General features: G+C 38.9%; 119 protein-coding genes, 2 riboswitches and 1 other annotated feature (2 of these 122 cut by a window edge). Of the genes, 82 read left to right on the top strand and 37 right to left on the bottom strand.

Annotated features, from left to right (window positions below):
• Positions 1 to 201 carry the 5' end (the start) of an MMPL family transporter gene (locus tag AC3A54_RS07465; RefSeq protein WP_487653993.1) on the bottom strand. 2,916 nt of this gene lie to the left of the window's left edge, so the window shows 201 of its 3,117 coding nt (coding positions 1-201); the start codon lies at positions 199 to 201; the stop codon falls past the left edge of the window.
• 3 nt (positions 202 to 204) lie between these two features.
• Complete coding sequence (locus AC3A54_RS07460) at positions 205 to 666, bottom strand: MarR family winged helix-turn-helix transcriptional regulator (RefSeq protein WP_487653992.1); 462 nt, start codon at positions 664 to 666, stop codon at positions 205 to 207.
• A gap of 187 nt (positions 667 to 853) precedes the next feature.
• On the opposite strand from AC3A54_RS07460, the gene AC3A54_RS07455 reads away from it, so the two are divergent.
• From AC3A54_RS07455 to AC3A54_RS07430, 6 genes are all read left to right on the top strand, one after another.
• Positions 854 to 1,831, top strand: a complete 978-nt coding sequence (locus AC3A54_RS07455) for an efflux RND transporter periplasmic adaptor subunit (protein WP_487653991.1) — start codon at positions 854 to 856, stop codon at positions 1,829 to 1,831.
• Positions 1,831 to 2,541: an ABC transporter ATP-binding protein gene (locus AC3A54_RS07450; RefSeq protein WP_487653990.1), complete on the top strand. Its 711-nt coding sequence runs from the start codon at positions 1,831 to 1,833 to the stop codon at positions 2,539 to 2,541. The genes AC3A54_RS07455 and AC3A54_RS07450 overlap by 1 nt, the downstream gene beginning before the upstream one ends.
• The gene (locus tag AC3A54_RS07445) at positions 2,519 to 3,685 is read left to right on the top strand and encodes an ABC transporter permease (protein ID WP_487653989.1); all 1,167 of its coding nucleotides are present in this window, start codon (positions 2,519 to 2,521) and stop codon (positions 3,683 to 3,685) included. Before AC3A54_RS07450 ends, AC3A54_RS07445 begins: the two co-directional genes overlap by 23 nt.
• 86 nt (positions 3,686 to 3,771) lie before the next feature.
• On the top strand, positions 3,772 to 4,443 hold the full coding sequence (locus tag AC3A54_RS07440; RefSeq protein WP_335531208.1) for a response regulator transcription factor: 672 nt from the start codon (positions 3,772 to 3,774) through the stop codon (positions 4,441 to 4,443).
• Positions 4,444 to 4,452: 9 nt separating this feature from the next.
• Positions 4,453 to 5,730: a sensor histidine kinase gene (locus tag AC3A54_RS07435; protein ID WP_487653988.1), complete on the top strand. Its 1,278-nt coding sequence runs from the start codon at positions 4,453 to 4,455 to the stop codon at positions 5,728 to 5,730.
• A 92-nt stretch (positions 5,731 to 5,822) separates the two neighbouring features.
• Positions 5,823 to 6,356 (top strand): PepSY-associated TM helix domain-containing protein, encoded by a 534-nt coding sequence (locus tag AC3A54_RS07430; RefSeq protein ID WP_487653987.1) that lies wholly within the window; start codon positions 5,823 to 5,825, stop codon positions 6,354 to 6,356.
• Between the two features lie 48 nt (positions 6,357 to 6,404).
• On the opposite strand, the gene AC3A54_RS07425 is transcribed toward AC3A54_RS07430, so the two are convergent.
• Positions 6,405 to 7,298 carry a cupredoxin domain-containing protein gene (locus AC3A54_RS07425; RefSeq protein ID WP_487653986.1) on the bottom strand — a complete coding sequence of 298 codons (894 nt, stop codon included), beginning with the start codon at positions 7,296 to 7,298 and terminating at the stop codon, positions 6,405 to 6,407.
• A gap of 354 nt (positions 7,299 to 7,652) precedes the next feature.
• On the bottom strand, positions 7,653 to 7,787 hold the full coding sequence (locus AC3A54_RS07420; RefSeq protein WP_487653985.1) for a hypothetical protein: 135 nt from the start codon (positions 7,785 to 7,787) through the stop codon (positions 7,653 to 7,655).
• 152 nt (positions 7,788 to 7,939) lie between these two features.
• Positions 7,940 to 8,154 (top strand) — a binding site (T-box leader).
• Between the two features lie 79 nt (positions 8,155 to 8,233).
• Between AC3A54_RS07420 and proS the strand changes: the two genes are divergently transcribed.
• Together proS and AC3A54_RS07410 are read left to right on the top strand one after the other, a co-directional pair.
• Positions 8,234 to 9,664, top strand: a complete 1,431-nt coding sequence (proS, locus tag AC3A54_RS07415) for a proline--tRNA ligase (RefSeq protein ID WP_335547678.1) — start codon at positions 8,234 to 8,236, stop codon at positions 9,662 to 9,664.
• A gap of 247 nt (positions 9,665 to 9,911) precedes the next feature.
• Positions 9,912 to 10,472 (top strand): GNAT family N-acetyltransferase, encoded by a 561-nt coding sequence (locus AC3A54_RS07410; protein WP_487653984.1) that lies wholly within the window; start codon positions 9,912 to 9,914, stop codon positions 10,470 to 10,472.
• Between the two features lie 38 nt (positions 10,473 to 10,510).
• Here the strand turns inward: AC3A54_RS07410 and AC3A54_RS07405 are convergent, their stop codons facing one another.
• Both AC3A54_RS07405 and AC3A54_RS07400 read right to left on the bottom strand, forming a co-directional pair.
• Entirely contained in the window at positions 10,511 to 11,098 is a 588-nt protein-coding gene (locus AC3A54_RS07405; protein WP_487653983.1) for a YdcF family protein, read from the bottom strand.
• 120 nt (positions 11,099 to 11,218) lie between these two features.
• Positions 11,219 to 12,067: a DegV family protein gene (locus AC3A54_RS07400; RefSeq protein ID WP_335547682.1), complete on the bottom strand. Its 849-nt coding sequence runs from the start codon at positions 12,065 to 12,067 to the stop codon at positions 11,219 to 11,221.
• A gap of 392 nt (positions 12,068 to 12,459) precedes the next feature.
• Between AC3A54_RS07400 and hmpA the strand changes: the two genes are divergently transcribed.
• The 5 genes from hmpA to AC3A54_RS07375 all read left to right on the top strand — a co-directional run bounded on the left by hmpA (position 12,460) and on the right by AC3A54_RS07375 (position 17,410).
• Positions 12,460 to 13,674 (top strand): NO-inducible flavohemoprotein, encoded by a 1,215-nt coding sequence (gene hmpA, locus AC3A54_RS07395; RefSeq protein WP_487653982.1) that lies wholly within the window; start codon positions 12,460 to 12,462, stop codon positions 13,672 to 13,674.
• Between the two features lie 348 nt (positions 13,675 to 14,022).
• Positions 14,023 to 14,799, top strand: coding sequence for an SGNH/GDSL hydrolase family protein (locus AC3A54_RS07390; RefSeq protein WP_487653981.1), 777 nt, complete (start codon positions 14,023 to 14,025; stop codon positions 14,797 to 14,799).
• 13 nt (positions 14,800 to 14,812) lie between these two features.
• Complete coding sequence (locus tag AC3A54_RS07385; protein ID WP_487653980.1) at positions 14,813 to 15,727, top strand: ABC transporter ATP-binding protein; 915 nt, start codon at positions 14,813 to 14,815, stop codon at positions 15,725 to 15,727.
• Positions 15,720 to 16,700, top strand: coding sequence for a DUF2705 family protein (locus tag AC3A54_RS07380; protein WP_487653979.1), 981 nt, complete (start codon positions 15,720 to 15,722; stop codon positions 16,698 to 16,700). Before AC3A54_RS07385 ends, AC3A54_RS07380 begins: the two co-directional genes overlap by 8 nt.
• Positions 16,701 to 17,041: 341 nt before the next feature.
• Positions 17,042 to 17,410 carry a VOC family protein gene (locus AC3A54_RS07375; RefSeq protein WP_487653978.1) on the top strand — a complete coding sequence of 123 codons (369 nt, stop codon included), beginning with the start codon at positions 17,042 to 17,044 and terminating at the stop codon, positions 17,408 to 17,410.
• A gap of 156 nt (positions 17,411 to 17,566) precedes the next feature.
• On the opposite strand, the gene AC3A54_RS07370 is transcribed toward AC3A54_RS07375, so the two are convergent.
• Positions 17,567 to 18,790, bottom strand: coding sequence for an NAD(P)/FAD-dependent oxidoreductase (locus AC3A54_RS07370; protein ID WP_487653977.1), 1,224 nt, complete (start codon positions 18,788 to 18,790; stop codon positions 17,567 to 17,569).
• Between the two features lie 279 nt (positions 18,791 to 19,069).
• Between AC3A54_RS07370 and AC3A54_RS07365 the strand changes: the two genes are divergently transcribed.
• Both AC3A54_RS07365 and AC3A54_RS07360 read left to right on the top strand, forming a co-directional pair.
• Positions 19,070 to 19,627: a hypothetical protein gene (locus AC3A54_RS07365; protein ID WP_487653976.1), complete on the top strand. Its 558-nt coding sequence runs from the start codon at positions 19,070 to 19,072 to the stop codon at positions 19,625 to 19,627.
• Complete coding sequence (locus AC3A54_RS07360; RefSeq protein WP_308079831.1) at positions 19,624 to 19,749, top strand: hypothetical protein; 126 nt, start codon at positions 19,624 to 19,626, stop codon at positions 19,747 to 19,749. The genes AC3A54_RS07365 and AC3A54_RS07360 overlap by 4 nt, the downstream gene beginning before the upstream one ends.
• A 45-nt stretch (positions 19,750 to 19,794) precedes the next feature.
• Here AC3A54_RS07360 and AC3A54_RS07355 read toward each other — a convergent pair whose 3' ends face one another.
• The 8 genes from AC3A54_RS07355 to AC3A54_RS07320 form a co-directional block, all read right to left on the bottom strand.
• Entirely contained in the window at positions 19,795 to 20,010 is a 216-nt protein-coding gene (locus AC3A54_RS07355; RefSeq protein WP_335547700.1) for a twin-arginine translocase TatA/TatE family subunit, read from the bottom strand.
• A gap of 79 nt (positions 20,011 to 20,089) precedes the next feature.
• Entirely contained in the window at positions 20,090 to 20,683 is a 594-nt protein-coding gene (locus AC3A54_RS07350) for a hypothetical protein (RefSeq protein ID WP_487653975.1), read from the bottom strand.
• 24 nt (positions 20,684 to 20,707) lie between these two features.
• Positions 20,708 to 21,907 carry a D-alanyl-lipoteichoic acid biosynthesis protein DltD gene (gene dltD, locus AC3A54_RS07345; protein WP_487653974.1) on the bottom strand — a complete coding sequence of 400 codons (1,200 nt, stop codon included), beginning with the start codon at positions 21,905 to 21,907 and terminating at the stop codon, positions 20,708 to 20,710.
• Positions 21,904 to 22,155, bottom strand: coding sequence for a D-alanine--poly(phosphoribitol) ligase subunit 2 (gene dltC / locus AC3A54_RS07340; RefSeq protein WP_308079827.1), 252 nt, complete (start codon positions 22,153 to 22,155; stop codon positions 21,904 to 21,906). The genes dltD and dltC overlap by 4 nt, the downstream gene beginning before the upstream one ends.
• A 5-nt stretch (positions 22,156 to 22,160) precedes the next feature.
• On the bottom strand, positions 22,161 to 23,327 hold the full coding sequence (dltB, locus tag AC3A54_RS07335) for a D-alanyl-lipoteichoic acid biosynthesis protein DltB (protein ID WP_487653973.1): 1,167 nt from the start codon (positions 23,325 to 23,327) through the stop codon (positions 22,161 to 22,163).
• Positions 23,324 to 24,841, bottom strand: a complete 1,518-nt coding sequence (gene dltA / locus AC3A54_RS07330; protein ID WP_487653972.1) for a D-alanine--poly(phosphoribitol) ligase subunit DltA — start codon at positions 24,839 to 24,841, stop codon at positions 23,324 to 23,326. The genes dltB and dltA overlap by 4 nt, the downstream gene beginning before the upstream one ends.
• 17 nt (positions 24,842 to 24,858) lie before the next feature.
• Positions 24,859 to 25,008: a teichoic acid D-Ala incorporation-associated protein DltX gene (dltX, locus tag AC3A54_RS07325; protein WP_487653971.1), complete on the bottom strand. Its 150-nt coding sequence runs from the start codon at positions 25,006 to 25,008 to the stop codon at positions 24,859 to 24,861.
• A 166-nt stretch (positions 25,009 to 25,174) separates the two neighbouring features.
• Positions 25,175 to 26,224: a M42 family metallopeptidase gene (locus AC3A54_RS07320; RefSeq protein ID WP_487653970.1), complete on the bottom strand. Its 1,050-nt coding sequence runs from the start codon at positions 26,222 to 26,224 to the stop codon at positions 25,175 to 25,177.
• A gap of 203 nt (positions 26,225 to 26,427) precedes the next feature.
• Here AC3A54_RS07320 and AC3A54_RS07315 point away from each other — a divergent pair, with 203 nt between their 5' ends.
• A complete protein-coding gene (locus AC3A54_RS07315; protein ID WP_487653969.1) occupies positions 26,428 to 26,739 on the top strand; it encodes a hypothetical protein in 312 nt (103 codons plus the stop codon).
• Between the two features lie 230 nt (positions 26,740 to 26,969).
• Here AC3A54_RS07315 and corA read toward each other — a convergent pair whose 3' ends face one another.
• From corA to AC3A54_RS07300, 3 genes are all read right to left on the bottom strand, one after another.
• Positions 26,970 to 27,920, bottom strand: coding sequence for a magnesium/cobalt transporter CorA (corA, locus tag AC3A54_RS07310; RefSeq protein WP_308079821.1), 951 nt, complete (start codon positions 27,918 to 27,920; stop codon positions 26,970 to 26,972).
• Positions 27,921 to 27,986: 66 nt separating this feature from the next.
• Positions 27,987 to 29,315 (bottom strand): hypothetical protein, encoded by a 1,329-nt coding sequence (locus AC3A54_RS07305; protein ID WP_335547717.1) that lies wholly within the window; start codon positions 29,313 to 29,315, stop codon positions 27,987 to 27,989.
• Positions 29,316 to 29,411: 96 nt separating this feature from the next.
• Entirely contained in the window at positions 29,412 to 30,566 is a 1,155-nt protein-coding gene (locus AC3A54_RS07300; protein ID WP_487654004.1) for a TIGR04053 family radical SAM/SPASM domain-containing protein, read from the bottom strand.
• 464 nt (positions 30,567 to 31,030) lie between these two features.
• On the opposite strand from AC3A54_RS07300, the gene AC3A54_RS07295 reads away from it, so the two are divergent.
• The 3 genes from AC3A54_RS07295 to AC3A54_RS07285 all read left to right on the top strand — a co-directional run bounded on the left by AC3A54_RS07295 (position 31,031) and on the right by AC3A54_RS07285 (position 34,029).
• Positions 31,031 to 31,804, top strand: a complete 774-nt coding sequence (locus tag AC3A54_RS07295) for a C40 family peptidase (RefSeq protein ID WP_487653968.1) — start codon at positions 31,031 to 31,033, stop codon at positions 31,802 to 31,804.
• Positions 31,805 to 31,951: 147 nt separating this feature from the next.
• The gene (locus AC3A54_RS07290; protein ID WP_487653967.1) at positions 31,952 to 33,373 is read left to right on the top strand and encodes a PAS domain-containing sensor histidine kinase; all 1,422 of its coding nucleotides are present in this window, start codon (positions 31,952 to 31,954) and stop codon (positions 33,371 to 33,373) included.
• 26 nt (positions 33,374 to 33,399) lie between these two features.
• Positions 33,400 to 34,029 carry a TVP38/TMEM64 family protein gene (locus AC3A54_RS07285; RefSeq protein WP_335547723.1) on the top strand — a complete coding sequence of 210 codons (630 nt, stop codon included), beginning with the start codon at positions 33,400 to 33,402 and terminating at the stop codon, positions 34,027 to 34,029.
• On the opposite strand, the gene AC3A54_RS07280 is transcribed toward AC3A54_RS07285, so the two are convergent.
• Together AC3A54_RS07280 and AC3A54_RS07275 are read right to left on the bottom strand one after the other, a co-directional pair.
• On the bottom strand, positions 34,026 to 34,376 hold the full coding sequence (locus AC3A54_RS07280; protein WP_487653966.1) for a hypothetical protein: 351 nt from the start codon (positions 34,374 to 34,376) through the stop codon (positions 34,026 to 34,028). The genes AC3A54_RS07285 and AC3A54_RS07280 overlap by 4 nt on opposite strands.
• A gap of 251 nt (positions 34,377 to 34,627) precedes the next feature.
• The gene (locus tag AC3A54_RS07275; RefSeq protein ID WP_487653965.1) at positions 34,628 to 35,140 is read right to left on the bottom strand and encodes a CBO0543 family protein; all 513 of its coding nucleotides are present in this window, start codon (positions 35,138 to 35,140) and stop codon (positions 34,628 to 34,630) included.
• A 79-nt stretch (positions 35,141 to 35,219) separates the two neighbouring features.
• On the opposite strand from AC3A54_RS07275, the gene AC3A54_RS07270 reads away from it, so the two are divergent.
• The 3 genes from AC3A54_RS07270 (at position 35,220) to trhA (ending at position 36,932) form a co-directional block, all read left to right on the top strand.
• Positions 35,220 to 35,831, top strand: coding sequence for a LysE/ArgO family amino acid transporter (locus tag AC3A54_RS07270; protein ID WP_487653964.1), 612 nt, complete (start codon positions 35,220 to 35,222; stop codon positions 35,829 to 35,831).
• Between the two features lie 158 nt (positions 35,832 to 35,989).
• Positions 35,990 to 36,166 (top strand): hypothetical protein, encoded by a 177-nt coding sequence (locus AC3A54_RS07265; RefSeq protein WP_487653963.1) that lies wholly within the window; start codon positions 35,990 to 35,992, stop codon positions 36,164 to 36,166.
• A gap of 118 nt (positions 36,167 to 36,284) precedes the next feature.
• Positions 36,285 to 36,932, top strand: a complete 648-nt coding sequence (gene trhA / locus AC3A54_RS07260; protein ID WP_487653962.1) for a PAQR family membrane homeostasis protein TrhA — start codon at positions 36,285 to 36,287, stop codon at positions 36,930 to 36,932.
• Between the two features lie 59 nt (positions 36,933 to 36,991).
• On the opposite strand, the gene AC3A54_RS07255 is transcribed toward trhA, so the two are convergent.
• A complete protein-coding gene (locus AC3A54_RS07255; protein ID WP_487653961.1) occupies positions 36,992 to 38,362 on the bottom strand; it encodes an MFS transporter in 1,371 nt (456 codons plus the stop codon).
• Between the two features lie 105 nt (positions 38,363 to 38,467).
• Here AC3A54_RS07255 and AC3A54_RS07250 point away from each other — a divergent pair, with 105 nt between their 5' ends.
• Positions 38,468 to 38,977 (top strand): NUDIX hydrolase, encoded by a 510-nt coding sequence (locus AC3A54_RS07250; RefSeq protein ID WP_487653960.1) that lies wholly within the window; start codon positions 38,468 to 38,470, stop codon positions 38,975 to 38,977.
• 18 nt (positions 38,978 to 38,995) lie between these two features.
• On the opposite strand, the gene AC3A54_RS07245 is transcribed toward AC3A54_RS07250, so the two are convergent.
• On the bottom strand, positions 38,996 to 40,537 hold the full coding sequence (locus tag AC3A54_RS07245; protein ID WP_487653959.1) for a multicopper oxidase family protein: 1,542 nt from the start codon (positions 40,535 to 40,537) through the stop codon (positions 38,996 to 38,998).
• A 130-nt stretch (positions 40,538 to 40,667) separates the two neighbouring features.
• Here AC3A54_RS07245 and AC3A54_RS07240 point away from each other — a divergent pair, with 130 nt between their 5' ends.
• The 5 genes from AC3A54_RS07240 to AC3A54_RS07220 are packed head-to-tail and all read left to right on the top strand — an operon-like array spanning position 40,668 to position 45,946.
• Complete coding sequence (locus AC3A54_RS07240; protein WP_487653958.1) at positions 40,668 to 41,678, top strand: XdhC family protein; 1,011 nt, start codon at positions 40,668 to 40,670, stop codon at positions 41,676 to 41,678.
• Positions 41,660 to 42,283, top strand: coding sequence for a nucleotidyltransferase family protein (locus AC3A54_RS07235; RefSeq protein ID WP_487653957.1), 624 nt, complete (start codon positions 41,660 to 41,662; stop codon positions 42,281 to 42,283). Before AC3A54_RS07240 ends, AC3A54_RS07235 begins: the two co-directional genes overlap by 19 nt.
• A gap of 14 nt (positions 42,284 to 42,297) precedes the next feature.
• A complete protein-coding gene (locus AC3A54_RS07230) occupies positions 42,298 to 44,616 on the top strand; it encodes a xanthine dehydrogenase family protein molybdopterin-binding subunit (RefSeq protein WP_487653956.1) in 2,319 nt (772 codons plus the stop codon).
• On the top strand, positions 44,617 to 45,456 hold the full coding sequence (locus AC3A54_RS07225; protein WP_487653955.1) for an FAD binding domain-containing protein: 840 nt from the start codon (positions 44,617 to 44,619) through the stop codon (positions 45,454 to 45,456). It abuts the gene before it with no gap.
• Positions 45,457 to 45,481: 25 nt separating this feature from the next.
• Positions 45,482 to 45,946: a (2Fe-2S)-binding protein gene (locus AC3A54_RS07220; protein ID WP_487653954.1), complete on the top strand. Its 465-nt coding sequence runs from the start codon at positions 45,482 to 45,484 to the stop codon at positions 45,944 to 45,946.
• A gap of 22 nt (positions 45,947 to 45,968) precedes the next feature.
• Here the strand turns inward: AC3A54_RS07220 and AC3A54_RS07215 are convergent, their stop codons facing one another.
• A complete protein-coding gene (locus AC3A54_RS07215; protein ID WP_487653953.1) occupies positions 45,969 to 48,050 on the bottom strand; it encodes a peptidoglycan D,D-transpeptidase FtsI family protein in 2,082 nt (693 codons plus the stop codon).
• 319 nt (positions 48,051 to 48,369) lie between these two features.
• On the opposite strand from AC3A54_RS07215, the gene AC3A54_RS07210 reads away from it, so the two are divergent.
• The 5 genes from AC3A54_RS07210 (at position 48,370) to pssA (ending at position 53,865) form a co-directional block, all read left to right on the top strand.
• Positions 48,370 to 49,902, top strand: coding sequence for a carboxypeptidase M32 (locus tag AC3A54_RS07210; RefSeq protein WP_487653952.1), 1,533 nt, complete (start codon positions 48,370 to 48,372; stop codon positions 49,900 to 49,902).
• A gap of 8 nt (positions 49,903 to 49,910) precedes the next feature.
• Complete coding sequence (locus AC3A54_RS07205; protein WP_374121000.1) at positions 49,911 to 50,555, top strand: pyridoxamine 5'-phosphate oxidase family protein; 645 nt, start codon at positions 49,911 to 49,913, stop codon at positions 50,553 to 50,555.
• Between the two features lie 281 nt (positions 50,556 to 50,836).
• Positions 50,837 to 51,622, top strand: coding sequence for a TerC family protein (locus AC3A54_RS07200; RefSeq protein ID WP_487653951.1), 786 nt, complete (start codon positions 50,837 to 50,839; stop codon positions 51,620 to 51,622).
• A gap of 849 nt (positions 51,623 to 52,471) precedes the next feature.
• Positions 52,472 to 53,143 carry a phosphatase PAP2 family protein gene (locus AC3A54_RS07195; RefSeq protein ID WP_487653950.1) on the top strand — a complete coding sequence of 224 codons (672 nt, stop codon included), beginning with the start codon at positions 52,472 to 52,474 and terminating at the stop codon, positions 53,141 to 53,143.
• A gap of 20 nt (positions 53,144 to 53,163) precedes the next feature.
• Complete coding sequence (gene pssA, locus AC3A54_RS07190) at positions 53,164 to 53,865, top strand: CDP-diacylglycerol--serine O-phosphatidyltransferase (protein ID WP_308079796.1); 702 nt, start codon at positions 53,164 to 53,166, stop codon at positions 53,863 to 53,865.
• Positions 53,866 to 53,924: 59 nt separating this feature from the next.
• On the opposite strand, the gene qoxD is transcribed toward pssA, so the two are convergent.
• From qoxD to qoxA, 4 genes are read right to left on the bottom strand one after another with little or no spacing between them, the layout of a single operon-like run.
• Complete coding sequence (gene qoxD / locus AC3A54_RS07185; protein WP_335531298.1) at positions 53,925 to 54,218, bottom strand: cytochrome aa3 quinol oxidase subunit IV; 294 nt, start codon at positions 54,216 to 54,218, stop codon at positions 53,925 to 53,927.
• The gene (qoxC, locus tag AC3A54_RS07180) at positions 54,219 to 54,824 is read right to left on the bottom strand and encodes a cytochrome aa3 quinol oxidase subunit III (RefSeq protein ID WP_309864027.1); all 606 of its coding nucleotides are present in this window, start codon (positions 54,822 to 54,824) and stop codon (positions 54,219 to 54,221) included.
• Positions 54,814 to 56,790, bottom strand: coding sequence for a cytochrome aa3 quinol oxidase subunit I (gene qoxB, locus AC3A54_RS07175; RefSeq protein WP_335545870.1), 1,977 nt, complete (start codon positions 56,788 to 56,790; stop codon positions 54,814 to 54,816). The genes qoxC and qoxB overlap by 11 nt, the downstream gene beginning before the upstream one ends.
• Entirely contained in the window at positions 56,780 to 57,748 is a 969-nt protein-coding gene (gene qoxA / locus AC3A54_RS07170; protein WP_335531305.1) for a cytochrome aa3 quinol oxidase subunit II, read from the bottom strand. Before qoxA ends, qoxB begins: the two co-directional genes overlap by 11 nt.
• A 357-nt stretch (positions 57,749 to 58,105) precedes the next feature.
• Between qoxA and AC3A54_RS07165 the strand changes: the two genes are divergently transcribed.
• The 4 genes from AC3A54_RS07165 (at position 58,106) to AC3A54_RS07150 (ending at position 62,197) form a co-directional block, all read left to right on the top strand.
• Positions 58,106 to 58,408 carry an iron-sulfur cluster assembly accessory protein gene (locus tag AC3A54_RS07165; RefSeq protein WP_335531307.1) on the top strand — a complete coding sequence of 101 codons (303 nt, stop codon included), beginning with the start codon at positions 58,106 to 58,108 and terminating at the stop codon, positions 58,406 to 58,408.
• 317 nt (positions 58,409 to 58,725) lie between these two features.
• Positions 58,726 to 60,441 (top strand): ABC transporter ATP-binding protein, encoded by a 1,716-nt coding sequence (locus AC3A54_RS07160; protein ID WP_487653949.1) that lies wholly within the window; start codon positions 58,726 to 58,728, stop codon positions 60,439 to 60,441.
• A gap of 150 nt (positions 60,442 to 60,591) precedes the next feature.
• Positions 60,592 to 61,341, top strand: a complete 750-nt coding sequence (locus tag AC3A54_RS07155; RefSeq protein WP_487653948.1) for a Cof-type HAD-IIB family hydrolase — start codon at positions 60,592 to 60,594, stop codon at positions 61,339 to 61,341.
• Between the two features lie 655 nt (positions 61,342 to 61,996).
• Positions 61,997 to 62,197: a cold-shock protein gene (locus AC3A54_RS07150; protein ID WP_308079787.1), complete on the top strand. Its 201-nt coding sequence runs from the start codon at positions 61,997 to 61,999 to the stop codon at positions 62,195 to 62,197.
• Between the two features lie 87 nt (positions 62,198 to 62,284).
• Here AC3A54_RS07150 and AC3A54_RS07145 read toward each other — a convergent pair whose 3' ends face one another.
• Both AC3A54_RS07145 and AC3A54_RS07140 read right to left on the bottom strand, forming a co-directional pair.
• Positions 62,285 to 62,482, bottom strand: a complete 198-nt coding sequence (locus AC3A54_RS07145; RefSeq protein ID WP_335531312.1) for a YwbE family protein — start codon at positions 62,480 to 62,482, stop codon at positions 62,285 to 62,287.
• Complete coding sequence (locus AC3A54_RS07140) at positions 62,475 to 62,678, bottom strand: hypothetical protein (protein ID WP_487653947.1); 204 nt, start codon at positions 62,676 to 62,678, stop codon at positions 62,475 to 62,477. Before AC3A54_RS07140 ends, AC3A54_RS07145 begins: the two co-directional genes overlap by 8 nt.
• Before the next feature lie 269 nt (positions 62,679 to 62,947).
• Here AC3A54_RS07140 and katA point away from each other — a divergent pair, with 269 nt between their 5' ends.
• The 15 genes from katA (at position 62,948) to AC3A54_RS07065 (ending at position 78,953) form a co-directional block, all read left to right on the top strand.
• Positions 62,948 to 64,408 (top strand): catalase KatA, encoded by a 1,461-nt coding sequence (katA, locus tag AC3A54_RS07135; protein ID WP_487653946.1) that lies wholly within the window; start codon positions 62,948 to 62,950, stop codon positions 64,406 to 64,408.
• Positions 64,409 to 64,507: 99 nt separating this feature from the next.
• Complete coding sequence (locus AC3A54_RS07130) at positions 64,508 to 65,350, top strand: SDR family oxidoreductase (protein WP_487653945.1); 843 nt, start codon at positions 64,508 to 64,510, stop codon at positions 65,348 to 65,350.
• Positions 65,351 to 65,445: 95 nt separating this feature from the next.
• Complete coding sequence (locus tag AC3A54_RS07125; protein WP_487653944.1) at positions 65,446 to 66,537, top strand: serine hydrolase; 1,092 nt, start codon at positions 65,446 to 65,448, stop codon at positions 66,535 to 66,537.
• Positions 66,538 to 66,566: 29 nt separating this feature from the next.
• Positions 66,567 to 67,091: a CBO0543 family protein gene (locus tag AC3A54_RS07120; RefSeq protein WP_487653943.1), complete on the top strand. Its 525-nt coding sequence runs from the start codon at positions 66,567 to 66,569 to the stop codon at positions 67,089 to 67,091.
• A gap of 333 nt (positions 67,092 to 67,424) precedes the next feature.
• On the top strand, positions 67,425 to 67,895 hold the full coding sequence (locus AC3A54_RS07115) for a GyrI-like domain-containing protein (RefSeq protein ID WP_487653942.1): 471 nt from the start codon (positions 67,425 to 67,427) through the stop codon (positions 67,893 to 67,895).
• 116 nt (positions 67,896 to 68,011) lie between these two features.
• Positions 68,012 to 68,158: riboswitch (FMN riboswitch) on the top strand.
• A 124-nt stretch (positions 68,159 to 68,282) separates the two neighbouring features.
• On the top strand, positions 68,283 to 69,365 hold the full coding sequence (gene ribD / locus AC3A54_RS07110; RefSeq protein ID WP_487653941.1) for a bifunctional diaminohydroxyphosphoribosylaminopyrimidine deaminase/5-amino-6-(5-phosphoribosylamino)uracil reductase RibD: 1,083 nt from the start codon (positions 68,283 to 68,285) through the stop codon (positions 69,363 to 69,365).
• A gap of 15 nt (positions 69,366 to 69,380) precedes the next feature.
• Positions 69,381 to 70,040: a riboflavin synthase gene (ribE, locus tag AC3A54_RS07105; protein WP_487653940.1), complete on the top strand. Its 660-nt coding sequence runs from the start codon at positions 69,381 to 69,383 to the stop codon at positions 70,038 to 70,040.
• A gap of 54 nt (positions 70,041 to 70,094) precedes the next feature.
• The gene (locus AC3A54_RS07100; protein ID WP_487653939.1) at positions 70,095 to 71,288 is read left to right on the top strand and encodes a bifunctional 3,4-dihydroxy-2-butanone-4-phosphate synthase/GTP cyclohydrolase II; all 1,194 of its coding nucleotides are present in this window, start codon (positions 70,095 to 70,097) and stop codon (positions 71,286 to 71,288) included.
• A gap of 225 nt (positions 71,289 to 71,513) precedes the next feature.
• Complete coding sequence (ribH, locus tag AC3A54_RS07095) at positions 71,514 to 71,984, top strand: 6,7-dimethyl-8-ribityllumazine synthase (protein WP_487653938.1); 471 nt, start codon at positions 71,514 to 71,516, stop codon at positions 71,982 to 71,984.
• Positions 71,985 to 72,008: 24 nt separating this feature from the next.
• Positions 72,009 to 72,581: a 5' nucleotidase, NT5C type gene (locus AC3A54_RS07090; RefSeq protein ID WP_487653937.1), complete on the top strand. Its 573-nt coding sequence runs from the start codon at positions 72,009 to 72,011 to the stop codon at positions 72,579 to 72,581.
• 281 nt (positions 72,582 to 72,862) lie between these two features.
• Positions 72,863 to 73,049: riboswitch (cobalamin riboswitch) on the top strand.
• A gap of 129 nt (positions 73,050 to 73,178) precedes the next feature.
• On the top strand, positions 73,179 to 74,972 hold the full coding sequence (locus tag AC3A54_RS07085) for a DUF4430 domain-containing protein (RefSeq protein WP_487653936.1): 1,794 nt from the start codon (positions 73,179 to 73,181) through the stop codon (positions 74,970 to 74,972).
• Positions 74,973 to 75,025: 53 nt separating this feature from the next.
• Complete coding sequence (locus AC3A54_RS07080) at positions 75,026 to 75,760, top strand: DUF4430 domain-containing protein (RefSeq protein WP_487653935.1); 735 nt, start codon at positions 75,026 to 75,028, stop codon at positions 75,758 to 75,760.
• Between the two features lie 18 nt (positions 75,761 to 75,778).
• Positions 75,779 to 76,657 (top strand): energy-coupling factor transporter transmembrane component T, encoded by an 879-nt coding sequence (locus tag AC3A54_RS07075; protein WP_487653934.1) that lies wholly within the window; start codon positions 75,779 to 75,781, stop codon positions 76,655 to 76,657.
• Entirely contained in the window at positions 76,639 to 78,264 is a 1,626-nt protein-coding gene (locus AC3A54_RS07070; protein ID WP_487653933.1) for an ABC transporter ATP-binding protein, read from the top strand. The genes AC3A54_RS07075 and AC3A54_RS07070 overlap by 19 nt, the downstream gene beginning before the upstream one ends.
• Entirely contained in the window at positions 78,261 to 78,953 is a 693-nt protein-coding gene (locus AC3A54_RS07065; protein WP_487653932.1) for an ECF transporter S component, read from the top strand. The genes AC3A54_RS07070 and AC3A54_RS07065 overlap by 4 nt, the downstream gene beginning before the upstream one ends.
• Positions 78,954 to 79,048: 95 nt before the next feature.
• Here the strand turns inward: AC3A54_RS07065 and AC3A54_RS07060 are convergent, their stop codons facing one another.
• Both AC3A54_RS07060 and AC3A54_RS07055 read right to left on the bottom strand, forming a co-directional pair.
• On the bottom strand, positions 79,049 to 79,573 hold the full coding sequence (locus AC3A54_RS07060; RefSeq protein WP_487653931.1) for a CBO0543 family protein: 525 nt from the start codon (positions 79,571 to 79,573) through the stop codon (positions 79,049 to 79,051).
• Positions 79,574 to 79,750: 177 nt separating this feature from the next.
• Positions 79,751 to 81,841 (bottom strand): transglycosylase domain-containing protein, encoded by a 2,091-nt coding sequence (locus tag AC3A54_RS07055; RefSeq protein WP_487653930.1) that lies wholly within the window; start codon positions 81,839 to 81,841, stop codon positions 79,751 to 79,753.
• A gap of 208 nt (positions 81,842 to 82,049) precedes the next feature.
• Here AC3A54_RS07055 and AC3A54_RS07050 point away from each other — a divergent pair, with 208 nt between their 5' ends.
• The 4 genes from AC3A54_RS07050 (at position 82,050) to AC3A54_RS07035 (ending at position 86,049) form a co-directional block, all read left to right on the top strand.
• Positions 82,050 to 82,739 carry an ABC transporter ATP-binding protein gene (locus AC3A54_RS07050; RefSeq protein WP_487653929.1) on the top strand — a complete coding sequence of 230 codons (690 nt, stop codon included), beginning with the start codon at positions 82,050 to 82,052 and terminating at the stop codon, positions 82,737 to 82,739.
• Entirely contained in the window at positions 82,736 to 84,085 is a 1,350-nt protein-coding gene (locus tag AC3A54_RS07045) for an ABC transporter permease (RefSeq protein WP_487653928.1), read from the top strand. Before AC3A54_RS07050 ends, AC3A54_RS07045 begins: the two co-directional genes overlap by 4 nt.
• A 142-nt stretch (positions 84,086 to 84,227) precedes the next feature.
• Positions 84,228 to 84,494 carry a phage holin gene (locus AC3A54_RS07040; protein WP_487653927.1) on the top strand — a complete coding sequence of 89 codons (267 nt, stop codon included), beginning with the start codon at positions 84,228 to 84,230 and terminating at the stop codon, positions 84,492 to 84,494.
• A gap of 334 nt (positions 84,495 to 84,828) precedes the next feature.
• A complete protein-coding gene (locus AC3A54_RS07035) occupies positions 84,829 to 86,049 on the top strand; it encodes an MDR family MFS transporter (protein ID WP_487653926.1) in 1,221 nt (406 codons plus the stop codon).
• A 50-nt stretch (positions 86,050 to 86,099) separates the two neighbouring features.
• Here AC3A54_RS07035 and AC3A54_RS07030 read toward each other — a convergent pair whose 3' ends face one another.
• Positions 86,100 to 87,044, bottom strand: coding sequence for an aldo/keto reductase family protein (locus AC3A54_RS07030; protein WP_487653925.1), 945 nt, complete (start codon positions 87,042 to 87,044; stop codon positions 86,100 to 86,102).
• A gap of 196 nt (positions 87,045 to 87,240) precedes the next feature.
• Between AC3A54_RS07030 and AC3A54_RS07025 the strand changes: the two genes are divergently transcribed.
• Positions 87,241 to 87,474, top strand: a complete 234-nt coding sequence (locus AC3A54_RS07025) for a hypothetical protein (protein ID WP_487653924.1) — start codon at positions 87,241 to 87,243, stop codon at positions 87,472 to 87,474.
• Positions 87,475 to 87,511: 37 nt separating this feature from the next.
• Here the strand turns inward: AC3A54_RS07025 and AC3A54_RS07020 are convergent, their stop codons facing one another.
• The gene (locus AC3A54_RS07020; RefSeq protein WP_487653923.1) at positions 87,512 to 87,757 is read right to left on the bottom strand and encodes a YczF family membrane protein; all 246 of its coding nucleotides are present in this window, start codon (positions 87,755 to 87,757) and stop codon (positions 87,512 to 87,514) included.
• A gap of 160 nt (positions 87,758 to 87,917) precedes the next feature.
• Here AC3A54_RS07020 and AC3A54_RS07015 point away from each other — a divergent pair, with 160 nt between their 5' ends.
• Genes AC3A54_RS07015 through AC3A54_RS07005 form a run of 3 tightly spaced genes read left to right on the top strand, consistent with a single transcriptional unit; the run spans position 87,918 to position 91,842 of the window.
• Positions 87,918 to 89,516, top strand: coding sequence for a spore germination protein (locus AC3A54_RS07015; protein WP_487654003.1), 1,599 nt, complete (start codon positions 87,918 to 87,920; stop codon positions 89,514 to 89,516).
• Entirely contained in the window at positions 89,513 to 90,718 is a 1,206-nt protein-coding gene (locus AC3A54_RS07010) for a Ger(x)C family spore germination protein (protein ID WP_487653922.1), read from the top strand. The genes AC3A54_RS07015 and AC3A54_RS07010 overlap by 4 nt, the downstream gene beginning before the upstream one ends.
• Positions 90,719 to 90,741: 23 nt before the next feature.
• The gene (locus AC3A54_RS07005; protein ID WP_487653921.1) at positions 90,742 to 91,842 is read left to right on the top strand and encodes a GerAB/ArcD/ProY family transporter; all 1,101 of its coding nucleotides are present in this window, start codon (positions 90,742 to 90,744) and stop codon (positions 91,840 to 91,842) included.
• A gap of 190 nt (positions 91,843 to 92,032) precedes the next feature.
• Here the strand turns inward: AC3A54_RS07005 and AC3A54_RS07000 are convergent, their stop codons facing one another.
• The 4 genes from AC3A54_RS07000 to AC3A54_RS06985 all read right to left on the bottom strand — a co-directional run bounded on the left by AC3A54_RS07000 (position 92,033) and on the right by AC3A54_RS06985 (position 95,180).
• On the bottom strand, positions 92,033 to 93,682 hold the full coding sequence (locus AC3A54_RS07000; RefSeq protein ID WP_487653920.1) for a PAS domain S-box protein: 1,650 nt from the start codon (positions 93,680 to 93,682) through the stop codon (positions 92,033 to 92,035).
• 173 nt (positions 93,683 to 93,855) lie between these two features.
• Positions 93,856 to 94,110: a YpbS family protein gene (locus AC3A54_RS06995; protein ID WP_487653919.1), complete on the bottom strand. Its 255-nt coding sequence runs from the start codon at positions 94,108 to 94,110 to the stop codon at positions 93,856 to 93,858.
• Positions 94,111 to 94,334: 224 nt separating this feature from the next.
• Positions 94,335 to 94,838 carry an N-acetyltransferase family protein gene (locus AC3A54_RS06990; RefSeq protein ID WP_487653918.1) on the bottom strand — a complete coding sequence of 168 codons (504 nt, stop codon included), beginning with the start codon at positions 94,836 to 94,838 and terminating at the stop codon, positions 94,335 to 94,337.
• A 189-nt stretch (positions 94,839 to 95,027) separates the two neighbouring features.
• On the bottom strand, positions 95,028 to 95,180 hold the full coding sequence (locus tag AC3A54_RS06985) for a YpzG family protein (RefSeq protein ID WP_335531367.1): 153 nt from the start codon (positions 95,178 to 95,180) through the stop codon (positions 95,028 to 95,030).
• A gap of 664 nt (positions 95,181 to 95,844) precedes the next feature.
• Here AC3A54_RS06985 and AC3A54_RS06980 point away from each other — a divergent pair.
• From AC3A54_RS06980 to AC3A54_RS06875, 22 genes are all read left to right on the top strand, one after another.
• A complete protein-coding gene (locus AC3A54_RS06980) occupies positions 95,845 to 96,207 on the top strand; it encodes a DUF3147 family protein (protein WP_487653917.1) in 363 nt (120 codons plus the stop codon).
• Between the two features lie 17 nt (positions 96,208 to 96,224).
• The gene (locus AC3A54_RS06975; protein WP_487653916.1) at positions 96,225 to 96,599 is read left to right on the top strand and encodes a DUF3147 family protein; all 375 of its coding nucleotides are present in this window, start codon (positions 96,225 to 96,227) and stop codon (positions 96,597 to 96,599) included.
• A 194-nt stretch (positions 96,600 to 96,793) separates the two neighbouring features.
• Complete coding sequence (locus AC3A54_RS06970; protein ID WP_335545230.1) at positions 96,794 to 97,972, top strand: acyl-CoA dehydrogenase family protein; 1,179 nt, start codon at positions 96,794 to 96,796, stop codon at positions 97,970 to 97,972.
• A gap of 41 nt (positions 97,973 to 98,013) precedes the next feature.
• Positions 98,014 to 98,778, top strand: a complete 765-nt coding sequence (gene fabG, locus AC3A54_RS06965) for a 3-oxoacyl-ACP reductase FabG (RefSeq protein WP_309863927.1) — start codon at positions 98,014 to 98,016, stop codon at positions 98,776 to 98,778.
• 20 nt (positions 98,779 to 98,798) lie between these two features.
• Positions 98,799 to 99,248, top strand: a complete 450-nt coding sequence (locus AC3A54_RS06960) for a MaoC family dehydratase N-terminal domain-containing protein (RefSeq protein ID WP_487653915.1) — start codon at positions 98,799 to 98,801, stop codon at positions 99,246 to 99,248.
• Positions 99,245 to 99,661 carry a MaoC/PaaZ C-terminal domain-containing protein gene (locus tag AC3A54_RS06955; protein WP_487653914.1) on the top strand — a complete coding sequence of 139 codons (417 nt, stop codon included), beginning with the start codon at positions 99,245 to 99,247 and terminating at the stop codon, positions 99,659 to 99,661. The genes AC3A54_RS06960 and AC3A54_RS06955 overlap by 4 nt, the downstream gene beginning before the upstream one ends.
• A gap of 109 nt (positions 99,662 to 99,770) precedes the next feature.
• On the top strand, positions 99,771 to 100,538 hold the full coding sequence (locus AC3A54_RS06950) for a class II aldolase/adducin family protein (protein WP_487653913.1): 768 nt from the start codon (positions 99,771 to 99,773) through the stop codon (positions 100,536 to 100,538).
• 69 nt (positions 100,539 to 100,607) lie between these two features.
• Complete coding sequence (locus AC3A54_RS06945; RefSeq protein ID WP_487653912.1) at positions 100,608 to 101,522, top strand: ketopantoate reductase family protein; 915 nt, start codon at positions 100,608 to 100,610, stop codon at positions 101,520 to 101,522.
• A gap of 17 nt (positions 101,523 to 101,539) precedes the next feature.
• Positions 101,540 to 103,147: a long-chain-fatty-acid--CoA ligase gene (locus tag AC3A54_RS06940; protein WP_487653911.1), complete on the top strand. Its 1,608-nt coding sequence runs from the start codon at positions 101,540 to 101,542 to the stop codon at positions 103,145 to 103,147.
• A gap of 19 nt (positions 103,148 to 103,166) precedes the next feature.
• Complete coding sequence (locus tag AC3A54_RS06935; protein ID WP_487653910.1) at positions 103,167 to 104,315, top strand: acyl-CoA dehydrogenase family protein; 1,149 nt, start codon at positions 103,167 to 103,169, stop codon at positions 104,313 to 104,315.
• Between the two features lie 23 nt (positions 104,316 to 104,338).
• Positions 104,339 to 105,523: a thiolase family protein gene (locus AC3A54_RS06930; protein WP_487653909.1), complete on the top strand. Its 1,185-nt coding sequence runs from the start codon at positions 104,339 to 104,341 to the stop codon at positions 105,521 to 105,523.
• Positions 105,524 to 105,574: 51 nt separating this feature from the next.
• Positions 105,575 to 105,919, top strand: coding sequence for a PaaI family thioesterase (locus AC3A54_RS06925; RefSeq protein ID WP_487653908.1), 345 nt, complete (start codon positions 105,575 to 105,577; stop codon positions 105,917 to 105,919).
• Positions 105,920 to 105,937: 18 nt separating this feature from the next.
• Complete coding sequence (locus AC3A54_RS06920) at positions 105,938 to 106,342, top strand: PaaI family thioesterase (protein WP_487653907.1); 405 nt, start codon at positions 105,938 to 105,940, stop codon at positions 106,340 to 106,342.
• Between the two features lie 203 nt (positions 106,343 to 106,545).
• Positions 106,546 to 107,319 (top strand): SDR family oxidoreductase, encoded by a 774-nt coding sequence (locus AC3A54_RS06915; RefSeq protein WP_487653906.1) that lies wholly within the window; start codon positions 106,546 to 106,548, stop codon positions 107,317 to 107,319.
• A gap of 34 nt (positions 107,320 to 107,353) precedes the next feature.
• A complete protein-coding gene (locus tag AC3A54_RS06910) occupies positions 107,354 to 108,523 on the top strand; it encodes a thiolase family protein (RefSeq protein ID WP_487653905.1) in 1,170 nt (389 codons plus the stop codon).
• Between the two features lie 73 nt (positions 108,524 to 108,596).
• A complete protein-coding gene (locus tag AC3A54_RS06905; RefSeq protein WP_487653904.1) occupies positions 108,597 to 109,184 on the top strand; it encodes a TetR/AcrR family transcriptional regulator in 588 nt (195 codons plus the stop codon).
• A gap of 27 nt (positions 109,185 to 109,211) precedes the next feature.
• Complete coding sequence (locus tag AC3A54_RS06900; RefSeq protein WP_487653903.1) at positions 109,212 to 110,888, top strand: long-chain fatty acid--CoA ligase; 1,677 nt, start codon at positions 109,212 to 109,214, stop codon at positions 110,886 to 110,888.
• Between the two features lie 94 nt (positions 110,889 to 110,982).
• Positions 110,983 to 111,846, top strand: coding sequence for a branched-chain amino acid ABC transporter permease (locus AC3A54_RS06895; RefSeq protein ID WP_487653902.1), 864 nt, complete (start codon positions 110,983 to 110,985; stop codon positions 111,844 to 111,846).
• A complete protein-coding gene (locus AC3A54_RS06890; protein WP_487653901.1) occupies positions 111,846 to 112,877 on the top strand; it encodes a branched-chain amino acid ABC transporter permease in 1,032 nt (343 codons plus the stop codon). Before AC3A54_RS06895 ends, AC3A54_RS06890 begins: the two co-directional genes overlap by 1 nt.
• Positions 112,878 to 112,879: 2 nt before the next feature.
• Positions 112,880 to 113,647 (top strand): ABC transporter ATP-binding protein, encoded by a 768-nt coding sequence (locus AC3A54_RS06885; RefSeq protein ID WP_487653900.1) that lies wholly within the window; start codon positions 112,880 to 112,882, stop codon positions 113,645 to 113,647.
• Complete coding sequence (locus tag AC3A54_RS06880; RefSeq protein ID WP_487653899.1) at positions 113,640 to 114,347, top strand: ABC transporter ATP-binding protein; 708 nt, start codon at positions 113,640 to 113,642, stop codon at positions 114,345 to 114,347. The genes AC3A54_RS06885 and AC3A54_RS06880 overlap by 8 nt, the downstream gene beginning before the upstream one ends.
• Positions 114,348 to 114,436: 89 nt before the next feature.
• Positions 114,437 to 115,343, top strand: partial view of an ABC transporter substrate-binding protein gene (locus AC3A54_RS06875; RefSeq protein WP_487653898.1) — the 5' portion only. Its footprint extends 308 nt past the window's final position; the window shows 907 of its 1,215 coding nt (coding positions 1-907); it begins with the start codon at positions 114,437 to 114,439; its stop codon lies off the right edge, out of view.

The raw sequence follows: 115,343 nt of genomic DNA, 5'->3' as shown, positions 1-115,343 counted from the left end.
TAAGTCTCTGCCTTTATTTTCACTGGATTGAACGTCTTTAAGAATTTTCTCAGCAATGGTTGAAGAGTAGCCTTCGGGGACGGAAATTTGCCCTTTCTCCCGTACAAGGCCTTCCATATTTGGCGCAACCATGAAAAGAGTAGTAATCACGGCAATCCATGCGGCTAGAATGAACCATTTTCCTTGGATAATTGTGTTCAAAGATTATTCCCCCAGTACTTCCTTTTTCTTGTTGGATAAGAGTGAAGCTAATTTTTCATACGTATTCATAAAATTCACTATTTCTGTCTCATCAAATTGGGTAATGATGGATTCAACTAGTAGTCGTACTTTTTCCTGGCAATCTTGGTATAAGGCATTTCCTTCTTCTGTTAACGTTAAATAAACAACTCTTCTGTCGTTTTCATCACGTGTTCTCTGAATCAGACCTCTATCTGCCATTCGATTAATGATGGCTGTTATTGCACTTTTATTTACTTCAAATGCATCTGCTAATTCAGAAGAGGTACATTCCTTAGCTTGGTGAATGTATCTTAATATGTAGTGCTGATCATTTGTCAGTTCATTCCCAATTTGACCCTTAATCAAAGATTCTGCTTTTTTATGGACTTGAAAAGACAGCGTCACATAGCGATCAATTAATTCCTGAATGGTTTTGTTCTCCATATATCGTTCTCCTCACTTTTCGGACAAATAGTTAAACTCTTTAACTATTCACTTGTTTAACTATAAAACAAGGTGAAATTCACGTCAATATTCCCTTAAGGAAAAATTAAGGAAACATCGCAATAATATTTTATGACAAACTTTGAGCTTCCTAGGGAACTGCCTAGGGTTAGAAAAGGAGTAGAGCATGATGAAAAAATGGGTAATGTTAGCAGTTGGAATATTGGTTGCTGGTTTTGTTGGCTATCAATATTATTCATCAAAAACAAGCAGTCAAACAGTTTCAGCACAGGTGAGAACAGCAACGGTACAAAAAGGAACGCTAGAAGTTAAAATCAGCGGATCAGGAACAGTTCAACCCGTTACAAGTGAGGATATTAAAGCTAAGGATAACAATAATGAAATTGATGAAGTATTAGTTGCTACGGGGGAAGAGGTAAAGGAGGGTGACGAACTCATCACATTTACTGATGGAAGCGATCCGATTACTGCACCTGCGTCCGGAATTGTGACCACTTTATCCGTTTCTTCAGGTGAACGGGTAACAAGTGGACAAGTTATTGCCCATGTAACGAACTACAAAGACTTGCAAACGGTTGTACAAATTGACGAACTTGATATTCCTAAAATCAAAAAGGATCAAATAGTAAGTTTGAAAATAAATGCTTTCCCGGACCAGGCTTATACAGGAAAGGTATCTTCCGTTTCTGAAGAGGGAACTTCATCAAACGGTGTGTCGACCTTCGATGTATATATTCATATTGATAAACCTGAAAATCTTAAAGTGGATATGAGTACTGAAGCTAGTATATTAACAGCAAGTAAGGAATCGGCACTATATGTTCCGTTAGACGCTATTCACAGCAGCAATGGTGAAAAATATGTGCAGGTTCTTTCATCAACAACTAGTTCACAAACAAATGGTGGAACCGAACAAAAGACTGTAAAAACGGGATTAGCCAATGAAGATTATGTTGAAATTACAGAGGGATTAACGGAAGGGGAACTGGTTCAGTTACCTCAACTCGCTACCGGTAGCTCTTCCAGCAATACCAAAGGCTTCATGCAAGGTGGAGGTTTTGGTGGGGCAAATATGGGTGGAATGGGCAGCTTTAACCGAAACAGTGGTCGTCAAGGACAATTTAGCGGAAGGACAGGTAACTAATGGGGAAACCAATCATTCAAATAAAAGATTTAATGAAGACCTATAAACTGGGTGGCGAAACGGTTCACGCTTTAAACAATGTGTCAATTGAGATTGATAAAGGAGAATTCTTAGCCATTATTGGCCCATCTGGTTCAGGAAAATCAACACTCATGAATATGATAGGCTGCCTTGATAGACCCCAGTCCGGAAAATACCTATTGGCTGGTAAGGATATCGGTATGATGAATGACAATCAATTAGCAACAATCCGAAATCAGAAAATAGGATTCATCTTTCAAAATTTTAATCTATTAACAAAATTGACAGCACTAGAAAATGTCGAGTTGCCCCTTTTATATAGTGGTGTGCCCACAAAAGAACGCCGGGAAAGAGCATTCGAAAGCCTTCAAAAAGTAGGGTTGAAGGAGCGGTCAGGACATTTACCAACTCAGCTATCTGGTGGTCAGCAGCAACGGGTTGCCATTGCAAGAGCACTTGTAGGGAATCCTGCCATTCTCCTGGCTGATGAACCTACTGGTGCCCTAGATAGCAAGACGAGTAAGGAAATACTAGCAATTATGAAAGAGCTAAATGAATTGGGACATACCATTATTTTAATTACACACGATTTAGAAATAGCGAAGCAAGCAATGAGAATGGTCAGTATTCAAGACGGCCAGCTTCAAGAAAACGGAGGTGAGCTAGTTGGGAATTATTCAATCTATTAAAATGGCACTCCGCAGTATAAAAGGGAATAAGCTAAGGTCTGTACTAACAATGCTTGGGATGATTATCGGGGTCTCTTCCGTGATTATCCTTGTATCGATTGCACAAGGGTCAGCACAAAATGTGGCTAGTCAAATTAATCAGCTTGGAACCAATCTATTAACTATTAATACTTTTAGTACGGATTTAGCTTTAACGGAAGATAAAATTGATGAGCTTGGAAAATTGAATGGTGTGAAAGATGTATCTCCAGTAGTTTCTGGTCGAGTAAACGTGAAGAAGGATAGAACTACCTCACAGGTTACATTAACTGGTACGAATTCGGCGTATTCTACTGTTCGTGACACGAAAGTGAGTGCTGGTCGATTTATCACAGATCTTGATATTGAATATAGACAAAAGATTGCGGTAATAGGGGCAGATACAGCATCTACCTTTTTCGGTACGGGAGCCCCTGTGGGACAATACCTCCAAATTGAGGGTACCTCCTTTAAAGTTGTTGGGGTCCTAGTCTCAAAAGGAAGTTCCTTGGGACAAAGTGGTGATAACGTGGTCATTGTTCCTTTAAGTACGGGACAGAGGTTGGTAAAAAGTACAACAATTAATCAAGTGTATCTTCAAGGGAAAAGTGAGGATCGAATGGATTTTGTGATGAACGAGGTAGAAATGAAGATGGCCTCTTTATTTCCAAACAAGAGTGATTCCTATAGTGTAACGAACCAACAGGATTTGATGGATACCATGAGTTCTGTCACAGACACAATGACAATGATGCTGGGTGGGATTGCTAGTATTTCGTTACTTGTAGGCGGAATAGGAATCATGAATATTATGCTGGTTTCTGTTTCTGAAAGAACAAAGGAAATTGGGATTCGTAAAGCTATTGGTGCTAAGAGACGAGACGTTCTTTTACAATTCCTTATTGAGGCAGTAGTACTAAGTGGTGTTGGAGGAATCATTGGTATTTTAGCAGGATTAGGTATTGGGAAGATACTTTCCTCTTTATTAAGTTTAACTGTATCCTTCACATCATCGGTGATAGTATTATCGTTCCTTTTCTCGTTGGCTGTGGGTGTCATATTTGGAGTGTTTCCAGCTAATAAAGCATCCAAATTGAATCCTATTCAGGCTCTACGATATGAATAAAATGATTGTAAGCGGATCGCTCCTTTTGCGGCCGCTTCCTTTCCTATATAATTAAATTAAAGACCTTTTTACTGGGAGAGATAGAGATGCGTTTATTAGTGGTAGAAGATAATCTTCCGTTGCTAGAGTCAATTGTCCAACTTTTATCGGATGAATTTGAAGTGGATCAGGCAGCGAATGGGGAAGATGCTTTATTTTTAGCAATGCAAAATATCCATGATGTGATTGTATTGGACGTAATGATTCCTGAAATAGATGGATTTGAAGTGCTCCAGACAATAAGAAAAGAAGGCTTAAAAATACCAGTCCTATTTCTGACAGCCAGAGATTCGTTAGAAGACCGTGTGAAGGGATTAGATAGCGGCGGGGATGATTACTTAGTAAAGCCATTTCAAGCGGCTGAGTTAAAAGCAAGGATTCGAGCTTTATTACGTAGAAGTGGCAGCCTGACTACTAATCAAACCATCCAATATCGGGGGATTGAATTGTTAGGGAAAGAAAGAGACATTGTGGCAAATGGAGAATCGATTAAACTTACCTCAAAACAATATGAACTATTAGAATATCTCATTCAAAATAAAGGGGCTATTTTAACAAAAGAACAAATATATGATCGTGTATGGGGCTTTGATTCTGACACAACAATAGCTATTGTTGAGGTCTTCATGCATCATCTTCGTAAAAAACTAGAACCTACAGGTTATCATGCTGATATAAAAACGATTCGTGGCGTAGGTTACATGCTTAACGAAGAATAGGGGGCACAAATGTTCCGGCAAACTCATATACGATTAACCTTTATTAATTCACTTGTCTTTATTGTCCTCATTAGCAGTCTAGGAAGCACCATCTATTTTTATACCGATAGTAGATTATATAAGGATGTCAATCAGTCTTTACAAGAATCTCTTGACCATTTTCAGGAACAGCCCAGGCCTGGTATTGGTCCTGATAAAGATGACATTCACGAGGGCGAAGGAAAGCAATTCTTACGAATTATGCGAAGAGACCCGAGAATTATGACATTAATATGGGATTCTAATAAGAAACTTATAGCAGAGCAAAATCGTGAAGCGGACCTGTTTCTCAATCATGAAAACGCCATTCGTCCTAAGGCATTAAACAGCCTGCAGGACGTAGATGTGGAGGAGTTTTCATATAGGTATGTAGCGTTTGAGGTTGACCATCCTGAATTAGGGAAAGTGACGGTTCAATTTATTCGAAACGTTAACTCTGAAAAAGAATTACTCAACCGTTTATTATTAATTATTACAGTGGGTATTGGAATTGGAGTGGTATTAGCTGTTATCTCTGGATATTTCTTAGCAGGCAAGGCGCTAGTCCCAATCAAAAGAGCATGGCAAAAGCAGACTGAATTTGTATCGGATGCATCACACGAATTAAGAACCCCTTTAGCTGTGATCCAGGCAAAAACGGATATTCTTTTTCGATCACCGAGTTCAACCATTCAGGATAAAATTTTAGATATATCCGCGATTTCAAACGAATCACGAAGACTCTCGAAACTCGTTACTAATTTATTGACGTTGGCAAGATCTGATTCTGATCAAATTGAAATGAAGAAAAAAGCTTTTCGGCTAGATGAACTATTAAAAGAAATTATTCATCATTATGAAGAAATTGCGATGTACCAAGAAAAAATGCTTCAGATAAGTGCGCTGGAACCTGTTGAATTCTTTGCGGATAAAGAAAGAATTCACCAGCTTATTGTCATTCTACTAGATAATGCAATGAAATACACAAAGGAGGGAGGAGAAATTCTGTTATCGTGTAGACAAAGTCACTCCTCCATTTATTTGGAAGTGAAAGATAACGGGATTGGAATCCCAGAAGAAGATATTCCAAAAATCTTTGATCGTTTTTATCAAAGTGACAAAGCACGTACTGCAGCTGAAGGAACAGGTTTAGGCTTATCTATTGCAAAATGGATCATTGAGAAACACCATGGAAGGACAAAGGTTCAAAGTAGCCTTGGTAAAGGAACTACAATAGAGATTATTTTTCCGAGAGCCCAAAAAAATTAAATTTGGGGTCTTTTTTTTAAGGAAATCTTAAGGAACGCCCACGATAATGAATTTATTCATTGAAACAACCAGTTGAGGGGAGAAGTACTGTCATGAAGAAGATGAGAAGGGCACACTTATGGATTGGCTTAATTGCATCAGTATTAATTTTTATGGAGTCTATTACAGGGCTACTAATGAATGAACCTTGGTTAATCGGTCAAACACAAATGGAAGGTGAAAGAGGAAACTTTCAACAAGGCCAATTTAATAGAGGACAATTCAGGCAGGGTGAGGGACAAGAAAACGGCCAAATGCAGGGCCCAAATGGCTTTAATGGAACTAACCCATCACAGGGACAAGCTGGCATGCAGGGCGGGCAAGTTCAAGGACCTGGTGGGTTTGGCAGAAATGGAAACTTTCCAGAGGGGGTTCGTGAAGAAAGGTTGGGGCAAGGCTCATTCATGAATACAATCCGTGGTCTTCATGAAGGTAGAATCGGAAATACAGATGTGAAATGGTTAATTGATTTAGCAGCAATTGCGATGATGTTTCTTACTGGTTCAGGTATTTATTTATCTGTTCAAATCCTTCGTGCAGACAATAAAAGGAGAAAGCGTCAATTAGAGAACATGGAAGTTTTGTAAGATAAATACCCGAAAAAGGCTGACAATACTGTCAGCCTTTTTCGTATACTATTCAACAATGATGGTGCCTTTAAACATGTCCATACCGCAGCTAAAGGTGAATTCGCCTGTCTTCTCAGGAGTAAAGGTAAGATTTGTTGTGCCTACTTTTAAGTTCACATTGTTAATATTAAAGTCTGGAATCTTAAATGTAGATAAACAGCTATCTTCCAGTGGATTGTTAATTTCAAATTCTACAGGTACGCCCTTTTTTACACGGATGACATTTGGTGTATATCCAGTTTCTGTTACGAGCATTTTTACTTTAGGTGAGCTTTCTTTAGTGACATCCACCTCTGTTTTAGGCATTTTTTTGGTGCTACTAGTTTCCTGGTTAGCCTGGGTTTGTGTCGTCTCGCTTTGACCAGGAACCTTTACCATATCCGTGCTATACATAAACAAAAACAGTGAGACTAGTACAACTCCGCCTGCAATTATGGCAAAAGGTGATAGCTCATTGGTATCAATAGAAAATTTATTATTTGTAGTCACATAAATATAGACAATTACAAATCCGATAATAACAATATAGAAACCTAATAATATACCAAGTAAAATGGTAGGGTTAATATATTGTAGGAATAACCCAAGAATGGCTCCATTAATTCCTCCAATTAATCCAAATATGGATGACATTAGTATAGCTAGTAACCCAATTGGGTGTCCTGCTAAGAAGCCAATAACAAATCCTATGATCATGCTGATGCCAACGACTAAGAATGTCTCGCCCGAATTGATTCCAATGATACTGCCAGTTAACAAGCCAGTAATAATGGCAATCACCATGCTAAGAAGGATACCCGGGGTGTTATTCAGCTTGATTTTATTACGGTATACAAGAAAAATAGAATAACCAGTCCCTAACGCAACGATCACTGCCGATATGATTGAAAAAATAGTCATCTTTTTGTCTCCTCTAATGTGGGCTTATTCAATTTTTTAAATAGGCTGTGTTAAAGAACATTGTTGATTTTTATACTCTGTTGATTGGAGCGGAAGGTGCGAAGACTCCTGTGGGAGTATGGTTCAGGGGAGACCCCGCTGGCGCTAGCGCCGAGGAGGCTCGCCGAAACACCCACGAACCGCTCGCACCTGGAGCGGAAATCAACAGACAAGTTTAACAGAGCCTTAAATAAACAACATAAGAGTATTATAAATGTAAATAATGGTTTCAAAATTGTCTATTAAGTGATTTATATGAACGTTTTATGAATCTTGCTGAGGAAATAGGTGGAGGAAGGAATTTTAGAGCCAGTTCTAGTCTTTTTTCTCTTTATCAATCGTATTTTTGTAAATTCGTTTAAGGGCTTCATTTTGCATTCTAATGTATTCAAGTAAGAATTCTTTCTCTTCTTTCTCTACGTCGACGGGGTCCTTTTCTTCTTTTGGCATGAAAGTCACCTCTTCACTTAATTACTTGCATTTTACACGTTTTATACTGCAGTTTAAAGTTAATTCTAAATTTCCTCACACTTTGTCGCAAAATATTTCTTTTTCGAATTGACTTTTATGAAGATGAAATATATAATTTCTTCAAAAATACTATTGAAACGATGATGGGGATTAGTAGAACGAAGGTGTCTTACCAAGAGAGGAAACTATTGGTGCGAAGTTTCTTAAGACGGTCGTTTGAACCTGCCTCTGAGTTCTGTATCGGATATTTTGAAGATACATGCGGATCAAATCCGTTATCATGCAAAGAGTTTAAAGCGAATGCTTTATGAATTTAGGGTGGTACCGCCAGGCCATGGTCCCTTTTTTGGGAACAAGGCCTTTTTGCATTTTAATCGGAATCTCGTTGTTGTATTTATTTTTTAAAAAATGAATGAGGTGTCAAAATGGCAAAGGAATTTGTAAAAGATGTCACTGCGATGGATGAGGACTTCGCTCAGTGGTATACAGATGTTGTAACAAAAGCTGATTTAATCGACTATTCAAGCGTTCGCGGATCGATGATTATCCGTCCGTATGGATATGCTTTATGGGATAACATTAAAAATGAATTAGATCGTCGAATCAAAGAAACAGGACATGAAAATGTCTATATGCCTTTATTCATTCCAGAAAGCTTACTACAAAAGGAAAAAGACCATGTTGAAGGCTTTGCTCCTGAAGTAGCATGGGTTACACACGGCGGTTCTGAAGAGTTAGCAGAGCGTCTAGTTGTTCGCCCAACTTCTGAGGTGCTTTTCTGTGAGCACTATAGCAATATTATTCATTCGTACAGAGATTTACCAAAGCTTTATAATCAATGGGCTAACGTTGTTCGCTGGGAAAAAACAACACGTCCATTCTTACGGACATTAGAGTTTTTATGGCAAGAAGGCCATACAGCCCATGCAACGGATGAAGAGGCAATGGAAGAAACCATTAAAATGCTAAATGTATATGCAGCCGTTTGTGAAGAAATCCTTGCGATTCCAGTTGTAAAAGGACAAAAAACGGAAAAAGAAAAGTTTGCTGGTGCAAAAGCGACATTTACCATTGAAAGCTTAATGCATGACGGAAAAGCATTACAGTCTGGTACCTCTCACCACTTTGGTACAGGTTTTGCGGAAGCCTTTAACATCCAGTATACGGATAAAGAAGGTAAACTACAGTATGTTCACCAAACATCTTGGGGCTTTACAACAAGAATCATTGGGGCGCTAATCATGGTTCATGGTGATGACCGCGGTCTAGTTATCCCTCCAAAAGCAGCACCAACACAAGTGATGATTGTGCCAATCGCTCAGCATAAAGAAGGCGTTTTAGACTTTGCATATGATTTGAAAAAGTCACTCGGTCAGGTTGCTCGCGTTGATATTGATGCAAGCGATAAAAAGCCAGGCTGGAAATTCAATGAGTATGAAATGAAAGGTGTTCCAGTTCGTTTAGAGGTTGGACCAAAAGATATTGAAAATAAACAGGTTGTTTTAGTAAGACGTGATACTTTAGAAAAAGTGATCGTTCCTATGGATGAATTGGAAGCAAGACTTGTTGCGTTACTTGATGAGATCCAGTCTAATTTATACAACAAGGCATTGAATCATCGTGAAGAAAGAACTTCTGTTGCTACTACACTACCTGAGTTAAAAGAAACTCTAGAAGCAAAGCCTGGATTTATCAAGGCTATGTGGTGTGAAGATGTAGCTTGTGAGGACAAAATTAAAGAAGAAATTGGGGCAACATCAAGATGTATGCCATTTGAACAAGAACAAGTTTCTGATAAATGTGTATGCTGTGGCAAAGAAGCTACTAAGATGGTTTATTGGGCAAAAGCATACTAAGATTGGGGGCTCTTCCTTTATGGAAGGGCCTTTTTATGTGGATTTGTAGATATAATTCGAAACCGTGTAGATAAAACTTGAATTCGTGTAGATATAATGTAAAAGTGTGTAGATAAAATCTAAAACTGTGTAGAAAAACCATGATTTTGTGTAGAAATAATCCAAAAGTGTGTAGAAATAATTTTTATTAAAAGGAATTTACTGCGTCCTAGCGAATTTTTATAGTAGGTAAGAGGAGGATTTGAACATGAAACCGATATTATTAGACTTTCCAGAGGAGTTTTCCACCAAGCGACTACTCATTCGCAAACCGATGCCTGGAGATGGCAAGGACGTATATGATGCGATGCAAGCTTCCATGAACGAACTGAAAGAATGGATGCCATGGGCCCATAGAGAACAAACTGTAGAAGATGTAGAAGTAAATATGAGGGATGCTCATGCGAAGTTTTTAACACGTGAAGACTTACGGCTGCATCTCTATGATAAAGAAACCGGGGAATTTATTGGTTCCTCAGGCTTGCATAGAATTAACTGGCATGTGCCGAAATTTGAAATTGGGTACTGGATTGATACCCGGCATAGTGGAAAGGGCTATATTACAGAGGCAACTAAAGCAATAACAGAATTTGCCTTTACGGAGCTTCAGGCCCGTCGAGTGGAAATTCGTTGTGACTATAATAATACGAAAAGCCGTGCAATCCCAGAAAAATTAGATTTTACATTAGAGGGAATCTTAAAAAATGATGGATTGTCGGCTGATGGGAAAGAAGTAAGAGATACGTGTGTATATGCAAAGATTAAATAACGAAAAAGAGGTTGACCCCTTGTGAGTCAACCTCTCTATTAATCTAGTAAGTATCTCTTTAAATAAAACTTTGTAATGGCTAAGTATTCACGAGTATATGATTTCACGAGAGCTTGTACGGGAGTTTTTGCAGGTAGTCCTTTTACTTCTAAACCCTGGTCTCTTGCAATCGAAACCGCACGATAAATATGAAACGTATTGGTCACAACTAATCCTGACTGTGCATTTTTCGGAATCAACTTCATTGAGTATTTAATATTCTCATAGGTATCAGTAGAGCGGTTTTCCATTAGTATGCGAGACTCACTTATGCCCAACTTAATTAGCTCTCTTCTAATCGACTCAGCCTCAGAAATATCCTCACCAGGACCTTTCCCACCAGAAGCAATAGCAATGGTATTTTCGTTTTCCTTTAAATAACTAGCAGCCGCTTTAATACGACTAGCAAATGCAAGAGAAGGAACAGTTCCTTTTACCCTTGCCCCTAGAACAATGATATAATCTGCATGTTTGGGCACTTCTGTTTGAATATGCTGACTAATCTTAAACTGTAATACACAAACATAAATCAGTCCTACTACCGCAAGAATACTCAAATAGGACAACAACTTTTTCTTATTTTTCATCCATTCCAATCCATTTCATATTATTTTTTTAAACTATTAAATCTATCTTTATAATAGAATAAATTGGATAAATTAACCAACATATTTTTCCATAAAAAAAGAAGCTGAGATTCAGCCTCTTTATTCACATACCCAAGACAACCCAATTGTACCAACACCCGTATGCACTCCTGCAACCGTAATAAGCATTAATATTTCCGTTTCGATACCAGGAATGGTTTCTTTAATTACCTTTTCCAATTCTGTTGCTTTTTTGATATCGTTTGCATGAACAATGGCAACCTTTTTCACAGATTTGGTTTCAAGGTCCTCTTTCAATTTATTTACAAGCCAAGCAATGACCTTTTTCTCTGTACGAACTTTGTCTTTAATTTTGGCTGCGCCTTCTTCAATCGATAAAATGGGCTTTATGTTAAAAAGGGATGCTAATATTTTTTGGCTACCTGATACCCTGCCGCTTTTATGAAGTTGATCTAGGTTTGAAGGAACTAGGTATAAGCGAGTTTGGTCAAGAAGTCCGTTTAGTTGGGTCATAATATCATTTATTTCCAAGCCCTGGTCAGCAAGTTCAATTCCTCTTTTAACTAAAAAGGAAAGAGGAAACGAACCCGTTTGCGAATCGAGTGCATATAGTTTAAAGTCTTCCATTTCAGCTGCCATTACGGATGATTGATAGGTTCCAGTTAGAAGGCTAGAAGCGTGAATGGCTACTCCAAAATCGTACTCGCCCTTCAATTGATTATATAAGTCTACAAAGTCAGAAATAGAGGGCTGTGAGGATTGAAATTTACCTTCCTCATTTTTCATTCTTTCATAAAATTCTTCTTCAGTAATCTCAACTGTTTCCTTATAAAATTCATCATTAATTACAACGTGCAGGGGAATTACATGTATATGATGCTGCTCTATAAATTCTTTACTTAGAGATGCAGTCGTATCAGTGATCCACGCAATCTTTGCCTTATTCATATAATCCTCTTCCTCCAGTGGAAATCTCTAGTTTAATTACAATATACCCTGAATAGTGCCTACTACACGTGTAACTTATTCATTATTTCACAATTCTATCAATAAGTATAAAAATAGGAAAAAGGGTACGTAGTATTAATATCTAAATAAACAATACAAGAGCGATAAATAACTCGTCAAGTTACATTTGTCATACCCAAACCTAACTATTTTTATCATTTACACTACACATAAAAAAAGGGAGATTTGAAGGGAATTTAACAAATCTATGATTTTCGAACTAGTTCAAATTATTCAAATATAACGATGTGTGATTTAAATCACTTAGTCCGTGTGGTGAATTTCATATAATCACTATGCAGACAGTGAAAACGTATTTAGGAGTGATTATTTTGTTAGAACAAAAAACAATTGAAATTATTAAATCTACTGTACCAGTACTAGAAAAGCATGGAGAAACGATTACCACTCGATTCTATCAACTTATGTTTGGAAATCATCCTGAACTATTAAATATCTTTAATCATGCCAACCAAAAACAAGGACGCCAACAAAAAGCATTAGCAGGAACAGTTTATGCTGCCGCAATGTACATTGATAACCTAGAAGCCATTCTTCCAGTAGTAAAACAGATTGCCCATAAGCACAGAAGTCTTGGAATTAAACCTGAGCATTATCCGATTGTTGGAAAGCATTTGTTACTAGCAATTAAGGATGTATTAGGAGATGCAGCCACTAATGAGATCATTGATGCCTGGGGTCAAGCCTATAACCTGATTGCTGATGCCTTTATCAGTGTCGAGGCTGAGATGTATGAGGAGGCTGCAACGCAAGATGGCGGCTGGGATGGATTCCGAAATTTTGTTGTAGACCGAAAAGTTGTTGAAAGCGAAGTAATTACCTCTTTTTACTTAAAACCAGAAGATAAAAAGGGAATTGCCACATTTATTCCAGGTCAGTATATTAGCATCAAGATGGAAATTGGTGGAGAAGAGTTTACGCATATTCGTCAATACAGCTTATCCGATGCTCCAGGAAGAGACTATTACAGAATTAGTGTGAAACGTGAAGCGGGAACTCAAAATCCTGACGGAATGGTATCAAACTATCTCCATGATGATGTTAAGGAAGGCGATCTATTAAAAGTAAGTGCACCAGCTGGTGATTTTATTCTTGATACGGAAAAGAATACACCTGTTGTTTTACTTAGTGGTGGAGTAGGGTTAACACCAATGATGAGTATGTTAAAAACGCTAGTTGAAATTCAGCCTAGTAGGGAAGTAACTTTTGTACATGCAGCTGCGAATAGTAATGTGCATGCACTTAGAAATGAAGTGGAAGAGCTATCAAAGCTAGAAACAGTTAAATCCTTTTTCTTCTATGATTCCCCTACTGAAGAAGATCGAATGAATAATCGTTTTGATGTAGAAGGATATATTACACGTGAATGGTTGGAAGATAAGGTTTCAGTAGATAATGCAGACTTCTACTTCTGTGGACCGGTTCCTTTTATGAAGGCAATCAATCGCTCTTTAAAAGACCTAGGAGTAAAGGAAGATAGAATTCACTTTGAATTCTTTGGCCCAATGGGTAATTTAGAAGAATAGAAAGAAAATGAGGCCGGTTCCCAAAATGGGAATCGGCTTTTTATTTTGCAAAAGGCTGTGATAAAGAACATTGTTGATTTTTATACCCTGTTGATTGGAGCGGAAGACGCGAAGACTCCTGTGGGAGTATGGTTCAGGGGAGACCCCGCAGGCGCTAGCGCCGAGGAGGCTCGCCGAAACACCCACGAACCGCTCGCGACTAGAGCGGAAATCAACAGACACGTTTAACAAAGCCTTGCAAAAAAGTTAAGAATTCATGAACGTTTATGAGTTTAAGACATTGAAAGTTTGATTCAAGCTTGAACTATGATTAAATAATAGAAAAGGCCGCCAGAAAGGATGTTTTTATTGAGTAAGAATGTCATACGTTCTATTACTGCCATCGCCGTATTATTTTGCCTCGTCTGGCTTGTAGGGCTCGGCTGGGCGGTAGGGGAGTATTATGCTGGGAACAAAGAAAAGGTTCCGGAAAGATCCACTGCTACCAATGAAGTCAAGAACACAAAGGGCCTGACGATAGTGGCTTTAGGTGATTCGTTAACAAGAGGAACCGGTGACGAAACGGGTAAAGGCTATGTAGGAATTTTAATGGATGAAATAAAAGAGAAGACCAAACGCCCTGTTCAACTAACGAACCTTGGCATAAATGGACAAAGATCAGATCAACTTCGTAAACAGGTTCAAGAGAAAGAAGTGGGGAGACAGATTGAAAAAGCTGATTTAGTTCTTGTAACAATTGGTGGAAACGATTTGTTCCGTGGGGGACAAGGTTTAATGGACTATGGAACAGGAGATATCGCGACCATTGAGAAAAAATATCTTGAAAACCTAAAAGCTATTTTTGAACAAATCCGAAGAAATAATCCTACTGCCAATATTTTCTTTATTGGCTTGTATAATCCATTCATCGATTTGGATCAAGGGAAAGAAATGTCGAAGGTCGTTCGTCATTGGAATTATGATAGTGCAGAAATAAGTGCAGCTTTTCCAAAGATTATTTTCGTTCCAACCTTTGACTTATTTGAGTTAAAAGTCAATGATTATCTGTATTCTGATAAGTTTCATCCAAATTCAAAAGGATACCGTTTAATTGCAGAACGTGTAGCCTCATTGCTCACCTGGTAAGGAGAGGAAACCGATGGAGAAAAAAATTACATTAGAAGTAAAAAATTTAAAAAAAGAAATCGGAAGAAAAGAAATCATTAAAGGGTTAACTTTTAATTTACGTGAGGGTGAAGTGTTTGGGTTCTTGGGACCGAATGGTGCTGGGAAAACAACAACAATACGTATGCTTGTTGGTCTAATAAAGCCAACCTCCGGAAGTATCCAAATTTGTGGATATAATATTGAAACTCATTTTTATGAGGCAATGAAAAACCTTGGATGTATTGTTGAAAACCCAGAATTATATCCCTATCTTTCAGGGTATAATAACCTGCTTCATTTTGCCCGAATGATTGAAGGAATTGGAGAAGAGCGAATCAAAGAAGTGACTGTATTAGTGGGCCTTAGTGAAAGGATTCATGATAAGGTGAAAACCTACTCATTGGGGATGAGACAGCGTCTAGGTATTGCTCAAGCCTTGTTAGGAAAACCGAAAGTGCTAATTCTTGATGAGCCAACTAATGGGTTGGATCCGGCTGGAATCCGTGAAATGCGCCAGTTCATTCGCTTTTTAGCAGAGAAAGAAGGACTAAGCGTCCTTGTCTCCAGTCATTTATTAAGCGAAATTCAATTACTCTGCGATCGAGTTGCTATTATTTCAAAAGGCACAGTCATTCGGACTGATACAGTTCAACATTTGTTGTCAAATCGGGAAAAAGTAGTTTGGCAAGTTCATCCGATTGAAATGGGAAGAAACATATTAGCTTCTTTAACAGCGATTGAAGAGAGAGAAGATGGTACGATTATGACAGAGTTTGACGAGCGAAAAATTCCAGAATGGAATAAACAGCTTGTTCTTGCAGGTGTTTCTGTTACTGAAATGAATCGAAAAATGCCAGTACTTGAAGATTTATTCCTCGAACTTACTGGGGGTGACTCCATTGAATAAATTGATTCAAAATGAAATGATGAAATTGATTGCCAAAAAAAGGCTAATAGTCATTGCCATCATTATTGGCGTTTTAGTGGTGTTATTTACATATGCACAATATAAACAGGTTGAAACGCAACGAGAAAAATTAGGTACTAGTGATTGGCGTACGATTTTGCAGCAGCAAATTGTGGATACCACTAACCGGTTGAGCAGTAGTCGAATCACTGATGAATGGAAGAAACAACTGCAAATATCCTTACAGCAACAGCAATATTATCTTGACCATGATATTAATCCTGCTGAGCCTGGCGCACCTACATTTATGAGGGTCTTTTTTGAAAATTCGATTGACCTGTTTATTCCTTTAATGGTCATGGTTATTGCCAGTGATTTAGTTTCCTCTGAGCATAGTTTAGGGTCAATTAAGCTTTTGCTGACGAGGCCGGTAAGAAGATGGAAGGTATTATTGAGCAAATATATCACACTGTGTTTAGCTGTATCGTTAATTATTGCCATCGCAGGGATCCTTTCTTATCTTATTTCTGGATTGGTTTTTGGATATAGCGGCTGGGGGGCCCCCATTTTAACAGGGTTTAATGTGACGGAATCAGGATTAAATACTTCAGAGGTGAAGCTCCTCAGCCTGTGGAAGTTCCTGTTAATGGACTTCGGGCTAGTATGGTTTGTCTCTATCGTAGTAGGGACACTCTCTTTCATGTTATCTGTTTTAATCCGAAGCACAGCAGCAGGCATGGGAGTGATGCTGGCTGCTCTAATTTCAGGAGCTATTTTAAGTAATATGGTTTCATCTTGGGAATCGGCTAAGTATTTCTTTATGGTCAACCTACGTTTAACAGATTATATGAAGGGATCTGCTCCTCCAATCGAAGGAATGAACCTCTCCTTTTCAATGATGGTGTTATTCGTTTGGTGGGCAGCAGCACTACTCGTATCCTTCGTGGTCTTTACAAAAAAAGACGTTTATTAATATTCGGCTTTGTTAATGAGCAATGTTTAATATAGTAACAATGTTGATTGGAGCGGAAGGCGCGCAGACTCCTGTGGGAGTACGGTTCAGGGGAGACCCCGCAGGCGCAAGCGCCTAGGAGGCTCGCCGAAACGCCCACGGACCGCTTGCGCCTGGAGCGGAAATCAACATACAAGGTTACAGAGCATAATAATTGAGGTTAACTCCTTCGCATTGGAGTTAACCTTTTTAGTTTTCAAAGAAAATCATAATAACGTTTGTGAAAATAGTTTAAATTTGATAGAAAATTATAAATTTTATAAAATAGAATAATATAAATGCACCTAAACGGAGGGGAAAATATGGCATTTAAAATTAAAAAAATTGACCATATCCAACTTGCGGCACCAAAAGGCTGCGAAGAGGCTGCAAGAAACTTTTTTGGGGAAATTCTTGGACTAATGGAGGTAGAGAAGCCAGATGAATTAAAAAAACGAGGTGGAGTTTGGTTTGAGTTTGGAACATTCCAGCTCCATATTGGCGTCGAAGATCCGTTCTCACCTGCAAAAAAGGCACATCCCGCGTTTGTTGTTGAAAATATTGAGGAATTAAAAAGACACCTGAGTAAAAATGAGATCACATTTCAAGAGGATGATAATCTTCCTGGAGCCAGCCGTATTCATGTAAATGACCCATTTGGTAATCGACTTGAATTTCTAGAATGGGAATAATTCATTACCTAACCACTTCTTTATAAAAAATAGCCCCATTCCAGCATTGGATATGGGGCTTAAAGTATTTTTAATAGGGATGTAAGATTAATCTAATCAATATACAAGCAGGGTGAGGGGACAGCCTGCTAAAGGGAATCAACTCAATACCTATTGCTACTGTTTAACAGTTACTTTTACTTGTTCATGACTGACACCTATGTGCTGTTTGAAAATTAAAGAAGGACCACCTAGGTTAAAAAGGTAACGAGCCTCAATAACCTGTTTCATAAATGCAGCGAATAACCCAGATAGACGGAAGTTTCCGACCTTTCCTACTGCTGCCCAGTTTCCAATTGAGGCAACAGAGCCTTTATGATGGTATTCAAATGCTTTCAATTCACTACCACGAAGTGTAGCAACCATATTTTTTGCACAAACATCCGCTTGTTGTAAAGCCACTTGAGCAGTAGGCGGTAAAGAAGATTTTTCATCCTTCATGAATAATGAGCAATCACCTATACTAAAGATGTTTCTTATATTCTCAACCCGTAAATAGCGGTCTACCGGAAGTTTGCCTTTCATCATTGGTAAGCCACATTTTTGAATAATGGTATTTCCTTTTACCCCGCAAGACCAGATTAACGTTTTTGTTGGGATTTCAATTCCATTTTCAAGGTAAACCTTTTCGGGAGTGTACTCTAAAATTTTCATTCCTGTTAATAATTCAACATTATGTTTTTCTAATACTTCAGTTGTATACTCGATTGATTCTTTAGGGAAGAAGGGAATGACTGAAGGTGCAGCTTCAATCGCAACAATTTTTACTTTTTCAAAGGGTACCTCGTATTGTTTACAAAGCTTTGGAAGACCTTCTGCAAGTTCACCAAGCATTTCAACTCCTGTAAATCCACCACCTGCAACAACAAAGGTTAGGCGTGCAGGATCTAGATCTGCTTTGTAAAGGTTTAGTTGTTTAATAATTTGATTATATATTGCTTTTGAACTTCTAAAGCTTCGAATCTCAAATGCATGCTCTTTTATTCCAGGAATTCCGAAGGTCTCCACTTCAAATCCAAGTGCAATTAATAAGTAATCATACTCTACAGTATCGCCACCTTCGAGGTGTACTTCTTGGGTATTAATATCGATTGAGGACACAGTTCCCTTTTTAAAATAGGTCTTTGCCGGATCTATTAGTTCAGGAATAGACATGGCAATTTGTTTATCAGCTGCGGTTCCGACACCTGTTTTGTGTAATTGTGTCGTTATATAGTGATAATCGTGTTTATTAATTAAGGTTACATCTGCTTCACCCGATTTTAGCAACTTTTCAAGTTTCTTACTCGTAATAATCCCACCGTATCCTGCACCTAAAATAACGATTTTGGGTCTTTTCATTATAATCACTCCCATTTTCTATAAAGAATACTTTCAGTCTAAAATGTGAAGTGTTTCACATAAAAACTTTTAAAAAATAGAGCTAAAAGCCCTTTTTATGTGAAATATTTCACAAACCTTCTATATTCATAGAATACGATAAATTGTAAGTTAACACAAGTAATTTATCCACTAAAATTTTGACAAAATGGTAAATTATTTTTGATAAATTGGGAAAGATAACCACGTGCCACAAATTGATGAAATTAATGTAAAAATAAGAAGTGGAAGGTGTTTAATATGAAAATAAAAATGTTACTTTTGGCAATGGGTTTATTGTTTTCACTGCCAGGATTAGCTTCAGCTAATCATCTTGAACAAAGCGATCATGGAGAAAAAGCACCTTGTGATTGTCATGATGGGGGGAAGCACCATCATCATATGATGCATAAAGATTGGCAAGCACATATGGCAGAAAAAGAACAAAAACTGTTAGCATGGGTAGATCAATATACTCCTAATAAAAAAGCAGAGTGGACCAAAGTGTTAGAAGAGAAAAAGGCACTCCGTAATAAATGGATGAGTCCTGAAAATGCAACAAAGCGTGAGCAGTGGAAAAAAGAAAGAATGGCCAAAATGGAAGAACTAAAAAAGCAATTTGATCAAGGTAAAATAACGAAGGAGGAGTTTATCCAAAAGGCACACGATGGTAAAGTCATGGGTCACTGGAAAACCTTCCATGAACTACGCTTAGCTGTAGAGAAAAAGGACAATCAGCAGGCGGCAAATCTACTTAACCAGCTTCTAGAACAATACAAACAGCATAATCAGAAAATGAATGAGATGCTAACAAAATGAGTAATAAAAAACTAATGATGGCAACACTTGGTTTAGGCGCTGCTTTCATATTAAGAAATGAAAAGTCACGAAAAATATTAAAAGAACAATTTCAGGCCTTTGCAGAAAAGTCTAGAAAATAAAACACCCCCCATTCCCTGTGAGTCTATAGGGAATGGGGGGGTGTTTTATTTGTTTAGGTCGATTTTATCTTGTTTTACTTCTTTGATATCTTCTTTAATTTCCTCTTTTATATCATCCGCAATGCCTTCAGTTGCTTTTTTAAATTCACGAATTGACTTACCAAAGGCACGTCCAATTTCTGGCAATTTGTTTGGTCCAAAAATGACCAAAGCAACAATTAAGATTAAAATTAATCCAGGAAAACCAATATTAGAAAACATTATTTCACTCCTATTGATGAGTTGTAATTATTCTAATCAATATTATAACGTTATATTTTAAATAGTACTAGTAGATAGACTAAGCGAAGGTAGCGTGAAGCATAAATAAAACTAAAAATGCTATAGCTAGCTTTAAATGCCAATTCCGATCTGTTCGTTTGAACCGGTTTATTCCCATTACTATTAGGAACAAAAGGACAATAATAGCTCCAATTCCCGATAGATAAGTAAAGTTTACCTTAAAGCCTCGTATAAGTGCTAAGAAACTGTGTAGAAACACTATACCTGCAGATAGAAGACCGACTGGTACATGCCATTTTCGGACAATCTTTGCAATAGATTGAACAAGAGGCTTGATTTGAATTTGTCCCAACTGAAGTGTCTTTAATTGCTTTTGCTTTAATAACCAAAAGACAGGATAGATGGCTAAAGCTGCAAAAAAGCCAATTCTTGAAATAGAACCCAACTGTTTAAATGTCCCTTTATAGTGGCGAAAGTCTTGGCTCATTAGCTCTTGGTGGTTAATCGAGATATACAGTAATCCAGTTAAAACTAAGATGACTGATAACAGTAAAAAGCTGATCAATAATTTGCGATCTTTGGAATTTGGTATTTTCCTTGATAAAAATGTTCCTTTTTTAGCTGGAATAGACTGCTGTCTAATGGGAATCACAACCTTTTAAAAGATATTGGGCACCTAGTTTCGAACAATCTCATTCTTTGGATGATTCTGCCTGTAAAAATCCATAATGGCACGGTCTGTATATACCCAGCCTTTCCATCCAATATGAATAGTATCCTTCATAAAATATGGGTCATATTCATGATCGGAGAAGTCTGCAATTTGGAACCCTTCAGCTTCTATTTGATTTTTTATCCGCTTATAATATGGGGAACGGCCATCTTGGGTAAACCCAGTGAAATCATACCATTTTCCATTTACAGGAACTGAAATGAATAATGGTTGAGCACCATTTTCTTTCAACACATCGAGCACTAATTGGAAGTCCTCGTATTCAGGTGATTTCCCATATGAAGCCCCTTGTTTTTTCCCTTTTAATAATGGCGCCATTTTTTTAATCTTATTGTATTCCCGATTAGATATATCAAAAGGATTGTTTTTAGCTCTTTTCTTACCAAATTCATTTGCCATATCCTCTAACTGTTCCCAGTTTTTATTTTTAACTTTTGGACTTAGATCCCGATTTCGAGGGATACCACCTACCAATGTATAATAAAGGTCTTTCTTCTCAAGCAAATCACGGTAGGCATACGCAAAAGGGCGGACAATGCCTGTTTTTCTTTTAGTCCATGAATTCTTCGAAATTTCAGCCTTATAAATGGTTGAAAGGATGGGATCATTTTCAATTGGTGAAAAGGTTAGTAATCGTTTGATTGCGCGCTTCTTAACTACCGGGTCAATATCATTGTTAAAAGCAAAGTCGTATCCTTGTAACGCGGAATAGTTGGGAACAAAGTGTGATTCGTCTGTGCCGTTTGGCTGAAACCATTGTGGGGACAAAACGAAAATAATTTTTTTCCCTTTTAATTGATTCGTATGTTCAGAAAAATTTAATAGATGAATTAAGGATTCCGTACCGCCTCGTCCAATGAGGAAGGGGGTGAAATCGGCATTTGTTTCTGCAAAATAATTTGACGGATGAAATCTGTCCAACCTAGCAAGCTCGGAGGACCCATAAATAGGTAAGAAATGAGGGTCCTCTAGCATCTTTTGTTGAACATACTTCCCTTGAAACATAAAAGGGTTTAATTCTGTTGCCGCTTGATTGATTTTAGATTTCGGTATCAACGATTCTATGAACTGACTCGGTATGAGAACCAATATTAGCAAGAAAATGAAAGCTAAGATTAATGGTGCAAAAACCGTTTTTTTCATTTCATATCAGCCAGCTGTAAAGCAATATTGTTCGGTGTATTCCAAAGATCCCGATCAAACTCAGAAATGGGTACAAGAATACCTAGACGTTCTTCTATTTGGATTAGCAATTCAACTGTTCCGAATGAATCTAATAGACCGGATTTAAATAGATCAACGTCGGGGTTTTCCTTAACAACCTCGTCTTGACAAACTTCTGCTAAGATTTCAATAACTTCATTTTTAAATTCGACTAATTCTATACTCATGATATTTAGACTCCTTCTTTAAATAGTTGTCCAGAAAAAAGATAAAAACCAAAACAAACGAAATGGAAGGTAATGACAATGGCCAATATATGAGTGAATTTATTTTGCGGCCACCATTTATGTTTTTTATTAAATTGCTCAAACGAATTGTATAAGACCATTAGTAAGGCATGATATATTCCATAGAGAATATATTGAATTTCTAAACCATGCCAGACACCCATAATCATGAATAAAAGGATGTAACCTAGGTTGGAAACAACATTTCGATTTTTAATCCACTTTTTCTTGGTCATCCAAAAAACAAAACGCATATACACATAATCTCGGAACCAAAATGAAAGACTTAGGTGCCAACGATTCCAAAAGTCTTTGATATTTCTACTAATAAAGGGCCTATTGAAGTTTTCAGGGGATTTAATTCCCATCAAATAACTAACACCAATGGCAAATGCACTGTAGCCTGCAAAATCAAAAAAGAGATAAAAGCTATACGCATACATGTAGTAAAGATGATGCTGAAACTGACTATGTGCAATAAATCTTAGATTAGCGATAAAAAAGTGGTTAATAGAATAGCCAATTATATATTTATATAAAAAGCCCAGGAAAATTTTGTTGATTCCCTCATATAAAAGGACTTTATATTCCTCTCCTTGTATCTCCCTTTGCACATCCTTTTCAAACCGACGATATCTGTCGATGGGACCAGATGAGATGGTAGGGAAAAATAATAAAAAATATAACAACTGGAAGAGGGGGGGAACCTTTTTAATGAGGCCGTCCCTAGTTTCCATAATTAACTGAGTGCCTTTAAACGTTAAATAAGAAATACCAAGAAAACCAATCCAATTAACTTGTGAAAAGTATGGCATCAGCTTGGACAGGCCTAATGGAAGGATAGAAAGGAAAACAGCCAAATAAAAAATGAAAGCTCCATTTGCCTTCCTTCTATAGTGAATATACCCATAAAATAAGATAATCTGCCAAATGATAAATAGGATTAATGCAATCGTACCTTGTAAATTGGATGCAAAAATGAGACTTAAGCCAATAATTGTAACTAGCAAATTATAGCGATAAAATCTTTTCCCTAGTAACCCTAGTACAATCGTTGGTGTTAACAGGATGGCGACGATGAAAAAGAAAGTAAAGGAGCCATAGGGTGTCATAGCAAAACCAGTTCCTTTATTCTTTTTCGATCCATTTTTCCATTTGCCGTCATCGGAAGTTCATTAAAATAAGTGAATTTCCTCGGTATCATATAAGCAGGAATCATTCTGCTTAAATCTTTTTTTATGGCGCTTGTTAATTGGTATTCTTTTTCAAAGGTGTGATTTGCCGGGATAATAGCTGCTAGTAAGTACTCAATCTTTTCCCCAGAATCTATCGGAATTACAAGTGCTGACTGGACAAATGGTGATTGTGAAAGCTGATATTCGATTTCTTCCAATTCCATGCGATAGCCATGAAGTTTAATTTGAAAATCGATTCGCCCTTGATAAAAAAGATGCCCTCTAGAATCCATAAAACCAGCATCACCTGTGCGATAGGCTTGTTCACCTTTATAGGTGAAAAATGCTTTATCAGTTAGCTCTGGTTGACCGAAATATCCCTTGCTGACACCTGGACCTACAATGATAATTTCACCTTTTTCACCATTGGACACAAGGTTGCCATTCTCATCCAGAAGTAAAATCTGCGTATCTTGCTTTGGCTTCCCAATAGGAAGTGTAGGACAGTCCTTCATTATATCGTTAGATATCTCAATGGATGTGACAGCTACAGTCGCTTCAGTCGGCCCGTACGTGTTAAAACACTTGGCACGCGGAAAACACGTCATCAGTTGCTGACAGATTGCATGAGGTAGCACTTCCCCGCAAAATAAAAAAACTGAAAGTTCGGGAAGGAGCTCTTCATTAAAAGATGGATCCATCAGACACATTTGTGCAAAAGAAGGAGTAGACGTCCAAACTTGAGCATTCGAGCGTCGCAATTCCTCAAAAAGGACCTTTGGTTTTTCAATCATTTCTTTTGTAACGGCAAAAAGTGTTCCTCCAGTCATAAGAGCAGGATACAGGTCCATTACAGAAAGATCAAAGGAATAAGGCGCTTGGTTCAAGAATCTTAACTGGCCGTTAATTGGAAAATCCTCAACCATCCAATCTATAAAGCTTTGTAAGTTATTAACGGATATTTGAACACCTTTAGGAGTTCCCGTACTCCCGGATGTGTAAATGATATAAAAATTATCATTTCCTTTAACCCAATTCGATGGATCTACTGGCCCCGATGCGGGAAGGTCAACCAGAATCTGTTCAAATGCTATTGTTCTGACATTGCAGTCATTAAAAGGTAATAGTTGATTTGTTGTATTGATGATTAACCCTGGTTTCGCACTTGTGATGATATGATTAATTCTCTCAGGCGGGATGGATATGTCCACCGGGATATAGGGATGCCCTGATTTTACACTTCCCAAAAATGAGACAACTAAGGATACATCCATATGACCGTATATTAGGATAGGTAAATGCTTTTCTATTGTTTGATTCTTTATGAAGGCAGCAACCCTCTCAGATTGATCCCAAAGTTCTCCATAAGTGATTTCTTGGTTTGGTGTGATATAAGCAATAGTGTTTGGCTGTATATGTGCAATGTTTCTAATGTGATGTAAAAGTTTCATGGTAGAGCTGCCTCCTATTAAAAATCATTGTAAATATAGGTGCCGGCGCTTGCGTCATTAAATCCATACATGAAAAATAAAAAAAGTAGAATTAGAAAATAATAGACAAAGCGTCCAAACCATTTAAGCTTCTGATTTGAAAAAATAACTTTAAATTTATTGAACATGGTGGTTCAACCCCATTGAAAAATTTGAACTTACTTATCATAATGCGATTTGCCTTTTTAAACATTAAAATAAGATGAGGATACAATTAAATTTTCATTATTTAATTAGAAAATTCGATAGAAAAAAGGCCAAGTGGTGAACACTTGGCCTTTCCCTGTAACCATTTTATAGAACTAAGTCTGATTGCACGTAATGGTAGAGAAGATTAGCTGTATTTTCGATGGATGATTGATGTGTACGTTCAAAAGCGTGAGATGAATCAATTCCTGGACCAATTAAGCCATGGACAATATCATGGCCAGAGCGGATTGCAGCTGATGCATCTGAACCATAATATGGATAAATGTCAAGTTTGTATCCAATATTATTTTCCTGTGCTAGACGAACTAAGTTTTTTCTCATTTCATAATGATAGGGACCGCTTGCATCCTTCACACATATGGACACGGTATATTCATCGGTTGATTGTCCGTCTCCCATGGCGCCCATATCCACTGCTAAGTATTCTACCGTTTCAGGTGTAATATTGGAGTTGCCTCCGTACCCTATTTCCTCATTATTTGAGATTAGAAAATGAGTGGTATACGGTAAGGTTAAGTTTTCTTCTTTAATTTGCTTGATTAATTGAAGAAGAATGCCAACACTTGCTTTATCATCCAAATGGCGCGATTTAATATATCCGCTTGGAGTTATTTCTACACGTGGGTCAAATGAGACGAAGTCACCAACTTCAATTCCAAGGGCATGAACTTCCTCTGCATTAGTGACTTTTTCATCAATACGAATTTCCATATTATCCTGATTTCGTTCTGCCTTTCCGGCATCTTTATACACATGGACGGATGTTTGATGCATTAAAATAGTGCCAGTAAATTTCTTTCCATTGCTTGTTTCAATTTGGCAGTATTCGCCTTCTATCGAGTTATATTTAAATCCTCCAATCAAATCAATTTTTAATCTGCCATTTGATTTAATTTCCTTTACCATCGCACCAAGTGTGTCAACATGTGCTGTAAGCATACGATGCTTGCTTGAATCTTTCCCGTCAATTGAAGCAATTAGACCGCCTTTGCGGTTTCTATAAGTAGTAATTTGTAACTCCGCAAGAAATTTTTCAACAAAGGTAATCACTTCATTCGTATTACCAGAGGGACTTGGGATGGAGACTAGCTTTTTGATTAAATGTAATGTGTCCTCTGTATATGTATTAGTCATTGCATTTGCTCCTTTCAGAATCTTCATTCTTATTATACATAAATTTAGAAAATGATGTATTTAATCCCATAATGAAGGCAATATTTTTTAAGTGTTTGCATAGAGTAACATGTATTCATTTTTTTCCTAGGAGTTAGGAAATGAAAAAGTGGGTATAAATGTAATAATTTATTCGACAAGGAAAATTAACGGAGGAGAAAAAGTTGACCAGAGCTGAACTATATAACCAAAAGCCAAAGCAATTTTCTTGGAAGGGTCTATTCTTTTTCATTCTAATGAGCTTGATTATTGCCGCAGGTAGTATTTTCTTTCACTATTATGATCAAAGTTCGATAAAAATAGAAGCACCATCAGAAAAATTAGGGCAGAAGGTCGTAATAGAGCTGCCAAATGGTCAAAAGGTGTATACGTATGACAATTTAATTTATAAAAAAGATGGAAAGATCTATTATAAGGGAGAACGAAATACCATCGACTTAACCGGTGGAACCGTGGCATATGAAGAATGGAAATAGAAAAAAGCGAACGACTGAATATTTGTCGTTCGCTTTTTTTAATTGTCCAGTTAAGGCGTTTTCGCTTTCCTTACATAATAAGAGTGTATAAAATACGACTGCGAGAACTGTTCAGCTCCAGCGCCTAGCCCCTCGGGTCAAATAACCTTCGGCAATAAAAGTCAAAAGGCGGACTTTTCTTGCCGAAGAACATTTGCCTGTCGGGGCTGAACAAGGCGCTTGCGCTTTTATTATTTGAACCATCCTTTTTTGTTAAACCAAATGGACATTCCAATTCCCACTAGTACCATTACAAGGAGGGTGGCAAAATAGCCGTATTTCCAAGTTAATTCCGGCATATAGTGAAAATTCATGCCGTACAAGCCAGCTATAAAAGTAAGCGGCATGAAAATGGTTGTTATAACCGTAAGGACCTTCATGACATGGTTCGTCTGATGAGAATTAATTGAAATATAGCTATCACGAATATCTGTTGTTAATTCCCGATTGGCTTCAATCATTTCTGTTAATTTTAGCAAATGGTCATGAATATCTGAAAAGTATTCGTTTCTTCCTCTTATAAAAGTCACCCTTTGAGAGTTTAAGATTCTATAGATAAGATCCCGCATAGGTGTGATCGTATGCCTTAAAGAAAGAAGATGGTGTCTTGTATCAAATAAAACTTCTAATAATTCTTCCATTGTTCTTTTTTTCGAGTTCTCATCAATTTCATTTAACATATCTTCAATTTGATAGACGAGTGGGAAATAATTATCGACCATTTTATCAAGTACATAATATAGAACATGGGAAGGGTCCCATTTCTCAATGCTTGTTGAAAGAGTTAACCTTCTCCATACCTCATCAATTTCAGAGGATGGGTTGTGGTGAAAGGTAATTACATACCTTTCACCAAGAAAGATATCAAGCTCTTCCTTTGTGATGGTTTGTTGATTTAATGCCTGCGTGACAAAAAAAGTATAGTTTTCATAATAGTCTAGCTTTGGTCTTTGCAATTGATGAATACAATCCTCAATGGCAAGTGGATGGAAAGAAAGAGGGGTCCTTAGAAATTCGATTTCTTCATTTGTTGGTTCATGAAAATCAATCCAATACCATTGATAATCTCCGTTGACCAGTTGAGAGATGTCAATGTCTCTAACAATTTCATAGCTATTGGTTACTGCAATGGTTCTAATCATACAATCTCCTTATTGATAACATACTACCTACAATATAAAGGATAGGGTTTCAAAAAACAGCATTAATCAATAAAGTTTATCTTTTTTATTTATTAAGACACTTTCTCGAACCCATCTTTGACGGCTTCTCCTCTTCTGCAACCCTTGATACAGACTTTGCAGGCCAAGAAAAAATACTGTAATGATTCCACTAAATACAATAAAAACAGTGAAATATTCGAAAGGATTATATGACTTGAAATGATCCCAATGGATCGTCCCTTTTAAATCATGGGTAAAGAGGTTCATACTGAATATGCCACAAACAACCGTATATAAGGTTAAGACTAATAATAATAAGCTGTCTCTTTTTGTAATGATATTTTCTTCATATTTAAAAAGGCTAAAAAGAGTTTCTTTTGTATTGGTGTATAAATGATCTATTTGAAAACTATTTCTTAATTGCTTAAAGAGTTCGTGACCTAGGGTTTGTGCAGGGAAAATATTGAAATAGTAATTAGAAGTAAAAGAGTTGATTATATAATTGAGCCGCTCAAATTCGTTGGTTGCCTCATCAATATTTATTTCCGAATACGTTTTAGCTATTTTTAAAAAGACCAATTGATGAAATAGATTGATGATCACTGAATAATAGTAAGGTCCATAATATTGGCTAATCAGCTGATTGTTCTCAATTTGCTTGTCATTTGAAAAAATTGAAAAGCTTAATTCATCAAAAGTCATAGGAACTCTAACTTCTTCCTCCTGATAAGAAACAAACGAATGAACGTACATTTTATTAGGCGTCAGCAGCGAAACTGCTTCTTTACACAAAAATTTCTGTAAGGGTGGAACTAAAGTAGAAAACACGAAATCTCCTACAGTTGAGTACGTTTTTTCGTTAAATGAAATTTCAGTTGTTTGCTTAACCGTAGGAGTGGAATCAAGAAATCGAAAATAATTAGCAAACTCAAGTACTTGAGAAAATGGTAAATGGTTTATTTCAGCCCGTATCGTTATAAAACCAAGTTCATAGGGACAAATAAAAACATCAACCGAGTGAATCTGAAAAGGGATTGGTGCATTCAAAACGTTCATAGAAGCATGAAGGTTGAGATTTTTAGAGTACCTGTGAAGCCCTTTTGGTTGAGTATCTTTTGGGAATAGAATCGTATTCGTTATAGGAAGGAAAAAAGCTTCCAATTCATTATGGTTAACATTGTATCTGCCATAATAGGCCGTTTCTTTTTTAGTATCATTCAATTGAAACGGAGTAAAATTATTGGTTTGTAAATAGTCTGAGAAGTGTTGACTACTACTGGCCTTCCATGAAATGGGGAAGATGAATTGAAAAAGGGCTGTAGAAACTTGTTTTTCTTTCAAATCGGTGTGCTGCATGGAAATTGATCCTTTCAAATTAAAGTTTCCTAAAAACAAGTTACCCAAAAAGAAAGAAACTTAACCAGTAAACAGATATACAAAAAGGCATTCCATTTATGGAATGCCTCGAGATTATGCCAATGGTGCTGTCTCTTTATTACGCATGGATTGTGGAATGTAAACACAGAATGGCTCACTTTCCATATAATCACCTGTTACAGCATAGGTTCTAGAGCGAGATCCGCCGCAAATCTTATTATACTCACAAACTCCACACTTACCTTTATAATTATCAGGTTGGCGCAATTCTTTAAATACTTTTGATTCTCGATAGATTTCAGCCAGTGGTGTTTCGCGAATATTTCCACCTACAATAGGAAGGAGTCCACTAGGCATGACATCTCCAATGTGAGAAACAAACGCAAAGCCATTTCCATCATTCACACCCTTCGGCGCACGCTTTAATCCATCATGCATAGAGGCAAAATCTGTAGTAATAGAATCTTCGTAATGGATTTCACCTTTATCAATTAATTGATCACGGGTTTTTTGCTGCAAGACGACTCTGCGATAGTGCTGTGCTGCTGTAGTTTTGATATCATATGGTGCTGTTTTGCTTAGTTCATACAGCCAACGAAAAACTTTTTCATGCTCAGCTGGAGAAATACAAGCGTCCATTTGGCCTCTTCCAGTTGGTACTAGAAGGAATATGTACCACATAACCGCTCCAAGCTCAGCTACTAATTTAGACATTTGTTCTAGTGAATCGTAATTGTAGCGGGATATAACAGTATTTATTTGTAAAGGCATTTCTAATTCGTTTAAATATTTAATTTTTTCTACAGTTAAATCGAATGAACCAGGAGTTCCACGGAAATGATCATGTATTTCTGGCGTTGGTCCGTCTAGACTAAAGCCCCACCGTGATAGCCCGACTTCCTTGGCACGCTCCATTTTCTCCTTGGTTACATTAGCAGTTGCACTAGGTGTCATAGACACACGCATACCTTTTTTGACTGCATAATCAGCAAGTTCGAATAAATCCTCTCGCATCATGCAATCTCCACCAGTAAAGACGAGCATTGGATTATCCATTTCATAAATTTGATCAATTAAATGGATTCCTTCGTCGTGTGACAACTCCCTTGGGTCTGCCGTAAGCTGCGCATCGGCCCGACAATGAACACACTTAAGCTGACAAGCTCTTGTCACTTCCCAAATAACAATAAAAGGGTTTTTGTCATAATCAATACCATTCTGCATTCCATGTCCATGAGGGTGCCCCATGCCATGAGGATGTCCTTTTCCAATTCCTTGCATCTTCATCACCAAGATTCATAATTATTTTATAAAACATAAAAAGTGTTTCTATAGGTTTATTATAGTTTTGATATCTCACCGTGGATGAAAGGTTTGTTACAATATTTCTACATTACGTTTTTGTTTTTTTATGGCTTTGTTAAACTTGCCTGTTGATTTCCGCTCCAGTCGCTTCGCTTTCCGTGGGTGTTTCGGCGAGCCTCCTCGGCGCTAGCGCCTGCGGGGTCTCCCCTGAACCATACTCCCACAGGAGTCTTCGCGCCTTCCGCTCCAATCAACAGGGTTCTTTAACACAGCCTTTTTTATAAAAAATAATAATTTTTCCAGTTGGTGAATTTCCTTCCATGTAAACCATATCTTTGGGATTTAATCCAATCTCATTCTCCTTTATGATAGAGAGGGCAAAACAACTTAAGGGAGAGCAGCCATCCATGAAAAAACATCTACTGACAGTAGTCACAACTGCCGGCATCTTGTTAACTTCTTTTGGTGGGAATGCAAGTGCACATGAAAATATTTATACCGTACAATCGGGTGATACCCTCTGGAAAATCTCGCAAAGTAATCAAGTATCGATTGCTGATTTAAAAGCTTGGAATCAACTTACTAGTGATACAATCTATGTAAATCAAAAACTCTCATTATTGGCACCGCATAGCCATGAAACAGCCACAACCACCTATACAGTCCAAAAAGGTGACTCTCTTTGGGGCATAAGTACCCGCTTTCAACTATCAATCGCTCAACTAAAATCTATTAATAACTTAACTTCAGATACTATCTATATCGGACAAGTATTAAAGGTTTCCCTGACACCAATATCAGAACCACAACCAGAAACTACTGTGTCTAAAGCTGATTTGGTTATTTCTGAAGCAAAAAAATATATTGGTACACCGTATTTATGGGGCGGCATGACGCCGGCAGGTTTCGACTGCAGTGGGTATACTAGTTATGTGTTTAATAAAGTCGGGATAACCATTCCAAGAACAGCGGCAACACAATGGTCTGGTTTAAAAGTGATTAGTACCCCAATGCCTGGAGATCTTGTATTTTTTGAGACATATGCACCTGGTCCCACACATGTGGGAATTTATCTAGGGGATAATAAGTTTATCCAAGCGGGGTCTTCTGGGGTTTCCATCGCTGATATGACAAATTCATACTGGAAACCTAGATATCTTGGTGCTAGAACCGCATTTTAATAGAATATGGAAAAAAGTCTTTTATCAATTGATAAAAGGCTTTTTTTTACATGAAATTTCTGAATAGTAATACTTTAAGAAAAGTGAATTTAGCTTTATACTTATGAAGAATATTTTTTGACGGATGTCACTCTTTTGGGGGTTTTGATGTTTAATTTAACTCTATATCATGAGGTTTTTTATCAGTCTAGAATTCCACAAGTAATTGCTTCAATAGATTTATCAAAAATACAATACAATCCGGCTTTTTGTGACTTTTTAGGTTACACGATGGATGAAATCTCAGAACTTACAATTGAATCCTTCTCACATCCAGAGGATATGCCAAAGGATGCTCAATTATTTGGAGGAATTTTAAGCGGCATTAGAGATGAGTATCAGCTTGAAAAAAGATTTATTCATAAGTTAGGAGATATTAAAACAGGTATTTTAAATGTATCAAGAGTTCGAGAACAATCTACTGGTGAGGAATTTCTATTAGGTCAAGTACTGGATATTACAGAGAAAAAACAAATGGAGATGGCACTTAGACATCGTGAGAAGAAATATCGTCTTCTTGCAGAGCACTCTTCAGATATGATTATGTTACACAAAGTAGATTTTACGTATCTCTACGTATCTCCATCAGTAAAAACGGTTTTAGGCTACGAACCTTTCGAATTAATTGGTAAAAGTCCTAGTCAATTTATCCATCCAGATGATCGTGATGAAATGAGGAGGCAGTACCGTCTTTCAGCCAATCAAGATTCGCAATTAATTACATATCGATGCAGGAAAAAGGATGGTTCCTATATTTGGATTGAATCAACTACTAAAACCTTATCTGATAACGTGAGTGGTGAACCGAAAGAAATCGTTTCCGTTTCTCGAGATATCCAGCAACGAATGGAAACAAACGAAATGTTACGAAAATCTGAAAAGTTGGCAGTTGTTGGGCAAATGGCTGCTGCAGTAGCTCATGAAATTCGTAATCCTTTAACACCAATCAAAGGTTTTATGCAACTGTTACATTCTGAAAATGAAATCAACCCGATATACCTAAAGGTAATCCTGGATGAATTAAAACGGGTGGAGAGTATAATTTCAGAGTTTTTAACAATGGCCAAGCCCCATACAGAAAAAACGACCTTTGTTCAAATTAATGATGTTGTGAAACAAATAGTGCAACTTTTACAGACAGAAGCACTTATGATGAATAAAGAACTAAATTTCTTTTCCAGTGAATTCATTCCTGCAATAGAAGGAGATCCGAATTCACTCAAGCAGGTATTCATGAATGTCATTCAAAATGCCCTCGATGCAATAAATGAACAGGGACGAATTGAAGTAAATATTTCAAAAGACAAAACAGGAGTTATTGTGCAAATAGTTGATAACGGGTGTGGAATTCCACAGGAAAGACTATCTAAGCTTGGGGAGCCTTTCTATTCTACTAAAGAAAAAGGCACAGGTCTTGGATTAATGACAAGCTATCGTATTATAGAAAGCCACAATGGAAAAATCAATATTGAAAGTATTGATGGTGAAGGTACCACAGTAACGATTTGGTTACCTTACTCAATTAATTAAATAAATCAAAATGAACGGAGTAATCAATGGCAAAAAAAATTAGTAGTATTAGTATTGTTCTATTGATTATCATGGGTGGATTCATCTGGAAGGAAGAATTGCTTCTATTAGTCAAACAGGGAGGATCGCTATCTGTTTTTATAAGTATGCTTCTTGTAGTTATTTGTGTGTTCTTTCCGGTCATTCCTTATCCGATTTTAGCAGGGGGAATTGGAGCTGTCTTTGGAGCTCCAATGGGTACAGTGATATCCTTATCAGGAGCAATGGTTGGTACTTTGGTTCTTTTTTACTTGAGCAGATATGGTTTTAGGGATGTCGCACAAAAAAAGCTCGAAAAGTACCAAAAAGTAAAAGAATACGAGGAATTCCTGTTGAGAAATTCCTTTCTAGCGATTTTAACCAGCCGATTAATTCCTATTATTCCTGCACCTGTTATTACAATTATTTGCGGACTAAGTCAGGTCCATTGGCTTCCATTTTTTATTGCGTCAGCCATTGGAAAACTTCCTAACACTCTTATTTTATCCTTTGCAGGAGCTACATTTAGTAGTAATAAGCTTTTTTCATTTGGTTTATATGGTATTTACTTACTTTTTATTTTATTGGTTAACTTTTTATACGTTTATCGTAAATCAGCGAAAAAATCTATTGATTAGATAACTTTTTGGATGGTTAGATCAGTTTGCTTTTCAACAATGATGACTTCTTTAAAAAAGCTTTTTAAGATAAGCCATTTTGCAGGGTATGTATAAATAAAATCCTCCATTGCATGTAACGAATAATGAATGAAACAATCAAAGCTGTGTTGATGCTTTTTGAGATCATATAAAAGTGCATGTGGTACCGTATAATACTCATTCAATTGGTAAGGATTGAGTTTTGTATTTTGAATATTATGGTTTGCCATAAAATTTATAATTGACTGTTCCTGGAGGTCAATACTTTCTTCTTTTGATAGTCCATTGATACAAATTCGATTATTAACAAAATAAATTCCCTTCATTCATTTCCACCTCTCCGTATACTGTACTTGGTAATGTTATTGACAGCTTGGGTGAGAAGTATACTTGTTTCACAAATACATGAGTAGAAAGGTGACGATAACATAACAAAGGGCGGCTTTTTCATTTTAGGCGGCCTTATTTTTTATTTCTAAACAAAAAAATAGCCATGGCAATATAAACTGAGAACAGTAGTAGCAAGAAAAGCGGAAGCGAGAGTATAGTTTCGGTCATTTTCTCACGTCCTCAACGTTTATTTTAGGTCATGATACGACGGGTGAAAAAAGTATAGTAAGATGGCAATAACCGGGATGGAACACAACATGGCAGCCAACGGCTTTTTATGGTGTATACGCAAAATAATAAACATGATGGTATTAAAAACAGTTGACCAAATAGGGCCCCAATCATTTTCATAAAGGAATAAGCCTCTTTTGTAAAATAAGAGTTCTATTATTGAAAAATATGCAATCCAAACCGCAATATAGAGAACCCCTTTTCTCCCTTTTGGAAAGTACTGCAGATAAATCATAATTACCACAGGAATAACGAAAAAAGAAAAGACTAATTCAATGATTGTATGATTCAACCATTCGACAGTTACCGCCTTGTATGCCCAAAGAGTATGGTTGAAAAAAATAAAGTTATAAGCCAAGTTACATATGATAAAATACTGAATAGTTGGATAAAACTCTTTCCAGCGCTTCCAGTCTACGAAGATTTTAGCAAAAATAATATAAACTACGATTACAATAGCAATATACACAGGCAAAATCCTTTTTTAGTATTTATGTTAACCAAAAAATTAAAAATGTATGTATACCTTTTTTTATAGGAGAGAGAAAATGTTTAGTGCAATATTTCATGGCTTCATTTTGGCATTTGGACTCATTCTGCCATTAGGGGTTCAAAATGTGTTTGTTTTTAATCAGGGGGCTTTGCAGCCAAGGTGGGTCTACGTTCTCCCTGTTGTGTTAACTGCTTCCCTTTGTGATACACTGTTGATTTCATTAGCTGTCTTTGGGGTTTCAGCCGTTGTCTTTGGGGTAGCATGGATTAAGGTTACGCTCCTTCTCATTGGCATTCTTTTTTTAATTTACATGGGGTTTACCACTTGGAAAAGCAAAGCTCATACAGAAGAAACATCGAATCAAAGTTTTTCGCCACGTAAGCAGTTTGTATTTGCGGCTTCAGTTTCACTTTTAAATCCTCATGCTATTATGGATACGATCGGAGTGATTGGGACCAGCTCCTTGTCCTATTCAGGTCCAGCAAAGCTGGCCTTCATGTTGTCCTGTATTTTTGTATCGTGGATGTGGTTTTTTGGACTCTCACTTGCAGGAAGAATGGTAGGAAAGCTTGACCAGTCTGGAAGATTTATTCTTATCTTAAATAAACTATCAGCCTTAATTATGTGGGGAACAGCCATTTACCTTATCTTTTCATTAAACTATTAATAATAAAAAAAATTACCCGGCACAAATGCCGGGCATTTCCATCTATATATTAAGGGGGGCGGAGGTTAAAGGTTCTTCCGTGAACCTATTTATATCTTAGTAAATAAATATGAACAAACTATGAAGGAAAGATTAATAGTTTAAGAAAGGTGAAAAGGATGAAGGATTATCATTGTTGTGCCACATGTAAGCACTTTAAAATAGAAAAGAAGAGCAGTAATATAGCCTATTTGTGCAGCCGCTTAGGTTACCAAACCAAAACCAATTATAAATTTAACTGCTGGGATCCAAAAGAACAAATTAAGAATTTAATGGCGGGCAGAAATAAAAAATAATAGTATGAAAGGTAATCTATTTAATATGACAGATGTCCATTGATTCCATTCATTTAACGTGTTATTTTCTTAAATATCCCATTTCCAACTTGGGAGGATTTGAAGGGAGAGATGAATCGTGGCAACAACACATACGTTTTCCAAACAGGAGGAAATAGCTAACTCGATTACACATGGCATTGGGGCATTACTAAGCATTTCCGCCTTAGTCATTTTAATTGTTTTTGCTTCACTATATGGAACTGCCTGGCATATTGTCAGTTTTATGATTTTTGGAGTAACGATGCTCCTCCTATATATGTCTTCAACCTTGCTACATAGCTTACCAGAGGGAAAAGCGAAGGATGTATTTGAAATATTTGACCATTCCTCCATTTACTTTTTTATCGCCGGAACATATACTCCTTTTTTACTAATAGTAATCAAAGGGGCAATGGGGTGGACACTATTTGGGGTAGTATGGGGACTTGCTATTGCTGGAACAATTTTTAAATGTTTTTTTGTTAAAAAGTATCTGTTTACATCGACCTTTCTTTATGTGGTTATGGGTTGGTTAATTGTTTTTGCATGGAAATCACTTGCTGCTAATTTGTCCCCACAGGGCATGACGTACTTAATAATAGGCGGCGCGCTGTATACGCTAGGAGCCATTTTTTATGTTTGGCGAGGATTTAAATATCATCATGCCGTTTGGCATTTGTTTGTAATGGCAGGAAGTACTGCACACTTTTTCTGTGTGTTACTCTATGTTTTACCAATAAAATAAAAAACAGCATCCAAGAGGGTGCTGTTTTATTTTGGAATATAATTGTATAGCCTATCCTATTATACATGTTTCATTTTTCTAAAATGCATGGATTCCTTTGAAAACCATAAGCTCATTAAAAAACTGGCGACCCCCGTAATAATTAATACGGTTCCAATGATTTTCATGCTTTCAGCTGATATTTCTTCCCCAAAAATTAATCCTAGTATGATGGAGGATAAAATGGAGCCTAAGTACCTGCAGGTTTGAAACAGACCTGAAGCTGTACCGACAATTTCTTTAGGACTCTCTTTGACCATTGCCACTTGAAGAACCACATTTCCAATTCCATAGCTTAAGCCCATAATCGATAAAATGATGCCAATCCCCCAGTAAGAAGAGCCAACAAAAAACATGGTAAAGCTTAATCCTCCAACAATCGAGAGAAAGGCTCCAATAACAATTGGCTGGTATACTCCTTTTCTGTCAATCCATTTGCCGGTTACAGATGAGATTACAATGCTAATGCCTGACATAAATAGCATTAACAATCCACTCTTTTCAACACTTAAGCCTAGCACCTCTTGAAAGTAGCTGGGGAGTCCAAAGAATAAACAATAAAAAAAGATATTTAATAGAATGAACTGAATATATACCATAGAAAGCTTTGGGTGTGATTTGAAAATTCGAATGTCGATAAATGGTTCCTTTACATTTAATTCTCTCCAGAAAAAAAGACAAAAGAAAATAACACCTGCTATCCCTGAAAAATAATGAATTTTGGTTTCAAAAGATAACAAAAACCATAAAAAGAACACCATACCTGCTGCAAAGAAAATCATACCCTTGAAATCCATATGAGAAAATAACTTTTTTAAATGTTCCTTATCCTTTTTAACATCCTTAGGAAACATATACCAGCCGAGCAGAAAACTTATGATAATAAACGGGAAGTTTACCCAAAAAATGGCTGGCCAGCCTCCCCACACAATTAAGAAACCTCCAATTGTTGGACCAAGAGCTACCATCGCTGAAGCAAAAATAGAAAGAACAGCTAGTGCGGATGCTTGTTTTTCTTTAATATTATCTCTTATCAATGCCATTCCGGAGGGATAGATGGCGCTACTGCCAATGGATTGAACAAGTCTCATACCGAGCAATAAGAGAAAGGATGTTGATAATGGTGCTCCAATAGCCGAGAGTGCAACGAGCACTAATCCTATTAAAAAGGTCTTTTTCCTTCCAAATAAATCACCTATTTTTCCTGTAACAGGTTGAGCAACAGCACTTGCTAAATAGAAGCTAGATATTAGCCAGGATACAGTTGCAAAGGAAAGTTGGAAATCCTTTTGAATACTATGTAAGGCTAGCGCAATCATGGAAGAATTAAGGGGATTTAACATCGTTCCAGATGCAACCGCTGATAAAAATAGCGTACGATTTTTTTTCATGACTTCATCCTTCGCTGAATTCAAATTATTCCTTTCCTTAATATACCAAAATAGAGTTAAAATAGTGATAAAATATAAAAATAATGAAGAAAAAAGGAGGCAACTATGGAAAAAAATCAAACACTGCTAGAGTTAGCTGGCATGAAACTAAAAGAGGATGGATTTCACAGGCCTTATTTTGAGCTAGAAGAAAAGGATGGGGTAGTTATACTAGCAAAGGAAGGAGATTCATTCCTATTAATTGAGCAATATAGAAAACCGGTAGGAACGATTGTACAGCAATTGCCGGGTGGTGGTGTGAAAAAGGGGGAGGAGCTGGAGCAGGCAGCAAGACGTGAATTTTTAGAAGAAACGGGTTACCAATGTGGTACCGTCCATTATCTTGGATTTCTACAACCTGCATCCTGGAGAACAAATGAAATTACCCATGCTTTTTTTACAGAGGAAATTGGAACAAAACAGCACCAACAGCTCGAAGAACATGAGAATATAAAGGTGATAAAAGTAAAAATAAAAGATTGTCTTAATAAGGTAAAAGAGAACAAGATGAACGATTCGGAACTTTGCTATGCAATACTACAAGCAATATTAAAAGAATATATTCCAGTTACTTGAATGGAAAAAGTCCTGGGATTAATTCGAAGGAAGAATAATGTACGGCCGCATCATTTCGTAATCTTCATGCTCAAGCATGTGACAATGCCAAACATATCTACCTGTGAAGGGGAAAAACGGAATGATGACTCGGGTGATATGGCTAGGAGGACATTTTACGGTGTCCTTCCAGCTTCGTTCTCCTAAATCAGGAAGCATCGGAGCACCTGTGAATTTAATTTGTTGAGTTCGTTTAAAATGCTTCACGTCAAAAGGCTGGCGGTCAAGGATTTGAAATTGAACTAAATGGATATGAATCGGATGATCATCCCCAGTGGTATTAATAAAATTCCATAACTCAATAGACCCAACCTGTGGATTTTCTGTTATCGGATAATCCCATTTTTTCTTATCTAAGAGAAAAAGAGATCTGCCGTATGAGTCCTTTTCTTCATTCAACTCTAACCATCTAGTTCTTTTTGCCATAGATTCCTGGAGTCTAGAAATGGAACCAATATAGGCAGGGATTACACTTGTGTCAATCATTGACAGAGATTTAGATACACGAAACTGCATAACGGTGCCAGTTGTATTTGGGTCCACTGGATCCCCTGATGGGAAATGTATCGGAGCGTCATTTTTCAATAGAATGGACTGTCCCTCCATATTACTAAAGTCAATGATGATATCCATGCGTTCGGCCGGTGCAATCAGTAATGTTTTTACACCAATTGGTTGTTCTAGAAATCCACTATCTGTTCCAATTTGATAAAACAGTTGATTAGAGTCAAGACTTAGTCGGAAAAAACGGGCATTAGCTGCGTTTAACAGCCGGAACCGATACTTTCTTGGCTCTACTTCTAAATAAGGCCAAGCAGTCCCATTAACAACGATGGTATCTCCAAAGAAAGATGGAATAATAGATGGCTTTATACCTGAAGAATTGTTCTCCGGCTGATAGGGGTAGGATAATGAGCCATCCTCATGAAAAGAACGGTCTTGAAGAAGTAATGGGATTTCAAATTCACCAGAAGGTAGATTTAAAGAACGTTCATGCGTGTCTCGAATTATATAATACCCAGCAAGCCCCGCATAGATATTCAGACGAGTTAATCCAATGGCATGATCATGATACCAAAGGGACCTCGAACTTTGTTGGTTTTCGTATTCATATATTTCTTTTTCAAAAAAGGGACCCTTTACACGAAAATCTTTGGTAAACCACGCATCGGGATAGCCATCACTGGCAGGTTCTGTTCTGCCACCATGAAGATGGACAACTGTTCGAACATCAGGTTTCTCCTTCTCTGCCCCATGAACCGTATGATCAATCGGAAAAAGGTGTTGATCAGGAAGTTTATTCTGCCATTTTACATAAACCTTTTCACCCGCTTCAACTTCAAAAGTTGGTCCCGGATACATCCCTTCATAACCCCACACCCTTGTTTTTGGTAAGTCACTATGTAGAGACTGCATTGCTTCCATCATACTCACTTCATAATACGTATATTTGTCTGTTTTCCATTTAGGTTTTAATACAGGCGGGATAGGAAGCGAATCTTTAAATTTTGTTAGTTTCATAAAACCATCCTTTCAGCTACTGGTTATTAATGATTATGAAAGCTTGAAAGGAAAAATTATTCATTCTAGGAATAGCCTCCTAATTAATATAAATAAGGTAGAAATTTTATGGGTAAAGTGGGGGGCTTCTATGGATGATATTTATCCAATATTCGAAGTGATGGAAAAGAAGGGAAAAAAAGCATTAGCTACAATTATTAGTGTTAAAGGTTCAGCTTATAGAAAAGAAGGGGCAACGATGATTTTTTTTGAAGACGGCTCTTATAACGGAATGTTGAGTGCTGGCTGTTTAGAAACGGATTTAGCCATACGAGCAAAGAAGGTAATGAAGGAACAGGAGGCAGTGATCCTTCAGTATGACCTAAGTGAAGAAAACGATTTTGGATGGGGGCAGGTATCAGGCTGTAATGGGACCATCGATATTCTACTTGAGCCTTTGACTTCACAATTAATAGAGGATTATAGGCTTGTAAAAAGTCTATTGAACAGTCATAAGCCAGTGATTGCCTTAAAACGGCTAGATGAACTTGGAGAGTATGTGTTTATTGAGGAGGAGGGTGCTTCATTCGGAACCTGGAACGGAAAAATACCGGTAATTGAGTTTACCTCAAAAAGTGGCGTTATGACAGAGAAATCTATTTTTCAGCATACGTATCAACCTAAGCCACGTTTAATTGTGTTAGGAGCTGGACCTGATGCTATTCCACTTGTCACAATGGCAGCGGAAACAGGTTTTTCTGTGATTGTTTGTGACTGGCGAAGCGAGCTCTGTCAGAAGAATAACTTTCCTACTGCAGAACATGTTCTGGTTGGTTTTCCTAGTGAATTAGTAAATCAGTTATCTTTTTCTTCTTATGATTTTGTGGTTATTATGTCTCATCATTTTCAAAGAGATCAGGAATTTCTCCTCCATTTACTTCATGAAAATGTTAGATACTTAGGAATTTTAGGGCCAAGAGAAAGAACAAAGCGGTTGCTTAACGGTGAAGATATCCCTACATGGATTTATTCGCCGATTGGAGCCCCCATTAGAGCAGTAGGGCCTGAAGAAATAGCAGTAAGCATTGTTGCAGAAATGATCGAGGTTTGGAGAAAACCAAGACATGAACGAGTGGAACTGTTATGGACCATACCCGAATAGTAGGGATTTATCTTGCAGCTGGTAGGAGCAGTAGAATGGGCTGTTCTAAACTGAATTTACCACTTGGAAATAGGTTTGTAGGGAGCATGGCGTTTCAGGAGGCCTTGGATTCCAATCTAGGAGTGGTCATCGCTGTCACGCGAAAGGAAGATTCGCTTCATTGGTTAGCTCCTTTTTCTGAAAGGAAGGGTTGGAGGTTAGTAGAATGTGATCATGCAGACCGAGGATTAAGTGCTTCGTTGAAAGCGGGAGTGAGTGCTGCTTCACAGTTGGGGGCTTCTGGGGTGGTGGTGCTTTTAGCAGATCAGCCTAATATCAATTATTGGATGATTAATCGGTTAATAGAGGAATACTTGGTTGTCCCAGACTATACCTATATTTCGTACACTCACACTGGGGTTTCGAAACCACCCATTCTAATTACTAAGCACATTTTTTCGCTTATCGAAGATTTAGAAGGTGATCAAGGAGCGCGGGAAATCATTCGAGGAAGCAAGAGTGAAAGTGGGAAACAAATAATACTTGAAAGTAATGAGTGCTTTTTTGATGTGGATACCATGGAAGATTATCAGTTTGTAAAGAAAATGTGGCAAAACAGAAGGTGATGGGAGGGGTGACGTTGGAGATTCTTGGGAAGAGTGTGATCCGCAAAGAGGCGAGGGATAAGGTAACAGGTCGGGCAAAATATACGAATGACTATCAAACCTTTCCAATGCTTTCTGCAAAAATGGTCATAAGTCCATATGGTCATGCAAAAATTGTAAACATAGATACAACCGATGCATGGAAGATACCTGGTGTTAGAGCAATTCTTGCAGGCCAGCAGTTCCCACTAACAGGAGAAGCCATTCGCGACCGGCCACCAATTGCTGTTGACAAGGTGCGTTATCACGGTGAACCAGTTGCACTCGTTGTGGCTGAAACACCGGCACAAGCCAAGAAAGCAGCAGATCTAATTAACGTCCAATATGAACTAATGCCTGTTGTCAATTCACCAACACAAGCAATCCAAAAGGACGCTCCACTGGTTCATGAGCGTTTGGGGGAATATAAAAAAAAGAAAGATGTCTACCCGGTGCCTGACACCAATATTGCCACACATATTAAAATTCGGAAAGGCAATATGGAAAGGGGGTGGAATGAAAGTGAAACAGTGGTGGAAGCGAGTTTCTCCTTCTCTCCTTCTGATCACGCCGCAATGGAGACTAGGTGTGCAACAGCAGAGATTCTCCCAGATGGTAATATAACCATAACTACTTCTTCACAGGCACCTTTCATGGTAAAAAGGCTTATTTCCGACTATTTCGGTGAGGAAATTGGGAAGATAATAGTCCATACCCCGCTTGTTGGAGGAGCATATGGTGGGAAGGCTTCCGTCCAACTCGAGGTGCTGGCCTACTTGGCATCTAAGGCAGTTGGCGGAAAAGCCGTGAAAATACTTAATACAAGAGAAGAAGATATACTCACCTCTCCGTGCCATATCGGTTTAGATGCAACGGTTAAATTGGGGGCCGATCGAACAGGGAAAATCAGGGCTGCTGAAATTCGATATTTATGGGACGGAGGAGCGTATTCCGATAAGGCAACCGATTTAACGAGGGCAGGAGCGGCCGATTGTACTGGACCGTATCATATGGAGAATGTTTGGTGCGATTCCTATTGCATGTATACCAATCATCCCTATGCAGCACCATTTAGGGGGTTTAGTCATTCTGAACTTTCTTTTGCGATTGAAAGAACAATGGATTTGCTTGCACAGAAATTAAATATAGACCCCCTTGAATTAAGAAGGATGAACGCGATTTTGCCTGGACATACCACACCAACAAGAGTCAGATTGAATAAGAGTAATGTAGGCAACCTGCCTAAATGTATTGATAGAGTAAGAGAGTTAATCAAATGGGATGAAGGGCCAATTAAAGAGCTGAATGCCAGATTTATTCGTGTTAAGGGAGTCAGTTGTAGTTGGAAAACCTCAACAATTGATCCCAATGCACCTTCAGGAGTTATTCTCACTTTTAATCCCGATGGTAGTATCAATTTAATGTCTGGAGTGATTGAAATTGGTACAGGAACAAAAACAGTCCTCGCTCAAATTCTTGCAGAGCGGCTGAAAATGGATGTGAACAAGATTCATGTTCGAATGGAAGTAGATACCCAGACAACGCCTGAACACTGGAAGACGGTCGCAAGTAGGGGAACGTTTATGGCGGGTAGAGCCCTTTTAGAAGCAGCTGATGATGTTATTAGACAGCTAAAAGATATCGCTTCTACCGTTTTAAGGGCCCCAAAGGAAGACTTAGAAGTAGGGAACAGTCGTGTATATTTGCGTGACGACCCAGCTATTGGTCTTGATTTTAAGGATATAGGATATGGCTATGAATATCCAAATGGGAATTCTATTGGCGGGCAAATTATCGGCAAGGGGAACTTTATTTTACGACACCTTACACATCTAGACCGCGAAACAGGTGCAGGAAAACCAGGTCCAGAGTGGACGGTTGCAGCCTACGGTGTGGAGGTTGAGTTTGATAGGCGTGATTTTACGTATCGATTAATTAAAGCTGCGACTGTAGTTGATATTGGTAAAGTGTTAAATGAAAAAGCAGCCCTTGGACAGGTCATGGGAGCGATGAGTATGGGTCTTGCCTTTGCGGGTCGAGAAACTTTTTACTTTGATGACCTGGGCAGAGTATTGAATCCACAGCTAAGGACGTATCGACCATTAAGGTATGGTGAAAATCCAGAGTATTTGGTGGGATTTGTTGAAACACCTCAGCTAGACGGACCCTACGGAGCAAGGGGTGTAGGAGAACATGGACTCATGGGGATGCCGGGAGCGCTTGGGAATGCTTTATCAACAGCAGCTGGTGTATCCCTACATCATCTACCGTTACTACCAGAATTAATTTGGAAAGCAAAGGAGGCGGCCAAGTAAATGCTTCCTTTTGATTTCGAATTTTATCAACCAGAAACATTAGAAGAAGCTGTCCATCTATACCAAAACTTAGATCAGCAGGGTAAACAGCCAATGTTTTACTCTGGAGGAACAGAATTGATTACCCTCGGTCGCATTGATATGGCGTATACAGAAGCTGTTATTAATATAAAGGGTATTTCCGAATGTAATGTCATGCAGGTAAATGGAGATCATTTGTTGCTTGGAAGCACGCTATCTTTAACAAAAATAGAAGAAGCTAATCTTTTTCCCCTGCTGACAAAAACAGCTAGTGAGGTAGCTGACCATACAGCGAGAGGAAAGATTACGTTAGGTGGTAATATTTGTGCAAGAATTTTTTATAGAGAAGCGGTTCTTCCATTCTTACTTGCAGACAGTCAATTATTCATCACAGGACCGGAAGGAAAAAAAGTAGTGCCAATAAATGATGTGTTTCAAGGTCAGTTAAAATTAAAGAATGGTGAATTATTAGTTCAATTAGTAACAGAAGACCGTTTTGTAAAAGCACCTTATTTCAGTATGAAACGACGCCAGCAATGGGAAACTGGCTATCCCTTAATCACATTAGCAGCTTTAAAAATAGCCGAAGAAATACGAATTGCAATAAGCGGGTTATGTCCGTTTCCGTTTCGGTCTTCGGAAATGGAGGAAACTCTGAATAACAGAAGCTATTCAGTAGAGGAAAAAGTGGAACGGGCGCTATCCTCACTGCCCAATCCAATTTTGGATGATATCGAGGGTTCTGCAGATTATCGTTTATTTGTATTACGACATTTATTGTTGGATATGCTGGCCACCTTAGAAAGAGGAAATCGTTGAAAGCGGTAATAGGGGAGATGGTAGTTTGAAATCAAACACAATTACCTTACAGGTTAATGGTGAAACCCGAGTAACCACTGTGCGCAATGCTGATACTCTGTTATATACATTAAGGGGGAAATTAGGTCTTACTGGAGCTAAGCCTGGTTGTTTAAATGGAGATTGTGGGGCCTGTACGGTTACTATTGACGGTTGGCCGATGAAATCCTGTTTAATGCTAGCTGTGGAGACTGTTGGGAAAAAGGTGACAACTATAGAAGGGCTTCAGGGGACACCCATTCAACAAACTTTTATAGACAACTTTGCTTTTCAATGCGGATATTGCACTCCAGGATTCATCATGAACTGTCATGCATTAATTGAAAATCATCCGAATGCTAATGACTCGACTATTAAAGAGTGGTTGGAGTCGAATATTTGCCGTTGCACGAGCTATTTAGAAATTGAGAAGGCGGTAAAATCAGTACTTTCCAAAAAAAAGGTGCCATAATAGGCACCCTATGATTGACCGACTATTTATTCTTCAGTTGAAAATACGTGTCTAAAACCTTGCGGCCAATTTTTAAATTGGCTCTGTTATCAACCTTTCCTTGATAGGCCCAAGGAACAATCACTGCCATCGCGACTTCAGGATTCGTGCTTGGGGCATAACTTACCAGACTTAGATTCATGACCGGAGGCGGCTCTTTCCCAAATTGATTCCTTAATGGGCCGTCATAAAAGGCTTCTGCCGTTCCTGTTTTCCCTGCTGGAGAGTACTTGACATCGCTGAAAAACTTAGTTGCTGTACCACCAGGCTCCTGCATCACTTTCTTAAATCCTGTTTGTACACGGTTCATCCATTGTTTCTTGGCATCGATGGTATTGAGCACAGTTGGTGTAATTTCCTGTGCGACAGGTCCGAGTTCTTCACCATCCTCTGCAGAATGTCTTATTTGTTTCACTACATGTGGCTGCATTCGGTTTCCTCCATTGGCAATGGTTGAAACATATTGAGCAAGTTGCATTGCTGAGTAGGTATCATATTGACCAATGACAAGGTCAAGTAAATAACCAGGTAGCTTACTCTGCCCTTTAAACCCTGTCTGCTCATTTGGTAAATCTATGCCCGTTCTTGTGCCCAAACCAAATGAGGCGAAAGAATTTCTAATCGTTTCAAATGCTTTCGGATTAGTAAAATTTAATGGTTTTTCATACTCATAATGTCCTTGACCGATACGAATCGCGGTATGAAACATATAAACGTTAGATGATTTTTTCAAGGCGTCTATTTCATTTACTCTTCCCAAATACGCATATGACTTCTTTATAGGGGTGTCTTTGATTTTTAAACCCGTATCATCAAATACTGTTCCAGGAGAAATTGCTCCAGTTTTAAATCCAGTAAGAATGGTTGCGCCTTTAACAGCGGAACCAACATTATATGTAGTAGTGAAAGTGCCTAGTGCATCATCTATCATTTCCACTTTTCCAGTGTCGGGATCTTTTACAATCTTTTTACCAGACATCGCTAATACTTCACCAGTATGCGGGTCCATTAAAACCACGTAAGCCCGATCTGTTAGTGCAGTCCCCGGTGATCGCTTTGCTGCCCAAAGCTCATCTTCAATTATTTTATCTACTGCCATTTGCAGGTCCATATCTATTGTAAGGACAAGGTCGTTTCCTTTTTTTCCGTCAGTCACAGGCTGTGTCTCAATGACGCTTCCTGTCTTATCGGTAATGTTTTTTACTTTGGATTTATAACCGTGTAGAACATCTTCATATTGCATTTCGAGCTGGCTCTTACCGACGCGGTCGTTACGACTGTATCCTCTTGCCAAAAAATAATCTAATTGTTCTGCAGGCAAACCCTCATCAGATTTTGTTACTTTTCCTAATACTGATCTCAATGTATCTTTAAATGCGTAAGCACGGTCCCAATCTGTCGTTGTTTCTACCCCTGGAAGAGATTGAAGATTTTCACTTACAACTGCAAATTCCTTATCGGTCACGTTTTCATTTTTTACAATCTGTGGTGTGAATTTATATCCGCTAATAAATTCTCGGTAAATGGCCATGACCTCGAGATCATTCGCTGTTAAAGTCTGTAATTCAGCATCGGTTACTCGATCTACTTTTAATTTGTAGAGTTCTTTATCTGTTATTTTTTTGGTTGCTAATAAGGCTTTTTCTTCTTGTGTAATTTTCTTATCTGCAAGCTTCGGATGTTTCATGATCCAGAAATCTTTTTTTTCCCTTAGAGTGACTTTATCGGTATTTTTGTCAATCAATTGTGCTAGTTTTTCAGCAGTCCCAATCATTTCCTTTTGGGTAAACCCCTCATTTGTGAAGGTAATGGCACTTTTAGGGATATTGTCAACAACCACTTTAAAATCTCTATCAAACATTTTCCCTCTAGGGACAGGATTGCTTACTGTAATATCTTCTTTTCTTTCTAAGTCGCGTTTAAAGTTTTCACCATAAACAATTTGAACAAAGCCTAGGCGTAATATAAGAATAGAAAATAATAAAAAAACACTAAAAAAAAGGATATTTAATCGAAAGGGGAAATGGGATTTTTTCTTATTGGGTTTCTCCAAAATGTAACACATCCTTTTACACTCTAGCTTGTGGTCAGTATTTATTATGCCTTATCACTAAAGAAGGAACAACAAGAAATGGAAAATAAATGCTAAAAATAACAAATACTATAAAAAATACCCTTTATTAACATATCGGTAAGAATCATATTTTTATCTTTAATAGGTAAAAAATATGCCTGATTTGGTCGAGGATTTTAAATTTATTGTCAATGAAACTGTTTTTTAATTTTTTCCCTAATTTGAATTTTTAATTTATAATTAAGTTTGATGTTGTTGCAACATCAGCAAACATTATTGACATAGAAAGTACAATGAGGAGGTCTACATAATGGAACAAAAAGTAATGGATCCAACAGTAGAAAAAGCGTTGGAGCAGTTCAAAGCGTTAGATGAAAAGATTACTCATTTTTCAAGTATTATTGGTTTGGCAGATTGGGATCAAAAGGTGATGGCTCCGAAAAAGGGAAGAAATGTGTTTGCTAAAGCAACAGGAACCCTTAGAACGGAAGTGTTTAAGCTTTCGGTATCACAAGAAATGGGTAAACTGTTAGATACATTGTCGTCTAATGAAAACACTGAGGGATTAGACGAAATGACAAAAGCGAAAGTACGAGAATACAAAGAGTATTATCAAAAATCCAAAAGTATTCCGGCTGACCTTTTTCAGGAATATAGCATACTTACTGCTCAAGCGAATGATGCCTGGGAAGAAGCAAGGGAAAACAATGATTTTGCCCGTTACCTTCCTTCCTTAGAGAAAATAGTAGAATATAAGCGAAAGTTTGCTGAAATTTATGGCTATGAGGAGCATCCATACGATGCATTGTTGGATGAGTTTGAGCCGGGATTAACGGTGGAAAAACTAGATCCATTATTTGCTAAGCTAAGAGAATCTAGTGTAAAGCTATTGGAACGCATTAAGAAAAATGGAAAGCCAACCAATGTAGAAATTTTCGATCAATCTTTTGAAATAGAAAAACAAAAAGAATTTAATCGGTTTATTTTACCGATTATTGGTTTTGATATGAACGCAGGAAGACTGGATGAAACTGTTCATCCATTTGCACAAACCGTTAATACGGGGGATGTACGTTTAACCACCCGTTATTTAGAAAAGAACGTCCGTTCCGCTTTATTTGGGACGATTCACGAGGCAGGTCATGGAATTTATGAACAACATGTTAATCCAGCTTTCGAAGAGTCGGTCCTTCAAAGCGGCGCATCCTTTGGTATTCATGAATCACAATCTCGATTCTTAGAAAATATGGTTGGACGCAGTAAGGAATTCTGGAAGTATTTTTATCCAAAGCTTCAGGAGTATTTTCCAAACCAATTGGAAAATGTTTCGGTTGAAGAATTCTATCGTGCAGTTAATACAGTGCAGCCATCATTTATCCGTGTGGAAGCAGATGAATTAACCTATAATCTACACATCATGCTTCGTTATGAAATCGAAAAAGCCTTAATTGGCGGTGAGATTGAAGTGAAAGATCTTCCGGCCATTTGGAACCAAAAAATGCAGGATTACCTTGGTGTTACACCTAATACGGATACAGAGGGCGTTCTTCAAGATGTCCATTGGTCCTTTGGTGGAATTGGTTACTTCCCGTCCTATTCATTAGGTAATCTCTATGCTGCCCAAATCCTTCGTACCATTCAAAACGAATTACCGGAGTTCAATAACCATATTGAAAACGGACGGTTTGATTTAATTCAGGAATGGTTAAAGGAAAAGATTCATCAGTACGGTAAGCTTTATACGCCAAATGAGTTAATTGTAAGAGTAACAGGTGAAGAATTAAACGCAGATTATCTTGTGGAATATTTAGAGAAGAAATATACGGAAGTATACGAACTATAGAGGATGAAATGTTGATGCAGGAAACTCTAAGCTTTAAAAAGAAAATCACTACAAAAGACGAACTTCGAAATCTGATGGGGACTCCTAGTGAAAGAGCACAAAAAAAGGTGATCAACCATTTAGATATTCATTGTAAAAATTTTATTAGCTTGTCGCCATTTTTGGTTATGTCCACTGCTAATAAAAGTGGCCATTGTGATGTTTCACCGCGAGGAGACCAGCCTGGGTTTGTTTTGGTGTTAAATGATAATCAACTTATCATACCTGAAAGACCAGGAAACAAACGAGTAGATTCCATGAATAATATTCTTGAAAATCCTTTTGTCGGACTGCAATTTTTGATCCCAGGTCTTGGAGAAACTCTTCGTGTAAATGGAAAAGCATGTATCGTCACAGATGAGGATTTATTAGAGAAAATGGCGGTTAACGGGAAGGCACCTTTAGTGGGAATTGGGGTTGAGGTAGAGGAGTGCTTTATTCACTGCGCAAAAGCTTTAATCCGTTCTGGCCTTTGGAAGCCTGAGAGTTGGTTGGATAAGAAATCTTTACCAAGAGCTGCAAAAATTTTAGCTGATCACACCAATATTAAGGATGTAACCGTGGAGGAAATGGAAGCAAGCCTTCATGAGGGGTATGAGCAAAGACTGTATTAAACTTTGTAGAGGTTATTGACATTTTATTGGAAGTTTGATATATTATTAGTAATAAAATATTTCCTTTTTAAAGGGGAGTAGCTGCTACAATAAAGTCGTCATTTCGAGAAACATGTTTCTCCGGCTTTATTGGCAACATGGACGTTGTTAGCAAGACCTTTACTTTACGGTAAAGGTCTTTTTCTGTGTTTTAGGGCCTTTACTGGTAAGCAGTAAAGGCCTTTTTATTTGGCGTTAGGGAGTATTTTAGAAAAAACATACCATTTAGAGGAGGAATTTTCATGGATGTATCTCTATTACTCGAGTATGGCTGGGTATTGCTTATTCTCATTGCTCTTGAAGGACTTTTAGCAGCAGACAATGCGCTAGTGCTGGCAATTATGGTTAAGCACCTTCCTGAAGAAGAGCGGAAAAAAGCTTTATTTTATGGTTTAGCTGGCGCCTTTGTTTTCCGCTTTGCATCGTTGTTTGTCATTTCTTTTTTGGTCGATGTGTGGCAGCTTCAAGCAATTGGCGCACTTTATTTATTATTTATGGCAGGTAATCATGTTTTCCGAAAGGTCATTAAGGGAAAAGCAGAAGAGACGAAGGCGAAGAATGAGACTAAAAAAGCGGGTAGTTTCTGGAGTACGGTGTTTAAGGTGGAATTAGCTGATATCGCTTTTGCTGTGGACTCCATTCTTGCAGCTGTAGCAATGGCTGTTGTTCTTCCAGATACTCCGCTGCCTAATATTGGTGGATTAGATGGTGGTAAGTTCTTAGTTATTTTTGCAGGTGGTATTATTGGCCTGATCATTATGCGTTTTGCAGCCAATCTTTTTGTGAAGCTTCTTGAAAAAAAGCCTGGTTTAGAAATCGCTGCCTTTACGATCGTTGGCTGGGTAGGGGTAAAATTAGCTGTCTACACACTTTCGCACCCGTCTTTAGCTATATTAAATGAGGAATTTGCTCATTCGACTGAATGGAAAGTAACATTTTATGTTGTATTAGTCGGTATTGCTGTGGCGGGGTTTTTGTTTTCTAATGATAAAGCTGAAGAGACTGTGCATAAAGCCAAGGCGCTATAATGATAACTCGTCATTTGGCGAGTTTTCATTTTACAATGATTATTTGACATACTAATCCTGAGGGAAGAGATATTAATGGAAAGTCTTTAAAATAGAATATCTATATGCTTAATTTCGTTGACGGATGAGGGATACGGTCGCATAGCCAGGTTCTATGCGACCGAATTGGCTGATAGAGAATGGTAACGGTCGCATAGCCAGGCTCTATGAGCCCGAAATGCCTGATGGAGAAGGGATACGGTCGCATAGCCAGGTTCTATGAGCCGGAAATGCCTGGAGGAGAAGGGATACGGTCGCATAGGCAGGTTCTATGAGTCGGAAATGCCTGGAGGAGAAGGGATACGGTCGCATAGCCAGGCTCTATGAACCCGAAATGCCTGATGGAGAAGGGAAACGGTCGCATAGATAAGTTCTATGAACCCGAAATACCTGGTGTAGAAGGGATACGGTCGCATAGCCAGGTTCTATGAACCCGAAATGCCTGATGGAGAAGGGATACGGTCGCATAGACAAGTTCTATGAACCCGAAATGCCTGATGGAGAAGGGAAACGGTCGCATAGACAAGTTCTATGAACCCGAAATGCCTGATGAAGAAGGGAAACGGTCGCATAGATAAGTTCTATGAACCCGAAATGCCTGATGGAGAAGGGAAACGGTCGCATAGCCAGGCTCTATGAACCCGAAATGCCTGATGGAGAAGGGATCCGGTCGCATAGCCAGGTTCTATGAACCCGAAATACCTGATGGAGAAGGGAAACGGTCACGTAGACATATCCTCCGTCAATTTCCATTTAGTCTGATGTTATTTATAGTTCTACAATGGGATAAAAATAGAAAGGATTATCATTATGAGCTTAAAAATAAGACTGGTCATCGCATTTTTCATTAGCGCCATTTCCATATTGGGCTTTAGTTTGATATCATTGTTTATTAGTGACCAAAAGATCAATCAATTCGACCATCAAGTTATCGATTATATTCAAGGCTTGGAAACGATTGGATTAACGCGCACGATGAAGTTTTTTACCACGATTGGATCGGCTCCTGTTGTCATAGGACTGAGCATCTTACTTTTATTATTCCTTTACAAAGTATTGCATCATCGTTTAGAACTAATCTTATTTGTGGCAGCTATCATGGGTTCAGCGATATTAAATGAACTCTTGAAACAATTTTTTAAAAGAACACGACCAGAATTACATCGCTTAATCGAAGTTGGGGGATACAGCTTTCCTAGCGGACATGCAATGAATGCTTTTACAGTATATGGAGTCGTATCCTTTTTGTTGTGGCGACATATACCCAACAGATGGGGAAGGGTGCTGTTGATTTTTGTGAGCGTGGGAATGATCCTATCCATTGGGATTAGCCGAATCTATTTGGGAGTCCATTATCCAAGTGATATTATTGGTGGGTATTTTGCAAGCGGCTTTTGGTTAACAACTGCGATTTTGTTTTTCCAATTTTATATGGAAAAGAAGTATAATAAGAAACATAAGCGAGAAAAAGAAGTGGCTTAAATTTTATAATTTTTTTTGGAGTGATACATATTATTAGAAACAGTATTCCTAATCTATTTACCCTTGCAAATTTATTCTTTGGCTTTTTGTCGGTAATGTATTCGGCACAAGGAGACTACAAAAATGCAGCCATATTAATTTTGATTGGCATGATGCTCGATAGCATGGATGGACGAATTGCACGGATGCTACGTGTAGAAAGTGATTTAGGTAAAGAGCTCGACTCATTGGCTGATATCGTAACCTTCGGGGTTGCACCTGCGATGATGGCCTATTATTCATATTTCAGTGACTTTGGAGTAGCAGGAATGGCCATTGCCGGACTATTCCCATTATTCGGTGCCTATCGACTTGCACGTTTTAATATTAACGCTGTAAAATCTTCTCTAAAGTATTTTACGGGTGTTCCAATTACGGCAGCAGGGGGATTGTTAACACTTTTAACTTTGTTTCATGGAAAAATGCCTGCAATTATTCTTCCGATTGCTTTTTTCGTTCTTTGCTATTTAATGGTGAGTACGATAAAAATTCCTAGTTTAAAGGATATTCCGCTGCCAAAATACGGAATTATCATTACTCTTTTTCTCGGTTATGCTATTTACCTTGTATTTAAAAAAGAACAGCATCGCTTTCCATACTTCATCTATGTAGCCATTCCTCTATATGTTGCCTTTATCGGGTATCAATTGGTACGTACTAAAAGAAAAAATAATACAAAATAAAAAGGGTGTCAGGCACCATGTGATAATTTCACATGGAACGCCTGACACCTTTTTTGATATTACATACCGAAAGACATAACCCAGATAGAACCACCAACAGTTACGACTGCAATGAAAAAGGCATAACCGATGTTAACCAAATTGGACTTGCCGTCTTCGCCTTCGTTCATATGCATGAACATGAACAGTTGTAGACCGGCTTGGATCACAGCAAGTGAACCAATAATCCAAAGGATAGTCTTAAATGGCAATGATGTTTTTAGTGCTACACCAAGTGCTGCAAAGGTGAGCACAAGTGATAAAATAAATCCTAAAACATGTGTAATGGGAAACCCTTTTGTATTTTTAGCCATTTAACCCACCATCCTTGCTAAATACACAAATGTAAAGATAAAGATCCAAACAACATCCAAGAAGTGCCAGTATAAGCCGATAATAAAGGTCTTTCTTGCTGTTACTGGTGTTAAGCCTCTACGTAAGATTTGGAGGATAACCATAACTGCCCAGCCAATACCCATAGATACATGGAGACCGTGCGTGCCTAACAAGACAAAGAAGCTTGAAAGGAAAGCACTAGTCTGCATGGTTGCTCCTTCATGGACATAGTGAATAAATTCAGTGATCTCCATGAAAACAAACCCAGCACCTAGCAAGATCGTAATAATAAACCATAATAACATTCCATTACGGTTATGACGGCGCATTTCGTAAATCGCTAGTCCCATGGTAAAACTACTAGTTAACAAAAGGATGGTTTCAACCATGACATCTTTTATCTCAAAGAGGTCCTTTGGAGTTGGACCTCCTGCATATCTAGTATTTAATACGGAAAAGACCGCAAAAAGTGTTCCAAAGAGGACAATTTCCGCCCCAAGGAAAATCCAAAAACCAAGGATATTCATTCTGTTTTGCTCTGTTTGATATTCGAGAGGCAATGCTGTATTCACATTAGCTGACATGGTTGTTCACCCCTTTATCGATGTTCCGCCATGATTTTTCAGTTGCTTTAATTTCATCGACTGGAACATGGAAACCATCATTATAATCAAAGGATCGTATGATTAATCCTGCTAAAATCCCTACTGTTGCGACAAGAGCAGCAATCTTCCATTCAAAAACTAAGAAGAAACCTGTAATGCCAAAAACAACGCCCATATAGAATGGCAGTCCTGAATTACTTGGCATGTGAATTTCTTTTATTTCATCATCCTTAAGTGATAAACCTTCATTGTTTTTCTTCATATACCAGAAAGCATCAAGTGATTTAACTTCTGGAAGCTTTGCAAAGTTATAGAATGGAGCAGGTGAGGCAGTCGCCCATTCAAGTGTTCTTGCATCCCAAGGATCGTTCGAAATATTGCGGTCTGCATAACGAGCACTCCAGTAAATGTTATAGCAGAGGAAACCAAAGCCTATTGCTAAAATAACCGCACCGATGGCTGATAATAGGAATAAAGGAGCATATCCAGATTCAACAGAATAGGTATATGAACGTCGAACCGCTCCGTTTAAACCTAGGAAAAACATTGGCATAAACGTTAAGTTGAATCCAATGACGAAAAACCAGAAGTGTAATTTTCCAAGTTTCTCATTTAACATATGGCCAAACATTTTTGGCCACCAGTAGTAAAGACCAGCAAATACGGCAAACACAACACCAGGTATTAATACATAGTGGAAGTGAGCTACTAGGAACAATGTATTGTGATATTGATAATCGGCTGCGCCCATTGCAAGCATAACTCCAGTTACTCCACCAATTACGAAGCAAGGAATGAAGGCCAGTGCCCAAAGCATCGCTGTTGTAAATTGGATTCGACCTTTGCGCATCGTGAATAACCAGTTAAACATTTTAACACCAGTTGGAATGGCAATCATCATAGTCGTAATCGAGAAGACTGAGTTAACTGCTGGTCCAGCACCCATTGTGAAGAAGTGGTGAACCCATACAAGCATACTTAAGAAAGCAATACCTACAACGGAAAAGACCATTGATTTATATCCAAATAACATTTTTCGAGAGAAAGTAGAAATGACCTCTGAGAACATTCCGAAGGCTGGAAGTACAACAATATACACCTCAGGATGACCCCATAGCCAGAACAAGTTGGCCCACATCATATCCATTCCACCGCCGCTTAGCGTGAAGAAATGGGTACCGAAAATACGGTCAAATGTCATTAGAGCAAGCGCAACAGTAAAGATTGGGAAGGATGCTACGATAATGATTGATGCAACAAATGATGTCCAAGTGAACATCGGCATTCTCATTAGTTTCATCCCTTTTGTTCTCATTTTTAAAATCGTTACGATAAAGTTAATACCTGTCATCAATGTACCAATCCCGGCAATCTGCAAGGCAACAGCATAATAGTTGTTACCGATACCCGGGGTAAATTCTTTCCCGGCAAGAGGGAAGTAGGCTGTCCATCCAGCATCTGGTGAACCACCAATAACAAACGAGATGTTAAATAGCATCGCACCGCTAAAGAATAACCAGAAGCTAAGCGCATTTAATTGCGGAAATGCTACGTCCCGTGCACCAATCTGAAGCGGAATTACGACGTTCATTAAGCCAATTAAAAGTGGCATTGCCGCGAATAAAATCATGATTACACCATGAGTGGTGAAAATTTCGTTATAATGTTGAGCGTCTAAAAATTGCATTTCAGGGCGTGAGGTTTGGGCTTTCATTAATAGTCCATCTACACCACCACGGAAAAACATTAATACACCAGAAAGGATGTACATGATACCAATTCGTTTATGATCAACCGTAGTGATCCATTCACGCCAAAGCCATTTCCATTTTTTTAAATAGGTAACACCAGCTACAATACCTACCATTGTTAGTGCAATAGCAATCTGTGAACCTAGTATTAACGGGTTTCCGACGATAAAAAAGTCATGCCAATTAATGCCCATCGTGTTCACCTCCATTTGAATTTCCATCCATATCTTTCGTTGACTCACTGTCAGTTTCTTTTTCTTTAAAAATCTTACCTTTCACGCCATGGACTTCATACAATTCAGGGTTTGTATAAGTCTTAGAATTCATTTTAGCGTGATCAACCCATGCTAAATGTGTACCGATATATGTTTCCCGGCCTAAATGTGTTGGCTTCAGGAGTTCAAAGTATTTATTCTCTGTTAATTTCGGAGCCTTTTCTTTAACTTCTTTTACCCACTTTTCAAAGTCTTTTGGTGATTTTGCTTCTACGGTAAACTCCATACCAGCGTATCCTTGTCCGTTAAAGTTGGTATTTCTACCTAAAAATTCTCCGGGCTTATCAGCAGTAAGGTACAATTGAGTTTCCATCTTATTCATTGTGTATTTTTGACCGCCTAATTCAGGCACCCAGAAAGATTGCATGGTACCAGCTGAAGTTAATTTAAATTCAACAGGTGTGCCTGCAGGGATGTTTACGTAATTGACTGTTTCGATGCCCTGATCAGGATAACTGAAAATCCATTTCCAATCGGCAGATGTAACATGAATGACAATCGGCTCTTTTTTCTCATAGCCTGCAGGAACTTTTTCAAGCTTATAAATCGTTTTTACTGTTGGAATGGTTAGAGCAATAACTATTAAAATAGGAATAATAGTCCAAATAAACTCTAATTTTGTACTTCCATGTTCTTCAGGTGGCTCGTAATCTTTATTTTCAGGTGTTGCGCGGTATTTCCAAATGATATAACCAAATAAACCAAAAACGACAACAACAACAAGGAGCATGAAGATTAGTGACCAATTGATTAAGTCAAGAATATCTCTTGCTGCAGGACCTTTGGGTTCAAAAACAAGCATATTCGTATCGCAGCCGCTTAAAAGCAATACAGGCAGTAAAGCTAATAGTGGAACGAAGTAGTTCTTTTTAAACATTGAGATTTTTCCCCTCCAATAATTGTTCGTTTTTTCACATTTGTTCGTGAATTCATTCACAAACTTTGCTAGAGCCATTCCCTTACATAAAAGAAAATAGAAACACAATTAAATTAATTATTAGATAATAATTATTTGTATGTTTGTTTTCCATAACACAATATTAACAACATAGATGTGATGTTAACATAGGTTTTTGTAAAAAGTTGTGACAAATTTGTTAAGGATATAAAATCCTATTCATGGGATGATTTGGAAAAAGGGGTGCAAATGGCATACTGTAGCACTTAAAGTTGTCTATTTCCCTGCAAACATGGGATAATAATAGGGAATACATAGAAAGAGGAGAGCATAATAATGAAGGTCAAAATTAACCGCAATGCAGCAAAAGCATTGAAAAAAATGCTGGATCAAGAGGAAGCACAAGGAAAAATGTTTCGAGTGTATGTGACAAGTATTCATGGAGATCATGCCCACTATGACTTGATGCTCGATACACCAACAGAAAATGATGCAGTGGTTCAATCGGATAAGGATATTGATTTTATTGTAGAAAAAAATAATGACTATTTAGATAATGTTTGGATCCAGTTCTTCCATGTCCCAAATGAAGAATGGCTGATTACTAATCCATCAAAGGGTGTCCATCATCATCATTAAAAATGTAAAAACGTTTGGAGAGTAATCCAAGCGTTTTTTTTAACTGGAATTTTCGAAATACTTGAAATTGTTTACATTTTTCTCATATAATCCTATTATTGCTATCTTAGAAAAAGGCAGAGTTAAAGAAAAGTGTTGATTTTTACACCCTGTTGATTGGAGCGGAAGGCACGAAGACTCCTGTGGGAGTATGGTTCAGGGGAGACCCCGCAGGCGCAAGCGCCGAGGAGGCTCGCCGAAACACCCACGAACCGCTCGTGCCTGGAGAGGAAATCAACAGGCAAGTTTAACAGAGCCTAGAAAAAAGGAGATTATTTATGATTCGTCGTTTTTTTTCTTATTATCGTCCGCATAAGAGACTGTTTATGTTTGACTTTAGTAGTGCGGTTATCGTAGCCATTTTGGAATTGGCTTTTCCGTTAGCTGTGCAGTGGTTTATTGATAAATTACTCCCTGGAGGGGACTGGCAAACGATTGTGGCAGTTAGTATCGGTCTTTTCCTTCTATATTTATTGAGCACCTTCTTACAATTTATTGTGAATTACTGGGGGCATAAGCTGGGAATTAATATAGAAACAGACATGAGGCAAGAGTTGTTTGAACATGTTCAAAAACAATCGTTCCGATTCTTTGATAATACGAAAACTGGGCATATTATGAGCAGAATTACGAATGATCTCTTTGATCTTGGTGAACTCGCCCATCATGGTCCAGAAGATGTATTTATTGCAATGATGACCTTTATTGGTGCGTTCTGGATTATGTTGACGATCAACGTAAAACTAGCATTTGTTTCTATTTTAGTGCTTCCATTTTTAATGATACTCGTTGTTGTTTGTAATTTGAAAATGAATAAAGCATGGGGGCAAATGTATTCAAGCATTGCGGATGTGAATGCACGAGTAGAGGACAGTGTATCAGGGAGTCGCGTCGTTCAATCGTTTACAAATGAAGAATTTGAGATTGCTAGATTTAAAAAGAACAATAAAACCTATCGTGCAGCAAAATTAGGTGGATATCGGGTTATGTCATTTAGCTTATCAGGTATATATATGATGACACGTCTCATCACCATTGTCGTTCTCGTTTATGGGTCATGGTTGAGCTTTACAGGACAATTGACGTATGGATCCCTGGTTGGGTTTGTTCTATATGTAAATGTTCTATTTAAACCAATTGATAAAATCAGCGCCATTATGGAACTTTATCCAAAAGGAATGGCTGGCTTTAAGCGATTTATTGAATTAATTGATTCAGAACCGGAGGTAAAGGACACAAAAGATGCGGTTGAGGTTGATTCATTGGAAGGAAATATTGTGTTTAATGATGTTTCTTTCCATTATGACCGGCATAAATCTGTTCTTGAAAATATTCATTTGGAAATCCGTGCGAGTGAAACGGTGGCTTTTGTTGGCCCATCCGGAGCAGGAAAAACAACCATTTGCTCGCTAATTCCAAGGTTTTATGATGTAAATAGCGGAGGAATCACCATCGACGGCATGGATATTCGTGATATGACAAAAAAATCGTTACGCTCACAAATAGGAATTGTCCAGCAAGATGTGTTTCTATTTACCGGAACTCTTCGTGAAAATATTGCATATGGGAAACAGAATGCTACGGATGAAGAGATTGCTGATGCAGCACGCCGTGCACATCTTGAGCAGTTCATTGCTTCTTTACCGGACGGTTATGAGACGCAAATTGGTGAAAGAGGTTTGAAACTTTCCGGTGGCCAAAAACAGCGTATTGCCATTGCACGGATGTTTTTAAAGAATCCTCCGATATTAATCTTGGATGAAGCCACCTCTGCGTTAGATACGGAAACGGAGATGGTAATTCAAAAAGCATTGATGGAGCTCGCTCAAAACAGAACTACCCTTATTATTGCCCACAGACTTGCGACCATACGCAACGCCGATCGCATTATTGTAGTAACAGAAGATGGGATCGTAGAGGAAGGGCGTCATGATGAGTTAATTGAACAAGATGGTATTTTTGCAAACCTTCATCGTGTGCAATTTCAGAGATAAACCACAAAAAGAACTCTTCCGAACATAGAAGAGTTCTTTTTGTGGTTTAATGTAATATAATTATGTAAACTTAATTTTTTGATTATTTTTTCCAAAAAGGTGTTACCCTAGTAAGGTTAAGGTAAAAGGGCGAAAGGAGAATTCATACATATGGATAATTTTTTAAATGATGTAGAGATCAAACTTATCGCGCTCGATATGGATGGCACTCTTTTGAATAAAAAAGGCCAGATCTCTGATGCCAACCGCCAGGCGATTAAAGAGGCACAGGAAAAGGGGATTGCTGTTGTATTAAGTACCGGACGTTCCTTTCATACAAGTCGGGAGCATGCCGAATCACTTGAGCTCACCTCTTATTTAGTAACAGTAAATGGCAGTGAAGTTTGGGATGATAAACGGCAATTAGTGGAAAGAAATCTGGTGAACTCCGAGCTGATCCAATGGATGTGGGAATTAACACAACAACACCAAACAAAGTTTTGGGCAATCAGTACAGAGCGCAGCTGGCATAATGAAATGCCTGAGGACCTAAATGGTATCGATTGGTTAAAATTTGGATTTACTATTGACGATGATGCAACAAGAGAGCTAATTAAACAAGAGCTTGAAGCAAAAGGTGAGTTTGAACTAACTAATTCAACGTTAAAGAATATTGAAGTGAATCCCCTGGGTATTAATAAAGCTAAAGGGCTAAGTATGGTCTGCAGTCGCTTGGGGATTGAAATGAAAAATGTTATGGCAGTTGGGGATAGTATGAATGATCTAATGATGATTAAAGAAGCTGGAATCGGAGTAGCGATGGGGAATGCCCAGGACATTGTGAAAGAATCTGCTGACTGGATTACCTCAACAAACGAAGAGGACGGAGTTGCAAAAGCTATTTATAAATGGGTTCTTTGAGGAACGGAAAGATAAAAACATTTTTATTTCGCATAATGGAAGAGAAAATAAACAGGAATAGATGGGAGCGACTAGTACCCGTGAAGGAAGAATCAAGAAAACGGGCTCATAGGGCCTCTCTACGCGACATTTTTAACTTGGAAATCAAGATTGCGGGTTCATAGGACCTCTCTACGCGACCTTTTAAACTTGAAGAAAACGGGCTCATAGGACCCCTCTACGCGACCTTTTTAACTTGAAAATCAAGAAAACGGGCTCATAGGGCCCCTCTACGCGACCTTTTTAACTTGAAAATCAAGAAAACGGGTTCATAGGACCCCTCTACGCGACCTTTTTAATTTGAAAATCAAGAAAACGGGCTCATAGGGCCCCTCTACGCGACCTTTTTTACTTGAAAATCAAGAATACAGGCTCATAGGGCCCATCTACGTGACCTAGCCCATTTGACAAATGCCCGTTTTGGATTTTGTCCTTCATCAACCAGATAAAGGATAAACCTCTTGCTACCAAATAAAATCCGTCACCATAAAAAATATAAAAAGCAAATAAAAATTTTATTACATGGGCGTATAATGTTTTAATTTGCGGGTAAAAATAATCAAGCAAGTAAATTGCAATTTCATGTATAAGGTACATGCTAGGAGGCTACAAAGAAATGGAACATGGTAAAGTAAAATGGTTTAACAGCGAAAAAGGATTTGGATTCATTGAGCGTGAAGGTGGAGAGGACGTATTCGTACACTTCTCTGCAATTCAAGGCGAAGGATACAAATCATTGGATGAAGGTCAAGAGGTTACGTTTGAAATTGAAAATGGTCAACGTGGACCACAAGCGGTTAACGTACGTAAAGCATAATGACCCACCAATAGAACAGACTCCAAAACGGGGTCTGTTTTTTCATGGAAAAAAGCCTCCGCCAACATGGCGAAAGCTTATGAAATCTCATTTACATATTTCCTGTACTCTGCCAACTTGTCCATCTGTTAGCCTAACTTTGATCCCATGGGGATGAAAACTTGAATTGGTAAGAATATCCTTAACCACACCTGCAGTTAGTTTGCCGCTTCTTTGATCAGCCTTTAGGACAATTTTAACTGCCAATCCTGGATGAATATCCTTTCGGTTTTGGCCGTTAGACACCCATTTTTCTCCGTGAGTTACTTACTTTCTTGGTTTGCTGACTTTTCATTTTTTGTGTAGCATTAGCGTTATTTGATGAGGCATTCCCTGCAGTCGCTTTATTTTTCTTATTTAAAAGCTGCTGTTTCATCGCTTCTTGTAAACTGACCTTCTTTTTTGTTTCCTCTGTTTGGTTTGTTTGATTTATTTCACTCATAAAAATCCTCCTATAATAAACGTTACCTACAGTATAATCTATTTTTTTCTATATTAATAATGAATCCTTACAGTTGAAAGAAATTTTTAGGACGGAATTCCTTAATTTTGGCATAACGTCCTATATTTTTAATACGTATGTAGTAGTGGGTACATGTTAACCGATTGATAATCAATACTAATTTATAATTATTATAAATTAGTATTGATTTTAATAAGATTTATATTATAATCTAGTTAAGTTTAAAAAATAGTTTACGAGGTGATTAGATGAGTAATATTAACAAGCATTTAACAACAGGAAATGGGGCACCAGTTGGTGATAATCAAAATTCTATGACTGCTGGTTCACGAGGCCCAACATTACTTCAAGATGTACATTTACTTGAGAAATTAGCACACTTCAACCGTGAACGAGTACCTGAGCGTGTAGTACACGCAAAAGGAGCTGGAGCACATGGCTATTTTGAAGTGACCAATGATATGTCCAAATACACAAAGGCAAAATTGTTCAATGGTGTGGGAAAACAAACTCCAATGTTTATTCGATTCTCAACTGTAGCTGGTGAACTTGGCTCAGCTGATACGGTTCGTGACCCACGCGGCTTTGCTGTGAAATTTTACACCGAAGAAGGAAACTATGATTTAGTAGGAAACAATACACCTATCTTCTTTATTCGTGATGCGATTAAATTTCCTGATTTTATTCATACGCAAAAAAGAGATCCAAAAACTCACTTGAAAAATCCAAATGCTGTTTGGGATTTCTGGTCCTTATCACCAGAATCTTTGCACCAAGTGACGTATTTAATGGGTGATCGGGGATTACCAGCTACACTTCGTCATATGAATGGATACGGCAGCCATACCTTCAAATGGGTAAATCAAGAAGGTGAAGCTGTTTGGGTAAAATATCATTTTAAAGCGGAGCAAGGTGTCAAAAACATGTCACCTGATGTGGCAGCAAAATTAGCAGGTGATCATCCGGATTATCATACAGAAGATTTATATAATGCCATTGAAAATGGTGACTTCCCTGCATGGAGACTCCATGTTCAAATCATGCCATTTGAAGATGCTGATACGTACCGCTTTGATCCATTTGATGTGACGAAAGTATGGTCACACAAGGATTATCCACTAATTGAGGTAGGTCGTATGGTCCTAAATCGTAATCCTGAAAACTACTTTGCTGAAGTAGAGCAGGCGACATTCTCTCCTGGAACAATGGTTCCTGGTATTGAAGCATCACCGGATAAAATGCTTCAAGGTCGCATTTTTGCTTATTCTGATGCCCATCGCTATCGTGTAGGACCAAACCATAATTTACTTCCAATTAACCGTCCTAAGGCAGAGGTAAATAACTACCAACGTGATGGTGCAATGCGTTCTGACAATAATGGAGGCGGCTCTGTTTACTATGAGCCAAACAGCTATGGTGGACCAAAAGAAGCACCAGAACATAAACAGACTGCATTCCAGGTTTCAGGTGTAGCCGAGCAGGTAGCTTATGACCAAAATGATCACTATACGCAGGCTGGTGACCTTTACCGTTTAATGTCCGAAGAGGAAAGAGCACGACTTGTTGAAACCATTGTTGGCGCAATGAAGCCAGTTGAAAGAGACGATATTAAACTCCGTCAAATTCAGCATTTTTATAAGGCAGATGCAGAGTATGGTGAGAGAATAGCTAAAGGCTTGAATTTAGCCATTCCACAAGAAGTGAAGTAAAACAGCAAGATTATCAAACAAGTAAGGGCCGTTCATAAAAGCTGAACGGCCTTTTTTCATGGTATTATGTAGATAGTAAAATTATGGAGGAATTGGTATATGAATCAACCAATTGCAATTGTCACTGGGGCTTCAAGTGGTTTTGGACTATTAACAACAATAGAGCTGGCAAAAGCCGGTTTTCAAGTAATCGCAACTATGAGAAATAAAGAAAGAAGCGGGGAGCTCCTAAAGGAAGCAAATAGACTTACAATACAATCGAATTTGATTGTATGTGAACTTGATGTTACCTCTGAGGCTTCGATTGAACAATTAGCTGCTCGGATTAAAAGCATAGGCCGGGTAGATGTTCTAGTGAACAATGCTGGCTATGCTGCGGCCGGGTTTGTTGAGGAAATTACAATGCAGGAATACCGAAAACAATTCGATACTAATTTCTTTGGCGTCATAGCAGTAACCAAGACTGTTCTTCCTTTTATGAGGAGTCAGGGGAAAGGGAAAATTATTAATGTAAGTAGCATAAGCGGGAAAATCGCCTTTCCAGGTCTATCACCTTATGTTGCTTCCAAACATGCTTTGGAAGGTTGGAGCGAAAGCTTACGATTAGAGTTATCACCGTTTGGGATCGCTGTCACTTTAATTGAACCAGGGTCCTATAAGACCAATATCTGGTCGTCAGGTAAACAAGTTACCACACTATCACTACAAACAGATTCACCCTATTATAAATATATGAAGAGTATCGAGGAATACATTTCTTCAGGGGAAGGACAGTTTGGTAACCCTAAGGATGTAGCAGAGAAAATAGCCAGTATTGCTTCAGAAGAAGGGTCTAGTTTAAGGCATCCAATTGGAAAAGGAGTGAGGACAACTCTCCTATTAAGGAATCTCATCCCATGGAAACTTTGGGAGAAGATTTTTATTAAAAAACTGCATCGATAAAAGATAATACAAAAAACTCAAATAATCTACAAATTTCTACAAAATCTTCTTCTTTTTCCTATTAAACTAGTACTTAGTTACTAGGAGGGAAGATAGTGTTAATAAACAGAATAATCATTTTTGTGCGCTATTTCTTATTGATTTCACAGGGGGTCTTGGTTCAAATAGTAAAAGCTGATAAAAACCAAGAATTTAATACCCTTCAGGCAGATCTAGGCCAATACATAAAGCCATACCAAGGAAAAGTGACCCTTCGTTATCAAAATCTAGTTACAAATGAAGGTTATTCATTAAATAGCAATACTGAAGTGCCAGCTGCAAGTACCATCAAGCTTCCGTTAGCTTTATACGTGATGAAGCTTGCAGATGAGGGGAAAATTGACTTAAACGAAACATTAACATATCAAAGCCGGCATTATTATGGCGGCAGTGGTGTCATCCAAAATGACAAGGTAGGTTCGGTCTATACCATTGATGAACTTGTCGAAAAAGCGTTGATTTATAGTGATAATATTGCATTCATTATGTTAAAAGAGCGGGTGGGACCCAATCAGTTTGTTTCATTTTTAAAAAGCCTCGGAGCTGAGTATGCCTATCCAGGTGGAAGGAATACGACCTCAGCTGACGATTTAACTCTATATACAGGAGAACTTTATCGTTACGCAAATCAAAGCGCCAATGGAAAAAATCTTGTCCAGTACCTAGAACATACGGTTTATAATACAACGATTCCACAGGGAATTAAGGATGTGCCAGTTGCTCATAAAGTTGGAATGATTCCAATGAATTTAATTTACAACGATGCTGCTATTGTTTTTGCTGATGAACCGTTTACCTTAGCTATCACGACAAGAGGGATTGCCTATGAAAAATCACAAGAGGTGATCGCAGAAATCGCCTCAATCGTTAACAATCATCATCAGTTGATTGCAAATGAGAGAAGTGAAAAGCTGGCGATAACGACAGGAGCTAAAATTGACAGCATACCAATGTCTATTGAAAAAGGATCCTTTTATTATGACTTTTTAGAAAGAAAACAGTTTGGGAATTTGTCTAACCCTTTTAATGACAATGGGTATTTTGGAAGGTTCTCACCCTACCAGCAAATCGTTGCTATTCAAATTGAAACAAAGATTCTTCGCACACCATTTGCAACTGATAATTTTACAATTAATTGGAAACGCTAGGTGTAATAAGAGCGCGAAGGAGCATCCTAGTGAATCTGAATGTAATATACGGGGCCATATATATTTTTTCAGCAATTAAATGGGGAGATTGGAAAAACTGGAAAGCTTATTATCCCACCTTTCTCTTTTTAATGGTAGGTGATTTGGTCTATCAATATTTGTTCTATAAGCATAGTATGTGGGAATATGTACCTGTAGGAAGTGATAAAGGTTGGGCTAAGCACACTCATATAGCCTTTTTGGTGATGTTAATTAAGTATCCCGTCACTATAAGTATATTTCTCGGCAATATGCCGAAGTCTTTCAAAAAGAAACTAGTGAATATCCTTTTTTGGACTTTTATATATACGCTAAATGAATATGTTGATTTAAAATTAGGGGCATTGGTTCATAAGAATGGATGGAATTTAGGTTGGTCGACCATTTTTAGTTTGGTTATGTTTTCGGTTTTAGCGATACATTATTATAAACCACTTTTAGCTTGGATTCTGTCTGCCCTCTATGCCACTTTCTTATGGAATGTTTTTGATATTTCATCAAGTATTTTAAAATAAATGGTTTTCTCAAAACATCCTTTTATAAGGTTGTTTTTTTTTCTAAAATGGCTCTGTTATACTTGTCTGTTGATTTCCGCTCCAGGTGCTTCGCTTTCCGTGGGCGTTTCGGCGAGCCTCCTCGGCGCTTGCGCCTGCGGGGTCTCCCCTGAACCGTACTCCCACAGGAGTCTTCGCACCTTCCGCTCCAATCAACATGGTATAAAAATCAACATTATTCTTTAACAGAGCTTCTAAAATAAGAAATAACACAGGAAGTCGAAATATTTTTGCAGGACTTTAAGGGATATTATTAGAATAATAGAAATATGATGGAACAAAGGGGGGATTAGCTTGGGAATCCAAGTAATTGAAAAAGATGAAATTAAGGTTGTGGGAATTTCGTGGACAGGTACTTACGCAGAAGTAAGCACCATCCCGAGTCTCTTTAACAAAATGGAAGCACGTTTGCAAGAAGTACCCTATCAGACAAAAGAACCCTTTCTTATTGCACCTTTTCATAGCAGGGAAACAGAGTTCACCTATTACGTTACGACCCCTGTAGATAAACTTGACGCGATCCCAGAAGGAATGGTTGGATTTACGATTCCAAGTAAAAATTATGTATACACTACCCATAAAGGAACACCAGAGGAAGTAGAAAATACATACATTCGACTGTTCAATTGGATGAAAGAATATGGATACGAGCAGGATCACCATGCGTTAAGTTTGGAAGTTTATAAAGAAGAGCATAAACATCAAAATGCAGTAGGAGATCTTCATTTTGAAATTTATTTACCTGTAAAGACTTATAAGGAATAACAGCCGGCCTTGTTTTAGGGCCGTTTTTTCATTTGACACTTAGATTTTACTTTTTAGGTCTGGGACATTTTCCTTTACTGTTTGAATTAAGTATAATAACATTTAATATATCTAAATAATTCCTTCGGGGTCAGGTGAAATTCCTAACCGGCGGTGATGAAGCCATGCTTCTTAGTCCGTGACCCGTTTATCCCCTTGGATAGACGGTGGATCTGGTGAAACTCCAGGGCCGACAGTTAAAGTCTGGATGGGAGAAGGAAAAACGAGGTTTATGGGTAGGGTGTAGTATACCTATTTTTAAGCTTTTATTTCCCAATGTCTTTTAACGACCCTGAAGAATGATTTTCTTCAGGGTCTTTTTTAATCCTTTTCAAAGGAGAAGAAAAAATGAACGATAAATTTTACATGAATCTAGCTTTAGATCTTGCCAAAGGAACGTTAGGTCAAACTACTCCAAATCCTGTGGTAGGTGCTGTTCTGGTGAAGAATGGGCAAATTATCGGAATGGGTGCCCATCTAAAAGCAGGTGAACCACATGCAGAAGTACATGCCATTCAAATGGCGGGTGAAAAAGCGAAAGATGCTACTTTGTATGTAACACTTGAGCCGTGTAGTCATCATGGAAAAACACCACCTTGCAGTGACCTGGTGATTAGGACTGGGGTAAGGAAGGTGTTTGTTGCAACAACTGACCCAAATCCACAAGTAGCAGGGACAGGAATAGAGCGAATCAAAAAGGCAGGAATTGAAGTGGAGGTTGGCTTAATCCAAGAGGAAGCTCGTGAGCTAAATAAAGTCTTTTTTTATAACATTCAAACAGGCCTGCCGTATGTCACATTAAAATCGGCAGCAAGTTTAGATGGGAAAACGGCAACAGTAACTGGTGAGAGTATGTGGATTACGGGTGAGCAAGCAAGAGCCGATGTTCATCAGTTTCGCCATCAGCATGACGGGATATTAGTTGGTGTTAATACCGTAATAAAGGACAATCCATCTTTAACAACAAGAATGTCTTATGGTGGGAAAAATCCCATTCGAATTATTCTCGATACGCACCTAAGAACGCCAATAAATTCCAAGATTGTTACTGATCATCAAGCACCGACTTGGATTGTGACAGGGAATGATGTAGCCCGTGAGCGAATCCATCTTTTTATGGAATGGGGCGTTGAAATAATCCAAATGGAAACGAACCACATACGTATAAAGGATTTACTTGTTATTCTCGGAAAAAGAGGAATAACTTCACTTTTTGTTGAAGGTGGCGCAGAAGTGCATGGCAGCTTTTTAGAGGAACGATCTTTTCAACAGATCATTACCTATATTGCACCAAAATTAATTGGCGGAAAATCGGCGCCAACTTTATTTGGTGGACATGGGATCGAAAAAATAGCTGAAGCCGTTTCATTGAACATTAAACAAGTGGATAGGATTGGTAATGATATAAGAATCATTGCAGAACCTATGTAAGGAGAAGAAACTAGTATGTTTACTGGAATCATTGAAGAAATAGGAAGCATTGCCAATATTCAAAGAACGGGTGAATCATTTGTTTTGTCGATTGAAGCGAAAAGAATACTTGAAGATGTGCACCTTGGTGACAGTATTGCTGTCAACGGAGTATGTCTGACCGTCACTTCTTTTTCAGGAAAGCATTTTACCGTTGATGTCATGCCTGAAACGGTGAAAGCGACGAGCTTACATACAATAAAGCGTGGTTCAAAAGTTAATTTAGAGAGAGCGATGGCTGCAGGGGGAAGATTTGGAGGTCACTTTGTGTCTGGCCATATTGATGGAACTGGGGTCATTAAAAGGAAACAGGCGCTTGAGAATGCGGTTTATTATGAAATTGAAGCAAATCCGGATTTACTGCGATATGTCATATTAAAGGGATCGGTTGCAGTAGATGGGACAAGCTTAACAGTCTTTGCTGTAACGGAGGACAGCTTTACTTTATCGTTAATCCCTCATACATTAGCTGAAACAGTACTAGGATTAAAGAGCTCTGGGGATATTGTGAACCTCGAGTGCGATATGATCGGTAAATATGTAGGTCATTTTATAACAAACCTAACAGATGATTCAAAGCAAAAGAGCCGAAAAGGGATAACTGCTAATTTTTTAGAAGAAAATGGATTTTATTAAAATATTTCCTTTGGAACGCTATGGGTTAAGTGATAAAAAAAGGAGTGGTTTGGCATGTTTAATACGATCGTGGAAGCTTTATCGGATCTGAAAGAAGGCAAGGTTATCATTGTTTGTGATGACGAGGATAGAGAAAATGAAGGGGACTTTATTGCCCTGGCTGAAAAAACTACCCCCTCTGTTATTAATTTTATGGTCACTCACGGCAGAGGGCTGGTATGTGTACCAATAGAAGAAGAGTTAGCGCAAAAATTAGATTTAATGCCAATGGTTTCTAAAAACACGGACCCACACGGAACCGCCTTTACAGTCAGTATTGATCATAAGTTTTCAACGACAGGTATTTCCGCCTATGAACGGTCAGCAACAGTCTTGAGCATGCTTGATCCTGAAGCAAAAGCAAGTGATTTTAAAAGACCCGGTCATATCTTTCCGTTAATCGCAAAAAAAGGTGGAGTTTTAAGACGTACAGGACACACCGAGGCAGCTGTAGATTTAGCTAGATTGTGCGGCTCCAAGCCTGCAGGGGTCATTTGCGAAATCATGAATGAGGATGGGACAATGGCTCGAGTTCCTCAACTTAGAAAAATAGCGGATGAGCTAAACGTAAAAATGATTACCATCAAAGACTTGATTGAATATCGAAACAAAAAGGATAACTTGGTCAAACGTGAGGTGGAAATCAATTTGCCTACCGAATTTGGAACCTTTAAAGCTGTGGGGTATTCCAATCTTGTAGATGATAAAGAACATGTTGCATTAGTGAAGGGTGAAATCGACCCTGAAACACCCGTCCTTGTCAGGGTTCATTCAGAATGTTTAACAGGAGATGTATTCGGTTCCTACCGCTGTGATTGTGGGCCACAGCTTCATGCAGCCTTAAGTCAAATCAATCAAGCGGGAAGTGGCGTGCTTTTGTACATGCGCCAGGAAGGACGCGGAATTGGTCTGTTAAATAAGATGAGAGCATATAAGCTGCAAGAAGAAGGCTATGATACCGTTGAAGCGAATGAAAAGCTTGGCTTTGGAGCAGATTTAAGGGAATACGGTATCGGTGCTCAAATCCTGAAGGACTTAGGCATTAAGAAAATGATGCTGTTAACAAACAATCCCCGAAAAATAAAAGGTTTGAAGGGGTATGATCTTGAAGTAGTTGAACGGGTGCCACTTCAGATGGAAATGCGAAAAGAAAACGCCAATTATTTACGAACAAAGCACGATAAGTTAGGACACATGTTTCATTATTAATATAGGCTGTGTTAAAGAACATTGTTACTTTCTATACTCTGTTGATTGGAGTGGAAGGCGCGAAGACTCCTGCAGGAGTAGCGGTCTCGGGAGACCCTGCAGGAGGAACGACGAGGAGGCTCCTGGAACGCCCGCGAACCGCTCGCGCCTGGAACGGAAATCAACAGACAACTTTAACAAAGCCTTAATATATAGACAAAAATATAATTATTTGGAGGCATACACATGGGATACACATTTGAAGGAAATTTAGTAGGATCAGGACTAAAGGTTGGAATCGTGGTTGGACGTTTTAATGAATTTATTACAAGTAAATTGTTAGGTGGAGCACAGGACGCGCTAAAAAGACATGGTGTTGATGAAGCAAACGTTGATATCGCTTGGGTGCCAGGTGCATTTGAAATCCCGTTAATCGCTCAAAAAATGGCAAACAGTAAGAAGTACGATGCCGTAATCACGCTTGGTACGGTTATTCGTGGCTCAACGCCTCATTTTGATTATGTATGTAATGAAGCAGCTAAAGGTGTTTCAGCAACTGCATTAACTAGCGGAATTCCAGTTATTTTTGGGGTGTTAACAACGGACTCCATTGAACAAGCTATCGAGCGTGCGGGAACAAAAGCAGGCAATAAGGGCTGGGATGCAGCTGTCTCTGCCATCGAAATGGCTAATTTATGTAGAAATATTGAGCAATAAGATTTGACGGGAAGCAGAAATAAGATGAAATTTGGATTCGATGTAGATGATACATTAATAAACCTAAGAGAGCATGCCTTTCATTTGTATAATAAAAAATTGCAGAAGACAGTTCCGGTAGAAGAATTCCACAGTTTAACAACACTGGAGATACATAAACCATTCGGGTTAAGTGATCAAGAAGGCAGTAAGATGTGGAATGACTCCTTAGAAGAGATTTATTATACGGACTGTTTACCTTTTCCAGACGCAGTTGAAGTGATAAACGAGCTGAAGCTGGCAGGTCATGAGGTATATTATATTACTTCAAGGCCATTAGTACATTGTGAACGTTCGAGGAATTGGTTGGTGAATGCAGGTTTTCCTGTTGATAATGCCTCTTTTTATTGCGGCATGAAGGATTCAGAGAAAATCAATATCATTAAGGAATTAGAGTTAGATTATTACTTTGATGATAAGCCTGCAGTTTTAGAAACCCTCATGGAATTGGGACCACGTGTCATTATGAAACACAGCTCTTATAACCAACATATTCAATTACCAAGAATTCATTGTTGGTCAGAGCTTAAGGATATATTAAAGGAACTTGAAAAATGAGGCTGACTTTGATCAGCCTTATTTTCTTATTCAAAGGCTATGTTAAAGAACAGTGTTGATTTTTATACCTTGTTGATTGGAGCGGAAGGCTCGAAGACTCCTGTGGGAGTACGGTTCAGGGGAGACCCCGCAGGCGCAAGCGCCGAGGAGGCTCGCCGAAACGCCCACGAACCGCTCGAGCCTGGAGCGGAAATCAACAGGCATTTTTAACAGAGCCTATTCAAAAAATAAAATCATATACAAATCAATCAGTTTTTTACTATAATAGTGTTAACATAAAAAAATAGCTCGGTAAAACAGGTGCTAAGGTCTTAAATAGACTTTTAGCTTAATAGGGAAGTTGGTTAAAGCCAACGCGGTCCCGCCACTGTAAATGGGAGCAACCTAAACATGTCACTGTCGATAGATGGGAAGACTTAGGGAGCGATGATCATGAGCCAGGAAACCTGCCTGTTTTTGAACACAACAGCCTACGCGGATAGGAGAGTGTTAAGAATAGAAGCGGTTTCTCGTTTCCTCCTTAACCTACATAACACTCCTCCTCCTTTTAGGGGGATTTTTTTATGTCTATTTAATTAGGAAAGGAAGAGTTCCAAAATGATGAAGAAAAGTAATTTGTGGATGGTCATGCTGTTAATTTTTACTTTATTCACAAGCGGGCTACAAGCTCCTGTACTAGCAGCCGACCTAGGAAAACAAGGGTCCATTACAGTTTTGGGTTTGGATGGAGCCAACCCAATCTTAGCAAAAACCACTGTTCAAATCAGTGACGCTGAAACAGCAACAGAAGCGTTAATAGCAGCTGTTGGTGAAAGCAATGTTGAATTTACTGATACCTCATATGGGAAAATGCTCACGGGAATTAAGGGGGTAAAAGCAGAAGGGACAAATTATTGGGCATTTTTTATTAATGATGTTGCAGCACAGGTTGGTTCTGACAGCTATGTCGTCCAAAAGGGTGACCAATTAACGTTCCGTTTGACAGATTGGACAAAAGCCCCACAGAATACGGTTTCGCTCAAAGTGGTTAATAGTGATAAAAGTAACCTTACTGACCAATCAGGAATTGAAGTGATTGGAAGTCCAACTGCATTTCAACTATTACAAGTAATCCTTGGCCCTGATAAGGTTGGATACAGTGAGAGCCAGTACGGGAAAATGATTACCTCTATTAATGATATACAAGCAGAAGGTACAAACTATTGGGCATTTTACGTAAACGATAAAATGGCTGAGGTTGGAGCAGACAGCTATCCGCTTCAATCAGGAAATCAAATTAGCTTTAAACTGGAATCTTGGGAAAATGGATCGGGTGATGGCAACACAGGAGGAGAAACACCAAACCCCAATCCTTCTGGTGGAACGATTTCTGAAAAAACGATTCAAACATCCGTTGATTCAGCCAGCAAATATGTGTTGCAGAATAATGTAGGCGAATGGGAAGTAGTTGCATTAAAACAAACAGGACAGACAATTCCTGCTACATACCTTGCATCGGTAAAATCTCTAGTCAAGGAAAAACAAGGGAAGTTCAATAGAATCACCGATTCAGAGCGGTATGTCCTTGGAATACTTGCAGCTGGTGGTGATCCAACAAATGTAGTTGGCTATAACTTAGTGGAAGCCATTTACAATGGTAATGTCACTAAGCAAGGGTTAATTGGGGTGTCCTATGCTTTAATTGCTTTAGATAGCGCGAACTTTGCCATTCCAGAATCTGCACAATGGACAAGAGAAAAGTTAGTCAAGCATTTATTAGATAGGCAAAATCAAGATGGCGGCTGGGCTTGGGATGAAAGTGCTACTAGCGATATTGATACAACTGCGATGATTTTAACAGCACTTGCTCCATATAAAGAGCAGCCTGAAGTAAAGGGCAAGGTAGATGCTGCCATCCAGTATTTATCTACACAATATCAAGCATCAAAAATAGATAATAGCTCAACAGCAGCCCAGGTCATCATTGCTCTCGCTACTTTAGGGGTTGATGCGAATGCAGCTCCATTTACTGGTCTTGTTGAATATTTTCTATCCTTCCAAAATGGGGATGGTGGCTTTGATTGGCAGGGAGGAGATGTAAGTGATGCGTTCACCACTTCACAAGGAATCCAAGCGTTAGCTGCGTATCAGCTATATACAACAGGAAAAGGCTCATTATATCAGCTTCCATTAGTTGAGCAAAAGCCTGAAATGGAGAAGCCAGAGACTCAAACACCTGGTGAAGAGGCACCAGCGAAGACAACTCCTAATCAAGATAATGGTAGTAATAGTGTGAAGGGACATACGTTGCCAAATACTGCAACAGATATGTATAACCTGCTCGTGGTTGGTCTTTTGATTATGCTAATCGGAAGTCTAGTTTATATGAAGCAAAGAAAAAGATTTTCATAAGTAAAATTTGTCCCCTCCTACTAGTTAGGAGGGAACCTAGAGGGGGCGCATCTATGAAAAAATGGATGAAAGGTACAGCATTTCTTAGTCTATTATTCGTTTTGTTCTCCTTAGTTGGATGTGGTTCGAATGAACAAACTACGAAGGAAACAAAAAAAGAAGAAAAAACTGTTCAAGTAGAAAAACAAAACGAACAAGAAAAGAAGGAAGAGGCAAAAGTTGAACCGAGTAGTGAACAAAAACAAACTACGGATTCTTCAACAGTTGCTTCTGTAGAAAAAGAGGAAAATCAGTCTACAACAACAACTAGTACGCCGAAGCAAACGAGTCCATCTAATCAGCAACAAACACCGACGACCAAAACAAATACGGCTGCGACGACAAATAAAAGTAGTACTCCGACGACTACGACCCAAACACCAACGTCGACAACTCCTGCATCAAAGCCGAGTACAACCAAAACACCAAAGCCAGCCACTACGGTAACGTTATCAATCGTTGGACCAAAGGATCGAGGCACCATTGTTGCTGCAACAAAAGTTAGTTTTAAAGACGGCGACACCATTTATGATATTATTTTAGCAACAGCTAAAAAACATGGTATCGTGATTGATGCTCGGGGCAGCGGGGCAACTGCCTATATCGAAGGAATTGATAATATTTATGAGTTTGATTATGGTCCAAAAAGTGGTTGGGTATTTGAGCAAAATGGAGTTAGTCTCACTAAGAGTATTGGGGTTACAAAAATCAAAGATGGTGATCGGATTGAGTGCATCTATACCGAATAACATAGGGGGGAACGTGGGATGAAAGGTCGTTTTGAACGTTTTCATCCTCTTGTGTCCTTTCTTTTTTATGCTGGGGCCATTTCACTGCTAATTCTTATGCTGCATCCCATTTTTCTCGGAGTGGCCTTAATCGTAATTTTAATGATTAACTTTATTCATGATCAGTTAAGAGGACTGCGACGCTGGTATATTTTTATTATCAGTACCTTCCTCCTTATGCTCATCACAAATCCTTTATTTAATGAAAGAGGACGCCATTTGCTGTTTGAAATGAATGAGCATCGGGTGACACTTGAGGCTGTGATGTATGGGGGAATGAATGCAGTCTCTATAATAGGAATTATTGCGTTATTTATTTCTTATAACGTGATCATGACACCTAATAAGCTATTATTTTTATTTGCAAAAATCCTCCCACAATTTGCTGTTCTCCTTATGCTGACGCTAAGGTTTATTCCGTTAATGAGAAGGAGAATGGAGGAAATCTCAATTGTTCAAAGGAGCAAAGGGAATTCTGTGATTCAGGGGAAATGGAAAACAAGGATTAAGATTGGAATGCTTTATGTACAAACACTGTTAACCTATTCGCTTGAAGAAGCCATTCAAACAGCCGATTCAATGAATGCAAGGGGATATGGTCAAGGTCGAAGGTCTTCCTATGAATATTTTACGTTTAAGAAAACAGATCTTCTTTCAATTTCTTATTTAGTTGTTCTTTTTGCTATCATTTTATTTGAGCGATTTTCAGGCTTTGGTGTATTAACAATCTATCCATTTATGGAAGCATGGCAGTTTTCTGTTAAGGATACCTTTGCTTTCTTATGTTATTTTATGTTCTTAAGTTTTCCATTAATAGTAGAAGTAGGTGGAATGGTCCGATGGCGTTTATTGAATTAAATGATGTTACATTTACATACCCAGACTGTTCGGAACCAGCCATAAGCAATCTATCACTTACTCTTAATAAAGGTGAATTCGTCGTGCTGTTCGGTGCTTCTGGTTCGGGAAAAAGCACACTTTTACAATTATTAAAAAAGGAAATCCAGCCACATGGAACCCTTTTAGGGCAGATAATGATTAATGGGAAAAATCTTCAAGCGGCAGAGGGAAATTCGAAGGAAATCGGCTTCGTGTTCCAAGATCCGGAAAATCAAATGGTTGCGGATGACGTTCTTCATGAAATCGTTTTTGGTCTTGAGAATATCGGACTTTCAACAAATGAAATGAGAACCAGAGTGGCCGAGATGGTTCATTTTTTTGGCGCAGAATCACTGCTGCACAAAAAAGTACATGAACTCTCTGGTGGTAAGAAACAACAGATTAACCTCGCTTCAGTTTTACTCATGCAGCCGGATATTCTGTTACTCGATGAACCTACTGCACAGCTGGATCCAGTAAGTTCACGGGAATTTTTAGATATATTAAAGAGACTGAATGATGAATTTGGTATGACGATTATTATTGCAGAGCACCGTCTCGAAGAGGTTTTTACATTGGCAGATCAAATTGTCATGATGGATCAAGGTAGGGTCCATCTTTCAGGCGAGCCGAGGAAGGTCCTTCCTGAAATTTGGAATTCGCATAATAAAGCATTTATACCAAGTATTCCAGCTTTATTTTTAGAATCGGAAGGAAAGGGAATGATTCCTCTCAGTGTTAAAGAAGGAAGGAAATGGGCCCAAAAGTCGGAGTTAAAACCTATTCATCTGGAAAAAAACAATCCTATTAATTCACTCGGCAATGAATTGATCAAGGGGATTAATGTTTCATGTCGCTACGATAAGCAGGGAGATCTTATTTTAGACGAGCTTGATCTAAGTCTGAAGAAAGGCGAATTTTATGCTTTGTTGGGTGGAAATGGTTCAGGTAAGTCTACATTACTCAAGTCTCTAGCAGGTTTATTGAAGCTGGAAGGCGGAAAGATTCTTCTCGAGGGCAAGCCCTTAAAAGGGTATAAAAACAAGGAATTAACCAAGAGAATTGGCTATTTACCGCAAAATCCTAAACTGTTTTTTATTCAGGATACAATTGAAAAAGAAATCAAGGAAACAATGGCTCAATGGAATGTAACTGACATGAATGAGGTAGAGGTCTTGTTAGGCGGATTAGGGATTGCTCATTTGACATCAAGTCACCCTTATGACTTAAGTGGCGGGGAACTTCAGAAGGCGGCACTTGCGTGTGTATTATTGCGGAAGCCAGAATTGCTCTTGCTGGATGAACCTACAAAAGGATTAGATCCAATCTCTAAAGAAAATTTAGCAAACATTCTCCTTGGTCTGCGCAGATCAGGTATGACCATTTTCATGTCCACTCATGATGTGGAATTCGCGGCACAGTACGCAACCAAATGTGGAATGATGTTTCAAGGGAAGATTACCTCTGAGGATGAACCGAAGAAGTTTTTTAGAGGAAATTTCTTTTATACTACGATGATACAGCGTATTTTCCGTGATCGTATAACAGCGACACCGCTGACGCTAAAGGAGGTAACTCGTCCATGATTAGGAATAAAGGACTAACAACCTTCCTCGTTTTATGTATAATGGTCATCTTATTGGGAGGTACCTTCCTTTGGGAGGATTCCTATTTATGGTTAAGCTTTGGTTTCGTCTTTCTTGCTATTTTGATTTTTCTCGTCCGTTTTGAACGGCGAAAGGTGGAACCACGGGAGCTTGTTTTATTAGCAGTTCTAGCATCCATTGCGGCCGTAGGAAGGATTCCATTTGCAAGCCTCCCAAGTGTTCAGCCAACCACCTTTGTCATCATGATGTCTGGATTTGTTTTCGGTGTAGAAAGCGGGTTTATAATTGGGGCGGTAGCAGCCCTTGCTTCCAATATGATTTTGGGCCAAGGTCCATGGACACCTTGGCAGATGGCTGCATGGGGTTTAGTAGGGTTAACTGCAGGATGGTTGCGAAATACAAAAATACTGACTAGTAAAACTGGTCGGATTATTTTTGGAATTGCATGGGGTTATTTGTTCGGGTGGGTAATGAATCTGTGGGGGTTTTTATCAATCGTTCAATCTGGAAGCCCGTTTGAATGGAAGGCGTTCATGGTATATTTAATAGGAAGTGCTACTTTTGATACAATGCATGCCGTGTCAAATGTATTCTTTTTACTTGTGTTTGATGAGGTTTGGATAAAAATTTTGTCCCGGTTTAAGAGGAAATATGGATTATTAAATTAAAGTATTAACTTAGAATTAAATCAGAAAAAATTTCTCTCTGACCGAACAATTCCCTTCTGTTTGGTCAGAGATGGCACTACTACCTAACAATAATTTTATTTCAATACATTCATAGGTACATTAAACCAATTCCATAGAAAAATCATCCAAATTAAAGAAATTGCCCATGCTAGAAGCGGCTTCAAAAAATGAACTCTCAAAACGGTAAACATGACAATATTAAAACAAATGGACCACATTAAATTCCAACTGTGATCATAATTTATTAAGTTTAAAAAATAAAAATTTATTCCTTCAATTCCACTGTAAAGGAACACCCATAAACTAACCCAAAGGATTTGTTTTTTTATAGAATGGGGATAATGCCCAAGGTAAATAAGAATCGTTGCAGGATAAACTATGATGGCAATCATTAAATCGATGGCCATATGACCAATTAGGAATTGTTGTCCAAAATAAACTTCTTGGTATGACCACATACGATGATCATGAAGCAAACTGTTTTTTAGTAAATCGCCCCCGATAAAAAATAAAATTGTGGAGTAATATGCCTTCCAGTTTTTCCAATCTCCCCATTTAATTCCTGCTAGTAAAAACAGAGCATTAAATACAATATGCATAAAATCCCTCACTCATGCTATTTCCTAAAATTATATATAGAGCATGTAAATGCGCACCTAAAGCATTCTATTATTTTCAACTAATAATAATAAATTCATTCACTTTACAGATATTTCTCGTTGTTTCTTAAATTAGACAAGAGGCTGACCCCTTTGCTTCATGGTCAGCCTTTTCATTTATTGGTTGTATTTTTCTATGAGAGTGTTGATTGCTTTTCCGACATTATATAATATGTTATCCAAGCCTTTTTTCCATTCAGGGGCCTGTTCTTTTATGGTTTCCCCTAATTTTTGCGCATTCTCATTTAATTCTTTGCTGATTTTCTTTGCTTGCTCATTAATCCGTTTCTTTTGTGCAGTTTCGCCAGCCAGCTGGGCATTAATAGAGACAACATCAAATGATTCCTTTGGAAGATGACGGCTTGACTCCTCCATAATTGCTTTAAAAATAGGTACAACATTTGAAGAACTTGAGCTAGGCAGGTAATGCTGCTTATCTGTTTGGTCAAAACCGATCCAAATGGCACCAACGAGATTTGGGGTATATCCCACCATCCATTGATCCTTCGTACCACTTGCACTAAATGGTAGCTGTGTCGAACCAGTCTTTCCGGCTAATTGAAGACCTGGAATTCTAGCACGCTTGCCTGTCCCTGTTTCGACGACATTTAACAGCATTGATGTTATTTCGTTCGAAACCTCTTCAGATGTAACTTTTGTTGTATTCGCTTCATGTTCTGCAATGATATTTCCAGTTGGGCCGACAATTTTTGTAATTAAGTGACTATCCTGCCGCTTTCCGCCATTTGGGAAAACAGAAAAGGCGTTAGCTAATTGAACCGGTGACACACCTTTACTCATACCCCCAAGTGCAATTGCCAAATTTTTATCTTCTTTTTCAACAGGAATGCCAAACCGCTTAAGTGAGTCCATTCCTTTATTTAAACCCACTTCATTTAAAAGCCAAACGGCAGGAATATTCAATGACTCTTCGAGTGCCTTATACATTGGCACCTTTCCTTGATAGGTTCTTGAAAAATTCTCCGGTTTATAATTTCCAAAGGTTATTGGCTCATCTTTCAGTTCAGATGAATAGGAATAGCCCTCTTCTAGTGCAGGAGTATATACAGCTAGCGGCTTCATTGTCGAACCTGGCTGAGCCCTTAATTGTGTAGCTCGGTTAAATCCACGAAATACATGCTCACCACGTCCGCCAACGAGTGCACTAACTCCCCCCGTTTGAGGATCCATTAATGCAGAACCGCTTTGAACAAAAGTGTTTCCTTTCCCCTTTGGAAACAGGTAGTTCTTGCTATACACCTTTTCAAGTCCTGCTTGCAGATTTTGATCCATTTCCGTATAAATTCGGTATCCTCTTGTTAATATTTCATCTTGAGTCAATCCATATTTGGATATGGCTTCATTTAAAACCGCATCCACATAGTAGGGGAATTTTCTCTCAACAAAGCTTCCTCCACCATCTTTGAGACGGATTTTTTGTTTCTTAGCCGTAGAATACTCAGCATTGGTGATCATTCCGAGTTCTTTCATTTTCGCTAAGACTACATTTTTTCGTTTCATGGCTAAATCATAATTATTATAAGGGTTAAGGTAGTTTGGTGCATGAAGTAGTCCCGCAAGCATCGCTGCTTCACCGACTGTTACATCACTAATGTTTTTATTAAAGTATTTTTTAGAGGCATTGCCAATTCCCCAGGCGCCGCTGCCAAAATAAACTTGATTCAGGTACATTTGCAGAATTTCTTCTTTTGTATATACCTTTTCGATTTTTACAGCTAAAAATAATTCTTCGGCTTTTCTCTTGTACGTACGTTCGGGCGAAAGAAGGGCATTTTTCGTAAGCTGTTGTGTTAAGGTGCTACCCCCTCCAGTAATTCTTCCAGCAAATAAGTTACTAAAAAAAGCACGAGCAATCCCTTGAATATCAAAGCCACTATGTTCATAAAAGCGTTCATCTTCAATGGCGACGACGGCATTTGGAACATATTTTGGCAATTCATTCATTTTTATGCCCTTTGTTCGATTCGTTGCCACATTCGTAGCTACCTTCCCACTCTTATCATAAATAACAGTGGGCTGACTTAAACCTTGCTTTAATGACTCTACATTGGCTCTTGTGGCAAGCCAGCCAAAATATGAGATGGTCACTAAAACGACGACAAGGATGATTAACAAAAATATTTGGGTGAGATGTCTTTTCCTCCAGAAACGACGCAGCATGTCCCAAAGTGGATGTAATTTCTCCATGTGATCTCCTAACTTTTAAAAGGAATTTTTGCTTCATATATTATAAAATTTCTAGCAAAAAAAGACCAACAAAAGCGTTTTTCCTACTATTATCCCCTTAAATTTTTTCATTATTTGGCTATAATTAACTATTTTTTAAAAATCTGTAGGGGTATATTCGCCAAACATCGTCTATTAAGTTGAATTGAGTGAGAAACAGGAGGAAGCTATGATTACGATAAAAAATGTAAGCCATGATTTTGTGATTGGGAAAAAAGGGAGACAGACTATAATTCCGGTGCTTAGAGACATTTCATTCACCGTGGAAAAAGGGGAAATAGTAACGATTGTTGGCAGAAGCGGTTCGGGGAAATCAACTCTGTTAAATTTAGTTAGTGGTTTTATTCATCCTAAAGAAGGGGAAATCTGGATTGATGGAGAAAAGGTTTCGGATTTAAATGAGACGAAATTTGCTGATTTCAGGATTAATAACCTTGGATTTATTTTTCAAAGCTTTCAATTGATTCCCAGCATGACTGCTTTTCAAAATGTAGAGCTTCCATTGATCTTAAAGGGTGTAAGCGAGAATCTGAGAAGAGAACAAACAGAAGTGATGCTGAAAAAAGTAACTTTACTAGACTATCAGGATCACTATCCTGGAGAGTTATCTGGTGGTCAGCAGCAACGAGTCAGTATTGCAAGAGCCTTAATTGTGAATCCTCCAATTATACTTGCCGATGAACCTACGGGTAGTCTTGATAGTGAAACAGAGGAGGAATTACTGGAATTTATCACTGAGTTGAATCGGGATTTAGGTATTACGTTTTTAATTATTACACACGATGACAAGGTGGCCGATATCGGTAATAGAAAAATTGTATTAGCGGACGGTCGAATTGAACAGGGGGTGCTGGTATGAAGCTAAATGACCAATTCCGTTTTGTTCGACAAAATATGAAGAAAAACAGAACGAGAGTATATATGACGATTCTTGCCACCGCAATGGGGTGTGCCTTCCTAATTGTACTAGCCTCTGTAGGCTTTGGGTTACAGAAATCAGTGGTTAAAGAAATGACGGAACAAAGGATCATTACCCAAATTGACGTCCATGGGAAGGAAATAAATAATCAAGGTGGCTTCCAACAGCTTACAGACAGAGACATTCGAACGTTTGAAAAGGTAGAGGATGTTAAGGCTGTTACAAGAAGGAAAATGCTGCAGCAGGAAAGTACGTTTACAATTGGTGAGTACTTAGAGGGGACACAAACCTTTGTAGCCCATTTTCCTTCCGAAGTGAAGGCCGGCTTTGAACTGTCGAAGGGGCGGTTGCCAACAAGTAAAAATGAGGTAGTCGTCGGGTATAATTTTCCTCTCAATCTAGCTAAAAAAGATGCAGATGAGGGCATCTACGATGAGAAGGGGCAGGTAAAAGCGGAATATCGCTATCCAGGGAAGTTAATCGGTGAAACCATGGAACTAACTGTTAGGCAGTTCAAAGATGGAAAGGAAGAAGAGAAGAAAATTCCATTAACAGTGGTAGGAATCTCCAAAAAGCCAACAAAAGAGTGGGCGGAAGACCGAAGTGTATTTATATCGGAAGAGATGTTAAAGGAAATAGAAAGTTTTACGGGAACACCGAAAGGCCTTATGCTTGACCCTAATAATGAAAAATTAGAAGGAATCGATGCTAATGGAGAGACCTATGATGAAGTGAAAATCTATGCCAAAAATATGGAAGCGGTCCAAAGTATTTCAGATCAATTAAAAGAGAAGAAATATGCTACATATTCAGTTGTTAATGAATTAAAAGAAGTCAATATGATATTTATGATTGCAAAAGTGGGCCTAATTTTTATTGGAACAATTGCTATCCTAATTGCTTCAATTGGAATTTATAATACGATGACCATGGCAGTTACAGAGCGGGCACCTGATATTGGTATTATGAAAGCAATCGGTGCAAATCCGAAAACAATTAAACGAATCTTCCTGCTCGAAAGTAGTTACATTGGCTTGATTGGTGCTGTTATTGGAACAATTGTCTCATACGGAATTAGCTTCACTGTAAATTTTGCAGTACCTTTAATTATTAAACAGGCATTTGGACAAGAAACAGATTTAGACATAACGTTTAGTTATATTCCTTCTATTTTACCGATTATTTGTATCTTGATTTGTTACGGAGTCACCCTTCTGTCAGGATACCGACCAGCACAACGAGCAACAAGAGTAGATGTGTTAAAAGCCATGAGAAGAGAAATATAACATAAAATCAGGTTCCAATCGGGGACCTGATTTTTTTTGTCAAAAATAAATTCTGGAAATCGGGACAATCATGGACAACCAATTCTAATCAAATCATATGCTAATAGAAAGATGTATTCGGATTTAGAGGGGAGAGGGAGTCATGATCAACTGGAAAGTTCGTTTAAGAAATAAGCATTGGGTTATTGCATTTATTTCACAAATTATGATTTTAGCACAAATGGTACTAGCTGGATTGAATACTTTAGGGGTAACTAGCTTCCAACTAACAGACTCAGTTCAAAGCACCATTTTAACAATAGTCAATGCAATATTCGTTATTTTATCCATGCTAGGTTTTGTACAAGACCCAACGACCAAGGGCTATGGTGATAGTGAAAGGGCGTTAAACTATAAGGATCCAAATTAATTGGCCATGTTAAGAACAGTGCTAATTTTTATACCCTGTTGATTGGAGCGGAAGGCACGAAGACTCCTGTGGGAGTATGGTTCAGGGGAGACTCCGCAGGCGCAAGCGCCGAGGAGGCTCGCCGAAACACCCACGAACCGCTCGTGCCTGGAGCGGAAATCAGCAGACAAATTTAACAAAGCCTATAAATTAAGGGGTATAAGGATCAGTCATCCTTGCTGATGGCTGACCTTTTTTTGAGGAAGTATGCTGGAAAAATAGGAAATTTCTTTACATTTATTCAGTTAAATAGTTTACTAAATAAGCATACTCCAAAATTTGTGAGGTACTACATATGAAAACATTGAAAAACTATGTGGGTCAATTTCATCCAATCGTATGGGTGTTATTAATTGGGACTGTCTTATCAAGAGGTTCTGCATTTATGACTTTGCCATTTCTCTCAATATATTTATCAAGACACATGGATCTCTCACCAATTATTATTGGTGTAACGGTCGGGATGAGCCCGTTAATGGCAACGGTAGGTGGATTCATTGGCGGCCATTTATCAGACCGCTTTGGACGAAAACCAGTCATGCTTATTGCTTTGTTTACAGTAGCCTTTGTTTATTATGGTTTTACCGTTGCTACTGGTCCGGGATGGTTTATTCTGTTAAATGCCTTAAACGGATTGAGTAATTCGTTCTTTGAACCGACCGCTCAAGCCTTAATGGCCGATTTAACCGAAAAGGATAAGCGGATGAAGGTGTACTCCTTACGATATACAGCCATGAATATCGGAGCTTCCGTTGGTCCACTGATTGGGGCATATTTAGCTAGTACATCAGCAAAATTATCCTTTGCCATAACCGGAACGTTTTATTTGTTTTATGGAATGGTTTTGGTTTTCTTTTTACAAAAACTTGTCTTCCCGAAAGTAGATAATATCAAAAAGGGTGCCTCTTTTGGGGATGCCTTTAGGATTGTTAAAAGAGATAAGGCTTTAAGATATCTTATCTTGGGAATCATCTTGGTGAATATGGGGTACGTTCAAATAGATTCTAATTTACCGCAAATATTAGAAGGAACGGTAGAAAATGGCGTGGTTATATTTTCCATGCTTATTACCATTAATGCAATAATGGTTGTATTGTTGCAGATGCCAATCAGTCACATCGCAGAGAAATTTAGGTTAATGCAGGTCATGGTGGTCGGAGCCGTTTTTATGGCCGCAGGTTTAATTGGCTTCAGCTTTGTTAATGGCTGGGTTACAGCCATTGCTGCCATGGTATTGTTAACGGTGGGGGAAATATTAATCTTTCCATCCAATAGTATGATGATTGATCAACTAGCTCCTGAACATCTTCGTGGAACTTATTTTGGTGCAGCTCAATTTAGAAAGATAGGTAACTTTCTTGGACCAATTATTGGCGGGTTCCTTCTAAGCCATTTTCAAGGGCAGATCATGTTTTGGACCATTGCCTTGTTAACTCTTGGAAGTATTATTTTCTTTTCAAGCGGTAACAAGTCTTTTATTAAAGCATCGGAACAATCAGCGGAAAGAGCGGTTTAATAATGGTTGATAAAAAAAGCCCAAGGACGAAAATGTCCAAGGGCATTTTTTTATCTAAGAATATCCTCGATTCTTGTCAGGGTTTCTTCGTTTAATTGCACACCTGAAGCCTTCACATTTTCTTCTACTTGTTCAGGACGACTTGCACCTACTAACGCACTTGCCACATTACTTTGCCTTAATATCCAAGCAAGAGCTAAATTCGCAAGAGTAAGATTATTTTCAGCACAAACCTCTTTTAAAAGTTCCACTTTATCTAGATTCTCATCCGTTAATAATCCAAATAGACCATTGTATTTCTCCTGAGCAGCACGACTTCCGACAGGAGCTTTTTCACCTTTTTTATACTTACCTGTTAAAACACCTTGTGCAAGCGGTGACCAGACCACCTGACCAATTCCGTGCTTTTCACTTACAGGCAGGACTTCTTTTTCAATATAACGCTGTAGCATGCTGTATTGAGGTTGATTAACTACTATACGGTCTAAAAGTTTCTTATCAGCAAGATGAACCGCCTCTGAAATTTGTTCTGCTGTCCACTCACTTACACCAACGTACAATACCTTTCCTTGACGGATTAGGTCATCAAGTGCACGCAATGTTTCTTCCAGCGGTGTTTCAGGATCATACCTATGGCAATAATAAATATCTACATAGTCAGTGTTAAGGCGCTTTAAGCTAGCATGGCATTGTTCCATGACATGCTTTCGAGAAAGTCCGCGGTCATTAGGACCGTCGCCCATTGGCCAAAATACTTTCGTTGCCAGTACATAGGAATCACGAACATATTTCTTTAGTGCCTTCCCGACAACAATTTCAGCCTCTCCACGCATATAAACATTGGCTGTATCAAAAAAGTTAACGCCTAAATCATATGCTTTATCAATAGACGCAGCTGCATTTTGCTCCTCTACATATCCACCGTATGTAAGCCAACTGCCTAAACTTATTTCACTCACTTTTAAACCGGTATTTCCCAATCGCCGATATTCCATCTAACTTCCCCCTCAGAAAAATTTCGTGACTCAAAATAAAAATACTACATTATTTACTAATTTGTCTACAATTTGGTATAAATTTGGTAATATGGATATAGATAAACAGTTTAGTAGAATCAGTTTGATGATTTATAGTACTTCTTTTTAGATTTATGAATAGGATGAAACTATTCTGAAGAAAGGGGGTCCTTGGATGTCATATTGGACCACAGTATTTGTATTGTTTATTGTCCTATATCTTGTTGTTGAGGAACTCATCTATTATTTTTGGAATCGATATGTATACGGACCTAGCCTTGAAAGAAAAAGCAAATGGAAGAAAAGAATGACTACGATTTGGAAGGTAATTACCACTATACTGACTTTCTTCAAAAAAAAGCAGCCTATTGAAATACAGGAAGCAAATGAGGAAAAGAGCTCAATGTGATGTTGAGCTCTTTTCCTTTTTTTCGTTGGAATCTTCCCTAATTAGACGGCTGATTGCTTTGCTTTTTCTTTTTGATGTAGTAACGAATGGCTTTTATCATCATTGAGAAGCCAAAAAAAACTATAATAATGTATTCTGCTGCCTCCATGACCTTAAAAGGGTTAATAGCCTTCCAAATTAATTTCCGAGGTTCAGTACCCATAACAAGGTCTAAGAAGGAAATCATACCCATCAATCCAGCTGCAATAACAAATGAAACCATTATTTGCTTCAACTGTTTCACCTACAATCTCCATTATGTATATTTTTGTTCTTTAAACTTTCCTTATGCATGCATTTCATAATATTTTTTGGAAGAAATGGATAGTTGAGTTCACGTTGGGGAAAATAACCATTACGAATTGTTAATGGTGAGGTGGTAACTTGTGTCGATCTTGTCAAGTATGTTGAAAAAGAAGCAAAAGAAGAGACAGAATGATAATTATAGACAGCAGCAAGATCCACTTAAGCCAGAGGATTTGCCGATACTTAGGGAATATAAGGATAATATTTCCCGCATAAAAGAAGAGTTTGGGAAAAGTGCTGATATCATCATTCGAGAAGTAAAGATAAGTAGCTACAAAGGAGCTCTTGTATTTGTTGATGGCTTAGCGGACAGTCATTCAATCAGTGACTTTATTTTAGAATCTTTTATGGAAAAAGAACTTCCACTTGAGCGGATTGATCTCTTTCAATACGTGATTGAGAAGGCTGTTGCTCTTGGCAGTATTTTGACGATTGATAATTGGAATCAGGTTTATGATAATTTGTTATCAGGTAATACTGTTATTTTTTTAGAAGGTCACAACCAGGCCATTAGTGCGGAGACAAAGGGTTGGGAAAAGCGAGCCATTTCTGAACCAACAACACAACTCTCTATACGGGGACCGAAGGATTCTTTCACAGAAACGCTCCGTACAAATACAGCTTTAATCCGGAGAAGAATAAAAAGTCCGAATTTATGGTTGGAATCGATGAAAATTGGCACAGTAACACAAACTGACATTGCGTTGATGTATATTAAAGGAATTGCAAACGAGAAAATTATATCTGAAATTAAGGAAAGATTAAATCGGATTGATATTGACGGTATTATTGCCTCAGGCTATGTTGAGCAATTAATTGAAGATCAAACCTGGACAACTTTTCCGACTACCTACCATACCGAAAGACCAGATGTGGTTACTTCTCATTTACTCGAAGGGCGAATTGCCATTATTATTGATGGCACACCATTTGTACTTACCGCGCCTGCGATTTTTATTCAATTTTTTCAGGCGCCAGATGATTATTATTCACGCTTTGATATTTCAACCGGTATCAGGATTCTAAGAATCTTGGCGTTTTTGATTGCCCTTATTGGACCTGCTACCTATATAGCGGCTACAACCTTTCATCAGGAAATGATTCCAACTACTATGGCGATTGCGATTGCGGCGCAAAGAGAGAGTGTTCCCTTTCCGGCTTTTGTAGAAGCATTAATCATGGAGGTCACATTTGAAATTTTAAGGGAGGCAGGATTGAGACTTCCGCGAGCTGTTGGTCAGGCTGTTTCTATTGTGGGTGCACTCGTTATTGGTCAGGCTGCTGTGCAAGCTGGGTTCGTTTCCCCAGTAATGGTTATCGTTGTGTCAATCACAGCCATTGCTAACTTTTCAACACCTATTTTTGCGATGGCGATTGCAGCCAGATTGCTTCGTTTTGCTTTAATGGGATTAGCCACCATTCTAGGTTTTTATGGAATGATGCTGGGACTAATGTTTATAGCGATACATTTATGTTCGCTCCGCTCGTTCGGAATTCCTTATATGATGCCGATTGCACCTTTTAGCATCCGTAACCAGCAAGACGTATTTCTCCGGTTTCCTATTTGGGCTTTTAAAAATAGACCACAATTTATTAGTCAAGGCAATATAGTTAGAACAGGGGAAAATCAAAAGCCAGGACCACCTAAAGCTGATGAGCAACAAAAGGATCAATCAGATAAAGGTGATCAGTCATGAAAAAAAGTTTAATTACATTTGTAATAATGCTTTTGCTTTTACCCGTTATTAGTGGCTGCTGGAATCAGAAGGAATTGACGGACCTTGCCTTTGTCATGGCAATGGGAGTGGACAAAGGTAAAGAAAAGAAATTTGATGTGTCCTTTCAACTTGTGAATCCTAGCAATGTATCAGCTGGTCAAACGGGCGGAGGTAACGGTCTGCCCATTGCTGTTTATAGAAGCTCTGGGGATACGATTACTGAAGCAGCAAGAAATGCTACAAAGAAGGTTTCAAGAAGGCTTTATTACGCACATACAAACGTGGTGGTCATAAGTGAAGAGGTGGCAAAGGAAAGCTTGCTATATGTGCTGGATGCATTGGACAGGGATCCAGAATTTCGAACCACTACTGAATTAGTCATCGCAAAAGGTTCGAAAGCAGAGGACATAGTTACAACGCTGACCATACTAGATCGACTTCCTGTAACTAAAATTACAAAGCAAATTAAATTCTCAGAATCTATGCTTGGTGAAAATATGAGCTTAAATATTGATGATTTTCTTAATGGGTTACTAAGTAAGGGGAAACAGCCTATAGCTAATGGTTATAGGCTTGTTGGTGACAAACCAAAAGCAAGGAAAGCCGAAAATCTTCAAAAAACCACAACGGATGCTTTACTTCAATCTGATGGCTTAGCTGTTTTTAATAAGGGAAAATTACGTGGCTGGATCAAACATGATAAATCCCGTGGTATTATCTGGGTTTTGGATAAAGTAAAAAGTACGGATATAAATATTAACTGGAAAGGAAAGAAAAATGCACTTTCCGTTTCACCGATTCGTTCTAAAACAAAGGTTTCTGTTCGTATTGTGAATGATAAACCGATAATAAATGTAAAGAATGAGAATGAAGGGTGGATTAGCGAAGCGAATACGGCAATAGATTTAGATAATCCAGAAGTTATCGCTCAAATTGAAAAATTAACGGAGAAAGAAATAACCAAGCAAATTCATGCCTCGGTGAAGGAAGCTCAAAAGTTAAAGTCAGATATTTTAGGATTTGGTGAAAAGGTTCACATTGCAAATCCTCATTTATGGAAGAAAATACAAGGAAATTGGGATGAAGAATTTGCAGATTTAAAAGTGAATGTCCATGTAGATTCTTATATTCGCAGACAAGGAATTCGAACCAAGCCATTTTGGTCAATTATGCAGCAATAGCTTTTTAGAAAGGGGGATGTGGGTTGGAGAAAGCAAAAATAAAGGCATCACAACTATTCGTGCTTGTTGTGCTGTTTGAGATGGGCAGTGCGATACTTGTAGGTCTTGGAGCACAGGCGAAACAAGATGCATGGATAAGCATTTTGCTCGGTTTAGTGGGCGGATTAGGAGTTTTCCTAATATACTATCGTTTGTTTCTCTATTATCCAGATCTCCCTTTAACGAGCTATGTACAAAAGATAACCGGAAAATGGATAGGACGAATGATTGGTTTCTTTTACGTTATTTATTTTTTATATTGCGCATCCAGGGTGTTGCGGGATTTTGGAGAATTATTAACGTCGACTATATATACAAATACACCGTTAATTGTTATTAATTGCTTAATGATTGTGACCATTATTTATGCTATACATAAAGGATTTGAGGTTATTGCAAGAGTTGGCGAACTATTTTTTATGATTATCTATATAATGGCTGTTGTGGGCTTTTTACTCGTCATGATTTCCGGACTAATCCATTTACAAAATCTAAGGCCCATATTAGAGAACGGAATTATGCCAATTGTAAAGACATTTCTCGGTGAAACGATCACATTCCCATTTGGTGAAATGGTTGTATTTACGATGTTACTTCCATATATAAATGATCCGAAAAAGGTAAAGATTGTTTGTATGGGTGGGATGATTTTAAGTGGAATTAACATTACAATAACAGCGGTTATTAATATTGCGGCTCTAGGAACGGATCTGTTTGTGAGAGCTAATTTTCCGCTGTTAACCACCATTAGTAAAATCCGAATAGCTGAATTTATCGAACGGCTCGATGTTTTCTTTATGCTTTATCTAATTGTAGGCGGTTTCTTTAAGATTACGTTATATTTCTATGCGGGAGTTGCAGGAGCAGCAGATATTTTCAAATTTGATAAACTCCGCAACCTCAGTATTTCGCTAGGGGGCTTTGTCTTATTTGCCTCTGTAACAATTGCATCTAATTTTGCTGAACACATTAAAGAAGGACTTCGTGTTGTTCCAGTTTATTTACATTGGCCTTTTCAAATCATTATTCCGTCGATGCTTTTGGTCATTGCCTTTTTTCGTAATCGGAAAAAGAAAGCAAATTAATAAGAAAAGCGGAAGCGCCTTGTTCAGCCCCGACAGGCAAATGTTCTTCTGCAAAAAAAGTCGCTCTTTGACTTTTATTGCAGAAGGTTATTTGACCCGAGGGGCTAGGCGCTGGAGTTGGACAATTCTCGAAGTTGAATTATACTTTCTAATTATGTGAAAAAGACTGCCTTTTTGGGCAGTCTTAATTTTAGTTCTTTTTAGAGTTATGTTGCTTAATTGGTAATACAATGCTGACAGTTGTACCAAGGTTTTTTTGACTATCAAAATGAATGGTTCCCTTGTGTGATTGAACAATTTTATAGCTTACTGTTAAGCCTAATCCAGTCCCTTTTTCCTTTGAGGAGTAGAAAGGTTCGCCAATTTTTTCTAATCTCTCTTTTGAGATACCACATCCACTGTCCTTAATGGTAATACAAATCTTCTCAACTGCTTGCTCGGCACTAATCATTACCGATTTACCTTGTTGGGATGCCTCTATCGCATTTTTAATAATATTAATAAATAATTGTTTTAATTGGTTTGGTTCACACTCAAGTATAAGAGGTTCTTTCGGGAAATTGGAATTGATTTGGATATTATATAAGCTTGCTTCTGTGCTGAGCAATGAAATAACATCCTTCAACAGTTTATGAATATCTGCGTTTGTAAACTTAAGAACCTGTGGTTTTGCCAAGAGAAGAAGCTCTCCTACAATATGATTAATCCGATCAAGTTCGTCTAACATGATTTGATAGTAATATTGATGCTTCTTATCCTCCATTTGTAAAAGCTGAACAAAACCCTTTAAAGAAGTAAGGGGATTCCTAATCTCGTGAGCAACACTCGCAGATAACTCACCAACAACAGAAAGTTTTTCTGTTCTTCTAAGACGTTCCTCGGTTTTTCTTAGAGTAGTCACATCTCGTCCATAGCCAATAATTCCAGTAATGGCACCTTCAATATTGATAGGGAGTGACGTACATTGTAAAGTAATCATTTCTCCGTTTGCATGTGGAATCTTGATCTCGTACATAACAGGTTTCACTTCTTCGACAACGGAGGCAATAAAATGGTTAACTTGCTCATGATACTTTTTCGGTAATAAGGATTTTACATTTTTTCCAATGATATCATCTTTGTTAAAACCAGTAATGACCTCGAAGTGAGGATTGAGATTCGTAATATTTCCTTTCAAATCCATTAGATAAACTATATCAGGACTGTATTCAAATAATGATTTATATTGCTGTTGGCTTACCAAGAGTTCTCTAGCCATTTTCTTTTTCTCGGTAATATCACGACCAATAATGACCAGCCCCTGCCGGCTGCCATCTGGATTGAAAAGAGGGACTTTAATCGTATCAAAGGTTTTTGTCGTTCCGTCTGGTACGGGAAGAACTTCTTCAATGCGAATAATGTCACCATTTTTCCAAGCTTCCTCATCCGAGGTTTCACAATACCGGAGGGCATCCGCATAAAAATCTGTATACTCAGCTAACTCGGAGTCCTTCTTGCCACGATAATCCACATGTTCAAGCTGAAACAATTGCAAACCAAAATTATTGGCCTCAATCCATCGTCCTTCTCCATCCTTAAAGTTAACAAAGTCAACCATCGCGTTAATTAAGGTGGATAAGCGCTTTTGGTCTTCTCGTGAGACGGATAATTCATTGGTCTTATTAATGAAGAAATAAATGAATCCTCCAGTAATGAGGATATAAAGGACCTCTTTAGAACGTTCAATAATCCAAATAAGCGAAGTAGGAACGAATGTTTCGATAAGATAATTTGAACCATATATCCAAATTAAACTACCTAAGAAATAGAATAGGACTAGTTTTAATTTTTGTTTCTGCATGGAAATCTCCAGTTCTTTCAAGGAAGCATGTTCTCCTAGAATGAGTAATATATATCTATTGTATATAGTACTAAAAAATTATTTATTTTGGAATAATGCAATACTGGAAAAAAGCAGAGGAGCACTTGGATTGCAGCCTCTGCTTCATTATATTGGTATGTAATTGAACAGTGTTAAGACCTTAATGCATATTCTTTGACCATTTCTTTTGTGACGAGCTTTCGGAAAGGAATGATCCCTTGCTTTGCTAGGGTGTTAATTTGATTTGTCATTTCATTAATATTATCGGTTGTGAACTCTTTTCCCTGCTTGCATAAAAATAACGCTTCTTCGATATAAAGCTCTCTTTGCTGGTCGAGCAGCAGGAAGCGATTAATCTTTTTGTTTTGCTTGTTTACATGTTCGGATATTGCTTTATGTACGCTCATGTTTTTCATCTCCTATGGTTAATTTAATTAAGGATTGGCTTTGTTAAATTTGTCTATTGATTTCCGCTCCAGGAGCTTCGCTTTCCGTGGGTGTTTCGGCGAGCCTCCTCGGCGCTAGCGCCTGCGGGGTCTCCCCTGAACCATACTCCCACAGGAGTCTTCGCTCCTTCCGCTCCAATCAATAGTAAAAAAAAATCAACAATGTTCTTTAACATAGCTAAGTATTAGTATATTCTTCTGCCAAGTATGAGCAGATCTCTTTCAATGCCATCAAGTTCTGCAATCTTCGGAAGATGTGCCCATTTTTCAAAGCCAAAGCTATTAAAAAGCTTTATGCTGGGTTCATTGTGGCCAAAGATAAAACCAAGTAAGGTCTTAATTTCAAGGGCTGGGCAAGCATCTATTGCTTTTTGTATAAGAAACTTACCGAGTTTCTTTCCACGAAAATCTTGATGAATATATATACTGATTTCAGCTGTTCCATTATAGGCTGGTCTGCCATAAAACGACTGATAACTTACCCATCCGCAAATTGATCCTTGACTTTCGACTACCCAAAGTGGACGAAAGGAAGGGGAGTGCTCGTGAAACCATTGGGTCCGGCTTTCAACAGTTACTGGCTCAAGGTCAGCGGTAACCATTCTCCCTGCAATGGTTGAATTGTATATGTCAACGATAATCGGTAAATCAGTTATTTCTGCATCTCTTATTGTGAAAGAATCGTACATACTCTAGTCCACTCCATTAGATAATAATTTAATTAGATTTTATGATATCCTTCCAAACATACATTTTCAATCATAATTTTTCGTTTACTTCATATTAAAAGAAAAAAGCTGACTCATTGTGTTGAGTCAGCCTTCTTCTTGATGGGAGAGCGCTGTGTCACCCCATCATTCGTTTCGATGCCAATACACTTACCAACGGTGTGCTTTGGCATTGCTCCTTAAGATGATCGCGTTTTGAGTTAATTGAGTTTCTCCATTCACCTGTGACTTCTGGCGTTTCGGCCTAGTATTTGTGTGATGGAAAAGCTCTGAGTGTTGATCTAAATGATCTTTGTAGCTCATCAAGAATCACCTCATCATAGGATTTGAAACGATGATATTCACTATGGAACATCACTATTATTATTTGTAAAATGAACAGAAATTAGTCACGTAATTAAATAACTGTGATGCATGAAAAAAGATGGAATGGTTTATTATAATGAAGCAGAACGAACTATCTAAAAATAAATTTGACGGACTATCTTTGATTTAGTGGATGAAGGACAAAATTCGATTTGAATACAAAGGTTTTGTCTTTCATAGGGTTGATGAAGGACAAAATTCGATTTGAACACAAAGATTTTGTCTTTCATACGGTGGATGAAGGACAAAATTCGATTTGAATATAAAGGTTTTGTCTTTCGTAGAGTTAATGAAGGACAAAATTCGAATTGTATACAAAGGTTTTGTCTTTCATAGGGTTGATGAAGGACAAAATTCGATTTGAACACAAAGGTTTTGTCCTTCATAAGGTGGATGAAGGACAGGACAAGCTTGAAATGCCGTAGGTTTGTCTTTCACCAAGACTCAAGCACAAAATAGATCAAATGAAACCGCTTCAAAAACCTTAATAAAGTGTTCACATGTATCGTCATAAAATTGAGGTACAATGAATACGTAAATTAGTTTGTGAGATTATTCACGTAACTAAAATAACAGCGTGGTAAACAAAAGAGGCGAACGAATGATGGTACATCTATCAATAAGCGCACTTCTCATACGATTCCTTTTGGGTGGTTTAGCAGTTGTCGCTTGTACAGTAGTAGCAAAAAAATTGGGAGAAAAAGCAGGAGGAATTTTTGCAGCCTTTCCTGCAGTGTATTTGGCGGCATTTTTAACAATAGGACTTGATTTTCATGGTGGGCAGCTGATTTCACATTCGATAATGTTATCCAGGGGAGCTATCTTTGGAATGGCAATCAACATCATAGTTGCTCTTATCGCAGGCTATCTTTTACCAAAAGTAGGCTGGAAGCGGGGCATCCTTCAATCCATGGCTTTCTGGTTCACTATATCAATAGTAGTTGTCATTATTACATCCCATTAAACGAAAAGGTGACAAGCATGAATAAACAGGACTTATTTATTCGATTCCTACTCGGAGGAACCGCGGTTTCACTTAGTTATTTAATTACAATCGTTTCACCGTGGAAGATGCTAGCCGGAATTTTTGCTGCTTTTCCTGCCGTAATGCTAACAGCAGTTATCATGGTCGGAATTGCTTCCGGTACAAAGAAAGCAACCAATATTGCCCGAGGGTCTGTATATGGAATGATGGGCGGAATTATTTGCGTAATTACGGTCCTCCTTACCTTGCAATCCACTAGTAATTGGCTCTTAAGTATTACCATGGGATTGCTATCATGGCTAACAAGCTCCATTGCTATCTCCACATTTAGAGAACGTTTGGCGATAAAAAAAGCCGTACGACAAATATAAATTGGGAAAAATCCTTCAGCGCTACCCGAGCTGAAGGATTTTTTTAACAAGATTCATCACTTTTGACTTGTATTATCTGAAATTTCGGAATAAAATAAAATTAACATACCAACCGGTAGGTATGTTTTCGGATAACCTATCATATACTTTCTAAGAAGAAAACTAGAATAAAAGAATAGAATGGAGTGAAGGAAATGCATTTACGTTTGACCGACGAGCAAAAAATGGTGCAGAAAACAATTAGAAGATTTGTTGAAAAAGAACTCATTCCACTTGAAAACGACGTATTAAGAAACGAACGAGAAGGTAAACCAAGTCTCCCTCCAGGAAAATTAAAAGAGCTCCAATTAAAGGCAAAGGAAGCAGGCTTCTGGGGCATTAATACACCTGAAGAATACGGCGGTGCTGACTTAGGACAAATGATGATGGCCATCGTGTTGATGGAAGTCTCGAAAACCTTTGTTCCATTTCAGTTTGGCGGCTCTGCAGATAATATTCTGTACTATGGAAATGAAGAACAAAAACAAAAATATTTAATTCCAACCATCAATGGTGAGAAAAAATCTTGCTTCGCCATGACTGAACCTGGGGCGGGCTCTGATACACAAAATATCAAAATGACCGCAGTTAAGGATGGAAATGAATGGGTGTTGAATGGTGAAAAAACATTTATTACAGGTGGTAATGAAGCCGACTTCGTCATGGTTATTGCCATTACAGATAAAGAAAAGCATCAAGAAACACGTGGCCGAGAAGGTGTGACCTGCTTTATTGCCGACCGCGATATGGGCTGGAAATCGGAGTATATACATACGATGGGAGAATGGGGTCCAGCCGGCTTAGTATTTGATAATGTCCGTGTTCCTGAGGAAAATATCCTGGGTGAATTACACAAGGGCTATAATCTGGGACTTGAATGGATTGGTTTTGCAAGATGGATTGTTGGTGCAAGAGCAGTTGGATCGGCAGAACGTTTATTGCAAATGGCAATTGATTATTCGAAAGAACGAATTACCTTTGGTAAACCGATTGCAGAAAGACAAGCCATCCAATGGCAAATCGCGGATTCTGCCGTTGAACTTGAGGCTGCAAGATGGTTAGTTTTAAACGCAGCGTTTACGCTTGACCAAGGGGAGGATAACCGTCACCTTGCTTCCATGGCGAAACTATACGGCTCCAATATGGGGAATAGAGTAGTTGACCGCGTCCTACAAATTCATGGCGGGATGGGCTACACAAGAGAATTGCCAATTGAACGTTGGTACCGGGAAGCTCGCCTTTGGAGAATTTACGATGGTACCGATGAAATTCAGCGCATGATTATCGCACGTAACCTTATAAAGGGGCACGTAAAGGTTGGTCAATACGTATAAATTGTAAGCGCTAACTAAAAAGAAAAACAGGAGGAGTAGAAATGGCTGGTAGATTTGATGGAAAAGTGGCATTTGTAACAGGCGGAAGCCGTGGAATCGGAAAAGGGATTGTTGAGCTTTTTGCCGAAGAAGGCGCAAAAGTAGCCTTTATCGACCTAAATGAAGAAGCATTAAGCCAAACAACTAGTGAATTAAAAGAAAAAGGGTACGAAGTATACTCTAAAGTGGCAAATGTTACCGATGCCGAGCAGGTAGAAAATGCGGTAAAAGAGGTTTACGAAACCTTCGGATCGGTTGATGTTTTAGTAAATAATGCGGGAGTCATCCGTGACAATCTATTATTTAAAATGACAGATTCTGATTGGCAAACAGTCATGGATGTACATTTAAAAGGCTCATTTAATGCGGCACGTGCCGTACAAAAATATATGGTGGAACAAAAATATGGACGTATCATCAATATTTCTTCCACTTCTGCCCTTGGTAATCGCGGCCAAGCCAACTATGCTGCCGCCAAAGCTGGGTTGCAGGGATTCACAAAGACACTGGCAATTGAACTTGGAAAATACGGCATTACGGCCAACTCCGTAGCACCAGGCTTTATCGAAACAGAAATGACGAAAGAAACCGCTGCAAGAATTGGAATTCCATTTGAGCATCTCATTCAAGCAAGCGTTGCTAATATTCCGGTTGGAAGAAGTGGAAAGCCAGCGGATATTGCCAATGCTGTAGCCTTCTTTGCAGACGAAAGATCGTCCTTTGTTAATGGACAGGTAATCTATGTGGCCGGCGGACCAAAATGCTAATTATGTGAGGTGAGGATGAATTGTTTAAAGATCAAATAGGTAAACAATCAAACAAGGTGAAAAATACCGTTGAAAGAGGAGCCGTCAAGAAATTTGCGGAAGCTATTGGCGACCTTCATCCTATTTATGTTGATGAGGACACAGGAAGATTGTCTCGATATAAAAACAATATTGCCCCTCCCACCTTTCCAAGAGTATTCGATTATGGAGTAGTTGAGGGCTTGAACCTGCCTAATAAAGGCTTAATTCACGGGGAACAAACCTTTCACTATGCACGACCATTATTGGTTGGGGAAGACGTTTACTGCTTTTCCAAGGTAAAAAACTACTTTGAGAAAAAAGGGAATTTTGGTGAAATGGGATTCCTTGTCCTTGAAAGCTTTGGTGAGGATGAGGCAGGGAATGTCATCTTTAGTTCAACTTCAACAGTTGTCATATCTGAAGCTGTGAGGAAGGTGTTGGTAAAGTGAGTACACTAGCACAATTACAAGTGGGTGAGTCAATTAATGAGGTTCAGCTTGCCCCTGTTTCAAGGATGGATCTTATTAAATATTCTGGTGCTTCAGGGGATTTTAACCCGATACACACCATTGATGAGGAAGCCAAAAAAGCGGGGTTGCCAGGAATCATTGCACATGGAATGTGGACTATGGGGAATTTGGCAAAGCTCTTTACTTCTTATTATGAAGAGGGCTTTGTTAAGGATTACTCCATCCGCTTTAAGGGCATGGTGTTTTTAAATGATGTTGTTACGCTCAAAGCAACGTTATTAGAAAAACAGGAAAACACCCTCCGTTTCCAGGTTCAAGCAGTGAACCAGCAAGGAAATGAAGTGTTAAAGGGTGAGGTAGTTTATCACCAATACGAAGTGGTTAGAGAATAATAGGATTAGAAAAGTTTCCCGGCATGGAAGAGGTTTCTCGCCTTCATGCTGGGTTTATTTCTATCAAATTTCAGGGAAGCATGAATGAATATTAATAAAGGGTGATGAAATGACGACCAAAATGAAAGTGAACTATCAGCCGCCAGTTTTTTCGACAGTAGAAGAAGAAAGGCTGCATTTAAAACAAAAATTAGCCGCCGCCTTTCGTTTGTTTTCTAAATTTGGCTTTGATGAAGGGGTTGCAGGACATATTACTGCACGTGACCCAGAACGAAAGGATCATTTTTGGGTGAATCCTTTTGGTATGCACTTTAGTCAAATCTGTGCCTCTGATTTAATTCTCTGTAATCACGAAGGCGAAGTGGTGGAAGGACATTATCCTGTAAACCGAGCCGCCTTTGCCATCCATTCTCAAGTCCATGCTGCACGACCTGACGTTATTGCTGCTGCCCATGCTCATTCTGTTTACGGTAAATCCTGGTCTTCCCTTGGGCGACTTCTTGACCCAATCACACAGGATGCTTGTGCTTTCTATCGCGATCATTCCTTATACGACGACTTTACCGGTGTAGTTCTAGAAATCGAAGAAGGAAGACGGATTGGAAAAGCACTTGGAAACAATAAGGCATGTATTTTAAGGAACCACGGTTTGCTTACAGTTGGAGGATCTGTTGATGAAGCGGCATGGTGGTTTATTACGATGGAACGTTCCTGTCAGGCGCAGCTTCTTGCAGAGTCAGCAGGCAAACCTGTTGTCATTGATGATGAAGACGCAAAAGCGACCTATGAAACAGTAGGCGTTCGTACTGCTGGCTGGTTCCAATTTCAGCCATTATGGAATCGTATCGTGAAAGAACAGCCGGATCTTTTAGATTAATGACCCTAATCTGAAAAGAGGACACATTCTCTTTTCAGATGTATACATATGGATTTGGGAGGATTGGCCATGAAAATAGGTGTAGCAGGTACCGGTGCAGTAGGAGGCTATTTCGGTGCTCTCTTAAAAAAAGCGGGAAACGAAGTGATTTTTCTAGCACGAGGAAAGAATTTGGAAAGAATGCAGGCAGAAGGATTAACGGTTGAAAGTGAAGTGGACCGTTTCACTGTTGATGGAGATTTTACAGAAAGTTATGAGTCGTTTGTCGATATTGACCTCTTGCTATTTTGTGTTAAATCAACCGATACCAAAGAGGTTGCGGAGAAATTCCGTCCCCTGTTAAAAGCATCCTGCTTGATTATGACCCTCCAAAATGGAGTGGATAATGAAGAAATTCTAAGAGGAATTTTTGGGGAAGAACGTATTTTATCTGCAGCTACGTATATTCAAGCAATGGTGACAGATTCGGGTGTGGTGAAACAAATTGGAGTGCCTCCGCAGTTAGTTATTGGCGCCTTAGACAGTCATTCAGCGGAAAAAGCAAATGAAATTTCCACTCTGTTTAATGCTGCCAATATCATAACCTATCCGTCCGCCAATATTTTACACATTAAGTGGAAAAAGCTACTATGGAATGTCACCTTTAACCCGTTAACAGCCTTAATGGAAGTTAAGGTTGGCGCAATTTACGACGATGAAGGTCTATATCAAACAGCTCTAACTATCTGTAAAGAGGCAATCGCTGTAGCAAATGCCGCTGGAATGGAAATCGAAGAAGATTTCTATGAAACGATTTTCGCTCAAGGGAACCTTGCGAAAGAACATCAACCCTCCATGCTCCAGGATAAATTGAAAGGGAAAGCCTTGGAGGTAGAATCCATCTGCGGGTACATTGTAAAGAAAGGAAGAGAAGTAAAGGTGGATACCCCAGTTATGGAAACCATCTATCATCTTTTAAGTTATCAAACTAAAAACAAATTCTAATAGCGAGGTGAAATTACTTGGAGGTACAACAAGAACGTCCCTGGATGGACCATTATCCCGAGACCACGGACCTTTCTTTTGAGATTCCGGAATGTAACCTATATATATTGTTAGAAAAGACGGTAGAACAATACGGTGAACAATTCGCTATTATCTATGAAGAAGAAAAAATCACATATTACCAATTGAAGAATCAAGTAGACCGACTTGCAAATGCTTGGAAACAGCTTGGGATTCAAAAAGGAGAACGGCTGGGGTTAATGGTATCGAACCAGCCTTTCTATGTGATTTCCTATTATGCAGCTTTAAAACTTGGAATGATTGTCGTTCAAATTAATCCGCATTATACCCCACGAGAATTACTAGAAATTTTCCATGACTCAGAGGTAGCTTATTTAGTTTCAGAACCTGAAAACCTGGAGAAAGTAAGATACCTACAAAATTCCCATTCCTTTAAATATATTTTTGTAACTGAAAGAACCATAGAGTCAGATTGCTTTTCATGTATTCTCGATTTAATCCGTCATGCCGAACCATTACAAGAAACATGTTCCATCAATGCTAAGGAGGATATTGCTGTTATTCAATACACCGGCGGTACAACGGGGAAAAAGAAAGGAGCTATGCTAACCCATTTTAATTTAATTGCCAATGTCATTCAAAGTAAGGCTCTCTACGGCGAGCGAATGTTCGTTGGTGAAGAAACCATTCTAACAGCTACCCCGCTTTATCATGTGTACGGGATGACAAGTGGAATGAACCTTGGTATTTATATCGGTGCTGCAAATGTGTTAGTGAATAAATTTGAGATTAAAAAGGTTCTTGAAATAATTCAAGCACACAGACCGACTTTCTTCCCGGGTGTACCCAAAATGTATAATGCCTTTGTTCATTACCCTGAGATAGACTGCTACGATTTAACCTGTTTTAAAATGTGCTCAAGTGGTTCCGCACCACTTCCAGTTGAAATGATCAAAAAATTTGAAGGGTTGACGGGCGTTTCAATTGGGGAAGGTTATGGGCTATCAGAAACCTCACCCACGACGCATCGAAATCCGCCAGAAGGGTTGACCAAAATAGGAAGTATCGGAATACCTGTGCCAAAAACAGATTGTCGAATTGTGGATGACAATGGCGAGGACCTTCCAGAGAAAAGTATTGGGGAATTATTAATTAAGGGTCCACAGGTGATGCTAGGCTACTGGAATAAGCCGGAGGAAACCAATCAGGCCCTTCGCGATGGCTGGTTCTATACTGGTGACCTCGCAACGATGGATGAAGACGGTTATTTTTATATCGTTGGCAGGAAAAAAGAAATGATCATTGTCGGTGGCTTTAATGTCTATCCTCAAGAAGTGGAAGGGATCCTTTATGAACATCCGGATATACTCGATGCCGCTGTGGTCGGAATCCCTGATAAAGAATCTGGTGAGCTGGTAAAAGCATTTATCGTGCCAAAAGCCGGAGCTGAAATTAATAGTAACGATTTAAAGAGTTACTGCTATCAACATCTTACCCGATACAAGGTACCCAAACAATTTGAAATCATTGATACTCTGCCGCGCAATGCAGTAGGAAAAGTATTAAAGCGAGTTCTACTAGAAGAGGCAAAAAATCGAGTGTAAGGACATTTGGAGGTGTCATATGAATTTTGAATTAGATGAAGACATTCTTTTTTTGAAAAAGAACGTCAGGGATTTCATACAGACAGAAGTCGAGGCAGTTGCCATGCAAATTGAAGAAGAGAACCACATTCCGGAAAGGATTATCCAACTATCAAAGGAAATGGGTCTCTTTGGTTTAAGTATTCCTGAAGAGTACGGTGGTCTTGGAATCGGGATGGTCGGCAAATGCGCCTTATACGAGGAAATTGGGCAAACACATAACGGATACACGACCTTAATTGGAGCCCATACCGGTATTGGATCAGTAGGAATTGTAGAAATGGGGAACGAAGAGCAAAAGAGAAGGTATTTACCTGATATGGCGAACGGGGATAAAATCGGCGCTTTCGCTTTAACGGAGCCTGCCGCCGGTTCTAATGCCGCCAATTTAAAAACAACAGCTGTAAGAAAAGGGAATACTTACATTCTTAACGGTTTAAAGCATTATATTACTAACGCAACTGAAGCGAGTGTTTTTACAGTGATGGCGGTAACCGACCCGGAAAAAGGAGCGAAAGGAATTACCTCTTTTATTGTAGAAAAGGATTTTCCAGGGTTTCAGGTCGGTGCCGTTGAGAAAAAAATGGGCTTACGTGGATCCCATTCAGCGGAATTAATTTTTGAGGATTGTGAAGTTCCGGTTGAAAACGTGCTAGGTGTAGAGGGGCAAGGCTACGTGAATGCGTTGAAAATTTTAGCAAACGGCCGTGCGGGCTTGGCCTCTCGTAATCTTGGTTCCTGTCAAAAGCTTTTGGACATGTCTACAAGATATGCCAAAGAACGTATTCAATTTGGAAAGCCGATTATCTCAAACCAGGCCGTGAGCCATATGCTGGCAGAGATGGCGGTGGAAATAGAAGCGTTAAGGTCGTTTACTTACAGGGTGGCATGGATGGTAGAGCAAGGAATGAAGGTCATTAAAGAGGCGGCAATGCTTAAGCTATATGGATCAGAGGTTTACAACCGGGTTGCAGATAAAGCCGTACAAATCCACGGGGGCCTTGGCTATATTGCGGATTACCCAGTGGAACGCTTTTATCGTGATGCAAGGATTACAAGAATCTATGAAGGAACATCAGAGATTCAGAAAAATATCATTGCTGCCCAGTTAGAAAAAGAATACAGCTAATCTAGTAATATAGGAGGATATTCATGAATGATATTGTGATTCTTAGTGCCGTGCGCACACCAGTCGGCAGGTATGGCGGTGCATTAAAAAGTATGAATTCAGGGACTCTTGCTTCCATTGTTATTAAAGAGGCGGTGAAAAGAGCAGGAATTATACCTGATCAGGTCGATGAAGTCATCTTAGGTGAAGTGCGTCAATCTACTGAATCCTCCAATGTGGCTAGAGTGGCGGCATTACGAGCAGGGGTCCCTGAAACTGCACCGGCTTTTACCATTAACCGCTTATGTGCATCAGGGCTACAGGCTATTGCATCAGGTGCCCAGCAAATCTCTAGCGGGCAAGCGGAAATCGTTGTGGCCGGTGGAACAGAAAGCATGAGCAATGCCCCTCTTTATCTCAGAAACTCTCGATTTGGCGGTGATAACGCAAAACTAATCGATTCCAATACGGAAGCAGGACAGCAGCCCCAGGAAATTTATGGAGGACAGCTTGGGATGGGGATCACAGCTGAAAATGTCGCTGAGAGATTTTCGATTTCACGGGAGGATCAGGATGCTTTTGCATTTGAGAGTCAATTACGGGCTGCTGCAGCTATAAAAAATAACCGATTTGAGGATGAAATCGTCTCCGTTGAGGTGAAAGGAAAAAAGAGTTCAATTACGTTTTCGGTGGATGAACATCCAAGACCGGAAACCACGATTGAAACATTAAGAAAGCTTAAATCTGTTTTTAAAGAAAATGGCACAGTCACGGCTGGTAATGCCTGTGGACGCAATGATGGGGCAGCTGTCTTAGTGTTAACGTCTCGTAGTCATGCAGAAGGATTGGGATTGAAACCGATGGCAAGAATCGTTGATTGGTCAGTGGTCGGAGTCTCACCAGAGGTTATGGGAATTGGTCCGGTCCCAGCTGTGAAAAAGCTGTTGGAGCGAACAGGGTTTACACTTGCTGATATTGATTTATTTGAGTTAAATGAAGCCTTCGCCTCCCAGGCATTAGCTGTGATTCGTGAATTAAATCTTGATCAAGATAAGGTAAATGTGAACGGTGGTGCGATTGCTCTTGGACATCCGCTTGGGGCCACGGGTGCAAAAATCATCACTACTTTAATTAACGAACTAACCCGACAACAGAAAAAAAGAGGTATTGCTACTTTATGTGTTGGCGGAGGACAGGGAATGGCCATGATGGTAGAGATTACTACTTAAAGGAGAAAGACGAATGAAAATGCCCGAACTACATCAACATTTTTCGACTATATGGGTTTTAGTGGTGAATGGTCGGATACGTTTCAGTTAGAAATCGGCATGCAGCCGCATTTGCTTCAGGATGACGGAACGGTTCATCCTGGGGTCTTCTCCACTATGCTTGATATTATAATGGGAGCAAACATCTCTGTAGAGACCCAGTCATTCGCCGCGACCATTAATCTAAATCTATCATTCTTTGATCTTTTACCAAAAGAAAAATATCGTGCAGAAACAACAATATTGAACCAAGACGGAAAATATGTCACGGCTGAAGGGACCATTTACGATCAAAATCATTCTCTAATTGCGAAAGGGATAGGGACATTTAAAACAAGTCCAATTATACAAGGATAGTAAGTAGGTGGGGATAAATTGTCGGTCTTGAATACGGAGCTTCATAAATATATAGAGAATAATCCGTTCAATAACCATATCGGTTTTGAACTAGTAACTGAAAAGAAAGATGAAATCCTTCTTAAGCTTTCACTGAAAAGAGAGCTTCTAAATACTAATAAAACTGTTCACGGAGGAGTACACGCCTCCATGCTGGATACCGTGAATTCCATCGTTCTTCGGTCTATTTATCAATCCCCGGTAGCAGCTATGAATTTGGATGTACATTATTTTTCACCAGCTAATTCTGGTCATCTCTTTGCTAAAGCTAAAATCCTTCAAAAGGGCTATAAACTGGCTACTATAGAAGCGGAAATAGTTGATGATCATCAACAATTGATAGCAAAAGGAACAGGCATCTATCGGATTATTAGAAGAGCATAGTGTCCGGAAGACTTTTCTACTATACTAATGAGGAATTTGTCGAATGACTGGATGTTGAATATTCTAAAAATTTCTAATATTATAAGATTAATAACATACCAACTAGTTAGTATGTTTGCGTTGATATAAACCAGGCTTTTTGGATGAATGAACTTTATGAAAAGAAGATACCAATTGAGTTGATAGAAATAGGAGGAAATAGAATGCACGTAAAAGATCTTTTTGATCTCAAAGGAAAAGTAGCCATTGTTACAGGTGGTGGCCGAGGATTAGGACAGCAAATTGCCGAAGGATTTGCGGAAGCAGGGGCAAATGTAGTGGTTTGTTCTAGAAGACTGGAGGCTTGTGAAGAAGTGAGTGAAGGGCTGAAAAATCTTGGGGTTGAGAGCTTTGCTTTACAATGTGATGTTACAAACCCTGAAGATGTCAAACATGTCGTTGAGAAGACGGTTGAAAAATTCGGTAGGATTGATATTCTCGTCAACAATAGTGGCGCATCATGGGGAGCACCTGTCGAAGAAATGCCACTTGAGGCTTGGTATAAGGTAATGAATGTGAATGTTACGGGCACCTTCTTAATGTCTCAGGCTGCTGGTAAAGTAATGCTTGAGCAGAAAGCAGGAAAAATTATCAATATCGCTTCGGTCGCGGGTTTAAAAGGCAGTAACCCTAAATATATGAATGCGATTGGTTATAACGCTAGTAAAGGAGCCGTTATTACATTTACCAAGGATTTGGCTGTGAAATGGGGACCACAGGGAATCTATGTGAATGCGATTGCTCCAGGCTTTTTCCCAACAAAAATGTCCAAAGGGTTACTAGACCAAGGTGGAGGAGCGATTCTCGAAGGCACACCATTAAGAAAATTCGGCTCGGATACAGACCTTAAAGGTGTGGCGTTATTTTTAGCATCTCCTGCCTCTGATTTTGTAACAGGTGACATTATTGTAGTTGATGGCGGAGCACATGCCATGTAAATGACATAATCCAAAAACTAGGGGGATTTCCACAATGAAAAGAGATGCAGTGATTGTTTCAGCCGTACGTACGGCGATTGGTAGGCAAGGGGGTGCACTTGCAGGTGTTCCAGCCCATGTCTTAGGTGCAGAGGTCATTAAAGAAGCAGTAAAACGAGCAAAGATTCAGCCTGAAATGATTGACGATGTGATTTTCGGCAATGTGCTTTCAGGTGGAGGAAATATTGCTAGATTAACAGCTTTACAGACAGGGTTATCGCTAGATTTACCTGGGTTAACGGTGGATCGGCAGTGCGGATCGGGAATTAACGCGATTAATCTAGCGGCGCAGGCGATTCGGGCCGGTGACGGAGATGTGTATATTGCCGGTGGGACGGAAAGCATGAGCCGGGCTCCTTACTTGATGGATCGTCCAGAAAAACCGTACAGTCCTATGCCGCCGAGCTTCCGGAAGTCTCAACTGTCTCCAAAGGAAATTGGCGATCCGCCAATGGGGATTACGGCTGAAAATCTCGTAGAAAAATACCAAATTTCACGGGAGGAACAGGATCAATTTGCCCTCCAAAGTCAACAGAGGATGGCAGTTGCAATGGAGGAAGGACGGTTTGATGAACAAATTGTTCCAATCTCTATTCCTGTAAAAAAGGGTGAACCTGTTGTATTTAAAACAGATGAGCACCCAAGACCACAAACAAGCTATGAGGCATTGGCAAAGCTCCAGCCTGCTTTTCTTAAGGGTGGAACGGTTACTGCAGGAAGCAGTTCAGGATTAAATGATGCCGCATCGGCCCTTGTCATTATGTCGAGAGAAAAGGCAGAAGAATTAAATCTCACTCCGCTTGCGGTTGTTCGTCACTATGCTGTCGCAGGTGTTGATCCAAATATTATGGGTATTGGACCAGTTCCTGCCGTAAGGAAGGTAATGGAGAAGTCCGGACTATCCATCGAAGATATGGATTTAATTGAAATTAATGAAGCGTTTGCCTCACAGGTGCTCGCTTGTAACCGCGAGCTTGGTATGGATCTTGAAAAGGTAAATGTGAATGGTGGAGCCATTGCCCATGGACATCCACTAGGTGCTACAGGTGCCATTCTCGTCACAAAGGCAGTCTATGAACTAAAACGGTCAGAGGGACGATACGCCCTCATTACCGCCTGTATCGGCGGAGGCCAGGGAATCGCCACCATTATTGAACGCGAATAATCCCGCGGTGAGGTTGATTCAATCGTAAGGGAGTCAACCTCACAACAGGGTTATTGCCGAAAGGAAATATCCAATGAAGCGAAAATTAATGGAGACTGGAATCCAGTTGTTTGATCAAAATGGATTTAAATCCACGTCTGTGCAGGATATTGTTCAATCGCTGGGTGTGACGAAGGGAACCTTTTACTATTATTTTAGCAGTAAGGAAGAACTGCTAAAGGATATCCACTTAACCTATATCGAGGAACTGGTAAAAAAACAGGAAGTAATTCTCAATAATGCTTACTCTGATTGTATAAAAAAACTATATGAGATTGTTTTTATGCTAATCAGCAGTATCAAGACGGAACGGCCGAGCGCCCGCATTTTTTCAAGGGAAATGCGGCATTTAAGTAAAAAATATATTGAGGAAATCAAAGAAAAACGAACGCTGTTTCGGAAAAATACACAAAGACTAATTGAAGATGGTATCCATCAGGGCAGATTTAAATCGGGTCTTCGCGCTGATATCCTAACGATGGGAATTCTGGGAATAACGAATTGGAGTTTTTATTGGTTTAACCCAACCGGGGAAGTCCCGGAGGAGAAAGTCGTGGAGATTTATGTGGATATGATCTTAAATGGAATTACTGAAAATGGCAGCGTTTACAACGAAACCTAATATTCTATTTAATCAGGAGGATATGCAATGCTTACTCTTCATTACGAATACTGGCCAAAAATCTCTAAATCATTGAAAGTTCCTGCAACCTCTCTTTATGACAACCTACGAGTGAGTGCTGCCCGTTATCCGGACCAGGCTGCCATTTTTTATTACGGAAACAAGCTATCCTATCAACAGCTGGATGAGGAAGTGAATGCGCTAGCAGGATACCTACAACATAAGCTCGGGGTAAAAACGGGTGAAAAAGTATTGCTCTTCATGCAAAATTCACCGCAATTTGTGATTGGTTATTATGCGATTTTAAGAGCAAATGCCGTGGTTGTTCCGATCAATCCGATGTTAGTTGCTGACGAATTGGAATTTTACGTGCGTGACTGTGAAATCAAGACAGCTCTTGCAGGTCAAGAATTATATGACCGAGTCCGTCCATTATTAGGTACGACTACACTAGAAAACTTGCTGCTTGGAGCCTATTCAGATTATGCAGGAACCGGGTTTGAAGAGATGCTACCAAAAGAGGTGGAAGCTCCAAGTGTCCCATTTTCTGAGGCTGGTCACTATCTTTGGAAAGATGCTATTCAAGCTAAGATAGCTCCATCTGAACATACAGCAAAGGGAGATGACCTCGCAGTCCTGCCATATACATCGGGAACAACGGGTCTGCCAAAAGGTTGTATGCACACAAATCGGACGGTAAACGCGAATACTGTAGGCGCATATCATTGGTCAAATACCACACCGAACGCCGTGCATTTAATGTCCCTTCCGCTGTTTCATGTAACAGGGATGGTGCACAGTATGCATATGCCAATCTACAGCGGAAGTACAATGGTCATTCTGACAAGATGGAATCGAGATGCGGCAGTCGAAATGATTAAAAGCCTTCAATGTACCCATTGGGTAACGATTGCCACCATGATTGTCGATTTCTTAGCCAATCCAAAGCTGAAAGCAGAGGATATCTCCTCGTTAACCTCTATTTCTGGTGGAGGTGCTGCCCTTCCTGAGGCGGTGGGAGAAAAGCTATTTAAGTTATCGGGTTTACGGTTTGTCGAGGGCTACGGCTTATCTGAGACGATTGCTCAAACACATTTCAATCCTGCAGAGCGTCCAAAGATGCAATGTCTTGGAATTCCCTCTTTTGATGTCGATGCCAAAATTATCGAGCCAGCGACAGGAAAAGAACTGGGTGTTGGGGAAGTAGGGGAAATTATCGTCAATGGCCCGCAGGTAATGGTTGGTTACTATAACCGCGACGATGAAAATAGAAGTGCTTTTATTGAAATAGACGGGAAATCATTTTTTAGAACCGGTGATATCGGCCGCTATGATGAGGAAGGCTATTTCTTCATTGTTGATCGTGTGAAACGGATGATTAACGCATCTGGATATAAGGTATGGCCAACAGAAGTTGAATCATATCTGTATAAACACCCAGCCATTCAGCAGGCTTGTGTGGTGGGCGTCCCTGATCCAAGAAGAGGGGAGACGGTGAAGGCATTCGTTATATTAAACGAAGGCTTTGAAGGAAAAGTGAGCGAAGAGGAAATTATTGAGTGGTCCAAACAGCATATGGCTGCCTATAAGTATCCAAGATTCATTGAATTCCGCAAGCAATTCCCGATGACCTCAAGTGGTAAAATCTTATGGCGTACTCTTCAGGAAGAGGAAAAAGAGAAGGTAACAAATAAGGTACAGTAATTTTGGTTCAAAAGGGAGCATTCCGAACGGAACGCTCCCGTATAGAAATTAGTTTATAGGTATTGCAATTTCAAAAAAGTATAAGGGGGAAGCTATGGAGATTCTTATTCAGCAGTTGTTTAATGGCTTAACCATTGGAAGCGTTTACGCCCTTGTTGCCTTAGGATTAACGCTCGTTTATGGTATCCTGCACATTCCAAATTTTGCGCATGGAGCATTATACATGATGGGTGGATACATAACCTTAACGATGATGACCAAGTTTGGGCTTCATTATTGGGTCGCTATTTTCATTTCAATTCTAGTTGTGGGTCTTCTTGGTGTCATGATGGAACGGTTTGTCTTTCACCCGCTTAGAGAAGCACCGCCCATCCACGACAAAATTGCTGCCATTGGAATTCTCTTATTCTTAGAAGCTTTCGCCCAATTTTATTGGGGGGCAGAATATCAAAGTATGCCAACACCGTACGGGCAGGTTGTTCAACTATTTGGATTGACGTTTACGATGCAGCGAATCCTGATTGTTGTTGCCGCCATTGTTGTCATGATTCTACTCTATCTTTTCTTGAAAAAAACCTTCACAGGGGCAACCATCATTGCTATGTCACAAAATCGGGAAGGCGCCAATCTGGTTGGTATTAACACAAACAAGGTGGCCATGTTAACCTTTATGATTTCTGGCGGGCTTGCTGCTATTGCATCCTCACTATCTGCACCTATTAATCTAGTGTTTCCAGGTATGGGACAGCTAGTTATTCTTAAAGCCTTTGTTATCATTATCCTCGGTGGTATGGGAAGTATACCGGGAGCCATTGTCGGTGGATATATTTTAGGCTTTAGTGAAAGCTTAGGAGCAACCTACATTTCTAACGACTACAAAGACATCATCGCATTCGTCCTTCTTGTCATCATCTTAACTGTTAAACCAACTGGATTGTTTTCTAAGGGGGGACATTAATGGGAAAGGTATTGAATCAAAGAAATGTGATCATTGTTTTAATCCTATTTGCTGTAGGGTTCCCTTTAGTATCTAATAACAATTACTTTATCCACATCATGACACTTTCTTTTATTTGGATGATTGGTGTCTACGGATTGAATTTACTAGCAGGTTATACGGGTTATCTTTCGCTGGCCCATGCTGGCTTCTTTGGGATAGGAGCTTATTCCTTAGGGATCTTAACCGTAAAAGCAGGGATGAATTTCTGGGCGGCTTTCTTTTTATCCCTGATAATTACTAGTGTACTAGGTTTCCTTGTTGGTTTAATCGCCTTACGGACGAAAGAACACTTCTTTGCGATTTATACTCTGTGCCTGGGCTATATTATCTATCTCGTTATTGATAAATGGGACAGCTTAACAGAAGGTGTCCGCGGGTTAATTGGAATTCCTGCACCTGCAGGATTGGGTCCTATTACCTTTGAAACAGAGATTTCACACTATTATTTAGTGTTGTTCTTCTTACTTCTCGTGGTTCTTGTCATGTACCGAATTATTCACTCCCTATCAGGTCGGACCTATATTGCGATTCGAAACAGTGAAGATTTAGCACAAACCATTGGGATATCCACCATGAAAAATAAACTAACAGTCTTTGTATTGTCTACGGTCTTTGCTGGATTATCCGGAGCTCTATATGCATCATTTGTGCGTTTTATTGGTCCAGATATTGGCTCAATCACCATCACCTTTGACCTATTAACCTATTTGCTTGTAGGCGGAATTGGTACGCTAAGCGGTCCTCTGGTTGGCACCTTGCTTATTGTTTGGTTGTCACAGCAACTCCAGGATTTTCAGCAGTACCGGATGCTTATTTTCGGCCCCGTCTTAACCCTACTGGTCATTTTCTATCCACGTGGAATTGTGGGAGCGGTCTCAAGTGGGATGGCTAAACGGAGAGCGAAAAAGGAACAGCTGCAGCTTACTAATACAGCCCGTGCAAGCGGTAAGCCATTCATCGACCGTGAAAAGCAAGTAGAGGAGGTATAGGGATGCAATTTTTGGAGACGAAAAATCTAACAAAGAAATTTGGCGGCCTTGTTGCCGTGAATCAAGTAGATTTTACGATTGAACAAGGAAAAATTAATGCAATTATTGGTCCAAATGGAGCCGGGAAGTCGACCTTTTTCAACTTAATCAGCGGCTTTCATCAACCAAGCTCAGGACAGGTGATTTTTAAAGGAAAGGATATTACCACGTTACCTTCCAATAAAATCGCAGAGCTAGGAGTGGCACGAACCTTCCAAACAACGAACTTGTTCGAACAATCCACCGTGCTTGACAATGTCATCGTTGGACATCGCTTGCGGACAAAGTCCAATTTACTGGATGCCATTTTTCGTACACCACGCTTAAGAAATGAAGAGAAGCAATGCCGCGAAAAAGCAATGGAAGTGTTGGAATTCGTTGACTTAAAACAAGCAGCCAATAAGCTCGTTGGCAGCTTAACGCAGGAAGAAAAAAAGCGAACGGCATTTGCCCTGGCATTAGCAACGGATCCTGAGATTGTTTTTCTAGATGAACCAGCAGCCGGTGTAAACCCGGATGAAACAGAAGGGCTGGCAGATTTGATGAAGAAGATGGTAAGTAAAGGAATCACCGTTTGCTTAATCGAGCACAAAATGTCGATGATTATGAGAATCGCCGATAAAATTATGGTTCTGAATTATGGGGAAAAGATCGCCGAAGGTAGACCGGAAGAAATCCGTAATAATGAAACGGTAATCAAAGCGTACTTGGGAGGGAGCGCCATTGCTTAGTTTACAAAATGTCTCTGTCAAATACGGTAGTTTTACAGCCATTAAAAACGTGAACATTGAGGTTAATGAAGGCGAAATCGTCGTCCTATTGGGGTCAAATGGCGCCGGAAAAAGTACGACCTTTCGAACCATTAGCGGTCTAAGTAAGCCTGCCACGGGAGAAATCCTTTTCGAAGGTAAAAGATTGAATCGAACGTCGGCTGACCAAATTGTAAAATTAGGGATTGGTCAATGCCCAGAAGGCAGAAAACTTTTCCCTGCCATGTCCGTCCAGGAAAATCTTAGAATGGGTGCCTATGTACATCGTGGAAAAAAGGAAGAATACAAGCATTCTCTTGAGCATGTATACGAGCTGTTTCCGATTCTGAGGGAAAAAAAGAACGATGCTGCAGGCTCTCTAAGCGGTGGACAGCAACAAATGCTCGCCATTGGCAGAGCATTAATGTCAAAACCGAAGCTGATGCTGCTTGATGAACCCTCTATTGGTCTTGCGCCGTTGATTGTGGAGCAAATGTTTGAGGTTATTCAAAAAATTAACCAAGAGGGGACTACCATCCTGTTAGCAGAACAAAATGCGAATGCTGCTTTAAAAATTGCAGATAAAGGCTATGTATTTGAAAATGGCTCCATCGTCCTTCAAGGCACTTCAGAAGAATTATTTGCGAATGATGAAGTGAGAAAAGCGTATATTGGCGCTTAAATGTTGCTTCATAGCGTTTAAGGGGGTGAGGAAGGGCTTATTACCACTGTCAAAATCTGAATATTTTTAAAATATAAGGGGGAAAACCAATGAAAAGATTAAAATCTCTTTTAATGCTGAGTTTGATCTTCGTAGTAATTTTCAGTTTGGCAGCATGTAACAGCACATCCAATGAATCAGCAAACACGAAACCGGCTTCAGGAGGCGGCGGTGACAGTAAATCTGAAGAAACAGGCACAGTTAATATTGGTTATACTGGCCCATTAAGCGGCCCGGCTGCCTTTTATGGTGAGCGTACTTTAAATGGTGTGAAGATGGCGGCAGAAGAGATTAATGGAGCCGGTGGATTTGAAGTAGGCGGAAAGAAATTCAAGCTGAATATCGTTTCGTTGGATGACAAATACCTTCCGAATGAAGCTGGAGCTAACGCCAAAAGGCTGATTCAGGAAAACAAAACGCCAATCATTTTCACTCCGCACAGCGGTGGTGTCTTTGCCCTGCAAGTATTCAACCAACAAGATAAATTCCTCATTGGTGCTTACACAAGTGAACCGAAAGTGTCCGAGGTGGGCAATAACCTGACCGTTCGTATTCCTCCTCGATATGATGGATACTTAAAGCCGTTTACAGACTATGAAATGAAAAAATTCGGGAAGAAAATTGCTTTTCTTCCAACTGCCTCACAATACGGTAAAGATTGGTCTGAAAAGCTGAAAGCACATTGGGAAAAAGAAGGTGGTAAGGTGGTTTACAACTCTGCCATCGACTTTGCGAAAGAAACAGATTTCTTTACGACAGTTACAAATGCGTTAAAGGAAAAGCCTGATGTATTGTTTATCGGTGGTGCATCTGAACCGACTGCAAAAGTAGCGAAGCAAGCACGTGAGCTAGGCTTTAAGGGTGGCTTTATCGTAATGGACCAAGCAAAATTTGATGAAATGAAAAAGGTAACTGGTTCTTATGATTTGTTAAATGGTTCAATCGGAGTTATGCCTC

This window comes from Neobacillus sp. Soil_C_43 (genome assembly GCF_057656715.1).
This window is presented reverse-complemented; position numbering and strand designations above follow the sequence as displayed.

What these genes read in the sequence shown, in the direction of transcription:
- AC3A54_RS06935 (WP_487653910.1), top strand. Translation starts at nt 103,167, where the DNA reads ATGAATTTTGAATTAGATGAAGACATTCTTTTTTTGAAAAAGAACGTC.
- AC3A54_RS07015 (WP_487654003.1), top strand. Translation starts at nt 87,918, where the DNA reads ATGTTGAAAAAGAAGCAAAAGAAGAGACAGAATGATAATTATAGACAG.
- AC3A54_RS07065 (WP_487653932.1), top strand. Translation starts at nt 78,261, where the DNA reads ATGATTAGGAATAAAGGACTAACAACCTTCCTCGTTTTATGTATAATG.
- proS (WP_335547678.1), top strand. Translation starts at nt 8,234, where the DNA reads ATGGCAAAGGAATTTGTAAAAGATGTCACTGCGATGGATGAGGACTTC.
- AC3A54_RS07265 (WP_487653963.1), top strand. Translation starts at nt 35,990, where the DNA reads ATGAAGGATTATCATTGTTGTGCCACATGTAAGCACTTTAAAATAGAA.
- AC3A54_RS07280 (WP_487653966.1), bottom strand. Translation starts at nt 34,376, where the DNA reads ATGAAGGGAATTTATTTTGTTAATAATCGAATTTGTATCAATGGACTA.
- AC3A54_RS07460 (WP_487653992.1), bottom strand. Translation starts at nt 666, where the DNA reads ATGGAGAACAAAACCATTCAGGAATTAATTGATCGCTATGTGACGCTG.
- AC3A54_RS06890 (WP_487653901.1), top strand. Translation starts at nt 111,846, where the DNA reads ATGGGAAAGGTATTGAATCAAAGAAATGTGATCATTGTTTTAATCCTA.
- AC3A54_RS07225 (WP_487653955.1), top strand. Translation starts at nt 44,617, where the DNA reads ATGCTTCCTTTTGATTTCGAATTTTATCAACCAGAAACATTAGAAGAA.
- AC3A54_RS07030 (WP_487653925.1), bottom strand. Translation starts at nt 87,044, where the DNA reads ATGGAATATCGGCGATTGGGAAATACCGGTTTAAAAGTGAGTGAAATA.
- AC3A54_RS07435 (WP_487653988.1), top strand. Translation starts at nt 4,453, where the DNA reads ATGTTCCGGCAAACTCATATACGATTAACCTTTATTAATTCACTTGTC.
- qoxA (WP_335531305.1), bottom strand. Translation starts at nt 57,748, where the DNA reads ATGTTTAAAAAGAACTACTTCGTTCCACTATTAGCTTTACTGCCTGTA.
- AC3A54_RS07385 (WP_487653980.1), top strand. Translation starts at nt 14,813, where the DNA reads ATGGAGAAAAAAATTACATTAGAAGTAAAAAATTTAAAAAAAGAAATC.
- AC3A54_RS07300 (WP_487654004.1), bottom strand. Translation starts at nt 30,566, where the DNA reads ATGGGGCACCCTCATGGACATGGAATGCAGAATGGTATTGATTATGAC.
- ribE (WP_487653940.1), top strand. Translation starts at nt 69,381, where the DNA reads ATGTTTACTGGAATCATTGAAGAAATAGGAAGCATTGCCAATATTCAA.
- dltC (WP_308079827.1), bottom strand. Translation starts at nt 22,155, where the DNA reads ATGAGTATAGAATTAGTCGAATTTAAAAATGAAGTTATTGAAATCTTA.
- AC3A54_RS07165 (WP_335531307.1), top strand. Translation starts at nt 58,106, where the DNA reads ATGAAGGTCAAAATTAACCGCAATGCAGCAAAAGCATTGAAAAAAATG.
- qoxD (WP_335531298.1), bottom strand. Translation starts at nt 54,218, where the DNA reads ATGGCTAAAAATACAAAAGGGTTTCCCATTACACATGTTTTAGGATTT.
- ribH (WP_487653938.1), top strand. Translation starts at nt 71,514, where the DNA reads ATGGGATACACATTTGAAGGAAATTTAGTAGGATCAGGACTAAAGGTT.
- AC3A54_RS06925 (WP_487653908.1), top strand. Translation starts at nt 105,575, where the DNA reads ATGGGTTTTAGTGGTGAATGGTCGGATACGTTTCAGTTAGAAATCGGC.
- AC3A54_RS07010 (WP_487653922.1), top strand. Translation starts at nt 89,513, where the DNA reads ATGAAAAAAAGTTTAATTACATTTGTAATAATGCTTTTGCTTTTACCC.
- AC3A54_RS07070 (WP_487653933.1), top strand. Translation starts at nt 76,639, where the DNA reads ATGGCGTTTATTGAATTAAATGATGTTACATTTACATACCCAGACTGT.
- AC3A54_RS07320 (WP_487653970.1), bottom strand. Translation starts at nt 26,224, where the DNA reads ATGACTAATACATATACAGAGGACACATTACATTTAATCAAAAAGCTA.
- AC3A54_RS07200 (WP_487653951.1), top strand. Translation starts at nt 50,837, where the DNA reads ATGGATGTATCTCTATTACTCGAGTATGGCTGGGTATTGCTTATTCTC.
- AC3A54_RS07205 (WP_374121000.1), top strand. Translation starts at nt 49,911, where the DNA reads ATGTTGATGCAGGAAACTCTAAGCTTTAAAAAGAAAATCACTACAAAA.
- dltB (WP_487653973.1), bottom strand. Translation starts at nt 23,327, where the DNA reads ATGACACCCTATGGCTCCTTTACTTTCTTTTTCATCGTCGCCATCCTG.
- corA (WP_308079821.1), bottom strand. Translation starts at nt 27,920, where the DNA reads ATGATTAGAACCATTGCAGTAACCAATAGCTATGAAATTGTTAGAGAC.
- AC3A54_RS07285 (WP_335547723.1), top strand. Translation starts at nt 33,400, where the DNA reads ATGGCAAAAAAAATTAGTAGTATTAGTATTGTTCTATTGATTATCATG.
- AC3A54_RS06910 (WP_487653905.1), top strand. Translation starts at nt 107,354, where the DNA reads ATGAAAAGAGATGCAGTGATTGTTTCAGCCGTACGTACGGCGATTGGT.
- dltD (WP_487653974.1), bottom strand. Translation starts at nt 21,907, where the DNA reads ATGAAAAAAACGGTTTTTGCACCATTAATCTTAGCTTTCATTTTCTTG.
- AC3A54_RS07370 (WP_487653977.1), bottom strand. Translation starts at nt 18,790, where the DNA reads ATGAAAAGACCCAAAATCGTTATTTTAGGTGCAGGATACGGTGGGATT.
- dltA (WP_487653972.1), bottom strand. Translation starts at nt 24,841, where the DNA reads ATGAAACTTTTACATCACATTAGAAACATTGCACATATACAGCCAAAC.
- AC3A54_RS06930 (WP_487653909.1), top strand. Translation starts at nt 104,339, where the DNA reads ATGAATGATATTGTGATTCTTAGTGCCGTGCGCACACCAGTCGGCAGG.
- AC3A54_RS07040 (WP_487653927.1), top strand. Translation starts at nt 84,228, where the DNA reads ATGATCAACTGGAAAGTTCGTTTAAGAAATAAGCATTGGGTTATTGCA.
- AC3A54_RS07025 (WP_487653924.1), top strand. Translation starts at nt 87,241, where the DNA reads ATGTCATATTGGACCACAGTATTTGTATTGTTTATTGTCCTATATCTT.
- AC3A54_RS07410 (WP_487653984.1), top strand. Translation starts at nt 9,912, where the DNA reads ATGAAACCGATATTATTAGACTTTCCAGAGGAGTTTTCCACCAAGCGA.
- ribD (WP_487653941.1), top strand. Translation starts at nt 68,283, where the DNA reads ATGAACGATAAATTTTACATGAATCTAGCTTTAGATCTTGCCAAAGGA.
- AC3A54_RS07160 (WP_487653949.1), top strand. Translation starts at nt 58,726, where the DNA reads ATGATTCGTCGTTTTTTTTCTTATTATCGTCCGCATAAGAGACTGTTT.
- AC3A54_RS07270 (WP_487653964.1), top strand. Translation starts at nt 35,220, where the DNA reads ATGTTTAGTGCAATATTTCATGGCTTCATTTTGGCATTTGGACTCATT.
- AC3A54_RS07360 (WP_308079831.1), top strand. Translation starts at nt 19,624, where the DNA reads ATGAGTAATAAAAAACTAATGATGGCAACACTTGGTTTAGGCGCTGCT.
- AC3A54_RS07050 (WP_487653929.1), top strand. Translation starts at nt 82,050, where the DNA reads ATGATTACGATAAAAAATGTAAGCCATGATTTTGTGATTGGGAAAAAA.
- AC3A54_RS06985 (WP_335531367.1), bottom strand. Translation starts at nt 95,180, where the DNA reads ATGAGCTACAAAGATCATTTAGATCAACACTCAGAGCTTTTCCATCAC.
- AC3A54_RS06885 (WP_487653900.1), top strand. Translation starts at nt 112,880, where the DNA reads ATGCAATTTTTGGAGACGAAAAATCTAACAAAGAAATTTGGCGGCCTT.
- qoxB (WP_335545870.1), bottom strand. Translation starts at nt 56,790, where the DNA reads ATGGGCATTAATTGGCATGACTTTTTTATCGTCGGAAACCCGTTAATA.
- AC3A54_RS06980 (WP_487653917.1), top strand. Translation starts at nt 95,845, where the DNA reads ATGATGGTACATCTATCAATAAGCGCACTTCTCATACGATTCCTTTTG.
- AC3A54_RS07155 (WP_487653948.1), top strand. Translation starts at nt 60,592, where the DNA reads ATGGATAATTTTTTAAATGATGTAGAGATCAAACTTATCGCGCTCGAT.
- AC3A54_RS07355 (WP_335547700.1), bottom strand. Translation starts at nt 20,010, where the DNA reads ATGTTTTCTAATATTGGTTTTCCTGGATTAATTTTAATCTTAATTGTT.
- AC3A54_RS06975 (WP_487653916.1), top strand. Translation starts at nt 96,225, where the DNA reads ATGAATAAACAGGACTTATTTATTCGATTCCTACTCGGAGGAACCGCG.
- AC3A54_RS07450 (WP_487653990.1), top strand. Translation starts at nt 1,831, where the DNA reads ATGGGGAAACCAATCATTCAAATAAAAGATTTAATGAAGACCTATAAA.
- AC3A54_RS06900 (WP_487653903.1), top strand. Translation starts at nt 109,212, where the DNA reads ATGCTTACTCTTCATTACGAATACTGGCCAAAAATCTCTAAATCATTG.
- AC3A54_RS07290 (WP_487653967.1), top strand. Translation starts at nt 31,952, where the DNA reads ATGTTTAATTTAACTCTATATCATGAGGTTTTTTATCAGTCTAGAATT.
- AC3A54_RS07240 (WP_487653958.1), top strand. Translation starts at nt 40,668, where the DNA reads ATGGATGATATTTATCCAATATTCGAAGTGATGGAAAAGAAGGGAAAA.
- AC3A54_RS06915 (WP_487653906.1), top strand. Translation starts at nt 106,546, where the DNA reads ATGCACGTAAAAGATCTTTTTGATCTCAAAGGAAAAGTAGCCATTGTT.
- AC3A54_RS07375 (WP_487653978.1), top strand. Translation starts at nt 17,042, where the DNA reads ATGGCATTTAAAATTAAAAAAATTGACCATATCCAACTTGCGGCACCA.
- AC3A54_RS06905 (WP_487653904.1), top strand. Translation starts at nt 108,597, where the DNA reads ATGAAGCGAAAATTAATGGAGACTGGAATCCAGTTGTTTGATCAAAAT.
- AC3A54_RS07245 (WP_487653959.1), bottom strand. Translation starts at nt 40,537, where the DNA reads ATGAAACTAACAAAATTTAAAGATTCGCTTCCTATCCCGCCTGTATTA.
- AC3A54_RS07075 (WP_487653934.1), top strand. Translation starts at nt 75,779, where the DNA reads ATGAAAGGTCGTTTTGAACGTTTTCATCCTCTTGTGTCCTTTCTTTTT.
- AC3A54_RS07440 (WP_335531208.1), top strand. Translation starts at nt 3,772, where the DNA reads ATGCGTTTATTAGTGGTAGAAGATAATCTTCCGTTGCTAGAGTCAATT.
- AC3A54_RS07150 (WP_308079787.1), top strand. Translation starts at nt 61,997, where the DNA reads ATGGAACATGGTAAAGTAAAATGGTTTAACAGCGAAAAAGGATTTGGA.
- AC3A54_RS07195 (WP_487653950.1), top strand. Translation starts at nt 52,472, where the DNA reads ATGAGCTTAAAAATAAGACTGGTCATCGCATTTTTCATTAGCGCCATT.
- AC3A54_RS07405 (WP_487653983.1), bottom strand. Translation starts at nt 11,098, where the DNA reads ATGAAAAATAAGAAAAAGTTGTTGTCCTATTTGAGTATTCTTGCGGTA.
- AC3A54_RS06945 (WP_487653912.1), top strand. Translation starts at nt 100,608, where the DNA reads ATGAAAATAGGTGTAGCAGGTACCGGTGCAGTAGGAGGCTATTTCGGT.
- AC3A54_RS07085 (WP_487653936.1), top strand. Translation starts at nt 73,179, where the DNA reads ATGATGAAGAAAAGTAATTTGTGGATGGTCATGCTGTTAATTTTTACT.
- AC3A54_RS07035 (WP_487653926.1), top strand. Translation starts at nt 84,829, where the DNA reads ATGAAAACATTGAAAAACTATGTGGGTCAATTTCATCCAATCGTATGG.
- AC3A54_RS07080 (WP_487653935.1), top strand. Translation starts at nt 75,026, where the DNA reads ATGAAAAAATGGATGAAAGGTACAGCATTTCTTAGTCTATTATTCGTT.
- AC3A54_RS07000 (WP_487653920.1), bottom strand. Translation starts at nt 93,682, where the DNA reads ATGCAGAAACAAAAATTAAAACTAGTCCTATTCTATTTCTTAGGTAGT.
- AC3A54_RS07365 (WP_487653976.1), top strand. Translation starts at nt 19,070, where the DNA reads ATGAAAATAAAAATGTTACTTTTGGCAATGGGTTTATTGTTTTCACTG.
- AC3A54_RS07090 (WP_487653937.1), top strand. Translation starts at nt 72,009, where the DNA reads ATGAAATTTGGATTCGATGTAGATGATACATTAATAAACCTAAGAGAG.
- AC3A54_RS06970 (WP_335545230.1), top strand. Translation starts at nt 96,794, where the DNA reads ATGCATTTACGTTTGACCGACGAGCAAAAAATGGTGCAGAAAACAATT.
- AC3A54_RS07455 (WP_487653991.1), top strand. Translation starts at nt 854, where the DNA reads ATGATGAAAAAATGGGTAATGTTAGCAGTTGGAATATTGGTTGCTGGT.
- AC3A54_RS06995 (WP_487653919.1), bottom strand. Translation starts at nt 94,110, where the DNA reads ATGAGCGTACATAAAGCAATATCCGAACATGTAAACAAGCAAAACAAA.
- AC3A54_RS07430 (WP_487653987.1), top strand. Translation starts at nt 5,823, where the DNA reads ATGAAGAAGATGAGAAGGGCACACTTATGGATTGGCTTAATTGCATCA.
- qoxC (WP_309864027.1), bottom strand. Translation starts at nt 54,824, where the DNA reads ATGTCAGCTAATGTGAATACAGCATTGCCTCTCGAATATCAAACAGAG.
- AC3A54_RS06950 (WP_487653913.1), top strand. Translation starts at nt 99,771, where the DNA reads ATGACGACCAAAATGAAAGTGAACTATCAGCCGCCAGTTTTTTCGACA.
- katA (WP_487653946.1), top strand. Translation starts at nt 62,948, where the DNA reads ATGAGTAATATTAACAAGCATTTAACAACAGGAAATGGGGCACCAGTT.
- AC3A54_RS07295 (WP_487653968.1), top strand. Translation starts at nt 31,031, where the DNA reads ATGAAAAAACATCTACTGACAGTAGTCACAACTGCCGGCATCTTGTTA.
- AC3A54_RS07235 (WP_487653957.1), top strand. Translation starts at nt 41,660, where the DNA reads ATGGACCATACCCGAATAGTAGGGATTTATCTTGCAGCTGGTAGGAGC.
- fabG (WP_309863927.1), top strand. Translation starts at nt 98,014, where the DNA reads ATGGCTGGTAGATTTGATGGAAAAGTGGCATTTGTAACAGGCGGAAGC.
- AC3A54_RS07255 (WP_487653961.1), bottom strand. Translation starts at nt 38,362, where the DNA reads ATGAAAAAAAATCGTACGCTATTTTTATCAGCGGTTGCATCTGGAACG.
- AC3A54_RS06990 (WP_487653918.1), bottom strand. Translation starts at nt 94,838, where the DNA reads ATGTACGATTCTTTCACAATAAGAGATGCAGAAATAACTGATTTACCG.
- dltX (WP_487653971.1), bottom strand. Translation starts at nt 25,008, where the DNA reads ATGTTCAATAAATTTAAAGTTATTTTTTCAAATCAGAAGCTTAAATGG.
- AC3A54_RS07060 (WP_487653931.1), bottom strand. Translation starts at nt 79,573, where the DNA reads ATGCATATTGTATTTAATGCTCTGTTTTTACTAGCAGGAATTAAATGG.
- AC3A54_RS07250 (WP_487653960.1), top strand. Translation starts at nt 38,468, where the DNA reads ATGGAAAAAAATCAAACACTGCTAGAGTTAGCTGGCATGAAACTAAAA.
- AC3A54_RS07140 (WP_487653947.1), bottom strand. Translation starts at nt 62,678, where the DNA reads ATGAGTGAAATAAATCAAACAAACCAAACAGAGGAAACAAAAAAGAAG.
- AC3A54_RS06895 (WP_487653902.1), top strand. Translation starts at nt 110,983, where the DNA reads ATGGAGATTCTTATTCAGCAGTTGTTTAATGGCTTAACCATTGGAAGC.
- AC3A54_RS07425 (WP_487653986.1), bottom strand. Translation starts at nt 7,298, where the DNA reads ATGACTATTTTTTCAATCATATCGGCAGTGATCGTTGCGTTAGGGACT.
- AC3A54_RS07100 (WP_487653939.1), top strand. Translation starts at nt 70,095, where the DNA reads ATGTTTAATACGATCGTGGAAGCTTTATCGGATCTGAAAGAAGGCAAG.
- AC3A54_RS07045 (WP_487653928.1), top strand. Translation starts at nt 82,736, where the DNA reads ATGAAGCTAAATGACCAATTCCGTTTTGTTCGACAAAATATGAAGAAA.
- AC3A54_RS07055 (WP_487653930.1), bottom strand. Translation starts at nt 81,841, where the DNA reads ATGGAGAAATTACATCCACTTTGGGACATGCTGCGTCGTTTCTGGAGG.
- AC3A54_RS07400 (WP_335547682.1), bottom strand. Translation starts at nt 12,067, where the DNA reads ATGAATAAGGCAAAGATTGCGTGGATCACTGATACGACTGCATCTCTA.
- AC3A54_RS07215 (WP_487653953.1), bottom strand. Translation starts at nt 48,050, where the DNA reads ATGTGTTACATTTTGGAGAAACCCAATAAGAAAAAATCCCATTTCCCC.
- AC3A54_RS07420 (WP_487653985.1), bottom strand. Translation starts at nt 7,787, where the DNA reads ATGCCAAAAGAAGAAAAGGACCCCGTCGACGTAGAGAAAGAAGAGAAA.
- AC3A54_RS07130 (WP_487653945.1), top strand. Translation starts at nt 64,508, where the DNA reads ATGAATCAACCAATTGCAATTGTCACTGGGGCTTCAAGTGGTTTTGGA.
- AC3A54_RS07210 (WP_487653952.1), top strand. Translation starts at nt 48,370, where the DNA reads ATGGAACAAAAAGTAATGGATCCAACAGTAGAAAAAGCGTTGGAGCAG.